Raw genomic sequence first — 113210 nt, 5'->3', positions numbered from 1 at the left:
CCGTAGCGACCGCCCGCGCCGCCCACGCGCGGCTCGATGCGCGATGCCTGCCGTTCACGCCGAATCGACGCCCACCGACGCGCCGCCGCTGCCGACCGGCGACGTATCGGTGCTGGCCGAGCGCGCGTACTCGCGCACGACCGGCGCCGACGCGATCCGCGGCAACGCGGTCGATCTCCTGATCGACGCGCGCGAGAATTTCCCCGCCTGGCTCGATGCGATCCGCGCCGCCGAGCGGCAGATCCTGTTCGAGATGTACATCGTCGACGACGACGAGATCGGGCGCGTGTTCGCGAACGCGCTCGCCGAGCGGGCGCGGGCGGGGGTGCGCGTCAAGGTGCTGATCGACTGGCTGGGCGGCTGGCGCGGCGCGAGCGTCTGGAACGCGCTCGCCGGCACCGGCGCCGAGGTGCGCTACTTCAACCCGCCCGGATTCGCGAGCCCGCTCGCCTGGCTCGCGCGCGACCACCGCAAGACGATCACCGTCGACGACCGCGTCGGATTCGTCTCCGGCCTGTGCGTGAGCCGGCTGTGGCAGGGCAACCCCGCGAAACGCCGCGAGCCTTGGCGCGACACCGGTATCGCGGTGCATGGCCCGGCGGTCGGTGCGCTGCAACGCGCGTTCGCGCTCGTGTGGGACGTCGCCGGCGACGCGCTCACGCCCGAGTGCTTCTGCGAACCCTCGTCGCTGCCTCATGTGGGCGACGTGACGCTGCGCGTGGTCGCGGGGACGCCGAATGCCGCGGGCACCTACCGGCTCGACCTCACGATCGCCTCGGTCGCGCACGAGTACCTGTGGCTCACCGATGCGTATTTCGTCGGTACGGCGGCCTACGTGCAGGCGCTCGCGGCCGCGGCGCGCGACGGCGTAGATGTGCGCCTGCTCGTGCCCGGCGTCTCCGACATTCCACTGATCTCGCCGGTCTCGCGCGTCGCGTACAAGCCGCTGCTCGACGCCGGCGTGCGCGTGTTCGAGTGGGACGGCACGATGCTGCACGCGAAGACCGCGGTCGCCGACGGCATCTGGGCGCGCGTCGGCTCGACCAACCTGAACCTCGCGAGCTGGATGGGCAACTACGAACTCGACGTCGCGATCGAGGATCGCGCGTTCGCGCAGCGCATGGCCGCGCAGTACGCGGCCGACCTCGAGCACTCGACCGAGATCGTGCTCACCAAGCGCCATCGCGTCCGCAAGGCCGAGGACGCGGAGCCGGTGGAGGCGAAGCGCGCCGCGTCGGGGAGCGCAGGACGTGTCGCCGCGGGTGCGGTGAGCGTCGGGAGCGCACTGTCGGCGGCGCTCACCAACCGTCGTCCGCTCGGCGCCGCGGAGGCGGGCCTGCTCGTGAAGATGGCGGTCCTCGCGCTCATCCTCGCCGTGCTGACCGCCCTGTGGCCACGCGTGGTCGCCTGGCCGCTCGGATTCATCGCCGCGTGGTTCGGCGTCGCGTGGCTCGTCAAGGCGGCGGTCCTGCGGCGCAGTCTGCCGCCGGAGCCCCCGGCCGAGCCGTCGCCCCGATCCGGGCGGAAGGATGAATGATCCGGTATAATCAACGGCTTCGCGCCCGTAGCTCAGTTGGATAGAGTACCTGGCTACGAACCAGGGGGTCGTGGGTTCAAATCCTGCCGGGCGCGCCAGATTCCGCTTCACGAGCAAGGGGTCAGATCGATTCGGTCTGGCCCCTTTCTTGTGGCGTTCGGGAGTGCAACGGCGCCCCCTCGGGCGAGGCGTAGAGTCCGGGCCCGAGCCCGCAATGCTTTCGTCCGCCCACGGAGATGGCGGCACAAGTTGAGGAGACCGACGATGCCGAATGCGAGCAAGCCAGCCGTCGACCACGGCCGCCGAGATGCGCTGAAGACCCTCGCGGCGGGAGCGGTGGCCGCATCCGAGGCGACGGGCCTGTTCGCCGCGGCCACGACCCCGGCCTCGGGCGCCACGCCTCGCTACGACGCGTCGAAGCCCGCCGGCGGCCCTTTCAACATCCTGTTCATCCTCACCGATCAGGAGCGATTCTTCCGCCCCGGCGAATTGCCGAAGGACTACCGGCTGCCGGCCCACGAGCGGCTCGCGAAGAGGGGTGTCGTCTTCGAGAACCACCAGATCAACTCCTGCGTGTGCACGCCGTCGCGCTCGGTGCTCTATACGGGGCGGCACATCCAGCAGACGAAGATGTTCGACAACACGAATTTCCCGTGGATCAGCAGCATGTCCACCGACATTCCCACGGTCGGACACATGCTTCGGGCGGCGGGCTACACCACCGCCTACAAGGGCAAGTGGCATCTCACCAAGGAGTTCGAGACGGTCAACTCCCTGGGAACCCCCGAGAAGATCTTCACGAAGGAGATGGAGGCCTACGGCTTCAGCGACTACTTCGGCGTGGGCGACATCATCGCGCACACGCGCGGCGGATACCTGCACGACGGGATCATCGCCGCGATGGGCGTCACCTGGCTGCGCGGCCGCGGCATGGAACTGGCGGCGCAGGGCAAGCCGTGGTTCCTCGCGGTGAACCTGGTGAACCCGCACGACATCATGTTCCTCGACACCGACCGGCCGGGAGAGAAGGTCCAGGCGCGCAACATCCTCGGACACATCGAGCCGGTGCCGCGCGATCCCCTGTACGCCAGGCAATGGGACTTCCGGCTCCCGCAGACCTACCCGCAACGGCTGGACGCCCCGGGGCGCCCGCCGGCGCACGGCGAATACCTGCGGTCGCACGACGGACTGGTGGGACGCATTCCCAACGAGGACTGGCGCTGGCGGACCCGCCACAACTACTACCTCAACTGCCTGCGCGACGTCGACCGCAGCATCGTTTCCCTGCTCGACGAACTCGACGCGCTGGGGCTCGCCTCGAACACCATCGTCGTCATGACCGCGGACCACGGCGATCTCGACGGCGCGCACCGCCTGCATTCGAAGGGCGCGACGGCGTATCGCGAGCAGAACCAGGTTCCGCTGGTCGTCGCGCATCCTGCGTTTCCGGGCGGAAAGCGATGCCGCGCGGTGACCTCGCACATCGACATCGCGCCCACGCTCCTCGGCATGACGAACGCGACGGCGGAGAAGAAGGCCGCCATCGCGAAGGACCTGCCGGGCAAGGACTTCTCGCCGCTGCTCGCCTCGCCCGAGAAAGCGTCGGCCTCGTCGGTCCGCGACGGCTCGCTCTTCTGCTACAACATGTTCGCGTACATCGACGGCGAGTTCATGGAGAAGGTGGTGGCTGTCATGCAGCAGCCGGACGGCAAGGCCAGGCTCCAGGAGGCGGCGAAGGCGGGCGGACTGCGCCCGGATCTCGGCAAGCGCGGCGCGATTCGCGGCGTCTACGATGGCCGGTACCGCTTCGCGCGCTACTTTTCCCCGAGGCAGCACAACCGCCCGACATCGGTCGAAGCGTTGTTCAGGCTGAACGACGTCGAGCTCTACGACGTCGAGCGTGACCCGCTGGAGAAGGACAACCTGGCGCTCGATGCGGCGAAGCATCGCGAGGTCCTGGAAGCGATGAATGCGAAGCTCAACGCGCTGATCGATCGCGAGGTCGGGGAGGACGTCGGACAGATGCTGCCCGGCAGCGTCGACGGCGGCTGGGTGGTGACGGACGCGGTGTACGACGTTTGACCCCGCGCCGGTGCGGCGGGTCGCCAGGTCGACCGCTCCCCGCGACCGAGCCGGCCGGCGATTCGGGGGCGTGGCCAGAAGGCCGCCCGCAGAGCCTGGCAGACCAGATCGGCATGGAGACACGATGGCTCATCGACCACCCGACCATGCACCGACGGTCGAGGTTGCATCTTGCACAGGGTCGAGCTCGCCGCACGAATTCTCGCGGACCGACAGTACGCGCGCTACAACAGCATCCGGGCATTCGCATCGAAGGGCGGGCGCTGCGGCCATTCGGGACAGAGCGCCTCGATGACACACATGAGGTCATCCAGCGCGGCAAACGGATCGGCCGGGGCGGAAGGTGCGCACGGAGGTCCTCCGTCCCCCACGAGGGGTGGATCAGTCGGCTTCACGGAGGAGCTCGTCGAGGAGTGCTTCCCGGCCGAAGAGGACGAAGTACTCACGCAATTCGGAGGTGTCGAGCGACGTACGGTTGACGCGAACGAGCGCACGGATGTCCACGAGATCCTGATCTCTCGTGGGATCGTTGCTGACGGCCTGAAGCTTCAAGGCGATGAGTCCTTCGGCGCTCACCACGGGGATGACCCCGAATGACGTCGTTATCTCCCTTGCAGAGGCCAGAAGGCGGCGTGCAATGGGTCGTCGCGCATATATCAGGTCCAGTCGTTCGTCGCCACGGGCGTAGTTGGCAGCGTCGTCGCTACGGTGCAGCCGCCGGTAGCCGAGCGCCATGAACAGCTGCTCGACATCGTCGGCTCGAACGGCATCGACGAGCAAATCGATGTCCTGCGTTGCGCGGACAACCTTGTGCGGCGCCAGCGCCAGCCCGCCGATCAAGGCGAACGGGGCGCCGATGGATTGGAGCGCGACGGTGGCCTCCTCGACCTGGCGACCGAGACGGGACATGGACGGCATTGCGCAATGTTGGCACAAATGCCGTGGGCGATGCGGTCACCCGGGTTGCGACAGGACATGCGAAAGAAAAGGTCGATGCAGTCGATGCCCGGTGCGGACCAGTACCGGAACCTGGTGCGCGTCTCGCGTGCCACCGCGTTTCGCGACCTGGAGGAGTGGGTGCGCCACGGCCCCCTCGTCCGGACAGGGATAGGCAGGGGCACCCGATACTGCGTGGCAGTGGACCTGCGTCGGTGCTCGCGCATGGGGCAACTCGATGCGGCGCGGGGAGAAGCGGCGCTCGAGGACCTCGCGGGCTTTCCGATCGTGCGGTACCCGCATCTGCCTTTCCTGCCGCGCATCCGGGAGCTGAAGCACGGCGTTACCGCGTACGACGCCGCGTACCTCGCCCTTTCGGAGGCGCTTGCCGCGCCGCTCGTGACCCGGGACGCGAAGCTGGCCGCGACCGTCGGGCATCGGGCACGGGTCGAACTCGCCCGACCCGAGGACCGCGCCTCGAAACCCGGACGTGCGAAGGGTCATGCGGTGCCGACGCTCGCCGCCACGCGGACCGGGACGGGCGGGTCGGCGTGCCCGGCGCGACGGAATCCTTCGCAGTAGCGGCATAATGCGTTCTTTCCCGTCGGCCGCGCAGCCCGCGCGCGCCTCCCCGGAGAGTCAAGGACGAGCATGCGGCGTGTCGACGACTTTCGCCTGCGCTTCGGCCAGCGCGAGCTGGTGCCGATCGTGTGCGGCGGCATGGGGGTCGACATCTCGACCGCGGACCTCGCGCTCGAGGTCGCGCGCCTGGGCGGCATCGGCCACATTTCCGACGCGATGGTGCCGACGGTGTCCGACCGCCGGTTCCGCACCCACTTCGTGAAGGAGAAGGCGAAGCTCTACAAGTACAACGCCGCCAACACCGACAAGTCCGACGTCCAGTTCGACCTCGCTCGCCTCGCCGAGGCCACGCACTTGCACGTGGGCCGCACGATGGAGGCGAAGCGCGGCGACGGCATGATCTTCGTGAACTGCATGGAGAAGCTCACGATGAACGCGCCGCGCGAGACGCTGCGCGTGCGCCTGTCCGCGGCGCTCGACGCCGGGATCGACGGCATCACGCTCTCCGCGGGACTGCACCTGGGCTCGTTCGCCCAGATCGAGGACCATCCGCGTTTCCGCGATGCGAAACTCGGGATCATCGTCTCGTCGCTGCGCGCGCTGCAGCTCTTCCTGCGCAAGAACGCCAGGCTCAATCGCCTGCCCGATTACATCATCGTCGAGGGCCCGCTCGCGGGCGGGCACCTGGGCTTCGGCGCCGACGACTGGAGAGAGCACGACCTCCGCACGATCGTCGCCGAGATCGCGCGCTACCTGAAGGCGGAGGAACTCGACATTCCGCTCGTCCCCGCCGGCGGCATCTTCACCGGCAGCGACGCGGTGTCGTACCTGGAGAACGGCGCGTCCGCGGTCCAGGTCGCGACGCGCTTCACCGTGACGCACGAGTGCGGGCTGCCGGCGAAGGTCAAGCAGGAGTACTACCGGGCGGAGGAACGCGACGTCGTCGTGAACATGATCTCGCCGACCGGGTATCCGATGCGGATGCTGTCGAACAGTCCCGCCATCGGCGCCGGCAACCGGCCGAATTGCGAGGCCTACGGCTACCTGCTCGACAGCACCGGGAACTGCGCCTACATCAACGCGTACAACCGCGAAGTCGCGGCCCACCCGGGCGCCAAGAAGGTCTCGGTGATGGACAAGACCTGCCTGTGCACGCACATGCGCAGCTTCGACTGCTGGACCTGCGGGCACTACGTCTACCGGCTGAAGGACACCTCGCGCCGGCTGCCCGACGGCAGCTACCAGATCCTCACCGCCGAACACGTCTTCCGCGACTACCAGTTCAGCGTCGATCACCAGGTGGCGTTGCCGGCGATCGAACCGGCGCCCGTCGGCGGTCAACCTGCCGTTGCCAACACGGAGTCTGCCCGATGAAGATCCTGCACACGATGCTGCGCGTAGGCGACTTGCAGCGCTCCGTCGATTTCTACACGCGCGTGATGGGCATGAACCTGCTGCGCACGACCGAGCGCCCCGAGCAGAAGTACTCGCTGGCGTTCGTCGCGTACGGCGCGGGCAACGCCGACGGGCAGGCCGAACTCGAACTCACCTGGAACCACGGCGTCGACCGCTACGAACCGGGCACGGCGTTCGGCCACATCGCGATCGCGGTGGAGGACGTGGCGGCCACCTGCGCGCGCATCCGCGCGGCGGGCGGCGCCGTCACGCGCGAGCCGGGTCCGGTCAAGGGCGGCACCACGGTCATCGCGTTCGTCGAGGACCCCGACCGCTACAAGATCGAACTGATCGAGCGTCCGGCCGGTTGACCGCCGCGACCCTCGACGCAGCGGCACGCGCATGAGGACCCAGGTCGGCATCATCGGCGGCGGACCGTCGGGGCTGCTGCTCGCGCAGCTCCTGCACCTGCGCGGCATCGACACGGTCCTGCTCGAGAAGCACACGCGCGAGTACGTGCTCGGCCGCATCCGCGCGGGGGTGCTCGAGCACGGGTTCGCCGCGCTGATGCGCGAGGCACAGGCCGGCGAGCGCATGGATCGCGAAGGGCAGATCCACGAGGGCATCTTCATCGCGCACGACGGCATGCGCGATCGCATCGACTTTCGGGCACTCACCGGGAAGTCGGTGCTCGTGTACGGGCAGACGGAGCTCACGCGCGATCTCTACGAAGCACGCGACCGGCTGGGCGGCATCGTGATCCACGAGGCGCTCGACGTCGCTCCGCACGACATCGAGACGGCCCGTCCGTACCTGACCTGGCGCAAGGACGGGAAGGAGGAGCGGGTCGACTGCGACTACGTGATCGGCTGCGACGGCTTCCACGGCGTGAGCCGCCAGTCGATTCCGAAAGCGGCGATCCGGGAGTTCGAGCGAATCTACCCGTTCGGTTGGCTCGGCGTGCTGTCGCACACCCCGCCGGTCTCGCACGAGCTCATCTATGCCAAGCACGAGCGCGGCTTCGCGCTGTGCTCGTTGCGCTCGCCCACGCTCTCGCGCTATTACGTGCAGGTGCCGCTGTCGGACGCCGTGGACGACTGGTCCGACGACCGCTTCTTCGACGAGCTGCGCCGCCGCCTGCCTGCGGACGTCGCGGCGTCGATGGTCACCGGGCCGTCGATCGAGAAGAGCATCGCGCCGCTGCGCTCCTACGTGGTCGAGCCGATGCGCCACGGCAATCTCTTCCTCGCGGGCGACGCGGCGCACATCGTGCCGCCCACCGGCGCGCGGGGCCTGAACACCGCCGCCTCGGACATCCAATACCTGTACCACGCGCTCGTCGACCACTACCTCGGCCGCGACGACCGCGGCCTCGACGCCTATTCGCAGAAGGCGCTCGCGCGCGTGTGGAAGGGGCAGCGCTTCTCGTGGTGGATGACGACGCTCCTGCACCGCTTCCCGGACATGAGCCCATTCGAGCGCCGGCTGCAGGATGCCGATCTCGCCTACCTGTTCTCGTCGCCGCGGGCGCAGGCCTCGCTCGCCGAGAACTACGTCGGCCTGCCGTTCTGATCTTCCCGGGGCGCGCGGCCGCGGTCCGGCGCCGCGCCGGGGCGTCAGGACGCCCGTTGAAGCGCGACGATCGCCTCCGCGATGTCCTGGCTCGCGCGCGCGACCGCGCGGCTGTGCGCGGCGGCGAGCGCGTCGTAGCTCTTCTCCGCGACGGGTTCGCGCACGGCGGTGCGTCCGGTCTGTGTCCTGCCGTCCTTCGAGCGGCGCACCGTCCAGATCGCGTCGAAGGTCGCCGCCTCGCCGGGGGCGGACGCGAAGGTGCGGACCTCGACGACGACGCGGTAATCCGGCTCGACTGCGATCGGCTGCGGGAACCGGATGACGCGCGACGTGCCGAGGACCGCCGACAGGTTGTCCGCGATCGCGCGGGTCAGGTTGTCCTGCAGCGGCGAGGCCCAGCGGTTGAAGTCGTCGATCTTCACCTCGTGCGGTCCGGTGTTGACGACGAACTCGGGACGGTCGACGACCGCCGGAATCGTGACCGGCCCGACCGCGACGACGAGGGTCGAGGTCGCCGCTGCGGGCGCGACGGTCGGGTTCAAGGTGTAGAACCGCGACGGCGGCGAGGTGCCGCATCCCGCCGCGAGTCCCAGGGCCAGGCAGGCGCATGCCGCGCCGGTTCGAGTGCGCATCACTTGCTCCCGCTGGTGGACTCCGCCGCCTTGCCGCGGATCGGCGACTCGGGATGACGTTCGAGGTACTCGAGGAACACGCGCAGGCTTCTCGCGGCGCGCGTGAACTCGGCGAGCGCGTCGCGCAGCTCCTGCTGCACCGGGGCGTCGGGACCGACCAGCGTCGCGTCCGCGTTCTTGAGCGTGCGCTCGACGCTCCCGATCGTCTTGTGCAGAGCCTCGAGGTCCGCCTTGAGCGAGGGCACGAGTTCGCTGTCCACCCGGTTGACGAGGCGGGTCGTGCTCTTCAGCGTCTCGTCGAGCGAGGCGAGGTCGCGCGTGAGGCCGCTGCCGATCTCCTGGTAGGGCAGCTTGTCGAGCTTGTCGAGAATGCTCGCGAGTTTCGCGGTCAGATCGACGAGGTCGCTCGGCACCGACGGCAGTTCCGCGACGCCCCGGTCGTGGGTCATCGTCGCCTTCGCGGCATTCGGGAAGTAGTCGAACGCGACGTAGAGCGCTCCGGTGAGGAGACTGCCGGTCCGCAATTGGGCGCGAAGGCCGCGCTCGTCGATCAGGCGTTGCAGGAACGCGTTGCGCCGTTTCTCGTCGCTCTTCAGGAACTGCTCGACCTTCGCCTGCTGGTTCGCATCGGTGATCGGAACGAGCCGCTCCGGATAGAACGAGATCAGCACGCGCGGGATGATGTTCGCCCTCTCGGCCTGGAAGTCGAACCCGATGTCGGTGACTTCGCCCACCTGCACGCCGAGGTAGCTGACCGGCGCCCCGACCACGAGACCGCGCAGGGACTCGTGGAACCGGATCGCGTACTGGCGCGTGATCGCGTCGCGCGCCTTCATCGCCACCGCGCGATCCTCGTAGAGCGGGAACGCGGTGTCGGGCGCCGCCCGTGCCGTGTCGTGCACGAACGGCGGCGCGTCGAACGAGATTCCTCCGACGATGAGCGAGGCGAGCGACTCGGTGCGGACCGCGATGCCGTTGGCGTCGAGGCTCACGTCGATGCCGCTCACCTTGTAGAACCGCGTGCCGACGCTCACGAACTTGTCGTAGGGCGCCGAGACGAACACCTGGATTTCGACCGACCTGCCGTCGGGCGTCAGGTCGAAGCCGATCACCTGTCCGACCGGGAGCCGCCGGTAGTAGACCGGCGAGCCGGCGGCGAGAGACCCGAGATCCTGGGCCTTCAGCATGAACTCGCTGCCGAGTTGCCCGGCGACGAGCGGCGCCTTGTCGAGGCCGGTGAACTCGGAACGTTCGAGATGCGATTCGCCGGCCTTGAAGCCGATGTGGTTGCCCGACAGCAGCGTGTTGAGGCCCGAGATGCCGGACAGGCTGATCGTCGGACGGACGACCCAGAACTGCGCGTCGTCGACCATCAATCCGGCCGCGCGCTTGCTGATCTTGGCCGTGACCTCGACGTTCTGGTAGTCCTCGGTGAACTGCACGGTCTTCACCTGGCCGATGATGACGTCCTTGTAGCGGATGAAGGTCTTGCCGGCCTCGATCCCCTCGGCGGCCTTGAAGACGATCGTGATCGTCGGCCCTTCGCTGCGGACGCGCTGCACCGCGATGCCGATGGCGACCAGCACGGCCAGCACGGGGATGATCCAGACGATCGACACGCGCGCGCGCCGGGGCGCCACCGGCGTCGCCTGGGGCAGCTCGACGTCGTCGACGGGCTCAGCCATGCGGGAGCTTTCCGTGCGCGCCGGGGTGCCAGATGAGGCGCGGATCGAAGGAGTGGGCCGCCACCATCGTGAGGACGACGACGGCCATGAAGTAGATCACGCCGACGCCCGGGGCGACCGACATCAGCGGGTCGAGCTGGACGAGCGCGACGATGAAGGCGACGACGAAGACGTCGAGCATCGACCAGCGTCCGATGCCCTCGACCAGCCGGTAGAGGCGCGTGCGGTCCTGATTGCTCTTCGCCGAGCCCTGCTGCACGGTGACGAGCAGGTAGGCGAGCGCGACCAGCTTGCCGAGCGGGACGACCACGCTCGCGACGAGCACGATGAGCGCCAGGATCCACGAGCCGTCCTGCCAGAGGAACACGACGCCCTGCAGGATCGTCGAGGCTTCCGTGGCGCCGAACGTCGTCGTGACGAGCACCGGAAAGGCGTTGGCCGGCACGAACAGGATCGATGCGGCGATCACGAGCGCCCAGGTCGTCTGGATCGAGAAGTGGTGGCGTTCGGAGAGGGTCGCGCCGCAACGCGGGCAGCGGCCGGGCTGCCCCGATGCCGCTGGCCGCGACAGCAGGCCGCACGCGGAGCAGGGCACGACGTCCTCCCCGCCGTGGACGTGCGCCTTGCCCGATCGCCCCGACGCGCGGACCGGACGAGGAGGCGGGCTCCCGTCCGCCCAGGTGACACGCGCCCAGATCGTCCGGGTGTCGAAGGTCGAGGATATGACCGCGAGCAGCACGACGAGCACGGCCACGCCCGCGAGTCCGATGCCCGGTACGACGGTCGCGAGGTGGGCGATCTTGATGAGCGCGACCAGGATGCCGAGCAGCATCACCTCGGTCATCGACCAGGGCGCGACGACCGCCGCCCAGCGCAGCAAACGGCCGACCCAACGCGGTGCCGGGGGACGTCGCGCCGCGATGAGGACCGCGAGCATGAACGCGATGAACGCGCCCGGCGCGACGACGGCGCAGAATGCGACGAACACCGCGGTGATCTGGCTGCCCCGCTGCCACATCTCGATCGCGCCGCCGAGGATGGTCGTCGTGGATTCGCGGCCGACCGCGGACAGGCCCATCAGCGGGGACGTGTTGGCGATCAGGAAGACGACCAGCGCGGCGAAGGCGAGCGCGAGCGGGCGGCCGATCGGGTCGACCGGGTTGCGCGCCACCGTGACCTTGCAGCGAGCGCAGCGCGCGCTGCCCCCCGGCCGGAGCTCGGGCAGGGATTGCTTCAGATCGCAATCCGGGCACGCGAGGGTGTCGAGGGCGTAGCGCGGCATCGGTGTCGGCGGTCGCGATCGGCCTCGATCCCCGACGCAGGCGGGCAGGCGAGGACGGCGGCTGGTATTGTCTCGGGAGGATGACCGCTTCGCAAGCGCCATCGCGCGAACGCGGACACGGGCCGGGCCGGATCCACGGTCGCGGCCATGCTGGAGGACTTCGTCGTTGGAGCTGAGGCTGGATGGTCAGGTCGCGCTCGTGACCGGGGCGAACGGCGGGCTGGGTTCGCACTTCGCTCGCATGCTCGCGGGCGCCGGAGCCTCGGTCGCGCTGGGCGCGCGCGACACCGCGACGGTGCGCGATGCCGTCACGCGCATCCGCGGCGAAGGCGCGCGCGCCCACGCCGTCGCGCTCGACGTGACGGTGCGCGAGAGCATCGCGCATGCGCTCGACGAGGCAGCGCGGATCCTGGGTCCGGTCACCGTCGTCGTCAACAACGCCGGCATCGCCGTGACCCGGCCGTTCCTCGACCACAGCGACGACGACTGGGACCGCGTGATCGGCGTCAACCTGACGGGTGCGTGGCGCGTCGCGCAGGAATCCGCTCGCCGCATGGTCGCGCACGGGCAGGGCGGCAGCATCGTCAACGTCGCGTCGATCCTCGGCGTGCGTGTCGCCGCGCAGGTGTCGGCCTACGCCGCCTCCAAGGCGGCGCTCATTCACCTGACGAAGGCGATGGCGCTCGAACTCGCGCGCCATCGCATCCGGGTCAACGCGCTCGCGCCCGGCTATGTCGAGACCGGCATCAACCGCGCGTTCTTCGAAAGCGAGGCGGGGCAGGCGGTGGTCAAGCGCGTTCCGCAACGCCGGATCGGCGTGCCCTCCGACCTCGACGCGGCGCTGCTGATGCTCGCCTCGAACGCCGGATCGTGGGCGACCGGCTCGGTCGTGGTGCTCGACGGCGGACATCTCGCCGGCGGGCTCTGATCCCTCGGGCACGGCGGCATCTGCACAAGGTGTGCTGCACAGGTGCTAGACTTGGCGCCCCTGCGGAACGTCGATATCCGGATCGCGGCGCGGGAGTCGTGCCGCTGCGATTCGCCGCATCGCTCGGCGGGATCCGCACCCCATGGCATTGACGAGAGGATGCCCATGCTGAAGAGACCGTTGTCGATCGTCGCCTTCGTCGCCTTCGCCCTGCCGATGTCGGCGGCCCATGCCGACGAGTACACCGACACCGCGAACCTGTTCCGCAACGCCGGCCAGAGCGGCACGTTCTTCAACAAATCCTACGGCTACGCGGTGTTTCCGACCATCGGCAAGGCCGGCATCGGCATCGGCGGCGCCTTCGGCAAGGGCCACGTGTTCGTCAAGGGCAAGCCGGTCGGCGAGACCTCGATGACGCAGGCGTCGATCGGATTCCAGCTGGGCGGACAGGGTTTCTCGCAGATCATCTTCTTCGAGGACGAGCGCGCGTTCCGGGAATTCTCGAAAGGCAACTTCGAGTTCGGCGCGGATGCGTCCGCTGTGGCGATCACGGCGGCGGCAGGCGCGTCGGCCAGCACGACCGGCGCATCGGCAAGCGCGTCGGGCGGCAAGAAGGACGCCGTCACCGCCGGCGGCTACCACAAGGGCTTCGCGACCTTCACGATCGTGAAGGGAGGCCTCATGTACGAAGCCGCGATCGCGGGGCAGAAGTTCAGCTACAAGAAGCTTTGAGGGGAATGCGGAGCGACGCCGCGGTCCGTCTCAGCGTTCCGCGGCTGTCCGGCCCGCCCCCGCAGGACCCGGAACCGACCCCGGTCGGAACGGCGTAACGAGAATGCCGACGAGCGTCTGCCAGCGCTCGGACTCGAGCATGCGCAGTCCGTAGGCGGGCGGCGCATCGCCGGCCGGCTCGGCGTAGGTGCCGAACAGTCGGTCCCACACCGAGAGGAGCTGGCCGAAGTTCCGGTCGATCAGCGGGGGGCCGGGAGCGTGGTGCTGCCGATGCACTGCCGGCGTCATCAGCACGAGGCGCGTCGCCTCCACCGCACGCGGAAATGCCACGTTCGCATGCTGCGCGAACTGCGCGGTGTTCGCGACGATCACGCGCGCGACCTCGATCCAGAGCGGCAGGCCGAGCACGAGGTACACGGCGAGCCGCCCGGTGACGATGAGCGCGGTCTCGAACGGATGCTGGCGTGCCCCTGTCGACACGTCGACGTGCGGGTCGCTGTGATGGACCGTATGCAGCAGCCACAGCGGCCGCCAGCGGTGCGCGAGGCGGTGGTACGCGTACTCGTAGAGGTCGATCGCGACGAAGGCGATGGCGACTTGCGCCCAGACAGGCAGCCCGAGCGGCACGAGGAGCCCCGTCGGTGCATCGAGCAGGTGCGCGCCGACGCGCAGCGTGAACGTTCCATAGAGCAGGTCGGCGGTGAGGATCACCGCGGCCAGGACGCCCAGGTTGCGCAGCGCATGGCGGCGGCGCGCGCGCTCGTCGGCGAATGCGTGCAGCGGCGCGCCGCCTTCCCACAGCCAGAAGAATGCGAAGGCGCCGGCGAAGAGGCCCAGGTAGACCGACGTCAGGAGCGACAGGCCGCCCGCGGTCATCGCGGCCTTCCGAAGCGCGGGCTACTTGCGCTTCGAGCGCTGCCGTGCGGCCCAGCCGGCAACGCCCGCAACGAGCGCGATGAGCGTAGCGAGGCCCACCTCGTCGAGTGTCGGAACCTGCACGAAGAAGAATGCGTTGTTGGCGAGCGCGGCAACCGGCGTGGCCGCGATTGCGGCAGCGATGGCGAGGAGAGTGCGCATGCTCGAGCCCCCCTGGGTTTGGCACGAACCGGCCTAGTGTGCGCCGGAGGGCGCTCCGTGTCCATGGGTCCGGGGTGGCGCACCTGCGCCGGTAGCGCTATGGTTCGCCTGGTCGAGTCGCGCCCTTGCGGCCGAAACGGGAGAAGGCATCATGACGACGTCCACCGCAGGCCTCGTGCCTGACGATCTCATCAGGCAACTGGGCGACGCCTGGGGCTGGATCCTGTTGCGCGGCATCGCCAGCATCGCCTTCGGTGCGATGGCGTTCCTGTGGCCCGGCCTCACGATCGTGGTGCTCGTGATCATGTGGGGCGCGTGGGCGTTCGTCGACGGCGTCACGTCGCTCATTACCGCCTGGAAGGCGCGCGACGGCGGCAAGCCGATCTGGCCGCTGGTGCTGATCGGCGTGCTCGGCATCGGCGCCGGACTCATCACGTTCTTCGCGCCGGGGGTCGCCGCCGCGACGCTGCTCGTGTTCATCGCGTGGTGGGCGATCATCACGGGAGTGTTCGAGATCGTGCACGCGATCCGCGTGCGCAAGAGCATCGCGAACGAGTGGATGCTGATCCTCTCCGGCGTGCTCTCGGTCGTCGTCGGCATCTACATGCTGAGTTCGCCCGCGGGCGGCGCGCTCGCGATCGTCTGGGTGATCGCGGCGTGGAGCATCCTGTTCGGCGTGCTGCTGTGCAGCGCCGCGTTCCGGTTGAGGAACGCGCGCGGCGCGAAGGCCTGATCGTCATTGCCCGCCGGCGCGGCGGCGCGCGCGCCGGACGAACCTCGCCGGGTCGATGGCTTCTGCGAGATCGGATTCGATCGGCAGCGGATCGCCTTCGATGGTCGAGGCGAGGAACTCGCCCATCAGCGCGGCCCAGGTGAGCCCGCGCGAGGCGAACGCGCCGATCGCGTAGCGACCCGGCGGCTGGTCGGTGTTCGCGGGATCGCCGAGTGCGCCGACGATCGGCATCCGGTCGGATGCGACCGCGCGAAATCCCACGCCGCCGTCGAGCGTACGGGGATCGAGCCCGGCCGCCAGTGCCGGCGCGAGTTCGCCCAGGCGCGCGAGGTTGCCTGCGTGCGCCTCGACCGTCGGCGCCGGCTCGGCGGATTCGAGGTCGTACGAACTTCCGGTGACGATGCGTCCGTCGACCGGCGGCAGGACGTAGCCGTTGCCGATCACGACCGAGCGCGGAGCGGGCCGATCGTCGGAGGGAACGTAGGTCACCTGGCCGCGGACCGACCGCAGCGGCAGCGCGACCGGACTCATCCGCGCGAGGTCATTCGCGTTCGCCAGCACGACGACCGGGGCCGCCGCGATCGTCGCGCCCGACGCGTCGATCGCGTTCCAGAGGTCGTGCGCGCGTTCGATGCGCTCGACGCGGGTCGAGGCGACCAGCCGCGATCCCGGATGCGCGAGCGCGGCATCGAGCCATGCGCGGACGACCCTCGGGGCGCATGCGTACCCGCCTTCGGGGAACCAGAGCCCTGGACGCCCGACCTCGATGCCGGACAGCGCACACGCCTCGGGTTGCTCGACGAGCCGGACGAATTCCGGAGGGAAGCCCAGCGATTCGATCGCGGCACGCCATCCGCTTTCATTGCCGGGACGCCGCGCGAGTTGCAGCACGCCGCACCGGCGCCACGCTGCCGTGTGCCCTTCGCGTTCCCGTTCGCGCCAGGCGTCGAGTGCGTGGAGGAACGCCGCGCGGGAGAGGCGCGCGAGGCGGCTGTCGTCGCGCGCGATGAGCGGGTGGACGCTGCCGGCCCAGAGCGACGAAGCCCCGGTCGCGGGCGCGCTTGCCGCTTCGATGATCGTCGTGCGCCATCCGCGCGCCGCGAGACTCGCCGCGGCAGAGGCTCCCGCGAGGCCCGCTCCCACGATGATCGCGTGCTGTTCCTGGTACGGTTCAGGCGTACGCGTAGCCGGATGCCGTGAACGCGCGGAGCGCACGAGCGTGCCGGCGAGCATCTCGCGCTTGTGGCCGAATCCGGGCCGAAGCTCGCAGGCGACGCCGGCTTCGCCGAGGGCATCGCGCACCGCCCGCGCGGTCGACCAGGTGGCACAGGTCGCGCCGGGTCGCATCCGCCGCGCGACGGCGCGCAGGGCGGCGGGTGCCCACATGTCGGGATTGCGTGCGGGAGCGAATCCGTCGAGGTACACCGCGTCGGCAGCAGCGGAAAGCCGCGCGAGCGCGGACGCGATGTCGTCGAAGACGACGGTGAGCACGACGCCGCCGAAGTCGCGGCGGTGCGTGCCGGGAAGCGGCGAGGGCCAGCGCTCGGCGAGCCGCCGGGCGAGGTCGCCGAACTCGGGGTAGCGGGCGAGGACGGTAGCGAGGTCGTCTCGCGCGAGCGGATGCTTTTCGATGGCGATGTAGTCGAGCCTTCCGGGTCGCGAACCGTCGCGTCGCCACGCGTCCCAGGTGGCGAGGAAGTTGAGCCCCAGGCCGAACCCGGTCTCCAGCACGACGAACGCGTCGCGTCCGCGCCAGCGCCCGGGAAGGCCGTTGCCGCCGAGGAACACATGGCGCGCCTGACCCGGGCCGGAGTCCGCGCTGTGGTAGACGTCTCCGTAGCGTTCCGACAGCGGCGTGCCGTCCGGCGCGCAGGTGACGATCGCCGGCTCGAGGCGGGACATGCGATGCGCCGGCGCGTCAGCCCTGCGCGCGTCGACCGGCTTCCCGCAGCGCGTCGAGCGACGCGCTCATCGTGAGCGCCTGCGGGTCGAGCCTCACATGCAGGAGCGAAGGCCCGCGATGCTCGAGAGCACGCTCGAACGCGGGTGCGAACGCATCGGTGGTCGTGACGGTCTCGCCCCTGGCGCCGTGGGCACGCGCGAGCGCGGCGAAATCGGGATTGACGAGCGTCGTGCCCGACACGCGCTCAGGATAGGTGCGCTCCTGGTGCATCCGGATCGTGCCGTACATGCCGTTGTCGATGACCACGAACACGATCGCGAGTCCGAGCTGCGCCGCGGTCGCGAGTTCCTGGCCGTTCATCTGGAAGCAGCCGTCGCCGTTCCACGAGACGACCGGCGCGTCCGGACGGAGCAGCTTGGCCGCGATGGCGGCGGGCACGCCGTAACCCATCGCACCCGCGTAGGGCGCGAGTTGCGTGCCCGGGCGTCGATGGCGGAACAACCGGTGCAGCCAGGTCGTGTAGTTGCCGGCACCATTGGTGAGGATCGCGTCGTCGGGCAATCGCTCGTCGAGCCAGCGCACGATGCGCCAGAGGTCCACGTCGCCGGGGACCGGGCGCGGCGCCCGCCACGCTTCATACTCGGCGTGCGCGGCCGCTGCGCTTCCCAGCCACGCCGGTGCCGTGGCGGGGCCGGGTGCGCAGTTGATCGCGTCGAGGAACGCTCCCGGGGTGGCGCAGATGCCGATCGCGGGTTGGTAGACGCGACCGAGTTCGTCGGCGCCCGGATGCACGTGGACGAGCGCCTGGCGCGGTGAGGGTACGTCGAGCAGCGTGTAGCCCGAGGTGGTCATCTCGCCCAGCCGCTCTCCGATCACGATCAGGAGGTCGGCGTTGCGGATGCGCGCGGCGAGCGAGGGATTGATCCCGATGCCGACGTCGCCGGCGTAGTCCGCGCGCCGATGGTCGAACAGGTCCTGGCGACGGAACGCGCAGGCCACGGGAAGCGACCAGCGCTCCGCGACGTGCGCGAGCGCGAGGCATGCATGGGCGTCCCAGCGGCTGCCGCCGGCGAGCACGAGCGGCGCGCGCGCGCGCGACAGTCGATCGAGGACGCCCGCTACCTGGACCGGATCCGCCGGCGCGGGGAGCGCCTCGACGCGCGCGGGGTCCGCGACGTCGGCGTGCGCCGAGAGCATGTCCTCCGGCAGCGCGAGCACGACGGGTCCCGGGCGCCCCGCCATCGCGACGCTCCACGCATGGGCGATGTACTCGGGCACGCGGTCGGGGCGGTCGATCTGCGCGGTCCACTTCGCGATCGCGCCGTACATCCGGCGGTAGTCGATCTCCTGGAACGCCTCGCGGTCGACCATGTCGGCTCCGACCTGGCCCACCAGCAGCACCATCGGCGTCGAGTCCTGCGCGGCGACGTGGACGCCGATGGCGGCGTTGGTCGCGCCCGGACCGCGGGTGACGATCGCGACGCCGGGCCTGCCGGTGAGCTTTCCCGCGGCCTCCGCCATGAACGCGGCACCGCCTTCCTGGCGGCAGGTGATGAAGCGCAGGCGATCTCCGGTGTCGACCAGCGCATCGAGTACCGGCAGGTAGCTCTCGCCGGGGACGCCGAAGAGGTGCGTCGCGCCCTGAGCGACGAGCGCGGCGGCGAGGATCTCGCCGCCGGTACGGGTGGCCATGGTGATCCGGTCGTGGGGGGTGCCGCGGATTCTACGCGATGGCCGCGGGCAACCCGCCTATAATCCGCGAGCCCGGCCCCGAGTCGGACCGATGGCGCCCACGATGATCGTCCTGCCCGAGACCCTGCAAGACGCGATCATGTTCGCCACCGCGGCGCTCGCGGTGGTGCTCGTGTCGTTCCTGTTCCCGCCGGAACGCAGGCGCGGGATGCTCGGGATGGCGATCGTCGCGACGGTCGGGGTCGGGGCGCTCTGGCTGCACCTCCGCTACCAGGGGCTCATGGGCTCGCAGACGATCACCGTCATCGCCCGCGAGCTGATCCTGTTCGTGATCGCCTTCGCGGTGATCCGCGTGTTCATGATCTTCGTGCTGTCGGGGTTGCTCGCGCGCTTCGCGGTGCCGCGGATCCTCTCCGAATTCCTGCTCGTGATCCTGATCGTGGTCTACGCGCTCGTGAGGCTCTCCGTGGTCGGCGTCAACCTCGCGGGCATCGTGACCACCTCGGCGGTCCTCACCGGTGCGCTCGCGTTCTCGGCGCAGGCGACGCTCGGCAACCTGTGGGCCGGCATCTCGCTGCAGCTCGAGAACACGCTGCGGCTCGGCGACTGGGTGAAGGTGGGCAACGTCGCCGGCCAGGTCGTCAGCATCCGCTGGCGGTCGATGGCGATCGCGACCAACGACAACGAGACGATCGTCATTCCCAACTCGGTCCTGATGAACGGCAACGTCGTCGTCCTGGGACGGCGCGGCGACGATCGGGCGCTGTGGCGGCGCAGCATCAGCTTCCAGGTCGACTACGACTACGCGCCCGCCCGGGTGTGCGGTATCGTGACCGATGCGCTCGCGCGCGCGGAGATCGTCAATCTCGCGCAGGATCCGGCGCCGACCTGCCTGTGCAACGCGTACAAGGACAGCGGAGCCGAGTACGCCGTCGTCTATTTCCTCCTCGATCCGCGGCGCGACTGGGCGACCCAGTCCGACATCCTGGTGCACGTCTACGCCGCGCTCGTGCGCGCGGCGATGCCCATTCCGTACCCGCGCCAGGTCGTCGAGCTCGTCCGCGACGAGCGGGGAAGGCACGCGCGGGAGGACCTCGCGGCGAAGCGCGCCGCGCTCGACCACGCCGAACTCTTCGCCTCGCTCACCACCCGGGAGAAGGACGCGCTCGCGCGCGAGTTGCGCACCGCGCCTTTCGCGCCGGACGACATCGTGTTCCGCGAGGGCGAGCAGGCCGATTCGCTCTACCTGCTCGCGCAGGGCCAGATCCACGTCGTGCGCGACGCGTCCGACGGAGCGGTGCGCAACAAGCTGGCGACGCTCGCCGCGCCGGCCTATTTCGGCGAGATGGGTCTCCTGCTCGGCGCGCCGAGGGGGGCGACCGTGGTCGCGGGCGGCGACGTGATGTGCTACCAGATCGAGCGGCGCGGCTTCGACGCGATCATCCAGGCGCGACCGCAGATCGCCATGGCCATGTCGGAGGTGCTCGCGAAGCGCCAGGCTGCGAACGTCGCGACGCTGCAGGCACTCGACGCCGAGCAGCGGGCGCGTCAGGCCTCGGGCGCGGCGGGCGATTTCGTGCGCCGGATCCGCGACTTCTTCGGCATCAAGGGCTGACGCCGCCGACGTTCGCGGGCGCCTTCGCGCCGCGATCGGGCTACCTTCCGGCGACGAGATCCTCGCGCGTGATCGCGAACACCGCGTCGTCGGCGCCAGGCGAGGCCACCCACACGAACGGCATCCGCGGAAAGGCGGCCTCGACCGCCGCGCGTCCGCTGCCGACCTCGACGACGAGCAACCCGCCCGGGTTGAGGAAGCGCGGCGCGTCGCGGACGATGCCGCGCACGGCGTCGAGACCGTCTTCACCGCCCGCGAGCGCCATGGCCGGCTCGTGCCGGTACTCGGAAGGCAGCGCGTCCATCGCGCGGTCGGTCACGTACGGCGGGTTGCTGATGACGAGGTCGTAGCTCTTCTCGACGAGGTTCGCGAAGAGGTCGGACCGGATCAGGTTGATGCGCCCGTGCAGCGCGTAGTCCGCGACGTTGCGCTGCGCGACCGCCAGCGCGTCGGACGAGAGGTCGACCGCGTCGACGTCGGCTTCGGGATACGCGTGGGCGAGCAGGATCGCGAGGCAGCCCGACCCGGTGCACAGGTCGAGGGCCTCATGGATCGCCGCGGGATCGGGGATCCAGGGGGCGAGGCCGTCGGGCAGGAGCTCGGCGATGTACGAACGCGGAATGATGACGCGCTCGTCGACGTAGAACCGGAACTCGCCGAGCCAGGCTTCGCGCGTCAGGTAGGCCGCGGGGACGCGCGTCTCGATCCGGCGCGCGAGGACCTCGGCGAGCCGCGTGCGCTCGATCTGCGTCAGCTTCGCGTCGAGGAACGGCTCGAGGCGGTCGAGCGGCAGCGACAGGGCGTGCAGCACGAGGTAGACGGCTTCGTCCCAGGCGTTCGCCGTGCCATGTCCGAACGCGAGCTTCGCCTCGGTGAACCGCGAGACCGCCCAGCGCAGCCAGTCGCGGACGCTCTCCAGCTCGTGCACGGGGGCGCTAATCGCCGTCTCCCCGTCAGCCCGCCCGTCCGGGTACGAGAAGGCGTCCGAGCACGGCGCGATAGATCGCCGAGAGTCGTTCCAGGTCGTCGATCGCGACGCGCTCGTCGACCTGGTGGATCGTCGCGCCCACCGGACCGAGTTCCACCAGCTCGCGCGCGATCGACGCGATGAACCGGCCGTCCGAGGTTCCACCGGTACAGGAGAGCTCCGGGGTGACGCCGGTGGACTCGCGCACGGCTTCGGACACGACTTCGACGAGCCGCCCCCGCGGCGTCAGGAACGGCTTGCCGTCCGGAAGGAAGCGCACCGCGTAGTCGAGTCCGCGGCGGTCGAGCACCTCGCGCAGGCGCGTGATCAGCGACTCGCGCGTGCTCTCGGTCGAATAGCGCCAGTTGAACGCGAGCTCGAGCGTGCCGGGAATCACGTTCATCGCGCCGGTGCCCGCATGCAGGTTCGAGCACTGGAAGGTGGTCGGCGGGAAGTACGCGTTGCCGCGGTCCCACTCGATGCCGGCGAGTTCCGCGATGGCCGGCGCGACCTCGTGTATCGGATTGCGCGCGCGATGCGGGTACGCGACGTGGCCCTGCACGCCCCGGACGGTCAGGACGCCGGTCAGCGTGCCGCGCCGTCCGTTCTTGATCATGTCGCCCAGACGCGTCACCGACGATGGTTCGCCGACGATGCAGTAGTCGATCGTCTCGCCGCGCGCGCGAAGGCGCTCGACGACCTTCACCGTGCCGTCGGTGTTGTGCGGGCCTTCCTCGTCGGAGGTGATGAGGAGCGCAATCGACCCGGGGGCGTCCGGGTGCGCCGCGACGAAGGCCTCGATCGCGGTGACGAACGCGGCGAGCGAGCCCTTCATGTCGGCGGTCCCGCGCCCGTGCAGGAACCCGTCGCGCTCGGTCGGGACGAACGGATCGGTCGACCAGGCTTCGCGCGGGCCGGTCGGCACCACGTCGGTGTGGCCGGCGAAGCAGACGAGCGGAGAGGACGTGCCGCGTCTCGCCCAGAGGTTGGTGACGCCCGCGGAGACGATCGTTTCGGCGCGAAACCCGAGTGCGGCGAGCCGCGATGCGATCAGGGCCTGGCAACCCGCGTCCTCGGGCGTCACCGACGGTCGCGCGACGAGTTCGCGCGCCAGCGCGAGCGTGGGGCGAGCGCGCGTGTCCATCGCCGCAATATTAGCAAACCAGAGGTCAGGACTCAGGTGACCGAAGTCAGGCGCGTCGGTGTTTCCAGGGGCGGCGCATCGAGCGCCCCCGAGGCTGCCTCGTGGGTCCGGCTTGAAGCCGGACGCTTTCCGCTTCGATTCGACCGCGCATCTTTCGCTTCGATGTCGCGAACCCCGTCGGGCTGAAGCCCGACCCACTAGGAAGGCGGAGGCTTCGGATGGCTGGTGGGTCCGGCTTGAAGCCGGACGCTTTCCGCTTCGATTCGACCGCGCATCTTTCGCTTCGATGTCGCGAACCCCGTCGGGCTGAAGCCCGACCCACATGGAAGGCGGACGCTTCGGATGGCTGGTGGGTCCGACTTCAGCCGGACGCCTTCCGGTTCGCGGCAGCGAACCTCGTCAAACGGAAGCCGGAACGACGAGCGATCGGCGGCGCTCGCGTTTCGCTCGAGTCAGTCCTTCAAGCCCGACGGAACCCGCCATCTCGGGGATCTTGCCGCATCGTGGCGGGCAGGCCGGTGCATCGAGTCGAAACGCGTTCGGCTGAAGCCGAACCCACCAGGGAGCCAGAGCGGTGCCCGATGCGCCGCCACCGGAAACGTCGCCGCGTCTGTCAACTGTCAACTGACAACTGCCTCCTGAATCAGTGCTGCTGCTGGCGCTCGAGCATCGCCGGGTCGATCGTGAGCGTCGCGAAGTCGGCGGCGGGACGGCGCTGCTCGCGATCGGCGACCGAGGTCTCCAGGTTCTCGACGCGGGCGGTCGGGCTGCTCTGGTTGATGAGCCAGGCGAGGTTGGTCGGCGAGTCCGACGCGGCCATCGCCTCGTCGTAGCTGATCGCGCCGTCGAGGAAGAGCCGGCACAGAGACTGCTCGAAGGTCTGCGACCCCGGATAGAGCGACTGTTCCATCGCCTCCTTGATCTGCGAGAACTCGCCGTTCTTGATGAGCTCGGCGATGAGCGAGGTGTTCATCAGGATCTCGACGCCCGGCTGCAGTTCGCCGTCCACGTTGCGGATCAGGCGTTGCGAGACGATCGCGCGAAGGCCGATAGACAGGTCGGAGAGCACGGCCGAGCGCGCGTCGTAGGGGAACAGGTTGATGATCCGGGACAGCGCGTGGTAGCTGTTGTTCGCGTGGATCGTCGACAGGCACAGGTGGCCGGTCAGCGTGTGGAGCAGCGCCGACTGCATCGTTTCCTTGTCGCGGATCTCGCCGATCATGATGAGATCGGGCGCCTCGCGCAGGGCGTTCTGCAGCGCGAGCTGGTAATTCTGCGTGTCGATGCCGATCTCGCGCTGGTTGACGATGCTCTTCCGATGCTCGTAGAGATACTCGATCGGATCCTCGATCGTCAGGATGTGGCCGCTGCGGTTGCTGTTGCGGTAGTCGATCATCGCCGCCAGCGTCGTCGACTTCCCCGAGCCGGTCGCCCCGGCGACCAGCACGAGGCCGCGCTTCGCCATCACCATGTCGAGCAGGACCGGCGGCAGGCGCAGCTTCTCGAACGGCGGGACGTGGCTCCGCACGTAGCGGATGACCAGCGCCAGCGTGCCGCGTTGGCGGAAGATGTTGATCCGGAAGTTGCCGACCGCCCGGTCGAGGTGCGACAGGTTCATCTCGAGCTCGTTCTCGAACGCGCGCGCCTGCTCCTTGCTCATCAGTTCGTAGGCGATCCGGCGGACCGTTTCCGGGTCCATCGGCTGGGTCGAGATCGGCGAGACGATGCCGTTCACCTTGATGTTGATCGGCGCGCCGCACGAGATGAAGATGTCCGACGCTTCCTTCTCGGCCATCAGCTTGAACAGGCGATCGAGATACATGGTCCGGGCCTCTCGCGGCTACAATGAACGGCGCGCCGGGCGGGACGCGAGCCCCGCGGGGCGCGATGATGATGTCATAAACCCGGCCGGTGGGCCACCGACGCCCCTCCCGGCGGTCCATGGGCTCACCGCCCGCCAACCTTTCGTGAATCCTTTCCGGTAGCAAGTTCCATGCTGGCCATCATCGGAGGCAGCGGCCTCACGCAATTGTCGACGCTCGCGGTGACCCGCCGCGAGGTGGTCCGGACCCCGTACGGGGAGCCCTCGGCACCGCTGCTCTTCGGCAGCGTCGCGGGGCAGCCGACGGTCTTTCTCGCGCGGCACGGACACGGCCACACGATCCCTCCGCACCGGGTCAACTACCGCGCCAACCTCTGGGCGCTCCGGGCCCGAGACGCGAAGGCCGTCCTCGCGGTCGCCTCGGTGGGCGGGATCCGGGGCGTGGCCCCGGGAGCGCTGGTGCTGCCCGACCAGATCATCGACTACACGAGCGGGCGCGCCGCCACGTTCTTCGACGGCGAGGAGGGGAAGGTGGTGCACGCCGACTTCACCCGGCCATACACGTCCTGGCTCCGCGAGCGCTGCCTCTCCGCCGCCGCCTCGGCGGGCATGGCGCTCCTGGACGGCGGCGTCTATGGCGCCGTCAACGGGCCGCGCCTCGAATCGGCGGCCGAGATCGACCGCATGGACCGCGACGGAGCCACCCTGGTCGGCATGACCGGGATGCCCGAAGCTGTTCTCGCCCGCGAACTGGGGCTGCCCTACGCGGCGATCTGCGTGGTCGTCAATCACGCCGCGGGGCGAGGCGACAGCGGCGAGGCCATTTCGATGGACGACCTCGCCCGCACGCTCGCCGGCGGCATCGACCGGGTGCGCGCGCTCCTCGACCACCTCGCGCCGATCGCCGTTCCCGACGCCGGAGCCTCGGCATGATTCGCGACGTGCTGAAGATGGGCGACCCGCGGCTGTGGCGGGTGAGCGACCCGGTCGGACGCTTTTCGACGCGCGAACTCGATGAGTTGCTCCGGGACATGCGCGACACCATGGCCGCACAGAGCGGCGCCGGGCTCGCCGCGCCGCAGATCGGCGTGCCGCTGCGCGTCGTCATCTTCGGCGTCGAGGCCAACCCGCGCTACCCGGACGCCGAGGCGGTTCCCTACACCGAACTCGTGAATCCCGTGCTCACGCCGCTCTCGGACATCATGGAGGACGGATGGGAAGGCTGCCTGTCGGTGCCGGGATTGCGCGGCGTCGTGCCGCGCTTCACCGCGCTCCGCTACACCGGGTTCGATCCGTCCGGCAAGCCGATTGCGCGCGAGGTCGACGGATTCCACGCGCGCGTCGTCCAGCACGAGTGCGACCACCTCGACGGAATCCTGTATCCGATGCGCATGCCGGACATGCGCCGCTTCGGCTACACCGAGATCCTGTTCCCCGACGCGGCCGGCGAGGAGGACTGAACCCGCCCGCGCCGCGCCGCCGAGCGCCGTGGCATGGCGCGAAGCGCGGCTCCGCTCACACGCGCAACTGTTCGTAGAGCGCGGTTTCGAGCCGCAGCAGCGCCTGCTCGTCGTGCAGGCGGTTGCCGTCGATCAGGAACACGTCCTCGGCCCGCTCGCCCAGCGTGTTGATCTTCGCGCTCGCGACGTTCACGTCCGCGTTCGCGAGCACCCCGGCGATGCGGGCGAGGAGGCCGGGCCGGTCGCCCGCGACGACTTCGAGGATGTAGTGCGTGCCCTTGTCGTCCGGGAACAGTTGCACCTCCGGCGTGAGGGGGAAGTGGCGCTGCTGGCGCGGCACGCGGCCCGCGGCGAACGGCTCGAGCGGGGCATCGGACACCACGAGTTCCGCCAGGTCGTGCTCGATGCGCGCGATGGTCGCGCGCACCGCGTCCGCGGGCTCGTCCGGATTCTGGAGGTCGAAGGTGTCGAGCGCGTAGCCATGGCGCGTGGTGTGCACCTTCGCGTCGACGATCGACATGCCGGCGCGCCCGAAATAGCCGCAGATCCGAGCGAAGAGCGCCTTGCGGTCGGGCAGGTAGACGAGCACCTGCAGTCCCTCGCCGGCGCGCGCGGGCCGCGCCTTGACGACGGGCGCGGTGCGCTCGACGCGCCAGCAGAGGTTGCGCGCGTGCCAGGCGATCTCGTCGGCGGTGTGCCGCTGGAAGTAGGGGGTGTCGAGGTGCCGCCACAGCGCGCGCTCGGCGCCCTCGGGCACGGCGTGGAGCCGCAGGAGTCGCCGGGCCTCGTCCTGGCGCAGGGCGAGCGAGTCGACGAGCGTGTGCGCGGCGTCCCCGCCCGCGAGGACGCGCCGCGTGGCGTGGAACAGGTCCTCGAGCAGTTGCGCCTTCCACGCGTTCCACACCTTCGGGCTGGTGCCGCGGATGTCGGCGACCGTGAGGATGTAGAGGAGCGCGAGCCGCTCGTCGGTGCCGACCGTGCGCGCGAACGCCGCGACGACCTCCGGGTCCGAGATGTCCTGTTTTTGCGCCGTCGACGACATCGTCAGGTGATGGAGGACGAGCCACGCGACCGTCTCCGCCTGCGCGCGCGGCATGCCGTGCGCGAGGCAGAACCGCCGCGCGTCGCGCGCCCCCAGCGTCGAGTGGTCGCCGCCGCGTCCCTTGGCGATGTCGTGGAAGAGGCCGGCGAGGTAGAGGACCTCCTTGTGCGCGATGTCGGCGATGAGCCGCGAACACAGCGGATACTCGTGCGCGTGCTGCGCCTCGGCGAAGCGGCGCAGGTTGCGGATCACCATCAGGATGTGTTCATCGACGGTGTAGACGTGGAAGAGGTCGTGCTGCATCTGACCGACGATGCGGCCGAACGCCGGCAGGCAGGCCCCGAGGATCCCGTACAGGTTCATCCGCCGCAGCTCGTGCGTGATGCCGCGCGGCTCGCGGAACAGCGCGAGGAAGGTCGCGCGGTTTCTCGGGTCGCGCCGGTACGCGGCGTCGATGCGCCTGCGCGATCGCCACAGCGCCCGCAGCGTGCGCGCGCTCATGCCCTTGAGTTCGGGGTGGCGCTCCATCAGCAGGAACGCCTCGAGCATGGCCGAGGGCTCGCGGTCGAAGAGATCCTCGCTCTCGACGTGCAGCAGTTCGTCGATCGCGCAGAACGGGCCCTGGATCGGGATCGGCTGGCGCGGGATCGGGAACAGGCGGGCATGCAGGTTCTGCAGCAGGATCGTGTTGACCTGGCGCACCGTCTTCGCGGCCCGGTAGTAGCGCTGCATGAGCTTCTCGCCCGCGCGGCGCGACGGCGAGTCCGCGAGGTCGAGCTGCCGCGCGAGCGCGGTCTGCAGGTCGAAGACGAGGCGATCCTCGCGCCGTCCGGCGAGGTAGTGCAGGCGCACGCGCAGGGCGGAGATGAACCGCTCCTGGCGCGAGACGGAGCGCGCCTCGCCCGGGGTCATCAATCCGGCGCGTGCGAGGTCGCGCCATGTGCCGCCGAGCCCGGCGGCGCGCGCGATCCACACGACGGTCTGCAGGTCGCGCAGCCCGCCGGGGCTCTCCTTGACGTTGGGTTCGAGGTTGTAGGCGGCGTCGTGGAACTTGAGGTGCCGCTGCTGCTGCTCGAGCGCCTTCGCCTCGTAGAAGGCGCCCGGATCCATCGCCGCGGCGAACCCGTCGGCGAACGCGCGATACAGCCGTCGTCCGCCGGCGAGATAGCGATGCTCGAGGAGGCTCGTGCGGATCGTCGCATCGGCGGCCATCTCGGAAGCGCACTCGGCCATCGTGCGCACGGCGTGGCTCGCCTCGAGCCCGACGTCCCACAGCGTCGCGACGAAGCGCTCGATCGACGCCGTGGCGCCGTCCGCGCCGGCCTCGGGAAGAAGGATCAGGACGTCGACGTCGGAGTGTGGGAAGAGTTGCCCGCGTCCGTAGCCGCCGACCGCGACCAGGGTCGTGCCGGACGGCATGCCGGCGGCACGCCAGACCTCGCGGACCGTCTCGTCCACGAGGCGTGCGTGCCCCCGCAGGAGTTTCGGCGTGTCGGGACGCGCGAGAAACGCCTCGCGCAGCGCGTTGCGCCCCTCCCGCAGGCGCGCGCGGAGCCGGTCGATCGGCGCCCGCGGCGCGTTCGCGATTCGCCCGGACGCGAGCGTCGCCATCGAGGCGGAATCAGGCCGGCGGCGGAGGGAGCGTGCCGTCGGACGCCGTGAGGATCTCGAAACCGTCCGGCGTGACGAGCACCGTGTGCTCCCACTGCGCCGAGAGCGAGTGGTCGGCCGTGACGATCGTCCAGCCGTCGGCGAGGCAGCGGATGCCCGGGCGCCCGGCGTTCACCATCGGCTCGATCGTGAAGGTCATGCCCGCCCGGAGTTCGAGCCCGGTCCCGGGGCGGCCGTAATGCAGGATCTGCGGTTCCTCGTGGAAGTTGCGCCCGATGCCGTGACCGCAGAACTCGCGCACGATCGAATACCCGTGCCCTTCGGCGTGCTTCTGGATGACGCTGCCGATGTCGCCCAGGTGCGCGCCCGGCCGCACCTGCCGGATGCCCAGCCACATCGCTTCGTAGGTGACCTCGCACAGGCGCCTCGCCTGGATCGAGGGCGAGCCCACGTAGAACATCCGGCTCGTGTCGCCGTGGTAGCCGTCGCGGATGACCGTCACGTCGATGTTCACGATGTCGCCCGCCTTGAGCCTGCGTTCGCCGGGGATGCCGTGGCAGACGACGTGGTTGACCGACGTGCACAGCGACGCGGGGTAGGGCGAATGGCCGGGCGGCGTGTAGTTGAGCGTCGCGGGAATCGTGTGCTGCACGTCGATCATGTAGGCGTGCGCGAGGCGGTCGATCTCGCCGGTCGTGATGCCGGGCTCGACGAACGGCGTGAGATAGTCGAGGAGTTCCGACGCGAGTCGCCCGGCGACGCGCATCGCCGCGATGTCCTCGGCGGACTTGATCGGGACCGACATGGGAAGCGGGGCTCTCATCGGAGGGGAGGCGGCGGCGGAGACCGGGGCGAGCCGGGTCAGCCGCGCAAGAGTTCGTTGATCGAGGTCTTCGCGCGCGTCCTCGCGTCGACGCGCTTCACGATGACGGCGCAGTAGAGGCTGTGGCTGCCGTCGGCCGCGGGGAGCGCGCCCGCGACCACGACCGAGCCCGACGGCACGCGGCCGAAGGTCGTCTCGCCGGTCGCGCGGTCGTAGATCTTCGTGCTCTGGCCTATGAACACGCCCATCCCCAGCACCGAGTTCTCCTCGACGATCACGCCCTCGACCACTTCCGAGCGTGCGCCGATGAAGCAGTTGTCCTCGATGATCGTCGGGTTGGCCTGCACCGGCTCCAGGACCCCGCCGATGCCGACGCCGCCGGACAGGTGCACGTTCCTGCCGATCTGCGCGCAGGAGCCGACGGTCGCCCAGGTGTCGACCATCGCGCCCTCGTCGACGTAGGCCCCGATGTTGACGTAGGACGGCATCAGCACCACGTTCCTCGCGATGAACGCCCCGCGCCGCGCCACCGCCGGCGGCACGACGCGCACGCCCGCCTGGGCGAACGCCGCATCGTCGTGGCGAGCGAACTTGGTCGGCACCTTGTCGTAGAAGCGGAACGGCGCGCGCTCGGGCGGCGGGCCCATCGCGACGTTGTCGGCGAGGCGGAACGACAGCAGCACCGCCTTCTTGATCCACTGGTGCGTCACCCACGCGCCGTCGACCTTCTCGGCGACGCGCACGCGGCCCGCGTCGAGGTCCGCGATCACCTGGGCGACGGCATCGCGAAGCTCGGCGGAGGCGGTGGCGGGCGAGAGCGACGCGCGCTCGTCGAAGGCGCGGTCGATCGTGGCTTGCGGTGAACTCATCGTGGGCGGACCCGGGGGACGAAACGGACGATTCTACCCCGCGGAGGGGGTCGGCCCGACCGCGCGGGCGTACAGCGGCTTCAGCAGCGCCGGGAGCGTGTACATCGGGAGCTGCGCGAGCGCGAAGTAGACCGTCACCTCGAAGCTCGCGCGGTCGGAGAGCGCGACCAGCACGAGTCCCATGTTGCAGTTGCCGACGAGGAGCGCCGCCGTGGCCGCGCGCCGCGCTCCGAGGCGGCGGAAGGCGAGCGCACCGGCGCCCTGCAACAGCAGGTTGAACGCATAGGCGGCGACGATCGCGAGCGCCACGTAGCCCGGCCGCTCGAACGCGTAGGCGGTGACGCCGTCCATGATCGCCACGCCGAAGAGGAGCAGGTTCAGCACCGCGACGCCGTCGATGAGTTCCCGATTCGCGTCGATGACCGCGGCTCCCGCGATGCGCCGGACGATCGCGGCGGCGACGAACGCGCTGCCGACCAGCGCGGCCAACCGCAGCATGAACTCGGAGAGCGACAGGTCGAGCTTCACGCCGACGAGGATTTCCGCCGCGACCGGCAGCGTGAACGGCACGAGCGCGGTCGACGCGATCACGACGACGACGGCGAGCGGCGCGTCGAGTCCGAGGACGAGCGCGATCGCCACGTTGGACACGATCGGGGAACTCGCCGCCATCAGCACCAGCGCCTGCGCGAGCGGCTCCGGCAGCCCGAGCGGCCCGAGCACGCGCGTGACCCCCCACACGACGAGCGGCGAGACGACGAGCACGAACGCGATCAGCGCGGCGATGACGCCCGGGCGATGGCGCCAGGCGGCCGCGCCGGCCCAGTCGAGTCGCACCAGCGCCAGCGCGAGCGGGATCACGAGCGTCGGGACCAGCAGTGGGCTCGCGAGCGTCGCGAGCGGCGGGATGGCGAGGCCGGCGAGCACGCCGATGGCCATCACCGCCGTCGCGTGCCGGCCCGCCAGAGCGAGGAGGCGCACCGCAGCAGTCTACGCCAGCCCGGCGGTCCGCACCGCCGTCCTGCTACATCGCCTTGAAGAGGTGCGCGAAGGTCCGCGACACGGTGAGCTTCTCGCTGCGGCCCTTGAGCGTGAGCACCGGCTGGTCGCGCCAGTCGCGTTCGACCCGTGCGATGGCGCGCAGGTTGACGATCGTTCCACGGTGAATCTGCCAGAACTGCTCGTGGTCGACTTCGTCGTGGAGTTCCTTGATCGTCTTGCGGATCAGCGCGTCGCCGTCGGCGCTGACGACTTTCGTGTACTTGTCTTCCGACTGAAAGTACAGCACGTCGTCGATCGCGATCAGCTTCATCGACGCGCCGAGCGACGCGCGGATCCACTTGAGCGTGCCGCCCGAGGCCTCCCGCGCGGTGAGACGTTCGAGCAGCGAGGCGAGATCGACCGGCGGCGTGCCGAGCCGGGACTTGAGTCGCGTCACGACCTTCGCGATGCGCTCGGGTGTCGCCGGCTTCAGCACGTAGTCGACGGCGCCTTCCTCGAACGCCGCGACCGCGTACTCGTCGTAGGCGGTCACGAACACGATGTGCGGACCGCCGGCGATCGCCTTCGCGACCTCGAGGCCGGAGAGGATCGGCATCCGGATGTCGAGGAACGCGATGTCCGGCCGCTCCTCCTCCGCGAGCATCACCGCTTCCTGCCCGTTCTCCGCCTCCGCCACGATCGCGAGTTCGGGCCAGGCTTCGGCGAGGCGAGCCTTCAACTGGCGCATCAGCATCGGCTCGTCTTCGGCGATCAGTGCGGAAGGCATTGCGAACGGGGAAGGGGGAAGGGAGAAGGGAGAAGGGGGAAGAGTGAAGAGCGAAGGGGGCGCGAGCGGGACTAGCCGCCCTGGGCGATCGGGATCTCGATGACGGCACGGGTGCCGCCCGACTCGAGGCCCGAGAGTGTGAACCGGCCGGCGGGCCCGTACAAGGCGGCGAGCCGCTCCCGCACGTTGGCGAGCCCGACGCCTCCGCCGTCGCGCGACGGAGCGAGGACGATGCCGCGTCCGGTGTCGGCGACCTCGACCGTCAGTCGCGCATCGTCGCGTTGCGCCCGGAGCGTGATGGTACCGCCGTGGGCCGAGGGTTCGATGCCGTGCTTGATCGCGTTCTCGACCAGCGAGATCAGCAGGTTCGGCGGGAACGACGCACCGCGCAACGCGTCGGGCACCTCGACCGTGAACGCGAGCCGCGGCCCGATGCGGGTCTGCAGGATGTGCAGGTACGCCTCGCAGAGTTCGACCTCCTTGCCCAGCGTCGTCGACGAGGCGCGAAGCTGCGGCAGGGCCGCGCGAAGATAGTCGATCAGGTACCCGAGCAGGCGGTGCGCGGCCGGAGGATCGGTCTCGGTGAGGAACTGGACCGACGCGAGCGTGTTGAACAGGAAGTGCGGCTCGACTTGCGCCTGCATGAGCTTCAGTTCGGCCTCGACCGCCTGCTTCGACAGCAGATGCCGCTCCGCCTCGGCGCGAGCGAGCGTGGCCTGCGCGCGCGCGGCGGAGAGCTTCACGTAGAAGAACAGGCTGAAGAAGACGCCGTTGAAGAATGCGACCACGAAGTTGAACAGGAAGTTGCCGTGCTTCGTGGTCACGTAGCTCCAGGTGTAGCCCTTCGCGAGGATCACGAGGACGATGCCGATCAGCGACCCGACGGCGACCGCCACGATCAGCCGGCGCAGCGGGTGCGCGGCGTCCCAGGGCCGCGCGACGTTGACGCACCAGGCGATCGAGAAGCCCTGCAGTTGCGCGCTGACGAACGGATGCCAGAACGGGCGCGTGTCGTCGATCCAGAGCACGCCGGCGATGCCGGTGTTGATCGCCGCGACGAGCGCGATCGTGAGCCACGACGCCCGAAAGCCGCGGGCCAGGGCGGTGCGGAACGACACCCGGGTCGGGAAGGGAGTGGTGGCGGTGCTCACGGCCGCGCATTGTAGGCGCCGGGGCGGCTCGCGGGGCGCCCGCGGACGAAGCGCCCCCCGGGGCGACGAAGCAGCGTTGTCGGCGACCGGGCGAGGCCGCCCGGATCAGGAACAGGGGAAAAGGCCGCGCCTTCGGGCGAAGCGCACGATCCGGTCGATGCCCTCGGAGCACTCCGCCTCGTCGGCGACGAGCGCGATGCGGATGCGCCCGCGGCCGGGATTGACCCCGTGCGCGTCGCGCGCGAGGTAGCTCCCGGGCAGCACGGTGACGTTTTCCTCCGCATGGAGGTCGCGCGCGAACGCGGTGTCGTCGCCTCCTGCGTGCGCCCACAGGTAGAAGGACGCGTCCGGCCGGCGGCAATCGAGCGCTGCGGCGAGCTTGGGCACCAGGGCGTCGAACTTCGCGGTGTAGCGCGCACGGTTGTCGCGGACGTGGGCCTCGTCGCGCCAGGCGGCGAGACTAGCGGTCGCCACCGCCGGCGACATCGCCGATCCGTGGTAGGTGCGGTAGCGCAGGAAGGCCGCGATCAGCCGGGCATCGCCCGCGGCGTAGCCCGAGCGCAGGCCCGGAGCATTCGAGCGCTTCGACAGGCTCCCGAACACGACCACGCCGCGGTAGTCGTCACGGCCGAGCGCACGTGCCGCCGCGAGCGCGCCGAGCGGCGGAGCATCGCCGTCGAAATACACCTCCGAGTAGCACTCGTCCGAGGCGATCGCGAATCCGTGGCGATCGGCGAGTTCGAACAGAAGCCGCCATTCGTCGAGACCGGCGATGCGCCCGGTCGGATTGTCGGGCGAGCACAGGAAGACGAGTTGCGTGCGCGCCCACACCTCCTGCGGCACGCCCTCCCAGTCGTGCCGCCAGCCGCGCGCTTCGATCGCGTTGACGTACCACGGCACCGCGCCGGCGAGCAGCGCGCCGCCCTCGTAGATCTGGTAGAACGGGTTGGGGACGAGGACGGTCGCGCCGGCGCGACTCGGATCGACGACCACCTGCGCGAAGGCGAACAGCGCCTCGCGGCTGCCGAGCACCGGCAGCACCTGCGTCGACGGATCGGGCGTCGGGGTGCCGTGACGCGCGGCGAGCCACGCCGCGATCGTCTCGCGGAGCGCGACCGGGCCCACCGTCATGGGATAATTCGCGAGCCCGGCGCCGCCGCTCGCGAGCGCGTCGAGCAGGAGGCGCGGCGTGGCGTGGCGCGGCTCCCCGATGCCCAGGTTGATCGGCGCGAGTCCCGCGGGCGGACTCGATCCCTCGAACAGCGCGCGCAGGCGCTCGAACGGATACGGCTGGGTGAGATCGAGGCGGGGATTCAAGCGGAGGCATTCGGGCGCGGCGAGCGCGGATTATAGCGATCGCGGCGGTGCCGGGGACGCGAAGCGATGAGTGAAGCCGGCACGATCCCGACCGCGTGGCGCGTGACGGCGGTCACGTGCACGGCGGCCGCATTCGCATGGTTCGCGTGGGTGGCGGCGGCCTGGCTGTGGCGCGCGATGAATCCTCCGCCGCCCCCGATCGTGACTGCGGGTCCTGCCGACCCGGCGGCGGCCATCGTCGCATCGGGCCTCTGGGCGGCGGGCGCCACCGATGCGCCTGCCCCCGTTGCACTTGCAGCGGGCGGCGTTCGACTCCTCGGAGTGCTCGCGGAACGCGACGGCGGGGGCATGGCGGTGTTCCGCACCGCGGCCGGCGTGCGGGTCGTCACGACCGGTGGTGAAGTCGTCCCGGGGACGACGCTCGCGCACATCGACGCCGCGCGCGTGCGCCTGCGCGACGCCACGGGAGAGCGCGAGGTCGAACTGCAGCGGGACGACCCCGCCCGCGCCGGTTCGCCGACGCGCGTGGTCTCCGCTCCGAAGGCGGCGCCCACGCGACCGGAAGCCCGTCCGGCCTGCGCGGTGCCCGCGGGTTTCTCCGGCCCGATGCTCAAGTTGCACGGCGAACTCCTCGACGGGCTGATCGCGCAACCCGACAGTTGGCGGGGCATGCTCGCCGCAGAGGGCGCCAGCCTCGTCGTGCGCGAGGATGGCGGGTTCGTCACGATGCTCGGGCTCGCGAAGGGCGATCGCCTGCTGCAGGCGAACGGCATTCCGCTGCGCGAACCCGACGACGTGATCGGCGCGGTGCTGCGCCCGCTCGTCGCGAGCCGGCCGGTGCGCGTCGGGGGCTCGCGCGGCGGCGCGCCGCGTGAACTCCTGATCGTGAACGCGACGGCGTGTCCTTGAAGGCGAGCCCTCGAGGTGGCGCCGATGCGCCCCGGCTCGACCGCGAGCCGCGCGGTGGCTACGCGGAGAGGAACGCGCCGAGATCGGAAGGCCGATCGAGCCAGGCGCAGGCGGGCCACGCGGACGCCGGTTCGCCGTTGCCCAGGTAACCCCAGTTCGCGACCAGCGTCGGCATCCCGGCGCCGTTGCCGGCGTCGATGTCCCGGCGGTCGTCGCCGACGTAGGCGCAGCGCTGCGGGGCGAGCTTGAGCGCGGCGGCGGCATGCAGCAGCGGGGCCGGATGCGGCTTGGGATAGGGCGTCGTGTCGCCCGACACGATCGTGCCGGCGCGATGCGCGAGGCCGAGCGCGAGGACGACCGGCCCGGTGTAGCGTTCGGCCTTGTTGGTGACGATGCCCCACGCGAGGCCGCGCGCCTCGATCGCGCGCAGCATCTCCTCCACGCCGTCGAAGAGGCGAGTCGTGTCCGCGAGGCACGAAGCGTAGTGCACGAGGAAGGCGTCGCGCGCTTCGACGTAACCGTCGTCCTGCGGTGCGAGGCCGAGTCCTGCGCCGAGGAGTCCGCGCGCACCCGAACTCGCGTGCGGCCGGAGCGTCTCGACCGGCAGCGGCGCGAGTCCGCGGTCCGCCCGCAGCAGGTTCAACGCACCGGCGAGGTCGCCCGCCGTGTCGGCGAGGGTGCCGTCGAGGTCGAACAGCACCGCGTCGACGTCGAGCGGCGGCCTCATGCCGGCGAGCGGTGGAACGCCGCGAGGTAGTTGACCGACGTGTCGGCCACGATCGCGTAGACCTTCGACAGCGGGTGGTAGGACATTCCGGCGAGTTGCGCGAGTTCGAGGCCGGCGCGCCGCGCGTGCCGGGCGACCTCGGAGGGCGTGAGGAACCGCGACCAGTCGTGCGTGCCGCGCGGCAGGAGGCGCAGCAGGTACTCCGCGCCGACGATCGCGTACGCATAGGACTTGGCGCTGCGGTTGATGGTCGAGAACACCACGCACCCGCCGGGCGTCGCGAGCGACGCGCAGGCGGCGATCGTCGAGGCCGGATCGGGCACGTGTTCGAGCAGTTCCATGCAGGTGACGACATCGAAGGCCGCGGGGCGTTCCTGCGCGAGCGTCTCGGCCGCGACGAGCCGGTAGTCGACGGTGACGCCGGTCTCGAGCCGGTGGAGCTTCGCCACGCCGAGCGCCTTCTCCGCGAGATCGATGCCGAGGACCTCCGCGCCGCGCGCGGCCATCGACTCGGACAGGATCCCGCCGCCGCAGCCGACATCGACGACCCGCTTGCCTGCGAGCCCTCCGCAGGCAGCGTCGATCCAGTCGAGACGCAGCGGATTGACGTCGTGCAGCGGCTTGAACTCGCTCTGCGGGTCCCACCAGCGATGCGCGAGCGCGCCGAACTTCGCGAGTTCTGCGGGATCGGCGTTCGCCGGCGCGCCGGGAAGCGTGAGGGGCATGGTCGGGCGGTCAGGCGATGCGGTCGCGCCACAGGGCTGCACGCGCGGCGATCGCGGCCGGGTCGAGCGCGCGCAGCGCGCCGCGCTCGACCACGCGCTCGCCTTCGATCCAGACGTCGGTCACGTGTTCGCGGCCGGCGGCGTGCACGAGGTGCGAGACCGGATCGTAGCAGGGCGTGAGTTCGGCCGCGGCGAAGTCGACGGCGGCGAGATCGGCGTCCTTGCCGGGGACGAGCGAACCGATGCGCGCTTCGAACCCCAGGGCGCGCGCGCCGCCGAGCGTCGCCATGCGGAGAACCTCCGCCGCCGCGAGCAGCGTCGCATCGCCCGACACGACCTTCGCGAGCAGCGAGGCGAGCCGCATCTCGCCGAAGAGATCGATCCGGTTGTTCGACGCCGCGCCGTCGGTCCCTAGCGCCACGTTCACGCCGGCCGCGAGATAGGTCGCGACCGGCGCCGTGCCGCTCGCGAGCTTCATGTTCGACGCCGGGCAGTGCACGACCTGGCAACCCTGGCGCGCCAGTCGCTCGATATCGCCGTTGCCGGGATGCACGGCGTGGATCGCGACGAATCCGGGTCCGGTGACGCCGAGCCGGTCGAGGCGCGCGAGCGGCGTTTCTCCGCGCGCGGCGAGCGCATCGGCGAGTTCGGATCGCGTCTCCTGCAGATGGGTCTGGATCGGCAGGTCGAGCTCCCGCGCGAGCGTGACGATCTTCTCGAAGCTCGCGTCGCCGACGGTGTACGGCGCATGCGGCGCGAGCGAGAACCCGAGACGACGCGCGTGCTTGAACCGGTCGCGCGCGACGAGGCCCGCGCGAAGACATCCATCGGCGTCGGCCGCGTACGCGGTCGGGAAGTCGAGGATCGGCAATCCGACCATCGCGCGCATCCCGACCTCCTCGAAGACCTGCGCCGAGGCCTCGGGGAAGAAGTACATGTCGTTGCAGCAGGTGATGCCGCCGGCGAGCATCTCCGCGCAGGCGAGGAGCGTGCCGTCGCGCACGAACTCCGGGGAGACGTGCCGGCCCTCGCGCGGCCAGATGTGCTCCTCGAGCCAGCGGGAGAGCGCGACGTCGTCGGCGACGCCGCGGAAGAGCGCCATCGCGCAGTGCGCGTGGGCGTTCACGAGCCCCGGGATCAGGACGTGGGTCGGCAGGTCGACGGTCGTACCGGGAGCGAACGCGGCGGAAACGTCCTTCGACGGGCAAACGGCGACGATCCGCCCCGCATCCACCACCACCGCGTGGTGATCGAGCACGCCGGCGGGCTCGACCGGCACGACGTAGCGGGCATGGATCGCGAGGTCGACCTCTCGAGGCGATACGTGGGGCGGCATCGGTCGGATTCTACCGGGGCGGCACCACGGCCCCCCCATCGAAGCTTCGACGCTCGCGACGGGAGCCCCGCCCCTGGGCGCCGCGGCGCTCAAACAAAAAGCCCCGCCGGAGCGGGGCTTTCTGCGCGGGGCCGGGCGGCGATCAGCGCTTGACCGCTTCGCCCTTGACTTCGACTTCGACGCGGCGGTTCGGCTGCAGGCACGCGATCAGTTCCTTCATCGCGGTCATGTTGCAGACCACGCCCGGCAGCGGCTGCGTCTTGCCCATGCCGAGGGTCTCGATCTTGTCCTTCGGCACGCCCTTGCTCACGAGGTAGTCGCGGACGGCGTCGGCGCGACGCTCGGAGAGCTTCTGGTTGTACTGCTGGGTGCCGATGCGGTCGGTGTGACCGGTGACGAGCACGAGTTCGAGCTTCTGGACCTGCGACAGCTTCGCGATGATCTCGGAGTCGATCGCCGCCTTGCCGTCGGGACGCAGGACCGCCTTGTCGAAGTCGAACAGCGCCTTCGAGGCCAGCGTGATCTTCAGGACGCCGGGGGCCGCCGGGCGCGGGGCGGCGGGGCGGGCCGCCGGAGCAGGCGCCGGGGCCGGGGCGGGCGCCGGACGAGCCGCCGGAGCGGGCGTCGGGGCCGCGGCCGCCACGCGCTTCGGAACGAGGTCGGGATCGCACGCGGCGATCGCCATCGACGGGGCCCAGTAGCCGGTGCGATAGCACAGGTTGCCGGAGATGCCGGCCGTGCCGTTGTACACCGCGCTGCGCACGATGTTGTTGCCCGGCGTCGCCGCGAACGATTGCACGTATCCGCACGCGGGCGTCGTGCATTGGCCGACGCCGGCGACGTATCCGCGGGTCTGCGCGTCTGCGACGCCTGCCAGCACCGAGGCGAATGCGCCGATGGCAGCAGCGGAAAGGAGACGACGAGTCATTGTTTCACCCCTTTGGCTTTGGTTTTGACGATGTTTTCGGTGGTCCAGGCGGTCGGCGCGTCGATAAACCCCTGACGCGCCACAAGCTTTCTTCCGCCACGACTATAGCACAGCGCTTTTCCGCGGCGCAAAGAACCCGCCCCCGTGCCGCGTTCCGGGGCCGCAGGGTGTCGCGGCGATACAACGCCGTGCTAAAATTCAAGGATATCAATGGCCTCCGGTGCGCGCTCCGGACGGGAACGTCGGGTCGCGTCGACCGCGGCGGCTCGAAAACCGCCGGATTCCGCGGCCTTTCCGGGCGCCACGGCCGATCGCGGGCCACAGGCGCCCGGCAGCCCCAAAACTCTCGAATTCGACCCCGCATGGACACGTTCGCCAAGGAAACCGTCCCCGTCAGCCTCGAAGCCGAGATGCGTCACAGCTATCTCGACTACGCGATGAGCGTGATCGTGGGCCGGGCGCTGCCCGACGTGCGCGACGGCCTGAAGCCGGTCCACCGGCGCGTCCTCTACGCGATGGCCGAGGCGAACATCGTCCACAACCGTCCCTACGTGAAGTGCGCGCGCGTGGTCGGCGACGTGATGGGGAAGTACCACCCGCACGGCGACATGGCGATCTACGACACGCTGGTGCGCATGGCGCAGGACTTCAGCCTGCGCTATCCGCTCGTCGACGGACAGGGCAACTTCGGCTCGGTCGACGGCGACAACGCCGCGGCGATGCGCTACACCGAGTGCCGGCTCCAGAAGATCGCCGATGAACTGACCGCCGACATCGACAAGGAGACGGTCGACTTCGTCCCGAACTACGACGGCAAGGAGGAGGAGCCCTCGGTCCTCCCGGCGCGGCTGCCGAACCTCCTCGTCAACGGCAGCTCCGGCATCGCGGTCGGCATGGCGACCAACATCCCGCCGCACAACCTCGCCGAGACGATCGCCGGCTGCCTCGCGGTCCTCGCGAATCCGGAGACGACGGTCGACGAACTGATGGAGCTGATCCCGGCGCCGGACTTTCCGACCGCGGGGATCATCTACGGCCTCGACGGCGTGCGCGAAGGCTACCGCACCGGCCGCGGCCGCGTCGTGATCCGGGCCCGCACCCACGTCGAGGATCTCGACAAGGGCAACCGGCAGGCGATCGTCGTCGACGAGATCCCCTACCAGGTCAACAAGGCGAACCTGCTCGCGCGCATCGGCGAACTCGTGCGCGACAAGAAGCTCGACGGCATCTCGGACCTGCGCGACGAATCCGACAAGTCCGGCATGCGCGTGGTGATCGAGTTGAAGCGCGGCGAGGTGCCGGAGATCGTCCTCAACAACCTCTACAAGCTGACGCAGCTGCAGGACAGCTTCGGCATGAACATGGTCGCGCTGGTCGACAACCAGCCGCGGCTCCTCGACCTCAAGTCGTTCATCGTCCACTTCCTGCAGCACCGCCGCGAGGTGGTGGTGCGGCGCACGCGCTTCGAACTCCGCAAGGCGCGCGAGCGCGGCCACATCCTCGAAGGCCTCGCGGTCGCGCTCGCGAACGTCGACGAGATGATCGCGATCATCAAGGCGTCGCCCACGCCGCCGGAGGCGAAGGCGGCGCTGATGGCGCGCGCGTGGCAGAGCCCGGTCGTCGCCGAGATGCTGAAGCGCGCGCACGCGCACGACGCGCGCCCGGAAGGCCTGCCGGAAGGCTTCGGCGCCACACCCGCGGGCTACCGGTTGTCCGACGCGCAGGCGCAGGCGATCCTCGAGATGCGTCTGCAGCGCCTGACCGGCCTCGAGCAGGACAAGATCACCGGCGAGTACCGCGAGGTAATGGACCTGATCGCCGACCTGATCGACATCCTCGCGAAGGCCGCGCGCGTCACCGCCATCGTCGGAGGCGAGCTGGAGGCGATCCGCGCGCAGTTCGGCGACGCGCGCCGCTCCGAGATCGTCGCGCAGGGCGAGGACCTGTCGATCGAGGACCTGATCGCGCCGCAGGACATGGTCGTCACGATGTCGCACGGCGGCTACATGAAGGCGCAGGCGGTCGACGAATACCGCGCGCAGAAGCGCGGAGGCCGCGGCAAGCAGGCGACCGCGACGAAGGAGGACGACTTCGTCGAGCGCATGTTCATCGCGAACACGCACGACTTCATCCTGTGCTTCAGCAACCGCGGCCGCGTCTACTGGCTCAAGGTCTACAACGTGCCGCAGGGCTCGCGCGCCTCGCGCGGCAAGCCGATCGTGAACCTCGTGCCGCTCGCCGACAACGAGAAGATCACCGCGATCCTGCCGGTCAAGGAGTTCACCGAGACGCAGTACGTGTTCATGGCGACCGCGATGGGCACGGTCAAGAAGACGCCGCTCGCCGATTTCTCGCGGCCGCGGCCCTCGGGAATCATCGCGGTCGACCTCGCCGACGGCGACCGGCTGATCGGGGTCGCGCTCACCGACGGCAAGCACGACGTGATGCTGTTCAGCTCGGGCGGCAAGGCGGTGCGCTTCGACGAGAACGACGTGCGTCCGATGGGCCGGAACGCCCACGGCGTGAAGGGCATGACGCTCGAGAACGGCCAGAAGGTCATCGCGCTGCTCGTCGCCGAGGACGAGGACCAGTCCGTGCTGACCGCGACGGAGAACGGCTACGGCAAGCGCACGCCGATCGTCGAGCACACGCGGCACGGGCGCGGGACCAAGGGCATGATCGCGATCCAGCAGTCGGAGCGCAACGGCAAGGTGGTCGTCGCGGCGCTCGTGTCGAAGGACGACGAGGTGATGCTGATCTCGACCGGCGGCGTGCTGATCCGCACGAAGGTCAGGTCGATCCGGGAGATGAGCCGCTCGACGCAGGGCGTCACGCTGATCAACCTCTCGGAGGGCGAGAAGCTCGCCGGCCTCGAGCGGGTGGTCGAGCGCGACGAGGAGGACGAGTGACCGCGTCTCCGCGGGTCCGGCTTCAGCCGGACGCCCTTCGCTCGATGCCCTCGTGGGTCCGGCTTCAGCCGGACGCCCCTCGCTCGATGCCCTCGTGGGTCCGGCTTCAGCCGGACGCCCCTCGCCACGCGAAGGACGACGGTTCGAACGCCGATGCCGACGAGCGTGCGACCGACCGGCGATGAGTGACGACGGCGCGCTGCAGAAGCACCGCGACGCGATCGACGCGCTCGACCGCGAGATTCTCGCGCGCCTGTCGGAGCGCGCGCGCCACGCGCAGGCGATCGGACGGCTCAAGGAAGGTTCGGGCGCGCCCGCGTACCGGCCCGAGCGGGAGGCCCGGGTGCTCGCGGGGCTCGCGCAGGCGAATCCCGGGCCGCTCACCGACGACGCGGTCGCCAAGGTGTTCCGCGAGGTCATGTCGGCGTGCCTCGCGCTCGAGCGCCCGCTGACGATCGCGTACCTCGGCCCGCCGGGCACGTTCACCCATGCCGCGGTCGCCCGGCACTTCGGGTCATCGGTGGAAACGCTTCCGCAGGCGTCGATCGACGACGTGTTCCGCGCCGCGGAGTCCGGACGGTCCGACTACGCTGTCGTGCCGGTCGAAAATTCGACCGAGGGCACGGTGGGGCGCACGCTCGACCTGATGGCGGCGACCGAACTTTCGGTGATCGGCGAGGTGAAGCTGCGCGTGCGGCAGAACCTGCTGTCGAAGGCGCCGTCGATCCACGCCGTCACCCGGGTGTATTCGCACGCGCAGTCGTTCGCGCAGTGCGTGCAGTGGCTCGCGCACAACCTGCCGTCGGTACCGCGGATCGTCGTGGCGAGCAACGCGGAAGCGGCGCGGCTCGCGGCGGACGAGCCCGGTGCTGCCGCGATCGCGGGCGATATCGCGGCGGTCACCTACGGCATTCCGGTGCTCGCGTCGCACATCGAGGACGAGCCGAACAACACCACGCGCTTCTGGGTATTGGGGCGGCAGGCCGTGGGTCCCTCGGGCCGCGACGAGACCTCGCTCGTGATGTCGGCGCCGAACCGTCCGGGGGCGGTCCACGAACTGCTCGGGCCGCTCGCGAAGCACGGTGTGTCGATGACCCGGTTCGAGTCGCGACCCGCGCGCACCGGCTCGTGGGAATACCTGTTCTACATCGACGTCGCCGGACACCGCGACGATCCCCAGGTCGCCGCGGCGCTGGACGAGCTGCGCAAGGCCGCGCCGTATCTCAAGCTGCTCGGGTCCTACCCTGCGGCGCTCGAACCATGAACGCACACGGTGCTTCGAATGTCGATGCGGACGGCGAGGGCGCCGGACCCGCGCTCAAGGCACCCGCGTGGGTGCGCGCGATCGCGCCCTACGTTCCGGGCAAGCCGGTCGAGGAGCTCGCCCGCGAGCTCCATCTCGACCCCGCGACGATCGTCAAGCTCGCGAGCAACGAGAATCCGCGCGGCGCCTCCCCCAAGGCGCTCTCCGCGATCCGCGCGGCGGCGGGCGACCTGACGCGTTATCCCGACGGCAGCGGGTTCGCGCTTCGTGCGGCGCTGGCCCTGCACCACGGCGTCGGGCCCGAGCGGATCGTGCTCGGCAACGGCAGCAACGACGTGCTCGAGCTGGTCGCCGCAGCGTTCCTGACGCCGGGCGACGAGGCCGTCTATGCCCAGTACGCCTTCGCGGTCTACCCGCTCGCGACCCACGCGCGCGGAGCGAAAGGTGTCGAAGTGCCCGCGCGCGACTTCGGCCACGACCTCGGCGCGATGCTCGCGGCGATCACGCCGCGCACCCGCGTGGTGTTCGTCGCGAATCCGAACAACCCGACCGGCACCTGGGTGGCGTCTGAATCCATCGCGCGGTTCGTCGCGGCGGTGCCGCGCGACGTGGTCGTCGTGCTCGACGAGGCCTACGACGAGTACCTGCCCGAGGAGGGACGTTCGCCGTCGATCGGCTGGATCGGCCGCCATCCGAACCTCGTCGTCTCGCGGACGTTCTCGAAGGCGTACGGCCTCGCCGCGCTGCGGATCGGGTACGGCGTGATGGATCCCTCGGTCGCCGCGCTCCTCGATCGCGTGCGCCAGCCGTTCAACGTGAACGCGCTGGCCCAGGCGGCCGCCATCGCCGCGCTCGCCGACACGGCCTACGTCGAGGAGAGCGCGCGCATGAACCGCGAAGGCATGCGCCAGCTGGAACACGGCCTGGCGAAGCTCGGCGTTCCGGTGCTGCGATCGCACGGGAACTTCCTGCTGGCGCGGATCGGCGATGCGGCAACGGTCTACCAGGGCCTGCTGCGGGAGGGCGTCATCGTCCGCCCGGTCGCGGGCTACGGTCTGCCCGAGTGGCTGCGCGTGACCATCGGACTTCCGTCCGAGAACGAGCGCTTCCTCGACGCGCTCGCGCGGGTGCTCGGACGCGACGGAAACCCCGCGTAACCCGCGGCGCGAGCGGACCGGCGATGGACGCACACGCGGCGGCGCGGCCGATCGGACGACTGGTGGTGGTCGGCGTCGGGCTGATCGGCGGCTCTTGCGCGCTCGCGCTCAAGGCCGCCGGCGCGGTCGGCGAAGTGGTCGGCGTCGGCCGAACGCGCGCGAATCTCGACGAGGCACTCTCGCGCGGCATCGTCGACTGCGCGCACACGCTCGCGGAAGGCTGGACCGCTGAACTCGCGGACGCGGACGTCGTCCTCGTGGCCACGCCGGTAGGCGAGATCGCGCCGCTGCTCGCCACCATCGCGCGCCACGCCGGACCGGCCTGCGTGGTCACCGACGCCGGCAGCACGAAGGAAGACGTCGTCGAGGCGGCGCGCGCGGCGTTCGGCACGCGTCTCGCGCGTTTCGTGCCTGCGCATCCGATCGCGGGCACCGAGCACTCGGGAGCCGCCGCCGCGTTCGCGACGCTATTCCGCGACCGGACCACCGTGCTGACGCCGCTGCCCGAAACCGACCCGCACGCCACCGACGTGGTCCGCACGCTGTGGGAGCGCTGCGGGTCGCGCGTGATGACGCTCGACGCGCGAGAGCACGACCGCATCTTCGCGGCCGTGTCGCACCTGCCTCACGTCCTCGCGTTCGCGCTCGTGGCGCAACTCGCCGCGCGGCCGGACGCCGGGGCGCTGTTCGCGCACGCGGCCTCGGGATTCCGCGACTTCACGCGCATTGCCGGCAGTTCGCCCGAGATGTGGCGCGACATCGCGCTCGCGAATCGCGGGGCGCTGTCCGACGCGCTCGCGGCCTACCGCGGCCTGTTGGACGAACTCGCGGCCGCGATCGAACGCGGCGACGGCGCCGCGCTGGAGCGCGTGTTCGCGCAGGCGAGCGCGGCGCGCCGCCGCTGGCAGCCCGGCGTGGCCGCGCCTGCACCGGTCGACCGCTGAACCACGCGACGGCGATGGCTTCTGCCGACCTGACGCTCGCCGCGAGCGGCCATGCCGAAGGCTCGGTGGCGCTTCCCGGATCGAAGAGCATCAGCAACCGGGTGTTGCTGCTCGCCGCGCTCGCGCACGGCACGACCCGGGTAGAAGGCGTGCTCGCGGCGGACGACACCGACCGCATGGTCGAGGCGCTCGTGCTGCTCGGCGTCGACGTCGATCACGACCCTTCGACCCGGGTTGCCGTCGTGCGCGGTGCGGGTGGCGCCTTCCGGAAGCGCTCGGCGCGATTCATGCTCGGCAACGCCGGGACCGCGTTTCGACCGCTCACCGCGGTGCTCGCGGTGCAGGGCGGCGACTACGTGCTCGACGGCGTCGCGCGGATGCGCGAGCGTCCGATCCGGGATCTCGTCGACGCGCTGCGCTCGCTCGGCGCCACGATTCGCTATCTGGGCAACGAGGGTTACCCGCCGCTCGCGATCCGCGGCGCGGGGGTCGCCGCGGGCACGAGCGTCCCGATCCGCGGCGACGTGTCGAGCCAGTATCTGTCGGCGCTCCTGATGGCGCTGCCGCTCACCCGGGGCTCGGATCGCGCATCGACCGCGGTGCGGGTGACGACACCGCTGATCTCGCGGCCCTACGTCGAGATCACCACGCGGCTGATGGGGCGCTTCGGCGTGGAGATCGGAGCGCCGGACGCGTCGACCTTCGTGGTCCCCGCGGGCGCGTGCTACGCGAGTCCGGGCACCATCGCGGTCGAGGGCGACGCGTCGTCGGCGTCGTACTTCCTCGCGGCAGGCGTGCTGGGCGGCGGCCCGGTCCGGGTGACCGGCGTCGGGCGCGACGCGATCCAGGGAGACGTCGCGTTCGCCGACGTGCTCGCCCGGCTCGGGGCGGAGATCCGGTTCGGCCCCGACTGGATCGAGGCGCGCGAGGGGGCGAAGCTCGCCGGCGGCACGATCGACTGCACGGCGATTCCCGACGCGGCGATGACGCTCGCAATCACCGCGATCGCGGCGCGCGAGCCGACGACGCTCACCGGCATCGCGAGCTGGCGCGTGAAGGAGACCGACCGCATCTCCGCGATGGCGACGGAGCTGCGCAAGCTCGGCGTCGTCGTCGACGAAGCCGCGGACCGGCTGACCGTGCATCCGGTCGCGAGCCTCCGGCACGCGGCGATCGACACCTACGACGATCACCGGATGGCGATGTGCTTCTCGCTCGTCTCGCTCCTCGGCGCCGCCGTCACGATCCGCGATCCGGGGTGCGTCCGCAAGACGTTTCCCCGCTACTTCGACGCGTTCCGCGGCCTCGTCGGCACGGCGGCGGGCGCATGACGCGCGCGTCGCCCCCGGCGGCGCCCGGGGAGGGCGTGCCCGTGATCGCGATCGATGGCCCCGCGGCGTCGGGCAAGGGCACGGTAGCCGCCCGCGTCGCGCGAGCGCTGGGCTTCCACCTGCTCGACAGCGGGGCGCTCTATCGTCTGGTCGCCCTGAAGGCCATCGGGAAGGGCGCCGCGTTCGACGATGCCGCAGGCACGGGCGCGCTCGCCCGCGCCCTCGACGTACGCTTCGAACCGGGCCGGGTGTTCCTCGACGGCACCGACGTCACGCGCGCGATCCGCGACGAGGCGGTTTCCGAGGGCGCCTCGCGGGTGGCGGTGCATCGGGAAGTGCGTTCCGCGCTGCTCGACCGGCAGCGCGCGTTCCGCCGGCCGCCCGGTCTCGTGGCCGACGGCCGCGACATGGGGACGATCGTGTTTCCCGACGCCAGCACCAAGGTGTTCGTGACCGCGACCCCCGAGGCGCGCGCGGAACGGCGCCGGCTCCAGCTCGCCGAGCGCGGTGTCGTCGCCGACGCGGCGTCGTTGCTCGAGGACATCCGCGAGCGCGACCGGCGCGACGCGTCGCGGGCGGTCGCGCCGCTTGCGCCCGCCGCGGATGCCGCCATCGTCGACACGACCGACCTGTCGATCGACGAGACGGTCGCGCGCGTGCTCGAACGCTACGCCTCGCGCGTGCGCTGAGCGGCGGCGCGCCTCGCCCGGAATCAGCCGCCGGACAGGGCGGGAAACACGGCGACCTCGTCGCCGTCGCGGATCGGCGCGCCGTCCCCGGGCACGAGCGTGCGGTTGACCGCGTAGCGAGCGTCCGGCCGGCCGAACACGGCCCACGATCGACCGCGCGCGCAGAGATGATCGCGCAGCGCGCCGACCGTGGTCACGCCCGGGGGAAGGTCGAGCGTCTCCTCCGAAAGCCCGGCCGCCTCGCGCACGTCGGCGAAGTAGAGGATCCGCACCGCCATCAGCGCGCCAGCAGCGTCCGCAATGACCGGTTGACCTCGTCGCTGTGGTGACGCGCCTGCTTGCCGGAGGGTGCGAGCGCCTCGCCGTAGAAGAACGCCGGCAGTTCGTCGTCGGCTTCGGTGAAGCCCGCGGCGCGGTTGAACGCCCACTCGAGCTCGATCGTCTCGCGCCCGAGCGCCTTCAGGAACGAGGGGTCGAGGGTCGTGCCGTGCGCGTCGTTCAGCGCGTTCACGATCAGTTCCGGGTTCGTGTCGGTCACCGAGCGGCCGAAGATGCACAGTCCGAGCGAGTCGGCCGCCGCCGCGGCCACCTGAGCCCCGAGGCTCGCGGCGACGAGTTCGGCGGTCGACTTGCCGTCGCACTCGTAGGCGGGCAGGTTGCCGACCGTGTGATCGGCCCCCTGCGCCGTCAGCATCATCGAGATCCCGGTCACCTCGATGACGCGCGGATCGTAGGCGCTGATGCCCTGCCGCTTGATGACCGGCACGCGCGCGACGCCGTAGTGCTCGCCGACCTTCGCCGCGCCCTGCGCGAGCAGGCGTCCACGCTCGTTGCCCGCGCGGATGTCGTCGAGCGCGGCGGCCATGAAGGCGGTGTCGCCGAACGCGCCCAGCCCGGCCTCCATCAGGACGCCGAGCATCGCGCCCAGTTCGATCGTGTCGACGCCGAGGTCGTTGGCGACTCCGTTCAATCGCGCGACGTCGTCGGGATCGTCGAGGCCGCAGTTGCTGCCCATGAGGCCGAGCGTCTCGTACTCGAGCGGGGAGACGACCTCCTTGCCCTCGGCGTCCGCATAGACGTTGCTGCACTCGATCATGCAGCCGGGCATGCACGCGTGGGCGGTCTGGCCGCCGCGCGCGAGATTGCGCTCGCGGATGGCGGTGCCGCCCAACTGGAACGCGGCCTTGTCGGGCGTGAGCTGGCCCGCGCTGAAGTTGCGCACCGGCAGGCCGCCGACGTAGTTGGTGAAGTCGCCGACCGCGGCGGTCCCGAAGCGCTTGAACGTGTCGATCGCCGGTTCCTTGCCGAGCTTGACGCCGTACTCGCGGACCGCGCCCATCACCTTCTTGCGGTCGTGGAAGGTCGGCATCTTGTGCTGCTCGATGACGATCACCTTGACCCGCTTCGCGCCCAGCACCGCGCCGACGCCGCCGCGGGCGGCGAGCCGGGACGGGCGCCCGTCGGTGTCGGCGAACGCGATGCCGGCGATGAGCCCGCCGTACTCGCCGACCGGGCCGCAGATCGCGAAGCTGATCTTGCGGCCGAACCGCTCGATGAGCATACGTGCGACTTCGTCGTTGCCGCGGCCGACGTACACGGAGGCGTCCTCGAAGCTCACCTCGCCTTCCTTGGTGATCCGGATCAGCGTCCAGTCGTCGCACGCGCCTTCGAGCGTGAAGCCGGCGAGCTCGCACTGCCCGAGCGCGAATGCGAACGTGCCGCCCGAGTTGGCCTCCTTGATGCCGCCGGTGAGCGGGCTGCGGCAGCCGACGCTCAGCCGGTTGGCGTTCGAGAAGTTCGTGCCCGCGAACGGGCCCGCCGAGAAGATCAGCGGGTTCGCGGGCGAGAGCGGATCGACGTCGTGGATGCGGCGCTCGAGGAGCGTGCGCGCGATGTAGTGGCGCCCGGCGCGGACGATCGCTTCGCCGTGGCGCTCCTCGCGCGTGACGGCGCGCGTCGGGAGGTCGATGGTGAGGTAGGTGCGCATGGTCGTTTCCCGTGGGGTTCGTCTTCTCGCCGTCCGGTCAGGCCGGGGCGCCGCCCGGCGGCGAGGGCGCGCGTCCGCGGTAGCGCCAGGCGAGGAACGCCAGGAAGGCCGCGGCCGCGGCCCAGCGGAACACCCCGGTCTGGGCGAGCAGCGTCACCGAGAGGACGCCGAGCGCCACGCGCATGGCCATCGGGACGAGGCCGAAGAGCCAGCCTTCGAACGCGATGACCAGCGCGAGCGCGCCGAGGACGATGAAGGCGATGGTCGTGACGATCGTCTCGAGGTCGCCGATCAGCAGCATGCCCGGCTGGCTCACGAACACGAGCGGCAGCACGAACGCGACGATGCCGACGCGGCAGGCGAGGAAGCCCACGGCGATCGGATTGGCGCGCGCGATCGAGGCGGCGGCGAACGCCGCCACCGCCACGGGAGGCGTGATCGCCGACATCGACGCGAAATAGACGATCAGCAGGTGCGCCGGCAGCAGGTCGATCTCGAGCGCGAGCAGCGCCGGCGCGGCCAGGACGGCGGCGAGCGCGTACACCGCGGGCGTGGGCATCCCCATGCCCAGCAGGATGATGACCGTCGTGGCGACGAGCAGCGTCAGCGCGTGGCTGCCGCCGGCGAGCGTGAACATGCCCGAGCTGATCTTGCCGGTCAGGTCGGCCATCGACAGCGTGCCGACCACGAGCCCCGCCACCGCGCAGGCGATGCCCACGCCGACGAGCTGCCCCATGCCGTTGTTGAGTCCGGAGACGAGCGAGTCGACGAACGCCCGCGGCGACCGGTGACGGATCAGCCCGATCGGAATCAGCGCGACGCAGGCCAGCGCTCCGGCGAACACCGGCCGGTCGAGCTTCAGCACACCCCAGACGAGCACCGCGATCGGCACGAAGTAGATCCAGTCGCGGGCGAGGACCTGGCGGAGCGTCGGGGCGTCCTCGGTGACGGTGGGCTTCAGGTGGAGACGGTGCGCCTTCAGGTGGACCGCGGTGAAGACGATCAGGTAGTAGATCAGCGCCGGAACGATCGCGGCGGTGATGATCGTGGCGTACGGTATGCCGGTGAAATCGACCATCAGGAACGCCGCCGAGCCCATGACCGGCGGCAGGATCGCGCCGCCGGTCGAGGCGGTCGCCTCGACCGCCGCGGCGTAGGTGCGCGGCACGCCGATGCGGATCATCAGCGGAATCGTGAACGAACCGGTGGTGACGACGTCGGCGGTCGGCGAACCGGAGATCGAGCCGTAGAGGCCGGACGAGAACACCGCGACCTTGGCGGGCCCCCCGACCTGCTTGCCGACCATCGCGTGGGCGAGATCGTGGAAGAAATCGCCCCCGCCCCAGCGGTCGAGGAGCGCTCCGAAGACGACGAACACGAACACGAGGAAGGCCGCGACCTCGAGCGCCGGTCCCATCAGGCCGTTCGACGAGAACACCAGGTGATCGAGGATCTCCTGGGCACTCAGAGGGCGGTGCGAGAAGGCGCCGGGCAGACGATCGCCCCAGATGCCGTAGGCGAGGAAGCCCAGCACCAGCACGACGAGCGTCATGCCGATGCAGCGCCGCGTCGCCTCCAGCACGAGCGCCGCGATGGCGATCGCCGCGACCATGTCCGCCGGCGTAAGCTCGTCGACGAGCGGAATGCGCTTCGCGTGGACGTCGTGCATCGCGACGAAGTACGCGCAGGCGGCCCAGGACGCGGCGATGAGGAGCCATGACGCGACCGTGGGTCCGGTCGGGCGGCGCGGGTTCCCCGTCACGGTCAGAAACGCGAGGGTCAGCATGCCGGCGACGAAGAACTGCAGCGCGAGCATGCGATCGACGTAGACGCCGAACGCCATCGCCATCAACAGGGCCGAGAGGCCCAGCGAGACCGCGGTCAACACGAAGCGGCCCACCGGGCCGTTCTCGCGCGGTCGTCCACGCGCGATCCAGTCATACGCCTTCATCGACGAGCCCCCCGGGCCGGTGACGAAACGGGGCCGGCTCCCCGGTCTCGGCCGGGGAGCGCGGCGGCGACTCGCTACTTGAGCACGCCTGCGGCGCGATAGGCCTTCTCCGCGCCCGGATGCAGCTTCAGCGGGGCGACCTTGACGAGGCCGGCGGGCTCGAGGTTACGCAGCATCGCGTGCGACTGCCGCAGGTAGTCCATGTTCTTCAGCATCGCATCGACGATCTTGCCGGCGTCCTCGTCGCTCATCGACGCGCTCGCGAAGAGCACGACGGTCGCGGTGGAAGACCCCAGCGCCGTCGGCTGGAATTCGTAGGTCTTCGCCGGAATCTCGACCGGCAGCATCCCGAGGGACTTGTCGAGCTTGGTCACGGTCTCGGGCGAGAGCCCGACCATCTTCACCTGCATCTCGCGCGTCGCCGAACTCACCTGTCCCGACGGGAAGGCGAGCAGGTTGATGATGAGGTCGGCCTGCTTGTTCTTCATCATCTCGAGGCCTTCGTTGAACGACACGTAGTTGATCCGGCCGCCCCAGGACTCGAGGTCCTTCACCGAGATGCCGTTCGCGGCCAGGAGCTCCTCGCCCGCGAGCGCCATCATCGTGCCGCGCTGGTTCAGCGCGACGTGGATCGGCTTCCTGTCGCGCCGGACCTGCTCGAAGCTCTCGAAGGCTCCGCCCGAGCGCGCGAAGACCTGCATCGCCGCGAGCGGATCGATGACCGCGATCGCGCGGAGGTTGGTGATCGGTTGCTTGAACGGCTCGCCGCCGGCGACCGCGCGGCCGGCGAGCTGGGCGTGCGCGATGCCGAGCTGCACCCGGCCCTGCGAGACCAGCAGGATGTTCGACTGCTCGCGTCCCGGTTCGTAGGTGAACGAGGTGCCCGGATAGGCGCGGCGGAGCGTCTCGCCGATCGCGTTTCCGGCGGCGCTCCAGGCTCCGCCGACCGAACCGCCGGCGAGCGTGACCTTCATCGGGGCGTTGGACTGTCCCAGCGCCACGGCGCCCGGGAGGGCGGTCGCGAGGGCGAGGGCGGCGGCGATCATCGTGCGTCTCATGGCGGCTTCCTTGCGGTTGGGTGGACAAGCGGTTCCCGGCTTGCGATGCGTCAGGGCCAGGGCGGTGAAGGGGTTCGGGGCGGCGGCGTCAGTGGATGCCGCTGTCGCGGACGGCGAGGTCGGCGGCCGCCTCCAGTTCGGCGGTTGCGCTCGCGTGGATCGTGTAGAGCGTGTCGCCGCGACGGATCGGGTCGCCGACACGGGCCGCGAGATCGACGCCCGCCGACTTGTCGAGCGGTGCACCGGCTCGCCGGGCGATTTCGCTCACGCGGGCGATGTCGATGCTCTCGACCTTTCCCGAGCGCTGGGCGTGCACGGCGTGGACGAACGCTCCCGGCAGGGAGGGCGTCGCGTGGCGCCCCTGCGCCTCGACGATCGCGTCGAAACGCTCGCGCGCCGCGCCGGAGCGCAGCAGTTCCTCGGCTCGCGCGCGTCCCGCCTCCACGGTGCCGACGCGGGGATCCCAGGCGAGGATGCGGCTCGCGAAGTCGACGGCCTTGGCGGCGAGGTCGCGCGGCGCGGCGGGGTCGTGGTCGAGGACCTGCAGCACGTCTCGGACTTCGAGCGAGGGGCCGATGCCGCGTCCGATCGGCGCCGAGCCGTCGGTGGCGTGCGCTTCGACCACGAGGCCCAACGCGGTGCCGACCCGTTCGAACAGGCGCCCGAGTTCGGCCGCCTCGTCTCGGGTGCGGAGCTTCGCCTGCGGCCCGTAGGGCAGGTCGATGATCACGTGCGTCGACCCGGCGGTCAGCTTCTTCGAGAGGATCGACGCGACCGACCAGCGGTTGGAGTCGATGCCGAGCGGGCGCGTGATCGCGTTCATCACGTCGTCGAGCGTCGAGTGGTTCAGCCGGCCGTTCCAGGCGATGCAGCCACGCGCCCGGCGCACGGTGGCGCGCACTTCGTCTGCGGTGAGGTCGACGCGCGCCAGCACTTCCATCGCGTCGGCCGTGCCGGCCGCCGAGGTGATCGCGCGCGACGAGGTCTTGGGGATGGCGAGCCCGTGCGCCGCGACGATCGGTATGACGATGAGCGTGATGCGGCTCCCCGGGACGCCGCCCATCGAGTGCTTGTCGACGACGATCGGCTCGTCCCAGCGCATCGGCGTCATGAACGTGCTCCGCACGCGCGCGAGCGCCACGACTTCGTCGTCGGTGAGCCTCTGGGTGGCCGCCACGAGGAACGCCGCCACCTCGCCCGGCGCGTAGCGGCCCTCGACGACGTCGCGCAGCAGGCGGCCGTACTCCGCCTCCGAGAGCGCCGTGCCGCGAAGCTTCGCCCGCAGCATGTCGCGGGTCGCCGGAGCCGCGGCGCGCCGCAGGTCGACCCGGGTCCCCGCCGGGACACCGAGGTCGTCGTAGGCTTGGCGCGAGAGCCCGATGTCGTCGTCGGCGAGTCGGGGCTCGGTGTCCGCGACGTGCACCGTCGCGAGGATCTTCCGGTCGCCCGCAGCGATCTCGACGCGATCGGAGCCGAGATAGGCGGCGGACCCGACGATGCTCGCGGGCGGAAGGTAGACGACGCGCTCGCGCCAGGTATCGACCGGGTAGCGGACGACGCGCAGGCGCCGGCTCGCAGCGGTGAGGGCGGCGAGGAAGTGCGTGATGCCTTCTTCGATCGTGCCGTCGTTGGCGACGTCGACGCGCTCGACGCCCGCGGGCAGCTCCAGTTCCACGCGTCGGTCGAGGCGCGCGCTGATCGCCTCGCCCTGTTCGCGCCCGCGTCCGGCGATACGGCCGCCGAGCGATTCGCGCTTCGCGTCGACCGCGACCACCACGAGCCGGGGCACGCGCTTCGCGAGTTCGGCGATCGTGGCGCGCGAGCCGTTGGCGATCACGTTGCGGCCCGCCCGGAGTTCGTCCCGGAGCGTCGAACGCAGGCCGTAGCGATGGCCGTGCGCCGACCAGGTGATCAGGAACGCGCCGGCGCGTTCGGCCGTCACGAATGCGTCGTCGTCCATCGCTTCGTGCACTTCGCCGCCCGCGTCGGCGGGGCGGGTGATGGTTCGCGTGGCGAACACCCACGACGGGTCGGCGGCGAAGGCCGCGCGCGCGCCGTCGATCAGCGTGTCCTTGCCGACGCCGCTCGGTCCCACCACGAGGAAGAAGCTGCCCGGTCGCATGCGGCGGCCTTGCGGCGGCTACTTCTTCTCGTCGAGCCCGATGTCGACGGCGGGGGCCGACTGGTGGGTCTTCGAGGTGGAGATGAAGTCGACGCCGGTCTCGGCGATCGGGCGGATCGTCTCCATGCGGATGCCGCCGGAAGCCTCGAGCTTCACCTTGCCCGCCACCAGCTTGACGGCCTCGGCCATCTCGGGCACCGGCATGTTGTCGAGCATGATGACGTCGACGTTCGCGGCGAGGGCCTCGCGCACCTGTTCCAATCGGTCGCACTCGACCTCGAGCTTGGTCAGGACCGGCAGCAGGCGGCGCGCGCGTTCGACGGCCTTCGCGATGCTGCCGCAGACCGCGATGTGGTTGTCCTTGATCATCACGCCGTTGTCGAGCCCGAGGCGGTGGTTGAGGCCGCCGCCGCAGGTGACCGCGTGCTTCTCGAGCATGCGGAGTCCCGGCGTCGTCTTGCGCGTGTCGATCAGGCGGGCGCGCGTGCCGCGGATCGCGTCGACGTACCGTGCGGTCTCGGTCGCGATGCCGCACATGCGCTGCACGATGTTGAGCGCGGTGCGCTCGGCGGTCAACAGGCTTCGCGCCGGGCCGCTCACATGCATCATCTTGGCGCCCTTGGCGATCCGGTCGCCGTCGCGCACCAGCACCTCGACCTGGACCTCCGGATCGTAACGCTTGAACACGCGGGCGGCGACGTCGACGCCGGCGACCACGATCGGCTCGCGGGCGTTCATCGTGAAGGCGCCGCGTTCGGAAGCTTCGATCATCACCTGCGCGGTGAGGTCGCAGGCGCCGATGTCCTCGGTGAGCCAGAGGTCGATCAGGCGGTCGGTCTGGAAGGCGTCGTACATGGCGGCGGGTCTCCGGAGGCGGTTCGGCGGGCGGTCGGCGGGCCCCGTCGGCGCCGCCTTTCGTACATGGAGTACCTACTACATCAAAGACCCGCGAAGGGTAAGGGTTGCCGCGCCGATTGTCAAGCTGCGGACAGTCGAAATCCGGGCCGGGAAGGCGTTCCCGGGGCCTCTGGCGGGCGTGGCCCGCCGCGCGGTCAGCCGTCGCGCGCGGCGGTGGGCCAGGTTTCCTCGAGCTCGTAGGCGATCGAGCGCGCGAGTCCCTCGAGGTCGGGGAACAACGTCGCCTGCGTGATGTTCATCCGGTAGAGCTGGTGCATCGCCTCGCCGCGCAGCGTGCGGTCGAGCACGATCTTCTCGATCAGCGGCTCGCGGTCGTCGTAGGCGTCGAGGAGTTCGGCGAGCGGTTGCCGCAGCGTGCCCGGCATGACGAGGAGCCCGGATTGCGCGACCAGTCGGCGATCCATCTGCGAGGGCTCGCCGACCCAGACGAGCGGCAGGGTCCCCGGGGCGAAGAAGCGTTCGAAGTTGCCCGGTACCTGCGGATCGATGGCGTCGCGCGTGAGTCCCGGATCGAAGCGGGGCGCGGCGCTCCACAGCCGCGGCGTGTCGAGCGCGTAGACGGCGGCGTCGCCGGGGGCGTATTCGAACGCGAAGAACGCGGCGACGAACGGGGACTTGGTGAAGTCGAGGAGCCGCGTCGGCGCGCCGTGGTGCTGCATCATCGCGAGACAGCGCAGCGTGTCGTTCAGCGCGGAGCGGTCCGGCAGGTAGATGTGCGCCTTGCGCCGGAAGATGCGGATCGCGCGCTCCTCGCGCTCGCTCCAGCTCTCGGCGTCGGCGCCCGACGCGCGCAGGCGGCGCGACAGCGAACTCAGGATCGGCCAGCTCGCGTCGCGCTGCCCGCGGAACGCCCAGCCGTCGCGTCCATCGATGTAGCGGCCGAACGCGTCCCAGTCGGCGATCCGGACTTCGCGGATGCGCGAGTTGGCGTTCGGGGGAGGGGCGTTCACCGTGCGCGCAGTGTCAACGCTCCGGCAGCGCGGCGGTGAACTGCGGCAGCAGTTCGAACAGGTCGCCCACCAGTCCGTAGTCGGCGATCTGGAAGATCGGCGCCTCGGCGTCCTTGTTGATCGCCACGATCACCTTGCTGTCCTTCATCCCCGCCAGGTGCTGGATCGCCCCCGAGATCCCCACCGCGATGTAGAGCTCCGGCGCCACGATCTTCCCCGTCTGCCCCACCTGGTAGTCGTTGGGCACGTAGCCCGCGTCCACCGCCGCCCGCGAAGCCCCCAGCGCCGCGTTCAGCCGGTCGGCCAACGGCTCCAGCAGCTTGCGGAAGTTCTCCCCGCTCCCCAGACCCCGACCCCCCGAGATCACGATCCGCGCACTGGCGAGTTCCGGACGCTCCGACTTCGTGAGCTCCTGCCCCACCACCTTCGCCCCCACCGCCGCAGGCCCGGTCGCCGCGATCACCTCCACCGGGGCACTGCCCCCGCCTCCCGCCGCGTCGAACCCGGTCGTGCGCACCGTCACCACCTTGACCTGGTCCCCCGAGCGCACCGTCGCGAACGCGTTGCCCGCGTAGATCGGCCGCACGAACGTGTCCGCACCCTTCACCGCGGTGATGTCCGACACCTGCGCCACGTCGAGCTTCGCCGCCACCCGCGGCATCACGTTCTTCCCCGTCCCCGTCGCCGCCGCCACCAGGTGCGTGCAGCCCCCCGCCAGCGCGAGGATCTGCGCCGCCAGGTCCTCCGCCGTCGGCCGCGCGAAGTGCGCCCCTTCCGCGTGCAGCACCTTCGCCACCCCGGCGATCCCCGCCGCCTCCTGCGCCGCCCCCCCGGCCTCGTGCCCGGCCACCAGCACGTGGATCGGGCCTCCCATCTGCGCCGCCGCCGTCACCGCATGGCGGGTCGCCGCCTTCACCCCGGCGTGGTCGTGTTCGGCAAGCACCAGAATCATCGCAGCACCTTCGCCAAGTCTCGTGAGAACAATCGATCCGGCAGCCGCCGAATCCTACGAAATCACCTTCGCCTCGTCGCGAAGCTTCGCCACCAGTTCGGCCACGTCGGCCACCTTGCCCCCACCCTGGCGCTTCGGCGGGTCCACCACCTCGACGGTCACCAGCCGCGGCGCCACGTCCACCCCGAGACCCGCCGGGTCGACCGTCTCCAGCGGCTTCTTCTTCGCCTTCATGATGTTGGGCAGCGTCGCGTAGCGCGGCTCGTTCAACCTCAGGTCGGTCGTGATCACCGCCGGCAGACCCATCTCCACCGTCTCCAGACCCCCGTCCACCTCGCGCTTCACCGTCGCCTTGCCCCCCGCGATCTCCACCTTCGAGGCGAACGTCGCCTGCGGCCAGTCCAGCAGCGCCGCCACCATCTGACCCACCTGGTTCGCGTCGTCGTCGATCGCCTGCTTCCCCAGGATCACCACCTGCGGCGACTCCCGCTTCGCCACCGCCGCCAGCAACTTCGCCACCGCCAGCGGCTGCAACTCCGCCTCGCTCTGCACCAGGATCGCCCGGTCCGCCCCGATCGCCAGCGCCGTGCGCAGCGTCTCCTGGCAGGCCGCCACCCCGCACGAGACCACCACCACCTCGCTCGCCACCCCGCGCTCCTTCAGCCGCACCGCCTCCTCCACCGCGATCTCGTCGAACGGATTCATCGACATCTTCACGTTCGACGCGTCCACCCCCGAACCGTCCGGCTTCACCCGAACCTTCACGTTGAAATCGACGACACGCTTCACCGGAACGAGGATCTTCATGGGCAGGAGCAGGGCAGGGTAGGCAGGATCAATGGGCGGGGGGCACGACGACCGGGATCTCGGTGGCGGGCGGCGTGTTGCGGCTGCGTCCGCAGCGCACGATGCCGTCGATCATCACCATGCCGACGCCGGGAATGTCGCCCAGCGCGACGCTCTCGAGCAACGTGCGGCCCGCCGTGTGCTGCGCGCGGTCGAGGAACACGAAGTCGGCGGCGCGGCCGGCTTCGATCAGCCCGCAGTCGAGCTTGCGCATGCGGGCGGTGTTGCCGGTGGCGAAGCAGAACACGAGTTCGGCGGGGATGCCGGCGACCGACGACAGGAGCGCGATCATGCGCAGGATGCCGAGCGGCTGCACGCCCGAGCCCGCGGGGCCGTCGGTGCCGAGGATCACCCGATGCGGGCATCGCAGCTCGATCGCGGCCTTCGCTGCGGCGATCGCCACGCGCTCGTTGCCGTTGTGCACGATCTCGATCGCGCGCGGCGAGCGTTCGCACAGTTCGCAGACGTGCTTCTCGGAGAGCGAGGTGTGGCCGCCGTTGATGTGGCCGATCACGTCGGCGTCGGCTTCGAGCACGACGTCCTTGTCGATCAGGCCCGAGCCGGGAATCGACGGGCCGCCGGTGTGGATCGTGCTCTGGATGCCGTGCTTGCGCGCCCAGGCGACCATGGTCTTCGCCTCGGCGCCGGCCTTCACCGATCCGAGGCCCACCTCGCCCAGGAGCTTCACGCCGCCTCGCGCGAGGTCGGCGAAATCCTCTTCGGTCATGCCCTTCTCGATCACCGGGGCGCCGGCCAGCACCTTGACGCCGCCGGGACGGAAGTTGTCGAAGGCACGCTGCGCGGTGATTGCGAGCGCCTTCAGCCCGACGATGTCCTTCGGGCGGCCGGGCAGGTGGACCTCGCCGGCGGAGATCATCGTGGTGACGCCGCCGTGCATCGTCGAGTCGATCCAGCCCAACTGGTTCTGGCGCGGCGTCCAGTCGCCGAAGACCGGGTGCACGTGGCTGTCGATGAGGCCGGGCGAGAGCGCCGTGCCGCGCGCGTCGACGAGCACGTCGGGCTTCGCGGTGTCGCAGTCCTTCTCGCGCCCGACCGCGGCGATCCGCCCGTCGCGCACGACGACGGTGTCGGCGTCGAGGATCGGCCGGTCGATGTCGCCGGAGAGCATCAGCCCCACGTTGCGGATGACCACCTTGCCCGATGTTCCGCTCGTCGCGATCTCAGCCATCGTCGCTCTCCGTCGCTGCCGGCGCGGGGCGCCGTTTCGTGTAGTGAATACTAAACCAAAGACCCGCCTGCGGCAAGCGCCGCGCGGATCGGGTCAGCGCGCGGGCACCGGCGGCAGGGCGTCGGGCGGGGCCAGGGTCCGGCGAACCGCGTCGATGATGAATTCCTCCCAATGCGCGAGCGCTTCCGGGGTATCGGTGCGCTCGCCGAGGAACGTCGACAGCGTGTAGCGGTTCGACAGGTAGAAATACCCGAGCGCGGCGACCATCAGGTAGATGTCGCGCGGCGAGGCGGTGCGCCGGTACAGGCCGCGGGCGACACCGCGTTCGAGCACGTCGCGCAGCGGATTCATGGCGAACGGCCCGAATTCGCCCGCGCGCGGCGACCGGGCGACGTGGCGTCCGCGGTGGAGGTTCTCGTCGTTCAGCAGCGTGATGAACTCCGGATGGCGCAGGTAGTAGGCCCAGATGAACCGCACGGTCTGCGCGAGCGCCACGTCGGGCTCGTCGAGGTCGAGGACGAGCCGCGACTCCGCCTCGTTGAAACGGCGGTACAACTCCTCGATGACCGCGACGTAGAGCCCTTCCTTGCTGCCGAAGTAGTAGTAGATCATCCGGTCGTAGGACCGGGCGGCACGGGAGATCCGTTCGATGCGGCCACCGTCGAAGCCGTACCGGGCGAAGACGCGCGTGGCCGCGCGCAGGATGGACTCGCGGGTCGCCTGCGCGGCCGCGGCACGGGTGCCGGGGCGCCGCGCCGGCGCGGCCGCGCGGCGCGCAGGCGCGGGGGCGGGGTCTCCGGACGACGAGGCGACCGCGCGCGATCGCCCGGCTTTCACGGGTCGATCCCCTCGAGCTTGTTCTTCGCGTCCTTCCATTGCTCCGCGTCGGGGAGCGGATCGTGGCTCTTGCTCAGCACCGGCCATTCCTTCGAGAGCCTCGCGTTCAACTCGGTGAACGCGGCGAACTCCGCGGGCATGTCGGACTCCGCGTAGATCGCGTTGACCGGGCACTCGGGGATGCACACCGCGCAGTCGATGCACTCGTCCGGGTCGATCACCAGGAAGAGCGGGCCCTCGTGGAAGCAGTCGACGGGACAGACCTCGACGCAGTCGGTGTACTTGCAGCGGATGCAGGCGTCGGTGACGATGTGGGTCACGTGCGGCTCCTTCGCGGACAGTTGCGCGGAACGGGGGGATGCGCTAGCATCCGTTCATGTAGTAAACGCAACACTACAGGTTATGTAGCTGCTACATCAATCTACCGCAGGCGCCCGGGAACCGCAAGCCCGGGCGCCCGCCCTCCCCGGGAGGTCTGGCGATGACCGAACACACGAAGACCGACGGCCTGCCTGGCATCGAGCCCGGCGCGATCCCGCAGGTGCTCGAGCGCTCGCGCCCACGCAACGAGCGCATGGCGGGCGACAAGGTCGAATGCAACGCCTGCCCGGTCCTGTGCCAGATCTCGCCCGGCCGCACCGGCGCCTGCGACCGCTACGCCAACGCCGACGGCGCGCTCGTCCGGGTCGATCCGGTCGTGATGCTCCGCCGCACGATCGAAGCCGGGGGCGGTGAGCTGGTCCCGTTCCTCGCGCGCGACGCCGCCTCCGAGACAGGCGCGGCTGCGCAGGCGGCCGGCGAGGTCTTCGTCACCGGCATCGGCTCGTCGACCACCTATCCCGACTACAAGCCGGCGCCGTTCATCGTCGCCTCGAAGGCCGACGGCGTCGACATGGTCACCGTCGTGACCGAGGGCATCTTCAGCTACTGCAGCTTCAAGGTGAAGATCGACACCGACCGGTTCCTCGGCCCCGAGCAGGCGAACGTACGCTGCAAGGGCGAGGTGGTGGGCCACGTGACCACCGCCGAGTACGGTTCGCAGATGCTCTCGCTGGGCGGCGTCCACCACCTCACCGGCGGCAGCAAGAAGGAAGGCCGCATCACCTGCGAGATGATGGAGGCGCTCGGCAACAAGCAGGCGGTCGAGTTCACGATCGACGGCGGGTCGCAGGTGACCGTCCAGTCCGGACGCGCGCCGATCGTCAACGGCGTCGAAGAGAGGCGGATGCGCGTGGGCTGCGGCTCCGCGACCGTGGGCATCTTCGCCAAGCAGTTCTACGGTCTCGCCGACGAGGTCGTGGTGGTCGACGACCACATCACCGGCGTCTTGACCCAGCACCAGGCGGGTCGCTGCCTCGACATGCGCCTCTCGGGCGTCAAGCTGCGCGGCCGGCGCTCGACGCCGGGGCGCTATTTCCAGGTCGCGAATCCGGGCACCGGCTGGGGCGGCACCGACATCGTCGATCCGCTCGCGATCGTCGAGGGCTGGGATCCCGCCACCGCGTGGCCGGGACTGCGGCTCCTGATGGTGTCGACGACCGGCGAACACGCCGAGTGGTTCGTGCTGGACGATGGATTGAAGCCGCAGCCGGCGCCGCTGCCCGACGCGGTCGCGCGCATCGTCGGGCGCATCGGCGAGAACTGCGAGCCGTCGCTGTGCACCGTGCTCTTCGTCGGCGGGGCGGGCGGGAGCCTGCGCGCGGGCGTGACCGAGAATCCGGTACTCCTCACACGCTCGATCAAGGAGGCGATCGTCAACGTCACCTGCGGCGGTGCGCCCGCCTATGTGTGGCCCGGCGGCGGCATCACCGTCATGGTCGACGTCGCCAGGATGCCCGACCGGAGCTTCGGCACGGTACCGACGCCCGCGATCGTCGCCCCGATCGAATTCACGATGCGCGTGGACGACTACCGCGCGCTCGGCGGGCACATGGACCACGTGCGTTCGCTCGACGACGCGCTGCGCCACGGAGCGTGGCACAACGACGGCGCGCCGACCGCCCGCCGGATCGAGGCGATCTCCGCCGCCAATCCCTGGCCGGTCGGCCGCGCGCCGCTCCTGGGCTAGCGAGAGCCGCACGATGGGCGCCACGCGAGCGCGCCTGCCCGGCGGGCGCCTCCACTTCCAGCACGGGCCGATCGACATCGTCATCGGCGCCGACGGCGACGCGCGCGCGGTCGAGGCGGCGCACGAAGCCGCGTGGCGGCGTTTCGCGACGATCCTCGACGAGCTGGTCGCGGAACTCCCGGCGCTGCGCCGCCCGGTGGGCGAGCGCTGTCCGGTGGAAGGCGTCGTCGCGCGCCGCATGTGGCAGGCCTGCCATCCGTTCCGTGACCGCTTCGTCACGCCGATGGCCGCGGTCGCCGGGTCGGTCGCGCAGGAACTCGTCGCGGCGTACGCCCGCGACGGTGTCGCGCGCGCGTGGGTGAACAACGGCGGCGACATCGCGCTCCATCTCGCACCGGGGGCGTCGGTGGCGATCGGACTGTACGCCGACCTCGCGCGCTTCGACCCGGACACCGCCCTCGCGCGGCTTTCCACCGACGCGCAGTTCGCCGTGACGGCGGACTCGCCGGTGCGCGGTGTCGCGACCTCGGGCTGGCGGGGGCGCAGCTTCTCGCTCGGCATCGCCGACAGCGTCACCGTGCTCGCGGCGAGCGCGGCGCAGGCCGACGCCGCCGCGACGATGATCGCGAACGCGGTCGACGTGGCCGACGCGCGCATCGTGCGCCGACCGGCGCGTGAACTGCGCGACGACAGCGACCTCGGCCACCTGCTGGTGACCGTCGACGTGCCTCCGCTGGGCGACTCCCCGGTGCTCGAGGCGCTCGCGGCCGGCGCCGCGCGCGCGCGCGCGTTGCGCGAGGCCGGACTCTGCCACGACGCGATCCTGGTCTGCCAGGGGTGGGTGGTCGACGCAGCCGGGACGCCGCGACGGCTCGCGCCGCCCCGCGCTTCGCCGGACGCCGCCCCGGTGGCCCTCGCCGTTCACGCATGAAGGAATCCCGCCGATGATCGACATCCGCCGCATCCTCACCCGCGTCGAGTCCATCCACCACGAGTTCGGGCCGGTCGCCGCGAAGCCGCTGATGCGCGGCTCGATCGCGGTCGTGCTCACCAATCCGTTCGCCGGCCGCTACGAGCCCGACATCCTGCCGATGATGGACGAACTCAATCCGCTCGGCCTCGACATGGCGCGGAAGCTGCAGGCGGCGATGGGCGTGCCGGTCGAGGCGATCGAGAGCTACGGCAAGGGAGCGATCGTCGGCGCGAAGGGCGAACTCGAGCACGGCGCGCTGTGGCACGTGCCCGGCGGCTACGCGATGCGCGAACTCCTGGGCTGGAAGGGCGACCGCGACGCCTACCGCAAGGGCATCGCCGAGGAGAAGACCGGCCAGCCGGGGAACGCGCTCTCGATCGTGCCCTCGACCAAGAAGGTGGGGCCGCCCGGTGTCACGCTCGACGTCCCGCTCACGCACATCAACGCGAGCTACGTGCGCAGCCATTTCGACGCGATCGAGGTGCGGGTGCCGGGCGCCCCGCGCGCCGACGAGATCGTCTACGTGCTGGCGATGGGCACCGGGGCGCGCGTGCACGCGCGCGTCGGCGGGCTCGCGGCGTCGGCCATCGCGAAGTGGGACGGCCTGCGCTGACGCGCCCGGCCGACGACAAGGAGAGGAACATGCAGGCGAAGATCCGCAAGCTCGTGGTCGAAGTCGAGGAAACCCGCGTCGAGATGGGCCGCCAGGTGGAGCCGCCGACCCGGCGCGCGCTGGCGATGGCGGTGATCGACAATCCGTTCGCGGGACGTTACGTCGAGAACCTCGACGAACTCGTCGCGATCGGCGAGGAACTGGGCGGGTTGCTCGGCACCAGGTGCGTCGAGGCGCTCGGGATCGCGCCGGGCGCGGCGCAGAGCTACGGCAAGGCCGCGATCGTCGGCGAGGACGGCGAACTGGAGCATGCGGCCGCGATCCTGCATCCGAAGCTCGGAGCGCCGCTGCGCAAGGCGGTGGAGAAGGGCGCTGCGCTCGTGCCGTCCGCGAAGAAGCGCGGCGGGTTGGGCACCGCGATCGACGTGCCGCTCGGCCACAAGGACGCCGCGTTCGTCCGCAGCCACTTCGACGCGATGGAAGCGCGCGTGCCCGACGCTCCGCGCGGCAACGAGATCGTCGTCGCCGTCGTCGTCACCGACAGCGGCCGCCCGCTGCCCCGGGTCGGCGGACTGAAGACGAGCGAGATCAAGGGCGAAGACGGCCTGCGCTGAGCATGTCGTGAGACGTCCCGACACGCTCCCGCTGCGTCTCACCGTCAACGGCCGCGCCCACGAGGTCCGCGCGAGCGCTGATGCGACGCTGCTGTCGGTGTTGCGCAACGACCTCGCGCTGAACGGCCCGAAGTACGGCTGCGGGTTGGGCGAGTGCGGCGCGTGCACCGTGCTCCTGGACGGCGTCGCCGCGCGCGCCTGCGTGATTCCGGCGCGCGGCGTCGAGGGCCGGGAGATCGTCACGCTCGAAGGCCTCGCGCGCGACGGCGTGCTCCATCCGGTCCAGCAGGCCTTCGTCGCCGAGGAAGCCGCGCAGTGCGGCTATTGCCTGAACGGCATGATCGTCACGACGGTTGCGCTCCTCGCGCGGAATCCCGCGCCGACCGACGCCGAGATCCGCGCCGAGCTCTCGCGCAACCTGTGTCGCTGCGGCACGCACGTCGAGATCCTGAAGGCGGTGCACCGTGCCGCTTCCCTGATGGCCGGGAGCGGGGAGCGATGACGCGCCGCGCCGACACGCCGCGCACCCGCGCCGATTTCCACGCGGCGAACGGCGTGCTCGTCGTCGTGCGTCCGCCGCCCGAACCTCTGCCCCAGGCGCGCGGACAGCCGCCGATGATTCCCGCCGATCCCGCCGAGGGCGTCGAGATCCTGGTCGCGGTGTGGGACGACGGCAGCGTGACCGGACTCTGCGGCCACGTCGACCTCGGCACGGGCCTGCGCACCTCGCTCGCGCAGATCGTGGCCGACGAGCTGGACGCGCCGTTTCACGCGGTCACGATGGCGCTCGGCGACACCGCGCGCACGCCGAACCAGGGCCCGACGATCGCGAGCGCATCGATCCAGATCTCGGCCGTGCCGCTGCGGCAGGCCGCGGCGCAGGCGCGCGCCTGGCTCGTCGCGCGCGCGGCCGACCGGCTTGGCGTACGGCAGGACGCACTCGAGACGCGCGACGGCGCCGTGGTCGTGCGTGACGATGCCGGCCGACGCGTTGCCTTCGGCGCGCTCGTCGCCGGCGCTCACGTGGAACTCCGACTCGACCCCAACGTGCGCGTGAAGACGGTCGACGAGCACCGGCTGGTCGGCCGGCCGGTGCCGCGCGTGGACCTGCCGGCGAAGGCCGCCGGCGAGGCGGTCTACGTCCACGACCTGCGCCTGCCGGGCATGCTGCACGGCCGGGTGATCCGGCCGCCGTATGCGGGCTACGACGCGGGCGAATTCGTCGGCCGTTCGCTCCTGTCGGTGGACGAGGCGTCGATCGCCCACCTGCCGGGCATCGTCGCCACCGTCGTCGTCGGCGACTTCGTCGGCGTGGTCGCCGAACGGGAGGAGGTCGCGGAGGCGGCGATGCGCGCGCTCGACGTGCGCTGGAAACCCTGGCCGGGGATGCCCGGGCTCGCCGACGTGAAGAACGCGGTGCGCACCAACCCGTCGACGCGCCGGGTGCTCGTCGACGAGGGCGATGTCGATGCGGCGATCGCGGGCGCCGCGACACCGATGGCGCGCGAGTACCTATGGCCCTACCAGCTCCACGCGTCGATCGGTCCGTCGTGCGCGGTGGCCCACTGCCGGGGCGAACGCGCGACCGTCTGGACCGGCTCGCAGAATCCGCACGTGCTGCGCGCGGACCTGGCGCTCCTCGTCGGCCTGCCCGCGCCCGCCATCGAGGTGATCCGGCTCGAGGCCTCCGGCTGCTACGGGCGCAACTGCGCCGACGACGTCGCGGCCGACGCGCTCCTGCTCTCGCGCGCCGTCGGGCGGCCGGTGCGCGTGCAGCTTTCGCGCGAGCAGGAACACCTGTGGGAGCCCAAGGGCGCCGCGCAACTGATGCAGGTGAACGGCGGACTCGCCGCCGACGGACGGGCCGTCGCCTACGACTTCCGCACCTCGTACCCGTCGAACGCCGCGCCGACGCTCGCGCTCATGCTCACCGGCCGGCTCCCGCCCGAGGCGGTCGCCTTCGAGATGGGCGATCGCACGTCGGTGCCGCCCTACGACTACGGCGCGCTGCGCGTCGCCTCGCACGACATGGCGCCGATCCTGCGGGCATCGTGGCTGCGCGGCGTCTCGGCGCTGCCCAACAGCTTCGCGCACGAGTCCTACATCGACGAACTCGCGACAGCCGCGCATGCGGATCCGATCGAGTTCCGCCTGCGCCACCTGTCCGATCCACGCGCGGTCGATCTCGTGAAGGCGACGGCCGCGCGCGCCGGCTGGGTCCGCCACACCGAGCCGCTGGGGCAGGGGAGCGAGGGCGACATCGCGCGCGGTCAGGGCTTCGCCTACGCCCGCTACGTGCACAGTCGCTTCCCCGGCTTCGGCGCGTCGTGGTCGGCGTGGGTCGCGGACGTCGAAGTGAACCGCAGGAGCGGCGAAGTGCACGTGCGCCGCGTCGTCGTCGGCCACGACGCCGGGATGATCGTCAATCCCGCCGGCGCGGTCCATCAGGTGCACGGCAACGTCGTGCAGACGACGAGCCGCGCGCTGAAGGAACGCGTGCCGATCGGCCCGACCGGTGCGCCGGAGGCGCGCGAGTGGGGCGCGTATCCGATCCTCTCGTTCCGCGAAGTCCCGGTGATCGAGGTGATGACGATGCCGCGGCAGGGCGAACCGCCGCTCGGTGTCGGCGAGTCGTCGTCAGTGCCGGGGACCGCGGCGATCGCGAACGCAATTTTCGATGCGACCGGCGTGCGCTTCCGCGAGCCGCCGTTCACGCCCGAGGTCGTGCGCGCCGCGCTCGGCGTCCCGGACGCTCCGCCGCCGGCGCCCGCGCTGGTCGCCCCGTCGGACCGGCGAGCGAAGGTCGATGCGCCGAAGCGCAGGCGACGCTGGTGGGGCATCGCCGGTGCGCTCGCGACCGGTGCGCTCGGCATGGCGGCGGGCCTGCTCGGTTACCGTGCGTCGATCGCGCCGGTGGGTCCGCCCGATCCTTCGCTCTTCACGGCCGCGGCGCTCGAGCGCGGTCGCGCGGTCGCCTCGGCAGGCAATTGCGCGGTCTGCCACACGGCACCCGGCGGAGAGGTGAACGCCGGCGGCCGCGCGATGGAAACGCCGTTCGGCACGATCGTCACGACCAACCTCACGCCCGACCCGGACACCGGCATCGGCCGCTGGTCGTACCCGGCGTTCGCGCGCGCGATGCGCGAGGGGATCTCGCGCGACGGCCGCCACCTGTACCCGGCGTTTCCCTACACGTCGTTCACGCGTCTGTCCGACGACGACCTCCTCGCCCTCTACGCGTACCTGATGGCGCAGCCCGCGGTGCGCCACGAGGTGGCGTCGTCGAGCCTGCCGTTCCCCTACCTGCGCCCGGCGATGGCGATGTGGAACGCGCTCCACCTCGACCCCGGCGCGCTCGAACCCGATCCGGCGCGCTCGGAAGAGTGGAATCGCGGCGCCTACCTCGTCGAAGGCGCGGGGCATTGCGGCGCCTGCCACACGCCGCGCAGCGCGCTCGGCGCGGAGCGCGGCGGTGACGCCTACCTGTCGGGTGCGATGGTCGAGGGCTGGGAGGCCCCGGCCCTCACCTCGCGAAGCCACGCGCCGGTGCCGTGGACCGAGGACGAGTTGTTCCGCTACCTGCGCTTCGGCCACTCGCGCGAACACGGGAGCGTCGCCGGCCCGATGGCGCCGATCGTGCGCGATCTCGCGACGCTGCCGGAGTCCGACGTGCGCGCGATCGCGGCCTACCTGGCCTCGTTCCAGACGCCGGCCGCGGACACCGACGCGCTGGCGCGCGCGCTCGTCGCCGCGTCGCAATCCGGCCCGCCTCAGGACGCCGCCGCGCGGCTGTTCGAAGGCGCCTGCGGCTCCTGCCATCACGGCGGCGACGGCCCGGTCCTCCTCGGGCGCAACCTGCCGCTCGCGCAGCATTCGAGCCTGCACAGCGCGCGGCCCGACAATCTGCTCCGCGCGATCCTCGAAGGCGTGCGCGAACCCGCCACGCGCGAGATCGGATTCATGCCGGCGTTCCGCGACGCGCTCTCGGACCGGCAGGTCGCCTCGCTCGCCGCGTACATGCGTGCGCGCTTCGCGCCCGGCAAGCCACCGTGGCCGGAACTCGAGGCTGCCGTTGCGCGCGTCCGGGCGCATCCGACGCCATGAGGTAACCTCACCGTTGAATCGACCGGTGCGCGCATCGCCCGGTCGCGAGCCATCCCACCGGAGGCGGTCGTCCGCGCCTTCGAAACCGCTCCCCAGACGAGGTACGACGCCATGTCCGCCAAGACCCCGAAGCCCGTGTTCCACGCCGACGATCCGCTGCTCCTCGACAACCAGTTGGACGAGGACGAGCGCATGGTCCGCGACGCCGCCGCGGCCTACGCGCAGGAACGGCTCGCGCCGCGCATCCTCGAGGCGTTCCGCCACGAGAAGACCGATCCCGCGGTGTTCCGCGAGATGGGGGAATTGGGCCTCCTCGGCCCGACGATTCCCGCGCAGTACGGCGGCCCGGGATTGAACTACGTCTGCTACGGACTGGTCGCGCGCGAGGTCGAGCGGGTCGACTCGGGCTTCCGCTCGATGATGAGCGTGCAGAGTTCGCTCGTCATGGTGCCGATCCACGCGTTCGGCAACGAGGCGACGCGCCAGAAGTACCTGCCGAAGCTCGCGACCGGCGAATGGATCGGCTGCTTCGGGCTGACCGAGCCCAACCACGGTTCCGACCCGGGCAGCATGGTGACCCGCGCCCGCAAGGTCCCCGGCGGCTATTCGCTCACCGGCAGCAAGATGTGGATCACCAACAGCCCGATCGCCGACGTGTTCGTCGTCTGGGCGAAGGACGACGAGGGGCAGATCCGCGGCTTCGTGCTCGACAAGGGCACGAAAGGCCTGTCGGCGCCGGCGATCCACGGCAAGGTGGGGCTGCGCGCCTCGATCACCGGCGAGATCGTGATGGACGGCGCGTTCTGCCCCGAGGAGAACGCCTTTCCCGACGTGCGCGGGCTCAAGGGACCGTTCACCTGCTTGAACAGCGCGCGCTACGGCATCGCGTGGGGCGCGCTCGGCGCCGCCGAGGACTGCTACCAGACGGCGCGCCGCTACGTGGGTGACCGCAAGCAGTTCGGCCGTCCGCTCGCGGCCAACCAGCTCATCCAGAAGAAGCTCGCCGACATGCTGACCGAGATCGCGCTCGGCCTGCAGGGTTGCCTCCGCCTCGGCCGGATGAAGGACGAAGGCAGCGCGGCGGTGGAGGTCACCTCGATCCTCAAGCGCAATTCCTGCGGCAAGTCGCTCGACATCGCCCGCGCGGCGCGCGACATGCTGGGCGGCAACGGCATCAGCGACGAGTTCGGCGTCGCGCGTCACCTCGTGAACCTCGAGGTCGTCAACACCTACGAGGGCACGCACGACGTGCACGCGCTGATCCTCGGACGCGCGATCACCGGCATCGCGGCGTTTTCGTGAGCGCCCCGACGACGCGGGCGGCGCCGCTCGCGGGCATCCGCGTCCTCGACCTCTCGCGGGTGCTCGCGGGACCGTGGGCCGGGCAACTGCTGGCCGACCTCGGCGCGGACGTCGTCAAGGTCGAGCGGCCGGGCGCGGGCGACGACACGCGCTCCTGGGGGCCGCCGTGGCTCAAGGACCGCGACGGGCGCGACACCCGCGAATCCGCGTACTACCTGTGCACCAACCGGAACAAGCGCTCGGTCACCGTCGACCTCGGGAAGCCGGAGGGCCGGGAGATCGTGCGCGCGCTCGCGAACCGGGCCGACGTGCTGCTCGAGAATTTCAAGCTGGGCGGGCTCGCGCAGTACCGCCTCGACTACGCGAGCCTCGCGGCGACCCATCCGCGGCTCGTCTATTGCTCGATCACGGGCTTCGGGCAGACCGGGCCCTACGCTCCGCGCGCGGGCTACGACTTCCTGATCCAGGGCATGGGCGGCCTGATGAGCATCACCGGCCGCGCCGAGGGCGATGACGGCGCGGGTCCGCAGAAGGTCGGCGTCGCGTTGACCGACATCATGACCGGGCTCTACGCGACCATCGCCGTGCAGGCGGCGCTCGCCGAGCGCGAGCGCTCGGGACGCGGGCAGCACATCGACCTCGCGCTCCTCGACGTGCAGATCGCCTGCCTCGCGAACCAGGCGTCGAACTTCCTCGCCGGCGGCGTCGTCCCGAAGCGCATGGGCAACGCGCACCCGAACATCGTGCCCTACCAGGATTTCCCGACCGCCGACGGCGACGTGATCGTCGCGATCGGCAACGACGCGCAGTTCGCGAAGTTCTGCGCCGTCGCGGGCCACGCCGAGTGGGCGTCGGACGATCGGTTCGCGACCAATCCGGCACGCGTCGCGAACCGCTCGGTGCTGATTCCGATGCTCCGCCAGGCGACGGTCGCGCGCACGACGCAGGCGTGGGTGACGGCGCTCGAACAGGCGGGCGTGCCCTGCGGCCCGATCAACCGCATCGACGAAGTGTTCGCCGACCCGCAGGTGCGCGAGCGCGGCGTGCGGATCACGATGGATCACGCGAAGGCGGGGAGCGTCGACCTGGTCGGGAACCCGATCCGACTGTCCGCGACGCCGGTCGACTACCGTCGCGCGCCGCCGATGCTGGGCGAACACACCGGCGAGGTGCTCGCCGACTGGCTCGGCATGGACGCCGGCGCGGTCGGCGCGGCGCGCGGGCGCGGCGTGCTCTGACGCGCTACTGGTCGGCGAAGGCCCGCTCGATGACGAAGGCGCCGGGCGTCGTGGTGTTCCCCTCGGGGAAACCGCGTTCCTCGAGCATCGCCTTCAGGTCGCGCAGCATCGCCGGGCTGCCGCAGATCATCACCCGATCGGTGGCCGGGTCGAGCGGCGGCACGCCGAGGTCGTCGTGGAGCTTGCCGCTCGCCATCAGGTCGGGGATGCGGCCGGTGTGGCGGTATTCCTCGCGCGTGACCGTCGGGTAGTAGAGGAGCTGGCTCGCGACCATGTCGCCCAGGAACTCGTGCGACGGAAGGTGCTGGACCAGGAGGTCGTGGTACGCGAGTTCGTCGGCGGTGCGCACGCCGTGCACCAGCACGATCTGCTCGAACTTCTCGTAGGTCTCCGGGTCGCGGACGATGCTCATGAACGGCGCGAGCCCGGTTCCAGTCGAGAGCAGGTAGAGACGCTTGCCCGGCAACAGGTAGTCGACCAGGAGCGTTCCGGTGGGCTTGCGTCCGACGATGATCGAGTCGCCCGCCTGGATGTGCTGCAACCGCGAGGTGAGCGGCCCGTTCTCGACCTTGATGCTCAGGAACTCCAGGTGGTCCTCGTAGTTGGCGCTGGCGATGCTGTAGGCGCGCAGCAGCGGACGCTCGCCGACCTTCAAGCCGATCATCGTGAAGTGCCCGTTGGAGAAGCGCAGGGCGGCGTCGCGCGTCGTCGTGAAGCTGAACAGGCGGTCGGTCCAGTGGTGCACCGACAGCACGCGTTCCTCGTGGAGGGCGCTCATCGGAGCGGGCGCGCGGTGGTGGCGGGGAGCATCGGCGTGGAGCGCACCCGCGAACGCCATCGAGGGCTCGTCCTGGCGGCGCGCGGTCTCGGGGTTGTGCGTCTCATGTAGCGAATGCTACACTCGCGCGCGGCGCGCCGCAACCGGCCGGCGGCACGCGTCCCGCGTCGGACGGAGTCCGCCGGGGGCGGGGCGCGCGGCGCGGCCGTTCCCGATTCACGCGGCGCTTCCCGGCTTCTCGCCGGACCGGCAACCGTGGCACGATGGCGGCTTCGGACCCGGAAGACGCCGGGACGATCCACCACTTCCCGAGGGAGGCAGCACGATGTCACGCTTGTCCCGACGTATCCTCAGCCCACTGGCGCTGGCCCTGCTCTTCGGCGGAGCCGCGCTCCCCGCCGCCGCGCAGGGCACCATCAAGATCGGCGAGGTCAACAGCTACAAGGCCCAGCCGGCGTTCCTCGAACCGTACAAGAAGGGCATGCAGCTCGCCGTCGACGAGATCAACGCGGCCGGCGGCGTCAACGGCAAGAAGCTCGAGCTCGTCACGCGCGACGACAACGCCAACCCCGGCGACGCGGTGCGCATCGCCGAGGAACTGGTCTCGCGCGAGAAGGTCGACGTGCTGACCGGCACCTTCCTGTCGCACATCGGCCTCGCGCTCACCGACTTCGCGAAGCAGAAGAAGGTGTTCTTCCTCGCCGGCGAGCCGCTGACCGACAAGATCGTCTGGCAGAACGGCAACCACTACACCTACCGCCTGCGCCCGTCGACCTACATGCAGGTCGCGATGCTGATTCCCGACATCGCGGCGATGAAGAAGAAGCGCTGGGCGATCGTCTACCCCAACTACGAGTACGGGCAGTCGGCCGCGGCCACCTTCAAGGAGCTCCTCAAGGCGGCGCAGCCCGACGTCGAGTTCGTGGCCGAGCAGGCCCCGCCGCTCGGCAAGGTGGACGCCGGCAGCGTGGTGCAGGCGCTCGCCGACGCCAAGCCCGACGCGATCTTCAACGTGCTGTTCGGCGCGGACCTGTCGAAGTTCGTCCGCGAAGGCAACACGCGCGGCCTCTTCAAGGGACGCGAGGTCGCGAGCCTCCTCACCGGGGAACCCGAATACCTCGACCCGCTGAAGGACGAGGCGCCGAACGGCTGGCTCGTGACCGGCTACCCGTGGTACGCGATCAGCACGCCGGAGCACAAGGCGTTCCTCGCCGCCTACCAGAAGGCATACAACGACTACCCGCGGCTGGGTTCGGTCGTCGGCTACAGCGAGATCAAGTCGCTCGCCGCCGGCATGCAGAAGGCGAAGTCGACCGACACCGAGAAGATGGTCGCGGCGTTCTCCGGGTTGCAGGTGCCGACGCCGTTCGGGACGATCACCTATCGCCCGGAAGACCACCAGTCGACGATGGGCGGATACGTGGGCAAGACGAAGAACGAGGGCGGCAAGGGCGTGATGGTCGACTTCCGCTACGTCGACGGCGCGAAGGTGCTCCCGTCGGCCGCCGAGGTGAAGAAGCTCCGACCGGCGGACTGACCGCGCGGGACGACACCCGATGGACGCCCTGGCCAGCTTCGTCACGCAGCTCCTGAACGGACTGGCCGGAGCGTCCTCGCTCTTCCTCGTCGGCGCGGGGTTGTCGCTGATCTTCGGCGTCACGCGGATCGTCAACTTCGCGCACGGCTCGTTCTACATGGTCGGGATCTACGCCGCCTATTCCGCGGTGGCGTGGCTCGGCGGAGGAGCGGGGTACTGGCTGGGCCTGCTGCTCGGGGCTCTGGCGGTCGGCGCGCTCGGCGCGGTCGTCGAGATGGCGCTGCTGCGCCGCATCTACCATGTACCCGAACTCTTCCAGCTGCTCGCGACCTTCGCGCTGGTGCTCGTCATCAAGGACGCCGCGCTGTGGATCTGGGGGCCGGAGGAGCTGCTCGGTCCGCGGGCGCCCGGCCTCGCCGGCTCGGTGACCATCCTCGGGCGCCAGTTCCCGTCCTACGATCTCTTCCTGATCGTCGTCGGGCCGCTCGTGCTCGGGCTCGTCTGGCTCGTGCTCACGCGCACGCGCTTCGGCACGCTGGTTCGCGCGGCGACGCAGGACCGCGAGATGGTCGGCGCGCTCGGCGTGAACCAGGCGTGGCTCTTCACCGCGGTGTTCGCGTTGGGCGCGATGCTCGCAGGCCTGGGCGGCGCGCTGCAGCTCCCGCGCGAGCCGGCGAACCTCGAACTCGACCTCTCGACCATCGGCGCCGCGTTCGTCGTGGTCGTCGTCGGCGGCATGGGTTCGATCCCCGGCGCCTACGTCGCGGCGCTCGTGATCGCCGAATTGAAGGCGATCTGCATCTGGCTCGGCGTGGTCGAGATCGCGGGCGTGGCGATCTCGTTCTCGAAACTGACGCTCGTCGTCGAGTTCCTGGTGATGGCGGTCGTGCTGGTCGTGCGTCCGTGGGGACTGCTCGGCCGGCCGCAGGCGCCGTCGCGATACGCCGGGGCCATCGAGGCGCCGCTGCGCGCGCCCGACCGACTCGCGCTGGCAGGCACCGCGGCGGTGGTCCTGGCGCTCATCGCGCTGCCCGTCCTGTCGGCGCAATCGCCCTACGTGATCGTGCTCGCGATCGACATCCTGATCGCGGTCCTCTTCGCGACCAGCCTGCACTTCATCATGGGCCCGGCGGGCATGCACTCGTTCGGCCACGCCGCGTACTTCGGACTCGGAGCCTACGGTGCGGCGCTCCTGGTCCGCGCGGCCTCGCTGCCGATGGAAGCCGCGCTCCTCGCCGCGCCGCTCGTCGGCGCGCTCGGCGCGATCGTGGTCGGGTGGTTCAGCGTCCGGCTCTCCGGCGTCTACCTCGCGATGCTGACGCTCGCGTTCGCGCAGATCGCCTGGGCCATCGTCTACCAGTGGGACGCCTTCACCGGCGGCAGCAACGGCCTCACCGGCGTCTGGCCGGCGGCATGGCTCTCCGACAAGCGCGCCTACTACGCGCTCACGCTCGCGCTGGTGCTGGGCGGCGTCTGGGTGCTGCGGCGCATGCTCCATTCGCCGTTCGGCTACGCGATGCGCGCCGGACGCGATTCGTTCCTGCGGGCCGACGCGATCGGCATCGACGTCAAGCGGATCCAGTGGACGGCGTTCGTGATCGCCGGCCTCTTCGCCGGGCTCGCCGGCGCACTGTTCGCGTTCTCGAAAGGCAGCATCTCGCCGGAGAGCCTGCACGTCGGCAAGTCGATCGACGCGCTCGTCATGGTGCTCCTGGGCGGCGTGCAGACGCTCTCCGGGCCGGTGGTCGGCGCCGCCGTGTTCACCTGGCTCCACGACGCCGTGGCGCGGAGCACCGAGTACTGGCGCGCGATGCTGGGCGCCATCATGCTGATCCTCGTGCTCCTGTTCCCGCAGGGCATCGCGGGCTTCGCGCGCCAGCTCGTCTACGGCCGCCGCGACGCAAAGGCCAACCGGTGAGCGCCCGGGTGCTCCTCGAGGTCGCGGGTCTGTCGAAGTCGTTCGGCGGCGTCAAGGCGGTCGACGGCATCGACTTCACGCTCTCCGCCGGGGAGTTGCTCGCGCTGATCGGGCCGAACGGCGCCGGCAAGTCGACGACGTTCAACATGGTCAACGGGCAGTTGCGCGCGGACACCGGGTCGATCCGTCTCGAGGGCCGCGAGATGATCGGGTTGAAGCCGCGCGAGATCTGGCACCACGGCGTCGGCCGCACGTTCCAGATCGCCGAGACCTTCTCGTCGCTGACCGTGGTCGAGAACGTGCAGATGGCGCTGATCTCGGCCGATGCGAAGCTCTACGCGATGTGGACGCGCGCCCGCGACTATCGGCGCGGCGACGCGCTGGCGCTGCTCGAACAGGTCGGGATGGCGGGGCAGGCGGACCGCCCCTGCAGCGTGCTCGCCTACGGCGACGTGAAGCGGGTCGAACTCGCGATCGCGATGGCGAACCAGCCGAAGCTCCTCCTGATGGACGAGCCGACGGCGGGGATGGCGCCGAAGGAGCGCAACGACCTGATGGCGCTCACCAAGCGGCTCGTCGTCGAGCGCGGCATGGCGGTGCTGTTCACCGAGCACAGCATGGACGTCGTGTTCGCGTACGCCGACCGCATCATCGTGCTCGCGCGCGGCCGGCTCATCGCCGGCGGGACGCCCGCGGAGATCCGCGACGACCCGCGCGTGCAGGAGGTCTATTTCGGCAGCGGACGGACCTTCGAGAAGGCCGCCGCGAAGGGCGCCGCATGAGCGCGCCTCGCGACGGTGCTCCGCTGCTCGAGGTCCGCGGCCTCGCGGCGTGGTACGGCGCCGCGCAGATCCTGTTCGGCGTCGACCTCCAGGTGCGCCGCGGCGAAGTCGTCGCGTTGATGGGCCGCAACGGCGCGGGCAAGTCGACCACGCTGAAGACCGTGATGGGCATGATGGACAAGCGGGGCGGCACGCTCTCGTTCATGGGCGAGGACATCTCGCGCGCCGAACCGCACGAAGTCGCCAAGATGGGTCTGGGGTTCGTACCCGAGGACCGGCGCATCTTCACCGACCTCACGGTCGAGGAGAATCTCGAAGTCGGGCGCCAGCCGGCGCGCCGCTGGCCCGACGGCGGAGCCGCGCCGGTCTGGACGCCTGCCAGGCTCTACGAGCTGTTCCCGAACCTGGGCGAGATGCCCGGCCGGGCGGGCGGGCGCATGAGCGGCGGCGAGCAGCAGATGCTCACGGTCGCCCGCACGTTGATGGGCAATCCGTACCTCGTGCTGCTCGACGAGCCGTCGGAAGGCGTCGCTCCGGTGATCGTCGAGCAGATGGCGCAGATGATCGTCGAACTCAAGAGCGAGGGCGTGAGCATCCTGCTCTCGGAGCAGAACATGCATTTCGCGGAACTCGTGTCCGACCGCGCCTACGTGCTCGAGAAGGGCCAGATCCGCTTCGACGGCACGATGTCGGATCTCGCCGCGAACGAGGAGGTCCGGCGCTCCTATCTCAGCATGTGAGCGTCCTGCACCAGGAGAGCCCCGCGATGAGCGACACCCCGACCGATTACCGCTTCAACGACCAGATCGGCCACCTGCTGCGGCGCGCCTACCAGCGGCACGTCGCGATCTTCCAGCAGGCGGTTCCCGACGCGCAACTGACCGCGGCCCAGTTCGTCGTGCTGTGCACGCTGCGCGACCGCGGCACCTGCCGGATCCCGGCGATCGTCGAGGCGACGGCCATCGACGACGCGTCGGTCCGGGGCATCGTCGAGCGCCTGAAGTGGCGCGGCCTCCTCACCGCGACGCACGAGCCGGGCGATGCCCGGCGCATGGAGGTCGCCCTGACGCCGGACGGCCGGGCGCTGGTCGAGCAGACCGTGCCGTTCGCCCGGGAGATCTCGGAACGCACCTTCGGCGACCTCACCGCCGACGAACGCAGCACCATCGTCGCGCTGCTGCGCAGGCTCTCGGGCCCCGCGGCTTCCTGACCCCCGGCCGGGTTTCCCCCGGGGCGTGGGCCGGCCGGCCCGGTGACGCCCCAGCGTCGTCGGCGTTGGTGCGGGGACCTTCGCACCCGCATCGGCGTCCCCATCGGGCGCCCCGGATAAACGGTTGATCACAAAAGGAAACTCCGCTATCATGCGCGGTCTTTTGCATGAAATCCCGGGGGCGGGGCTTGCCGCGCCATTCCGGGAGCGACCGACCTGACGATCGACGCGGCGGTCGGCCACGGCGTCCCGTGGGCGGGTGTTCCGGCGGAAGCGTTCCGCGCGGCGCACCGGCACGCGGAGGCGCGAGCGGGCCGTCGCGATTCCTGTGCAAAGGGTCGTCCCGCGAGCGCTAACAGCCGGCGTGCGCGGGACGCTGACATCAACCAGCCCGCCGCCGGGCGAGAAACAGGGTTCTCGCGCGGGGCGGCAATGCATCCACGAGGCCAACCCATGGCGACCGCCACCCAGATGTCCGGCTCCACCCCCGTCGAGAACTTCGCCGCGCTGTTCGAGGAATCCCTCGCACGGCAGGAGATGCGCGCGGGCGAACTCATCACCGCGGAAGTGACGCGCGTCGACTACAACGTCGTCGTCGTCAACGCGGGCCTCAAGTCCGAGTCCTTCATCCCGATCGAGGAGTTCCGCAACGACGGCGGCGAGGTCGAGGTGAAGCCCGGCGACTTCGTCACCGTCGCGATCGAGTCGATCGAGAACGGCTACGGCGAAACCAAGCTGTCGCGCGACAAGGCCAAGCGCCTCAAGGCCTGGCACGACCTCGAGCAGTCGATGGAGCAGGGCTCCGTCGTCCAGGGGCTCGTCACCAGCAAGGTGAAGGGCGGCCTGACCGTGATGATCAACGGCATCCGGGCGTTCCTGCCGGGCTCGCTCGTCGACATCCGTCCGATCAAGGACACCTCGCCCTACGAGGGCAAGCAGCTCGACTTCAAGGTCATCAAGCTCGACCGCAAGCGCAACAACGTCGTCGTGTCGCGCCGCGCGGTGCTCGAGGAGAGCCTGGGCGAGGAGCGCGAGAAGCTCCTGTCGACGCTGCAGGAAGGCGCGACCGTCAAGGGCATCGTCAAGAACATCACCGATTACGGCGCGTTCGTCGACCTGGGCGGCATCGACGGCCTGCTGCACATCACCGACCTCGCCTGGCGCCGCGTCAAGCATCCCTCCGAGGTGCTCGCGGTCGGAGACGAGGTGACCGCGAAGGTCCTCAAGTTCGACCAGGAGAAGAACCGCGTCTCGCTCGGACTGAAGCAGCTGGGCGAGGACCCGTGGGTCGGCCTCTCGCGCCGCTACCCGCCCGGCACGCGCCTCTTCGGCAAGGTCACCAACATCACCGACTACGGCGCGTTCGTCGAGATCGAGTCGGGCATCGAGGGTCTCGTCCACGTCTCCGAGATGGACTGGACCAACAAGAACATCCACCCGACCAAGGTCGTGCAGCTGGGCGACGAGGTCGAGGTGATGATCCTCGAGATCGACGAGGACCGCCGTCGCATCTCGCTCGGCATGAAGCAGTGCATGCCGAACCCGTGGGACGAGTTCTCGATGAACCACAAGAAGGGCGACCGCGTACACGGCACGATCAAGTCGATCACCGACTTCGGCGTGTTCGTCGGCCTCCCGGGCGGCATCGACGGGCTGGTGCACCTGTCCGACCTGTCGTGGACCGCGGCCGGCGAGCAGGCGGTGCGCGACTACAAGAAGGGCCAGGACGTCGACGCCGTGGTGCTCGCGATCGACGTCGAGCGCGAGCGCATCTCGCTCGGCATCAAGCAGCTCGAAGGCGACCCGTTCAGCAACTTCGTCGCGCTGAACGACAAGGGCGCCGTCGTGTCGGGCACGGTGAAGAGCCTGGACGCGAAGGGCGCGGTCATCGCGCTCGGCGGCAGCGGCGAGGTCGAGGGCTACCTGCGCGCTTCCGAGGTGTCGCGCGACCGCGTCGAGGACATCCGCCAGCACCTGCGCGAAGGCCAGAAGGTCACGGCGATGATCATCAACGTCGACCGCAAGAACCGGGGCATCAACCTGTCGATCAAGCAGAAGGACCAGGCCGACGAGAGCGAGGCGATGAACCGCATCTCGCAGGAGAACTCGGGCGCCAACACGGGCACGACGAACCTGGGGGCGCTGCTCAAGGCGAAGCTCTCCGACAACAAGACCAACGGCTGACGGGGAACGGTGCCGATGACCAAATCGGAGCTGATCGACCGCCTGGCGGCTCAGTTTCCGCAACTGGTCGCCAAGGACGCCGAACTCGCGGTGAAGATGATCCTCGACGCGATGGCCGAGAGCCTCGCGAAAGGGGAGCGCATCGAGATCCGCGGGTTCGGCAGCTTCGGCCTCAATCACCGGCCGCCGCGCACCGGTCGCAACCCCAAGTCGGGCGAGAAGGTGCACGTGCCCGAGAAGCGCGTGCCGCACTTCAAGGCCGGCAAGGAGTTGCGCGAGCGCGTCGACTTCAAGAAAAATTAGCGTGACCCGCCCGAAGCTCGCTGGGTGCGCCTCTCTTCGAGAGGCACGGCTGCCGCGGCGGCAGGCCGTCCGATGATGGGCGTCGTGCGTTGGCTCGCAGGCGCGGCGCTCTTCCTCGCGCTCCTGTTCCTGTCGCTCGACAATGCGGAAGTGGTGACGCTGCGGTTCTTCCGCGTGGCGAGCTGGCAGGCGCCGCTCGTGTTCGTGGTGTTCGTCACCTTCGTCGCGGGGGTCGCGATCGGGCTCGCGTCCGGGGCCCTCCGCAACGCGCGGCTGAAGCGCCAGGTGCGGCGGCTGCACCGCGAAGCGGCCGCGCCGGCTCCGTCGGGGCCCCCGTCTGCGTCGCCTGCACCCTCCGACGGGCAGCCCCCGTTCGGCATCGGGTAGCCCGCCGCCGGCATGGATTTCGACCTGTGGTGGCTGCTGCCGATCCCCGCGGTGTTCTTCGCGCTGGGCTGGATCGCCGCACGCATCGACATCAAGCACCTGCTGACCGAGTCGCGCGCGCTGCCGCTGTCGTACTTCCGCGGGCTCAATTTCCTGCTGAACGAACAGCCCGACAAGGCCATCGAGTCGTTCATCGAAGTGGTCAAGGTCGATCCGCAGACGGTCGACCTGCACTTCGCGCTGGGCAACCTGTTCCGCCGCCAGGGCGAGATCGAGCGGGCGATCCGCATGCACCAGAACCTGCTCGACCGGCCCGACCTCCCGGCCGACCGGCGCGAGATGGCGAGCTACGAACTCGCGCAGGACTTCCTGCGCGCGGGCATGCTCGACCGCGCCGAGGAGCTCTTCGCGAAGCTCGCCGGCACCGGCCATGAGACGGCCTCGCTCGGCCATCTGGTCTCGATCTACGAGCAGGAGAAGGACTGGGCGAAGGCCATCGAGGTGACCGGCCGCGTCGCCGAGATCAACCGCACGCCCGCGTTCCGCGAGATCGCGCAGTACCACTGCGAACTCGCCCAGGGAGCGCTGGTGCGCTCCGACCTCGCGACCGCCCGGGCCGAGGTCGAGCGCGCGCTCGCGGTGCACCGGGGCTGCGCGCGCGCGAACCTGATCGCCGGCGATATCGCGCTCCAGGCGGGCGACGCCCCGGCCGCGATCGAGGCCTGGCAGAAGATCGAGACGCAGAATCCCGCCTTCCTCGCGCTCGTCGCCGACCGCGTCGCGGACGCCTGCCGCAAGCTCGACGACCGGCCGCGCGCGCTGCGCCTGTTGCGCGCCTGGCAGGAGCAGGCGCCCTCGCTCGACGTGCTGAACGCGCTCTTCTCGATGACATTGGAGACCGAAGGCGCCGACGCCGCGGCCTCGCTCATCAAGCACGAGCTCGCCCGCAACCCCACGCTCCTCGGGCTCGACCGCCTGCTCGAGGCGCAGATCCACGCCGCGCCGCCCGAGCGCCGGCACGACCTCGAACTCGTGCGCGGACTCGTGTCGCAGCACATCAAGCGGCTCGGCATGTATCGCTGCGAGCAGTGCGGATTTCGCGCGCGGCAGTACTACTGGCGGTGCCCGGGCTGCCAGAAGTGGGAAACCTACTCGCCGAAGCGCACCGAGACGCCGGAGGGGTTCGCGTGAGCACGCCCCGCGTCATCGTCGCCCTCGACGTCGCCGACACCGCGAGCGCCCTCGCGCTCGCCTCGAAGCTCGACCCCGCGGCCTGCGCGCTCAAGGTCGGCAAGGAACTCTTCACCTCCGCCGGTGCGGACCTCGTCCGCGAACTCGTCGCGCGCGGTTTCCGCGTGTTCCTCGACCTCAAGTTCCACGACATCCCGAACACGGTCGCGCAGGCTTGCGCAGCGGCGACCCGGCTCGGCGTCTGGATGCTGAACGTGCACGCGTCCGGCGGGAGGGCGATGATGGCCGCGGCGCGCGAGGCGGTCGAGCGCACGGCGCGAGAGGAGGGCATCGCGCGGCCGCTCCTGATCGCCGTGACGGTGCTCACGAGCCTCACGGCCGACGATCTCGCGGCCATCGGCATCGATGCCACGCCCGACGAGCAGGTGCTGCGTCTCGCGCGGCTCGCGCAGGCCGGGGGACTGGACGGCGTGGTGTGCTCGGCACGCGAGGCGGCCACGCTGAAGCGCTCGCTCGGACGCGCGTTCCTGCTCGTGACCCCCGGCATTCGTCCCACGGGCGCGGACCTCGATGACCAGGCGCGCGTGATGACGCCATCGCAGGCGATCGCCGCGGGCGCCGACTACCTCGTGATCGGACGGCCGATCACGGCCCATCCCGATCCGGCCGCGGCACTCGCCGCGATCCGCGCATCGATTCCATCCGAAACGCACGCATGAAGATCACCATGATCGGGACGGGCTACGTCGGGCTCGTCACCGGCACCTGTCTCGCCGAGGTCGGCAACGACGTGCTCTGCCTCGATGTCGACGCGCGCAAGATCGCGGTCCTGAACGGGGGCGGCGTTCCGATCCACGAGCCGGGCCTCGAGGCGATGATCCAGCGCAACGTCGCCGCCGGCCGGCTCCGGTTCACGACCGACGTCGACCTCGCCGTGCGCCACGGCACGCTGCAGTTCATCGCGGTCGGCACGCCGCCCGACGAGGACGGTTCGGCGGACATGCGCCACGTGATCGACGCCGCGCGCGCCATCGGGCGCCGGATGACCGAATGGAGGGTCGTCGTCGACAAGTCGACGGTGCCGGTGGGCACCGCCGACCGCGTGCGCGCCACGATCCGCGAGGAACTCGCCGCGCGGGGCGTCGAGATCCCGTTCGCCGTGGTGTCGAACCCCGAGTTCCTGAAGGAGGGCGCCGCGGTCGAGGACTTCATGAAGCCCGATCGCGTCGTGATCGGCGCGGACGATGAACGCGCGATCGCCGTGCTGCGGGCGGTCTACGCGCCGTTCCAGCGCAGCCACGATCGCCTGATCGTGATGGACCTGCGCTCGGCCGAACTCACCAAGTACGCCGCGAACGCGATGCTCGCCACGCGCATCTCGTTCATGAACGAGCTCGCGAATCTCGCCGACCGCCTCGGCGCCGACATCGAGTCGGTGCGCCAGGGCATCGGGTCGGACCCGCGCATCGGCTGGCACTTCCTGTATCCGGGCGTCGGCTACGGCGGCAGTTGCTTCCCCAAGGACGTGAAGGCGCTCGGCCACACCGCGTCGGCGCACGGCTATCCGCTGCAGCTCCTGTCCGCGGTCGAGGCGGTGAACGAGGCGCAGAAGCTCGTCCTCGTCGACAAGATCGTAGGACGGCTCGGGGCCGATCTCGCCGGCCGCCGCTTCGCGCTGTGGGGACTCGCGTTCAAGCCCAACACCGACGACATGCGTGAGGCGCCGTCGCGCGCGATCATCGATGCGCTCGCGTCGCGCGGCGCGTGCGTGACTGCCTACGATCCGGTCGCGATGCCGGAGGCGAGGCGTGCGCTCGGCGACCGCTCCGCGCTGTCCTACGCCTCGACGCCGATGGCGGCGGCCGAGGGCGCCGACGCGCTCGTCGTCGTGACGGAATGGAAGGAGTTCCGCAGCCCGGACTTCGACGCGCTGAAGCGCGCGCTGCGCGAGGGGCTCGTCTTCGACGGCCGCAACCTCTACGATCCGGCGGTCGTGCGCGCCGCGGGGCTCGAGCATTTCTCGATCGGTCGGCGCTGACGCGAACCCGCGGCCGCCGGGGCTAACGGGGTAGCGGTCCCGGCGCCCGCCAGTTCATATGGCTTTTCGTATGGCCGCGGCGTAGGATCGCGTCATGGGCCATTCCCGATTCGGCTGGGATCACGCCAAGGATCGGGCGAATGTCCTGAAGCACGGCGTGGATTTCGTCACGGCGCGCCTCGCGTTCCTCGACGCGCGTCGCGTAATCGCCGAGGACACGGCGCACAGCTCGCGCGAGAAGCGCTACTTCTGCTTCGGGCGGGTGGGCGGCGGCATCCTGACCGTTCGATTCACCTACCGCTCCGGCATCATTCGCATCATCGGGGCCGGCTATTGGCGCAAGGGCAGGCAGATCTATGACCGCGAGAATCAAGTACAGCGATGAACCGATCGGCGACCCGCGGGTCGTGCCCGATTTTCTTCCCCCGCCCGAGGAACTCGCGTTTCGCGAGGACGGCGTGAAGATCACGCTCGCGCTGAGCCGGAGAAGCGTCGAGTTCTTCAAGCGCGAGGCGCAGAAGTACAACACCCAGTATCAGCGCATGATCCGCCGACTCCTCGACGCGTATGCGGAGCGCTACCAGCAACCACCTGGCGCGCGATCCACCGAACGCCGGTCGGCGAGCCTTCGCCCTCGTGGCGGTCGCAAGATGCCATGAGCGACGGACCGCAGTCGAATAGCCGCCCACGCCTCATGCCCCTATAATCGCGGCGCCTCGCGACGCTTCCCCGATGACGCCTCCTGCCCCGCCCGCACGCTTCTCCGCCTGGCGCGAACGCGTGCGCGCGGCGAACGTGCTCGTGGTCGGTGACGTGATGCTCGACCGCTACTGGTTCGGCGCGGTCGACCGGATCTCGCCCGAGGCGCCGGTCCCCGTGGTGCACGTGGAGCGCACCGAGGAGCGGCCCGGCGGCGCCGCGAACGTCGCGCGCAACGCCGCGGCGCTCGGGGCGCGGGCCGCGCTCCTGTCGGTGGTCGGCGTCGACGAGGCGGGCGGCGCGCTCGAGGCGCTGGTCGCCTCCGACGGCATCGCCGCCTCGTTCCACCACGACAGTACGCTGCCGACGACGGTGAAGCTGCGCGTCATCGGCCGCCAGCAGCAACTGCTGCGCATCGACTTCGAGACCCGGCCGTCGCAGGAGATCCTCGCGGCCAAGCTCAAGGACTTCGGCGTGCGCGTGCGCGCCTGCGACGTCGTCGTCCTGTCCGACTACGGCAAGGGCGGGCTCGCGCACATCGCGACGATGATCGGCCAGGCGCGCGAGGCGCGGCGACCGGTGCTCGTCGATCCCAAGGGCGACGATTGGGCGAAGTACCGCGGCGCGACGCTCGTCACGCCCAACCGCGCCGAGTTTCGCGACGTCGCCGGACGCTGGCGCGACGAGGCGGACCTCGCCGCGAAGGCGGAGCGCGTGCGCGGCGACCTCGAACTCGAGGCGCTCCTCATCACGCGCTCGGAGGAGGGGATGAGTCTCTACACCTCCGCGGGCGCGCTGCACATCCCGGCGCAGGCGCGCGAGGTGTTCGATGTCTCCGGCGCCGGCGACACGGTGATCGCGACCGTCGCGACGCTGCTCGCCGCCGGAGCCCCGCTCGCCGACGCGGTGCGCATCGCCAACGAGGCGGCCGGCGTCGTCGTCGGCAAGCTCGGCACCGCGGTCGTGCAGCCGTCGGAACTCGCCTGACCGGCGGCCCCGCCCGGGCGGCCCGAGGCATGGCGAAGCCGAAGACCCTCTACGCCTGCACCGAGTGCGGCGGCGCCTCGCCCAAGTGGCAGGGGCAGTGCCCGCATTGCGGCGTGTGGAACACGCTGGTCGAGTGCGCGACGGCGCCCGCGCCGACGCGGTTCGCGTCGGTGGCGGGCGCGAGGTCCGCCGTGCAACCGCTCGCGGCGATCGTCGCCCGCGAGCGGCCACGCTTCCCGACCGGCCTCGAGGAGTTCGACCGCGTGCTGGGAGGCGGACTCGTTCCCGGCGCGGTGATCCTGCTCGGCGGCGATCCCGGCATCGGCAAGTCGACGCTGCTGCTGCAGGCGAGCGCAGCGATCGGCGCGTCGCGCACGGTGCTCTACGTCACCGGCGAGGAATCCGCCGACCAGATCGCGCTGCGCGCCGACCGGCTCGGACTCGTCAACGCGCCGGTCGAACTCTTGGCCGAGGTGCAGGTGGAGGCCATCGTCGCGGCGATCGACACGTCGAAGCCGGAGGTCGTCGTCGTCGACTCGATCCAGACCGTCTACACCGAAGCGCTCACGAGCGCGCCCGGCAGCGTCTCGCAGGTGCGCGAGTGCGCGGCGCAGTTGACGCGCCTCGCGAAGCAGCGTGGCATCGTCGTGGTGTTCGTCGGCCACGTGACCAAGGACGGCGCGATCGCCGGCCCCCGTGTGCTCGAGCACATCGTCGACACCGTGCTCTATTTCGAGGGGGACGCTCATTCGGCGTTCCGGCTCGTGCGCGCGATCAAGAACCGCTACGGCGCCGCCAACGAACTCGGCGTGTTCGCGATGACCGAGCGGGGCCTGCGGGGCGTGTCGAACCCGTCCGCGCTCTTCCTCTCGCAGCACGGCGAGCCGGTCGCGGGCTCGGCGATCGTCGCGTCGCTGGAAGGCTCGCGACCGCTGCTGGTCGAGATCCAGGCGCTGGTCGATGCAGCCGGCGGTTCGGGCCCGCGCCGTCTCGCCGTCGGCCTCGATCCGCAGCGTCTCGCGCTGCTGCTGGCGGTCCTGCACCGCCACGGCGGGGTCGAGGTGGCGGGGCACGACGTGTTCGTCAACGCCGTGGGCGGCGTGCGGATCGACGAGCCCGCGGTCGACCTGGCGGTGCTCCTCGCGATCGATTCGTCGCTTGCCAATCGTCCGCTGCCCGCCAAGCTGGTCGTATTCGGCGAAGTGGGGCTGGCGGGGGAGATCCGCCCGGTGCAGCGCGGGCAGGAGCGGATCCGGGAGGCCGCGAAGCTCGGCTTCCGCACGGTGCTGTGTCCCGCCGCGAACCGGCCGAAACAGCCGGTCCCGGGGATCGAGGTGGTCGCGTTCGAGCGGGTCGGCCCGGCGATCGGCTGGCTGAAGGACGTGTGACGCGCCGGGAGGTTTCACGAGTTGAGGTCGATTCGAAGGTGGGCCGCCCTGCGTGTTTCACGTCGTAGAATATACTCGCAATAGCATCTATATATCATTGATATAAATAGTCTTTATTTGATTCCATGACCACGAACACCGAGCCCGTAGACGCGCTTCGCAACCGCTACCTGGACCTCCTCCGCGACAGCCTGGTCGGACTCGTCCACGAGGATCCGTCGCTCGAGGAGCGCGTCTCCGGCGGCGAGATGCCGTTCGACCGCGAGCGCCGCTCGGAAGGCAAGGACTGGCCATCGTCGGCGCTGTCGATGATCGGCGCGAAGCGGATGCTGCAGTTGCAGCGCGCTGCGGAGTTCGTGATCGAGCGCGGCATTCCGGGCGATTTCATCGAAACCGGCGTCTGGCGCGGCGGCGCGTGCATCCTGATGCGCGCCGTGCTGGCGGCGCATGGCGTGACCGACCGTCGGGTGTGGGTCGCCGATTCGTTCGCGGGCCTCCCGGCCCCGGACGCCGCGCGCTACCCGAAGGACGCCACCAACCACCTCCATGTCTATCCGCAACTCGCGGTGTCGGCAGACCAGGTGCGGGAGAATTTCCGGCGCTACCGCCTGCTCGACGACCAGGTGGTCTTCCTCGAAGGCTGGTTCCGCGACACGCTGCCCACCGCCCCGATCGGGCGCCTGGCAGTCCTGCGGATGGACGGCGACCTCTACGAATCGACGATGGACGCGTTGACCGCGCTCTACGACAAGGTGGTGCCCGGCGGGATCGTCATCGTCGACGACTACGGCATCCTCGAGAGCTGCCGATCGGCGGTCGAGGACTTTCGGCGCGAACGCGGGATCGTCGAGACGATCTACTCGATCGACGACAGCGGCGTGCACTGGCAGAAGCAGCGCGCCGCGTGATCCGCCATGCGATCGGCCGCCCGCGGATCGGGCGGGCAGGGCGTAGAATCGGCCGCGAGGGAACGCGATGACGACTCGACCCGATCGCAACGCAGGCCCGAACGTCCGCTGGCCGCTCGCGGCAGCGGTGGCGCTCGCCGTCGCCGGAGCAGGGGGCGAGGCGCTCGCCCAGCCGGTGACGGCTGCGTCCGACGGCCCGGTTTCCGCCCCTGCGGTCGCGCCGGTGTCCCTCGAGCACAGCCTCCTCGCCGACGCCCGGTTTCCCGCGCCTTCCGTCCGTATCGACGCGAGCGACATCTTCGCCCTCGACGACGCGATGAAGGCCTACCTGCACGACCAGGTCATGCCGAAGGTGGCGGTGAAGGGCCGCCAGCACGCGCTGATCGGCGCGCTGTACACGAAGAACGAGCTGAAGCTCGCCTACGACTCGACGATGACGCGCAGCGCGTCGCAGGCGTTCGCGGACCGCTCCGGCAACTGCCTGTCGCTCGTGATCATGACCGCGGCGTTCGCCAAGGCGCTCGATCTCGAGGTCAATTACAACCGGGTGCTGGTCGACGAGGCGATCGGACGCGAGGGCGACATCTACCTCGCGATCGGCCACATCAACCTGACGCTCGGGCAGCGCGGCTCCGGCGCGATGGAATCGCGCTTCAAGGCGGGCAGCCGGTACCTCGAGCCCGATCGCATGACGGTCGACTTCCTGCGACCCGAGGACATCCGCTCGGTGCGCACGCGGCCGCTCGACGAAGCGACGGTCGTCGCGATGTATCTCAACAACCGCGCGGTCGAGGCGCTCGCGACGGGCGCGATCATCGACGCCTACTGGTGGGCGCGCGAGGCGGTCATCCAGGACCCGACCTTCCTGCCGGCGGTCAACACGCTCGGCGTCGTCTACGCGCGCCACCACGACGAGGTGGAGGCCGAGCGCACGCTGCGGTACGTCCTCGCGCGCGATCCGGGCAACACGCTCGCCATGTCGAACCTGGTCACGGTGCTCGCCGAGACCGGCCGCGCCGAGGAGTCGCGCAAGCTCGCGGCGGCGCTCGTCACCCTGGACCCCGAGCCGCCGTTCAGCTGGTTCCTGCGCGGCCGGGAGGCTATGCGCGCAGGCGACCTCTGGACCGCGCGCGACGCGTTCGCGCGCGAGGTCGCGCGCGCGCCGGACTTCCACGAGTTCCATTTCTGGCTCGCGCTCGCGTACTTCGGGCTGCGCCAGGATGCGGCCGCGCGCGCGGAACTCGAACGCGCGGCCGAGTTGAGCACGACCCGGCGCGACCGCGACCGGTACGAGGCGAAGCTCGCAGGTCTCGCGCGACCGAAATCCCAAGTGCGCTGAGGACGCCGCCCGGACGTCCCGCCGGGGTCGGATCCGGGGCGGCAGGGATTGCGGGGCGTTGGTGCGTGCGTTCGTGCGTATAATTGTTATTATGTAAAGTATTGGGACCTGATGCCTCCGCCTGCGATCCCGCGTATTCCCGCGGATCGATGACCCTTCCGATCCCCGGTCCTGCAATCACCGCGGCGCGGTCAACAGCCGCTCGGCGTGCTTGAGCGCCCAGGCCAGTGTCCGCGGAACCGCGAGCGACCCGTAGCGCTCGGCGACCGGCTGCAGGAAAGGCTCTCCAGCGACGATCCTGTCGCTGACCGGCCTCCAATCCACCGGCGGCACGCTGTAGTTCACCGCGAAGAGTTCGAGCAGCGCGTCGTCGAGCGCCGCGCCGTTGCAGATGGCGTCGAACGCGTCGCGCCACTGGCCGGCCTGGGCCACGCGCCGGCGCTCCTGCGCAACGAGCGACAGCCAGTTGGTCGCCACCTTGAGCGCGTACTGCCCCGGCGAGCGGATCGGCACATGGGCGAACGCGAGTTCACCGGCGGGAACCGGGTGCGGCGGAGGAACCACGACGCCCGGACGCGCGGCCTCGAGGACGTGTTGGCCGAAGCCGACCTCGATGCCCGGGGTCATCAGGGCCGCGCGCGGTATCGCCATCTTGCGAAAGGCGTGGCCGGGGTCGGTGACGACCCGCGGTCGGGCGAGCCGCTCCGCCAGCGGTCGACCGGCGTCGAACTCGGGAAGGAAAGTCGGCCAGTCGAGCTGCCCCGCCCGGTCGGTCGGCAGTCCCGCGAGCGTCCGATGCAGCGCCTCGCGCGAGGGCGCCACGATGAACTCGTCGGCGTCGATCACGAAGAACCAGTCGAAGTCGGAACTGAGCAGCCAGTGGCGCAAGAGCGAGTTGATCATCGGCTTCTGGCGGTATTTCGGGTTGCCGTCCTGCGTGATGCTGATCGGCAGGCCCTCGGCGGCGAGCGCCGCGAGGATGGCGCTGGTGCCGTCGGTCGATGCGTGGTCGATGATCGCGAGGCCGTCGAGGTACGCGAGGTTGTGCCGCACCATCAGTTCGATGATGTCGGACTCGTCGCGGACGACGGCGAGGCCGAGAAGGCGCATGGACCGCGGGCGCCGCTCTACTTCGCGAGCACCACGCCCGACTCGCGGATGACGCGCGGCCAGCGGGCGACGGCCTCGCGAATCTCCGCCGCGAATGCCTCGGGCGACGGCGACAGCGGCTCCATGCCCATCTGCGTGAAGCGTTCGCGGACATCGGGCAGCATGACGATGCGCGCGAACTCGGCATTGAGCCGGGCGATCACCGCCGGCGGCGTTCCCGCAGGAGCGAGCACCCCGTTCCACGGCGCCATCGCCGCTTGCGGGAAACCGAGTTCCACGATCGTCGGGACGTCCGGGAACGCCGAGACCCTGCGCTCGCGCATGACCGCGAGCGCGCGGACCTGCCCGCTCTCGAGGTAGGGGTTGAGGGGGCCCAGCGACGTCACGTAGACCGGGACTTCCCCCGAGAGCAGGTCCTGCCTCGCCTGGGCGGAATTCCCGTAGGGCACGTGCAACATGGGCGCATCGGCCTTGAGCGCGACGAGGCTCATCGCGAGATGGTGGATCGAGCCCACGCCCGCGGTCGCGTACGCGATGCCGCCGGGCGTGCGCCTCGCCCGTTCCAGCAGATCGGAGAGCGTCGACACGCCCGGCTTCGCGCTCACGAGGATCACGGCCGGCGGCTCCGCGAGTTTCGCCACCGGAGCGTACGACACCAAGGGATCCACCGCGGCGGATCCCATCGTCAGCGGGAGGAGCGTGATCAGCGAACCGGTGAACAGCAACGTGTAGCCGTCCGGTTTCGAACGGGCGACCTGCCGGCCGCCCAGGTTTCCGGAGGCGCCCGGGACGTTCTCGACCACGACCGGCTGCGCCAGTGCGTCGGCGAGCTTGCCCGCGACCAGGCGCGCCGCGGTGTCGATCTGCGTCCCTGCTCCGAACGGCACCACCATCGTGATCTGGCGGTTCGGATATGGCGCGGGGTCCGCGGCCCGAGCCGGCGCCGTCGCCAGCTCGTGCGCGCCGCAGAGCGCCGCGGTAAGAAGCAACGCCTCCGCACCCGGAAACCTGCCGGGAATCGTGGACCGAGGGAAGTGGCGTGCGCCGGACATCGCGCCGCGGATTGTAGCGTCGGTTCAGCGACCACGGGCGCGATTCCCGGGGCGGGTTCGCAACACCTTGCCCGCGGCGCTGCGCGGAAGCGCGTCGACGATGCGGATCCGTCGCGGTGCACGCGCGCCGAGCGCATCGCGGACCATCGCGAGGAGTTCGGCTTCGGTCGCGCCTCCCCGACGAAGGAGTTCGACGTCCGCCACCGGAATGTCGCCGAACGCGCCCGAGGGCTGCGCATACGCCAACGCGGCGCGCACGGCAGGATGGGTCTCGAGGACGACCTCGATCTCGGCCGGGTGGATGTTGATCCCCGAGAGACTCATCATCTCGTCGATGCGACCGGCGAGCCACAATCGCCCGTCGCGATCGAGTCGGCCGAGATCGCCAGGGTGATACCAGCCGCCGCGAAAGTGCCGGGCCGTGGCTTCCGGGTCGTCGAGAAACCCGCCGCCCATCGTCGCGCCGCGCACGCGGATTTCGCCGGCCTCCTCCGACGCGACCGGACGGCCATCCGCGCCGATGATCTCCACCTCGATTTCCGGCACGGGCCAGCCGACGCTGTCGTCGTCGATGTCGGGGGAAGCGCCGGGCCCGTCGAGCGTCGATGCGATGCGGCCGAATTCCGACGCGCCGTAGTGCACGTGGAGCGGCAGGCCGTGATGCGCGCGAAAACGCCTGCGCAACGCCGACGGAATCCGCGTGCCGCTGCCGTGCACGATCGTGCCTGACGGCAGGGGAATCGCGTCGTCCTGCACGAGACCCATCGCCTCGAGCACCGTCAGCTCGAGATGGGTGGGGTTCATCGCGCGGCACAGGGCGCCGGTGGACATCCTGGTCCGCGGCGCCTGCAGGATCGACGTGACTCCGAGCCACGCCGCATACAGGCGCCGCACATGCCCGGCCCGATGCTCGATCGCGTGCGACACGTACAAACGCTGTCGCGCGTTCCCGCGCTCCGACCGATGCACCGTCGTGGCACGCCAATCCACCGCCGCGAGATCCAGGTCGTAGATCTTGGCGCGGCCGGTGGTGCCCGAACTCGTGAACAGGAACCTCGGCCCATCCTGTCCGCCGTCGAGCGGTACCGCTGGCCGCACGGACGGCGAATCGCTCGACTCGGCGCTGCCCAGCACGATGACCGCGATGCCCGGCACCGCGTGCGCCGGATCGCTGACGACAACGCGCCTGACCGCGAGACGCCGGGCGAGGTCGATGCGCATTCCGAGCGGCGCGTGCGTCGCGAGGATCACCTGCCGGAGCCCGAGTGCCGCGAGCGCGAGGCTCACGATGAGATGCCCGGTTTCGTCCGGCACCGAGAAGCCGACGGTGTCGCCCGGCGCGCAGCCGTCGCGAACGAGCCTCGCCGCGCAGGCGTCCACGAGATGGACGAGTTCCGGGTAGCCGATCTCGCGGCCGGGCATGGCGATCGCGGCCACGGAATCGTGGAGCGCGTGTTCGCCGAGGCGCGCGCGTAGCGGGTTCATGGGCCGGCGGACAGCGGCGACGTCGCCGCCTGACCGCGATCATGCTCCGAAAGTCAGTCCGGCGAGCGGAATGTCGGAGCCTCGCCGCGCGATCGCATCGGCGACGATGCGGCCGCTCCCGAGCGCGAGCGTCCAGCCCAGCGCGCCATGGCCGACGTTGAGATAGAGGTTCGCGACGGGCGCGGCCCCCAGGATCGGACTGCCGAGCGGCGTCGCCGGGCGCAGGCCGCACCAGGGCGCGAGGCGTTCGAGCGGCAGCGAATAGTCGGTCGCGTCGGGAAACGCCGCGCGCGCCTCCGCGAGCAATTGGCGCAGGCGGACCGGGTCGGGCGCCTGGGACCAGCCCGCGATGTCGGCCATGCCGGCGACACGCAGCGTGGGCGACCCCGCAGACTCCAGCGGCGCGTAGACCACCTTGCGCTTGAAGTCGGTCACCGACAGCTTCGGCGCCGGGCCGGTCACCGGGAAGGTCAGGCTGTAGCCTTTGAGCGGATAGACCGGCAGGCGCAGGCCCAGCGGCTTGACGAGCCGGCCCGATGCGCTCCCCGCCGCGACGACGAACGCGTCGGCGTCGATCGGCCCCGACGAGGTGTCGACGGCGACCACGCGCTGGCGCTCGGCGACGAGACTTCGCACCTGCGTGCCGAGTTCGAAGCGCACCCGCGAGCCGTCCTGCATCAGCAAACGCTCGAGCCCGACGCAGAAACGGTAGCAATCGCCGACCTCCTCGCTCGGCGTGAGGATGCCGCCCACGAGGCGCGCGCCCAACCCGGTGGTGCCGCCGCCGAACGCGCCCTCGAGCGCGAGGCACCCGTCGCGGTCGAGCGCCTCCTGCTCGCAGCCGAGCGACCGTTGGTAGTCGACCAGGTCGCGCGCGTGCGCGAAGCCGTCGGGGTCGGAGTGCACGACGAGCTTGCCGTTGCGCGCATGCGCGAACTCGATCGACCCCGACGCGACGAAGTCCTGCATCAGGCGCCGGCTGTAGAACGACAGCGCGAGCAGGCGGCGCGTCGTCCGCTCCGAGGTTCTCTGGTTGCACGCCAGCACGAAGCGCAGCAGCCAGCGCCATTGGTCCGCGTCGAACTGCGGGGTGAAGCGCAGCGGCGAATCCCGGCGCAGCAGCCAGGGCGGGATCTTCGGCAGGACTCCGGGACCGGCGAGCGGCGCAACGTAGCTGTACGAGAGTTGCGCGCCGTTCGCGAAGCTCGTTTCGAGCGCGACGCCTTCGTTCCGGTCGATCACGGTCACCTCGTGACCGTCGCGCGCGAGCCACCACGCGGTGGACAGTCCGATGACCCCGGCTCCGAGGACGGCTACCCGCATCGCGACGGTCAGCCCCGCGCCGCGTCGACCACAGCTTGTGCCATCGCGTCCTGCACCGACGCGACGTCGCCCAGGGCCACGCTCGTGCGCACCCGCACACCGGGATGGTCGTGCGCGACCGCGTCGACGAGCTTCGGCACGTCGCGTCGCACGTGCCCGCCGACGCCGAGGAACGCGGGCACCACGACGAGTTCGTCGCAACCGGCGTCGACGAGCCTTTGGGCGGCTTCGGGAAGGTCCGGCGACAGGTGGTCGAGGAAGGCGAGCATGAGCGGCAAACCGGGCTCCAGTGCCGCGCAACGGATCGCCAACGCTTCCAGCGGCTCGGACCAACGCGGGTCACGCGCACCGTGAGCGAGCAGGAGGACGCCGCGCCGGGACATGCGCCGATTATAGAAGAGGCGTCCGAAGGCGCCTCGCGCCCGCGCGGTATCATCGACGGATCGGCCCGTCCTCGCCGAAGCCCTTCCCCGCCGTGCTTCCGCTGTTCGCCCTTCCCCGCCACGACCAGCGCCCCTGGATCGAGGCGCAACTGAAAAAGCCGGTGCCGCTCACCGCGCTCGGCCTCTCGGACGGTTTCCGCCTGCCGGGGCGCGAAGGCAAGGCGACGCCCGCTGCGGTGCTGGTGCCGCTCGTCAATCGCGCGGACGGACTCACCGTGCTGTTCACGCAACGCAGCGCCGATCTCCCCGACCATCCCGGCCAGATCAGTTTCCCGGGCGGGCGGATGGAACCCGGGGACGCCGACGCGGGAGCAGCCGCGCTTCGGGAGGCACGGGAGGAGGTCGGACTTCCCGGTTCGCGCGTGTCGCTCCTGGGCGAGCTCGCGAGCTACGAAACGGTGACCGGTTACCGCGTCACGCCGGTCGTGGGATGGGTCGAGCCGCCGTTCCCGATCATCGCCGATCCGGTCGAGGTCGCCGACGTGTTCGAGGTGCCGCTCACCTTCCTGCTCGACCCGGCGAACCAGCAGCGCAATTTTCGAATGCAGGGGCTCGTGCGGCGCGATTTCTGGGCGATTCCCTGGGGCGAACGCTACATCTGGGGTGCCACGGCTGCGATGCTGATGATCCTCGACCACACGTTGCGCGGATCGGCCGTGCACCGCAGGCCGGGCGGTCGGCGCCGGACTCCCTGAACCCGTTACACGCGCCGCGACCGGCGTCCGCAGCACGGGCGCGGCGCCTCATGCGGCCGCCCGCCCGCGTGCGACGAACGGGGACAGTTCCTCGCACACGCGCTCGAACTCGCGTTCGAGTTCGAGTGCCGCGAGTTCGAGCGCCGCTCCGTCGTCATCGGCCCGTCGCCGCAGGATCTCGCACAGGTCGAGCGCCGACTTCGCGCGGACGATCGCGAGCGAACCGGCGAACGCATGGAGCGCCTCGCGCAGCTGGCGGCGCGACCGCGTGCGCACTGCGCTCACGATGCGGGCGCACTGGGCGGTTCCCTCGGTTCGGAAGAGCTCGAGCGTGGACGCGAGGGCCGCGGGGTCGCGTCCGATCGCCTCGAAAAAGGCATGGGGGTCGCAGCGGGGCGAGGTCACCGGGCGCCCCGCCCAAGCGCGTGGTCGACCGCGGCGACCAGGGCCTCGCGCGTCGCGGGCTTGACGACGATGGCGTCGAACCCGGCGCGCCGGAACGCGGCTTGCTGGACCGGTACGGCGAACGACGTGTGGGCGAGCACCGGGAGCGTGCGCAGTCCCGATCGGGCCCGGATGGCGTCCAGGAGGTCGACGCCGCTCATGCCGGGCATCGCGATGTCGGTCAGCACGAGGTCGGGGCGTTCGACGTCGAGCCGGGCGAGCGCCGCGGCTCCGGAAGGCTCGACCGCGACGTCGTGCCCGGCGTGGGCGAGCTGAAGCCGCGCGAGGGTGGCGTTGAGCGGGTTGTCGTCCACGACCAGGATCTTCGCCATGCAGTGGGCCCTCAGCCGGCAGGGCGGCGATGCTCGCCCCGCGAACGTTGTCGGCCCCGGAAGCGGGAACTTGAGGGTCGAGGCTCAACATTTCCGCTGCCGCGCCGATAACGGGTCATTCGCCGGCCCTCGTTCGCGGACTCGCCACCGATGCCAGACGCGCTCAACCACATTCTGCTCGTCGAGGACGCGGAGGACGACGCCGCGCTCCTGATCGCCGAACTCTCGCGGCTCGACCGGGTGCTCGCCTTCCGTCGCGTCGAGACCGCCGAGGAGATGGTCTCCGCGCTCGACGAACGGTCCTACGACCTCGTCATCTGCGATCACCGACTGCCCCGCTTCGACTCTCGCGGCGCGCTCGCGATCATGCGATCCCGCGCGCCGGAGACGCCGTTCATCATCATGAGCGGGACCCTCGCCGAGGCCGAGGCGGCCGCGGCGATGGATTCGGGCGCCCAGGACTACATCGACAAGGGCAACCGCACGCGTCTCCTTCCGGTCGTCGAACGTGAGCTCCGCAACACGGGCCTGCGTCGCGCCAAACGGGACATCGAACAGAGTCTCGTCCACCTCACCTACCACGACACGCTCACCGGTCTCGCCAACCGGGACATGATGGCGCGCCTCATCGAGCACGCCGCCGCGCGGCCCGGCGCCCGCTCCCGGCTCGCGCTTCTGTTGCTCGACCTCGACCGATTCCGCCGCATCAACGATTCGTTGGGCCACACGGCGGGCGACCGCCTGCTCGCGGCGGTCGCGTTCCGCCTGCGGGAACGCTTCGGCGGGGCCGCGACGGTCGCGCGGCTGGGGGAAGACCGCTTCGCCCTGCTCTACGCGGACCTGGGCCACGCGGCGGAAGCGACCGCGGCGGCCGAACGGGTGAGCGCGTCGTTCGCCGAGGTGTTCCCGGTCAACGGCGACGAGCTCTCGATCAGCGCGTCGATCGGCATCGCCATCTACCCCGACGACGAATCGGATCCGCAGGAACTCGTCCACGCGGCGGAGCGTGCGATGCGCGACGCCAAGCAGGCGGCGCCCGGCGCGATCCGCCGTGCCGTCGCGCCGGCGCCATCGCGCGGCGCCGCGCGGGTCCGGCTCGAGGGCGCGCTGCGTCAGGCCGCGGCAAGACAAGAGTTCTTCCTCGTACATCAGCCGCTCGTGCGGACCTTCGACCGCCGCCCGCTGGGAAGCGAGGCGCTGATTCGCTGGCGCCATCCGCAACTCGGCGTGCTCGCGCCGGACCGGTTCCTGCCGCTCGCGGACGAGCTCGGGATGCAGGGCGACATCGGGCGCTACGCGCTCGGTACCGCGTGTCGGGAGGCCAGCGCCATGAGGGCCGAAGGCCTCGGCGAACTGACCGTGGCCGTGAACGTCTCGGCCATGGAGTTCCGGCGATCCGGATTCGCCGACGAAGTGCTGCGCGCGCTCACCGAGAGCGGCCTTCCCGGCGATCGGCTCGAGCTCGAGATCACGGAGACGGCGGTCATGCAGGACGCCGGCGCGTCGATCGCGGCGCTGCGTCGCCTCAAGCGAATGGGGGTGTCGATATCGGTCGACGACTTCGGAACCGGCTACTCGTCGCTCTCCTATCTCCGGCGCCTGCCGATCGACATCCTGAAGATCGACCGCAGTTTCCTCGCCGACCTCACCCGGCAGAGCGACAACCACGCGATCGTCCGCACGATCGTGGCCCTCGCCAAGACCCTCCGGCTCGGCATCGTCGCCGAGGGCGTCGAGACCATCGACCAGTTCACGCTGCTCGCCGACCTCGAGGTCGACCGCGTGCAAGGCTACCTGTTCGGCGTGCCCGGCCCGCACTCCTCGATCGCGCGGCTCGCGCGGAGCGTGGCACCGGCGCCGTTCCTCAACGCTACCAGCGCGGCATCGCGGGCTGCCTGACGCACGAAGTCGTCGAGACGCTGCCGGTCCCCGGAAGGCGCGGGCCGGACGTTTCGGGAGGCGTGATGGAATCCGGCGGGGACGCGGCTCAGACGCCGCGTTCGCATCCGCCGCGGATGCGGCGGGCTCGCACGGCTGCTCAGGCGGCGCGGCCGAGCTGCCCCGCCCAGGTCATTGCGTGGAGCTGGACGTGCAGGAGGCGGCTGCGATCGACCGCGGGCAGCGCCTCGAGCACCGAGCGTACTTCGACGCCGTCGGGTCGTTCCAGCGCGATGGCGAGGCGCAGGAGCGCGCCGAGCCGGCCCTCGCGGCGCAGGAGCGCCGCGCACACCGGGTCGGGCAGGCCGAGCGATGCGACGATCTCCTCGATCGGGATCCCGAGCAGCGCGTCCATCGGCGACAGGATGCCGGTCATGAACGCGAGATCGGCGGCCTGGCGGTCGGCGCCCTGCATCGATGTCGCGACCAGTTCCATCAACTTGCCGCGCACGGCGGCGAGCTGCAGGAGCGGGCTCGACAGCGACCGGTTGCCTCGGTCGGCCGTGTACAGCAGCAGCTGCAGCCAGACGGTGAGCTGCCGCAGGCCGAGCATGGTCAACGCGTGGCGCAGCGAGGTGATCTTCTGACCCCGCGTCAACCCGGCCGAGTTGACCAGGCGCAGCAGGCCTACCGACAGCGTGGGATGGCGTTTGAACTCGGCCTCGATCCTGGCGAGTTCGCCGTCCTGCGCGGCCAGCGTGAGGATGCGCATCAGCGCGAGCTGGGCGGGCTGTGCGCGCCGCGCGGACAGGACCTGCGGTCGGGCGAAATGGAAACCCTGGAAATACGGAAAGCCGAGCGACCGGGCGAGCTCGAACTGCTCGGCGGTCTCGACCTTTTCGGCGACGAGCGTCACCCCCAGGGGCCGCAGCTGTGCGACGATCTCCGGGACCAGCAGCGGATCGAGGTTGTGGAAGTCGACCTTGACCACGTCGATCGCGTCGCCGAGCGATTCGAGCTCGTCGAAGTTGCCGATGAAACTGTCGACCGCGATCCTGAACCCGCGCCGCCGCAGCGCCGAACAGCGCTCCGCGGTCGCCGACTCGATCATCCGCCGTTCGAGGAGTTCGAGCACGATGCGCCGCGGCGGAAGCGTCTCGAGCAGGTCGCTCTCGAGGAACTCCGCGTCGACGTTGAGGAAACCGTCGAGCGGTCCCAGCACGCGATCGAGCCCGATGTCGCCCAGGGCGTGCGCGATGACTGTCGATGTCGCAACGACGTCGTCGCGCACCGTCGCCGCGTCGGTGTCGGCCGAGCGGAACAGGATTTCGTAGGCTACGAGTTCGCGCGCAGCATCGAGGATCGGCTGTCGGGCGAGATAGATGGTGTCGGTGCCGTGGGAGGGCAACGAGGGTTCTGCCGGTGCCATGGGTGCGCTGCGGGTCATCGTCGATGCGGCGCCGGACCGAAGCGCGCCACCGTCTCCCCGAACTATCGGATTCGACGGCGCAAACTTGAGCCGGCTGCGGCTACAATCGCGGTGCGCTCGCCCCGTCGCAGGACCGGGCGGGCCCTCGCCGACCCATGCCCGCACCCGTCGAAAGCCTGTCGCTCCTCGTCGTCGAAGACTCCGAGGACGACTACGCGCTGATCATCGCGAGCCTCGGCAGGGCCGTGCCGCAGTTCGTCGCGCAGCGCGTCGACTCCGCCGGCGCGCTTCGGGACGCGCTCGCTGCCGGGCTGCCCGACGCAGTCATTTCCGACCACCGCTTGCCGCGCTTCTCCTCGTTCGAAGCGCTGAAGCTGGTCCGATCGTTCGACGCCGAACTGCCGTTCATCATCGTCTCCGGCACGATCGGCGAGCACACCGCGGTCGAGGCGATGCGCGAAGGCGCCAGCGACTACCTGATGAAGGACGACCTGACGCGGCTCGCACCGGCGCTCGTTCACGCGCTCGATGCGGCGGCGGTTCGCAGACGGCGTCGCGAGGTCGAGGCGGCGCTGGTCGACAGCGAGGCGCGCCTGCGGGCGCTCGCCGCGAATCTGCCGGGCATCGTCTTCCAGGTCGAGAAGGTCGGCGGCGAGTTCCGGCTGCTCTACGTGAGCGACGGCGCGCGTCGGTTGCTCGGCATCGATCCGGAGACCCTCGTCGCGGGGCCGGCGGCGCTTTTCGATCGCCTGCCCTCGGCGGAGGTGCAGCAGGTCGTCGCCGCCTTTCGGGGCGCCGTCGAGCACGCGGCGCCGGTACGTTGGGTCGGTCGCGTGCCGCTGCGCGAACCCGGCGGCACCGAGTGGCTCGAGATCGTCGCGAGCGCGCGGCGGACCGGGAGCGAGAGGATCGTCTGGGACGGTCTCGCCGTCGACGTGACACCGCTCGTCCGCGCCGAACGCGCCCTCGGCCAGTCCCGCGAGGAACTCCGCGAGTTGGCGCAGCACCTGTCGCGCCTCGCCGAGCGGGAGCGCGAACTGCTGGCGCGCGAATTGCACGATGAGGTGGGAAGCACGCTGACGGGTCTGCGCTTTCAGCTCGCCTGGTTGCGCGGCCAGCTCCGGGACGACGAGCGCTACGCTGCTCCGCTCCGGCGCGCCGATGAGCTGGTCGAGGCGGCCATCGGCGCCTCGGCGCGCATCATGCAGGACCTGCGCCCGCCGATCATCGACGCGGGCATCGTGCCGGCGCTGGAGTGGCTGGTGCGCCGCTACGCCGAGCGCATGGACACGACGGCCGTCTTCGAGGGACCGGGCGACGAACTCACGCTGACGTCCGAGGAGTCGATCACGGTGTTTCGCATCGCGCAGGAGGCTTTGAACAACGCGGCCAAGCACGCCCGGGCCCATCGGGTCGACGTGCGTTTCGCCGCCACGGACTCGGAGATCGGACTGGAGGTGATCGACGACGGACTGGGCATCGCCGAGACCGACCTCGGGAAGACCGACCGGTTCGGGTGGCGGGGCATGCGCGAGCGCGCTGCCGCGCTGGGCGGTCGGATCGAGATCTCGCGGGGCGGCGAAGGCGGGACGATCGTGCGCCTCGCGCTGCCGCGCCAGCGCGCGGGGGCGCCGGCGCACGAGGCGCGGAGCGTCGCCGGATGATCCGAGTGGCGCTCGCCGACGATCACGCGGTGGTCCGCCAGGGCCTCTCGCAGATCCTGTCCGCGCAGTCCGACATCCGGGTGGTCGCGGAGGCGTCCAACCACGGCGAGACGCTGCAGATGCTGCGTACGTACCCGTGCGACGTGTTGATTCTGGACGTCGCGATGCCCGGCCGGAGCGGCATGGACACGCTGAAGCAGGTCAAGGCCGAGCATCCGAAGCTGCCCGTGCTGATCCTGTCGATGTATCCGGAAGACCAGTACGCGTTCCGTGCCCTCAAGGCGGGCGCGGGCGGCTACCTGACCAAGATGGCGGCGGTCGACCAGGTCGTGCACGCGATTCGAACCGTCGCGTCCGGCCGCAAGTACATCACGATCGAGCTCGCCGAAGTCCTCGCCGACGGTCTCGAACGCGGCGACGACGTTCCGCGGCCGGAGGTCCTGTCGGATCGCGAGTACCAGACGCTGCGCATGATCGCGCAGGGACACCGGATCCAGGAAATCGGCGAGGCACTCTCGCTGTCGCCCAAGACCGTGTCGGTCTATCGTGCCCGCCTGTGCCAGAAGCTCCGTCTGGGCACGACGGCCGAGCTCACGCGCTACGCGATGGAGCACGGACTGCTCGACGAACCTCGCTGACGAGAGGATCGAGACTCCCGGCCTACTCGGTGACGACCCGATTGCGTCCCGCCTGCTTGGCGGCGTAGAGCGCCCGGTCGGCGCGGGCGATCAGCGCGTCGCGCAGCTCGCCGGGCATGCGCTGGACGACGCCGGCGGAAAACGTGATCAGGACGCGCTGGTGCTCGTGCATGAAGATGCGCTTGGTCAGCTCGCGCTGGACGCGCTGGACGACGGCCGCCGCCTCGTCGAGCGGTGCTTCGGGCAGCAGGATCACGAACTCCTCGCCCCCGAAGCGCGCGACGACGTCCGTGGGGCGAATCGATTCGCGCACGATGCGCGTCAGATGCACGAGCACCTGGTCGCCCGCGGGATGGCCGTACTGGTCGTTGATCTTCTTGAAGTGGTCGATGTCCATCAGCGCGAGGCACATCGGCGTGTTCTGGCGGTCGGCGCGCGCGGCCTCGACATGGAAGGCGCGCGCGAGGCCGCGGCGGTTCAGCAACTCGGTGAGCTGGTCCTCGTGCAGCCGTTCGCTGACCGTGGCGAGCTCGGTCTCGAGGCGCCTCACCTCGGCTCCGAACGCGTCGACGCGGCCGCGCGCCTCGACCAGTTCCGAGTGGGTGCGCTGGAGATCGGTCTGCACGCCCCGCGTGTCGTCCATCAGCGAAACCACGAGATCCGAGAGTTGCGGCAGGCTGTCGGCCTTCGCGATGCGCTGCGAGTACCCGGCGAGGCGGTCGTGGTAGTGGCTCGTGTCCTCGACGATCGTGCCGACACGGTCGATGAACGTCGTCACCATCGTCTTGAGCGCGCCCTTCGCGTCGTCGATGCTCTTCTTCAGCATCCCCTGCTTGAGCACGATGTCGCGCAGCGCCCCCTCGAGCACGTCGATCGTCCGATGGTCGACCGGACCGGCGGCGAGCGTCGCCAGGGCGGTGAGCTGCCCCTGGAGCCACGCGTCGTCTCCGACCAGTTCGGCCGTGTTGACGAGCACGAGGTTCAGGATGCGAAGCAGTCCCCCCTGGATGGCGATCGCGTCGTCTCCGAAGCGTTCGAGCAGCACGCTCAGGTGGCGCGAGCGGGTGCGCAGCGATTCGACGCCCTCGCCATCGGCGAGGGCGCGCACCTCGCCCGCGAGCATCGCCGCCTCGCCCAGGATCTCGGCGCAGAAGACGCGCCGCTCGGCGATCCCGGGCGCGAGGAGTTCGGCCAACGCCTCGCGCAACGACTCGGCGACGGCTCCGTCGAGCGGGGGCGGCGCCAGCGCGACCGCTTTCCCCTCGAGTACGGCCGCGGCCTCGCCGCCGGCCTCTCCCGCGGGCTCGCCGGCGAACGTCGGCGCCGGACCCGTCGCGGTGCCGTCGGCGGCCCAGCTCCGGACGAGGCCCCGCAGTCGCGCCGCCAGCGTTTCCTGCGAGGTCGCGAAGGCCGTGAGCACGTGATCGAGGGATTCGCGTTTGCGGGCGCGGGTCACGGTCGGAGTGACGGAGTCCCACTCGTGCAGGAGTTCGCGGATCAGCGGCGCCCAGGGCGCGTCGCCGCGTTCGAACTGCGGCGCCGGTGCCGTGAGACGCTTGAGCGCGAGCTTGGCCTGCGGCCAGTCGCCGGTGGAGACCGCCTGCCGGAACGCGCGTGCGTCGATGTCCCCCTCGCCGCGCACGCGCTGGAGATCGTCCGCGAGTTCGGCGAGCATCGGCGATGCGGCGATCGCGGCGGCGCGCTGATGCGGCGCCGCGATCTCGAGGTAGACCCGGGCGTAGTTGTCCGGCGTCGCCTGCAGTCGGCGCGCGAGGAGTTCCTTCAGCGTCGCCCGCGCGAGGTCGGCCGGTCGCGTGAGGTCCCGCACGCTGGACATGCCGTCACCCCTCTCGGCGCGAGCGCTGCCGGGCACGCCCCGCGAAGAAGCGCAGCGTCGATCGGAGCGGACGGCGGGACGAAGGCATCGGCGCGGCCGCCCGGTGCGGCGTGCCCCGCAGGAGAGCCGAGCGAACGCGTCGGAGTCGAGTCGTCATGGGCGGGTCCGCGTGGTCGCGCGCGTGGAGTTGCGCAGAGCTTCCCTAGAGGTAGTCGAACAGCGAGAGCTGGCTCATTCGGGCGTAGGTGCGCTGCGATGCCTCCAGCGCGACCTGTTGTCGCGTGAACGCCGACACCGCGGAGGCGTAGTCCAGATCCTGAAGGCGGGCGAGAGACGAGGTCTGGCGCAACGCCCGGTCCTCGTGACCGAACGCGAGCGCGTCGAGTTCGCGCAACCTCGCGCCGATGCCGGCGCGTGCGGTGAGCACGTGTTCGAGGGCCTGGTCGACATCCTGCAGGCCGGTGTTCAGCGCGTTCGTCAACGCCGCTCGCGACGCCGGATCGACCACCGGCGTCGCGAGCGCTTCCGCGAGCGTCGTCAGCGCCTGGAACACGCTTTGCGTCCCCGCCGGCGCGAGCGAGACCGCGTCGGTGTTCGCCGGTGCCCCGGTGATCGTGACCTGGCGTCCGGCCACCGCGATCGCATCGCCCGGGACGTAGGCATTTCCGGACGACAAGGTCATGCTCGTCGTGACGTTCACGATGTCGTAGGTCGTCGTGCCGCCGCTGACGGCGAAGCGGATCTCGTAGGTCGCCTGATCGGTTGCGCCGACGCTCGCGAGACGACCCACCACGGCCGTGCCGACGTTCGACGGCGCGGGCGTCGCGCTGAATCGGCCGTTGCCGGTGCGCGCCGACATGAACACGTCCCGGCCGTTCTCGCGGACCGGCATCGATCGACCGTCGGCGACGTCGAGCTCGGGCCGCCCGTCGTCTCCGTCGTAGGCCACGCTTCCGCCGATCCGCGTGAACGGCGCGGTCAGGTCGCGGAACCCCGCGAACAGGTAGCGTCCTTCCCCGTCGGTCGCGTTGGCGAGTCCGAGGAGCTCCTCGATCCGGCCGCGCAGATCGACCGCGAGGCTCGCGCGGTTGGCGTCGTCGAGCGACGGGTTGCCCGCGGCGACGACCTGATCTCGGACCGATTGCAGCAACGAGGTCGCCTGCGCGAGCACCGATTCGGTCATGCCGAGGCCGTTCCCCGCGTTGCCGACGTTCTCGGCGTATTGCGCCGTGCGCGACTGCGACTCGGCGATGCCGATCGCCTGGGCCGACGCGACCGGATCGTCGGAGGGCCGGAGCATGCGTCGGCCCGTGGCGATCTGCTCCTGGGCGCGCGCGAGCTCGGCCTGGCGCTCGATCAACTGGCGCACCGCGGCGTCGTGCATCATCGAAGTCGACACGCGCATCGTCAGCCCCGGCCGATGGCGAGGATCGTTTCGAAGAGGCTCGCGGCGACCTGAATCACCTTCGCCGATGCCTGGTAGGCCTGCTGGTAGCGCTGCAACGCGGCGGCCTCCTCGTCGAGATTGACGCCGGAGATCGAGTCGCGCGCGGTGTCGATTCGCGTCTGCACGGCCGACTGGGCGGCGCGCTCGCTGTCCGCGGCGTGGGCGGCCTGACCGATGCCGGCCACGAGTTCACCGTAGGCGCCGGCGAAGCTCGCTCGGCCCGCGACGAGGTTCGCCGACGCGAGGGCCGCGAGCCGCTGCATGTTCCTGTTGTCGCCGACGCCGGCCACGTTGGGCGACAACGTGAAGGAATCGCCGTTCGCGGGGGTCCCCGACATCGTGAACGACAGCCCGCCGAAGCTCACCTTCGCGCCGTCCGTCCAGGGCACCGGCGCGGCAGGCGGATAGGGAGTCGTGACGCCGCCCACGGTCACGCTCACGGCGACGGCCGGGAATCCCGACAGCGTCGCCGTCCCGGAAGCGAACGACAGCGTCATCGGCGCGGCGAGCGGCGTGCTCCAGTACGAAGCGTCGTTGGCGATGGCGGCGAGCGTCGCACCGCCGCGGTTCGCGCCGGCCGAGGCGCCGATCACCGGCGAGGCGGCGGCGAGCCGCGCGGGGTCGGTCAGCGCCACCGCCAACCCGCCGGCGGCGGCCCGCACCGGCTCGATGCGGTAGCGATCGCCTGCGACCATCGCTCCGGACACCTGCGCGATCTGGAATCCGTCGACCGTCTGCGGGAGCGAAGCGAAGGTGCTCGCGGTGCCGTCGGAGAGGCGCGTGAGCGTGAAGCCGGCACCGTCGTAACGCAGGTCGTAGTCGCTCGCGACGAGCGCGCCGGCGTCGCCGATCGTCACCGCGAGCGCGCCGTTCCCGGTGTTGCCCGACCACGCGCGCACCGTGGATGCCGGGAGCGAGAACAGGTCGCCGCCCGGGTTGCCGTTCTGGTCGAGACCGAGGCGATGCTGCGCGTTCATCGACAGCGCGACCGTCGTCGCGAGCCGGCCGAACGCGTTCTGCGCATCGGTCAGCGCACCGTCGCGGAACGCGACCAGTCCGCCCAGCGAACCACCGGTCAGGTCGCTCGCGCGAAGAGGCGCGAAACCTCCCACCGACAGCCCGATCTCGCGATCGGCCGGCGACGCCCTCGACGCGCGCACCGACAGCCCGGCCGCCTCGTCGCCGACGACGAGACCCTGCCCGGAAGACAGGTACACGTTCATGCTGCCGTCGTCCTGGATCGCGGTGCGGATGCCGATCGATTCCGCGAGCCGGGCGGCGGCGGCGTCACGGCGATCGAGCAGGTCGTTCGGCGGCGTCGACGCGTCGGCGCTCGCGAGCGCGATCTGCCGGTTGAGTTCGCCGATCTCGGCGGCGTCTCCGTTGATCGACGCCACGATCGTGTCGATGCGCCCGTTGATCGACCGCCGGCTCGCGACCAGTTCTCCGTCGATCGTCGCGAAGCGCGAGGCCAGCGCCCGCGCGGCACCCAGCGCCGCCACGCGCGACGGCGTGTCGGACGCGTGTGCGGCGACGCCGTTGAGCCCCGCGAAGTACTCGTCGAGCACCGGCGAGAGGCCTGCGGTCGGGTCGGCGAACAGGTCGTCGAGTCCGCGGAGCTCGGTCGACGAAGTCGTGAGGCTCGACAGCTCGGACAGCGAAGTCCTCGACTGCAGCACCAGGAAGTCGCCGTAGATCCGGCGCACCGACTGCAGGTCGACGCCCTGTCCGAAGTACCCGTCGCCGGTGTACAGGGGGCGCGAAGCCGTCTGCAGCGCCACCTGGCGGCTGTATCCGGGCGTGTTGACGTTGGCGATGTTGTGGCCGGCCGTCGCGAGTCCCGCCTGTGCGGCGTGGAGGCCGGTCAACCCGATGCCGAAGATGCCGCTTCCCATGGCCTAGCCGCGCTCGCACCTCATGCGCCGCGGACCGGCGCACGAGACTTATCGGCGATCGCCGACGGAAATTGAGCCGCCGACGGAGCGTAGCGGCCGACCATCGCGATCGCCCGCTCGAGTTTGCGGGCATAGTCCGGATCGGTCGCGTAGCCCGCGTGCTGGAGCCCGTGCGAGAACGTCCTGGGATTCGCGGCGTTGCTCACCGCGCCCGCATAGCGGGGGCCGGACAGGAGCTTCGCATAGTCGTCGAACGCATCGGCGTACGAGGCGTAGGCCCGAAACGCTGCGGCGACCGGCCGGGCGACGCCGTCGACCACTTCGCGCGTCGAGGCGACCACCGAGGCGCCGGTCCAGCGCGTCCCGGCCTTGATTCCGAACAGGTTGAAGCTGGGTGCGCCGTCGGCCGCCCTGGGCTGATGCCGGCCCCAACCGGTCTCGAGCCCTGCGTGCGCCACCAGCCAATCCGCCGACACCCCCAGCGCTTTCGCGGCGGCCTCCGCGTGCGGCCGGACCTCGTCGGCGAAGCGACGCACGGAGTCGACGATGCCCGCAAGGCCCCCGGGAGCGGCTCCGGCGGGCGGCGCGGCCGCGCGAGCCGGTGTGACCGCGGGCCGGGCGGGCGCCGAGCCGGTCGCGGGGGACCCGCCGCCGCGCGCCGCGATCTGGCGTTCGATCTGCCGCTGCAACGCGCTCGCGATCCCGGTACCGCGGCCGGCGATCTTCTCGGCGATCTCGCGATCGTACAGTCCGGTCCACGTGCGCTGGGCGTCGCTCGACAACGGGCCGTCCTGCTGCGGCGTCGCCTCGCGCATGGCCTTGAGGAGCTGCTGCATCAGCAGCGCCTCGAACTGCTTCGCGGCGCCGGCGGCCGCCCCCTTCGGGTCGTCGCGGGCCCGCTGCCTCAGCGCATCGAGGCCCCGCGAATCGATCGCGAGACCCGCAGCTCCGGCGTTGTGGCGGGTCATCAGATGATCTCGATCTCGGCCTTCAGCGCGCCGGCCGACTTCATCGCCTGCAGGATCGCGAGGAGATCCTGCGGCGAGGCGCCGAGCATGTTCAGCGCCCGCACCACGTCGGCGAGGCGGGCACCCGCGGAGAGCGCGACCAGGTTCTGTCCTTCCTGCTTGACGTCGATCTGCGCGCGTTCAGTGACGACCGTCCGTCCCTGCGAGAACGGCGCGGGCTGCGAGATGACCGGATCGCTCTGGATGGTGACCGTCAGGTTGCCGTGCGCGACCGCGCACTCGTCGAGCGTCACCGACCGGTTCATCACGATCGAGCCGGTGCGTGCGTTGATGACGACACGCGCCGCCGGTCGCGCCACTTCGACGTCGACGGCTTCGAGCTCGGCGAGGAAGGCCACCCGTTCGTCGGGGGACGACGGCGCCGCGACGCGGATCACGCGCCCGTCCTGTGCGGCGGCGACCTGCCGCGCGAACCGACGGTTGATCGCATGAGCGACGCCGGTCGCGACACCGAAATCGGAATCGCGGAGCTCGAGCTGCACGAACTCGCCGGGACCGAGGGTGGTGGGCACCGCGCGCTCGACCGTCGCCCCGCTCGGAATGCGGCCGGCGTTCAGCTGGTTGATCTGGGTCTTGCTGCCGCCCGAGGACGCCCCCGCTCCCGCGACCGCGACGTTGCCCTGGGCCATGGCGTAGATCTGGCCGTTCGCGCCCTTGAGCGGCGTCATCAGCAGGGTGCCGCCACGCAGGCTCTTGGCGTTGCCGAGCGAGCTCACCGTCACGTCGACTGCCTGACCCGGCTGGGCGAACGCCGGCAGTTGCGCGGTGACCATCACGGCCGCGACGTTCTTCAACTGCAGCTGCTGGCCGGACGCCGGCAGGTTGATCCCCATCTGCGAGAGCATCGCCTGCAGGCTCTGCGTCGTGAACGGCGTCTGCGTGGTCTGGTCGCCGGTTCCGTCGAGGCCGACGACGAGACCGTAGCCGATCAGCTGGTTCACGCGCGCACCCTGCACGTCGGCCAGGTCCTTGACCCGTTCCGCCCGCACCGGAGCGATCGCGAGCGCCAGCGCGATCGGCAGGACGAACAGAGAACTCGCTCGCATCATGCGGTCCCCCGTCAGAACGGCATCGCCGACTGGAGGAAGCGGGCGAGCCAGCCCATCGTCTGCGCCTCGTCGATGTACCCGCTCCCGCGGTACTCGATGCGCGCATCGGCGACCGTATTCGACGACACCACGTTGCCCGCCAGGATGAATGTCGGATTGACGACGCCGGAGACGCGGATGAATTCCGAGCCCTGGTTGATGCCGATCTGCTTCTCTCCGGCGACGAGCAGGTTGCCGTTGGGCAGGACGTCGATGACGGTGACCGCGATCGCCCCGGTGAACACGTTGTTCGCCGCCGAGTCGCCCCCGCCGGCGAATTCGTTCCTGCTGTCGGCCTTCAGGCTTCCGCCGGGCGTGCTCCAGGTCCCGAGCTGGATGTCGGGCACGACGAACGCCAGTCCGCCCTTGCGGTCGGCGTTGGTCGTCGCGCTCTTGCTCGCGGCGACCTTCTCGTTGATCAGGATCGTCAACGTGTCGCCGACATTGCGTGCGCGGCGATCCTCGAACAACGGCTGGTAGTTCGCGTAGGCGGCGTACTGCGGCTGGAAGATCGCCCCTCCGTTCGGCGCCTGGGCGAGCGGCAGCGGCATCGCCGGCCGGGTCGTCAACGGCTGGTGGACGTCGACCTGCCGGAGCGCGTCCTTCGCGCAGCCGGCACCGAGCACCAGCACGGCGAGCGCGACGAGCGCGGCGACGGGGCGCGAAGCGGTCATGGCGGCGCCGTTCACAGCTGGGACAGCCGCTGCAGCATCTGGTCGGAGGTCTGAACCGCCTTCGAGTTGATCTCGTAGGCGCGCTGCGTCTGGATCATCGCGACCAGCTCCTCGACGACGTTGACGTTCGAGGTCTCGACGAAGCCCTGCTGCAGCACGCCGGCGCCGTTGCTGCCCGGCGCGTTGACGGTCGGCGAGCCCGACGACGCGGTCTCGATCAGCAGGTTCTCGCCGCGCGCCTCGAGTCCCGCGGCGTTCACGAAGGTGGCGATCTGGATCGACCCGACCTGCGTCGGCTGCGCCTGCCCGGGCTGCGTGACCGAGACGACGCCGTCGCGGCCGACCGTCACCGACTGGGCGTTGGACGGAATCGTGATCGCCGGCGAGACCGCGTAGCCGCTCGACGTGACGAGCTGGCCCTGGTTGTCGAGGTGCAGCGAGCCGTCGCGCGTGTACGCGGACGTGCCGTCGGGGAGCGTGATCTGCAGATAGCCCTTGCCGTTGATCGCGACGTCGAGCGGATTGCCGGTCTGCTGGAGGTTGCCCTGCGTGTCGATGCGCTCCGTGGCGACCGGACGCACGCCGGTGCCGACCTGCAGGCCGGTCGGCAGTTGCGTCTGCTGCGAAGACTGGGCGCCGGGCTGGCGCAAGGTCTGGTAGAGCATGTCCTCGAACACCGCGCGCGAGCGCTTGAAGCCGGTCGTGCCGACGTTCGCGAGGTTGTTGCTGATGACGTCGAGCTGCAGCTGCTGCGCGTCGAGGCCGGTCTTCGCGATCCAGAGCGAGCGGATCATGGCGTTTCCTTCGTGGGCGTCAGCCGCCCGGACTGAGGAGCTGCGAAGCGCGCTGATCGTTCGCTTCGGCGTACTGCAGGAGCTTCATCTGCATCTCGAACTGGCGCGCGAAGCCGATCATGTCGACCATCGCGTCCACCGTGTTCACGTTGCTGCCCTCGAGGGCGCCCGACGTGAGGCGCGCCGCGTCGTCGGCATCGAGCGGGCCACCCCCCGGGGTGCGGAACAGGCTGTCCGCGCCCTTGACGACGCCGCCTTCTCCCGGCGTCACGAGCTTGAGCCGGCCGAGCACCTGCACGTTGGCGCTGCCCTGCGACTCGACGACGGCGGAGACCGTGCCGTCCCGGGCGATCGCCAGGCGCGCGCCTTCGGGTACGGCGATCGGGCCGCCTTCGCCCAGCACGGTGAGACCTCCGTGCGTTCGCAGCTCCCCGTCGGACGAGATCGCGAGGCGGCCGGCGCGCGTGTAGGCCTCGAGGCCGTCGCGTGACTGCACCGCGAGCATCGCGTTGCCGTCGAGCGCGACGTCGAGCACGCGACCGGTCTGCTCGACCGGTCCGGGCCGCATGTCCGCCCCCGGCGTCGTCGCCACGGCGTAGGCACGGGTGCCGGGCGCGGCCCCGACCACCGGCACCACGCGGAATGCCAGGCTGTCGGCCTTGAAGCCCGGCGTGCCGGCCTGCGCGAGGTTGTTCGCCGCGACGGCCTGCTGCTGCAGGATCTGCTGCGCACCGGTCATCGCGATGTAGGCGAGACGATCCATGGCGGCTCCGTCGTCGGGTCAAAGGGCGGGCGCGAGCCCTGCGCCCGTGATGCGAGTTCCGTGGCGCCGGCGCAGGCGCGCCGGGCGACGCCGGCCCGTCGACCCCGGAACGGCCACGGGATCCGACCGCACTGTCGGGCGGTGCGCCTCGACCGGTCGGACGCGCCCGCGCGACGAAGGTGCCGAGGCCCCGCGAACGCCCCGCCGAGCGGTGCGCGACGCAACGATGCAGGATTCGTCCATGGCTCGCCGGACGGCGCTAGCGCAGGTTGACGAGCGTGTTGAGCACCTGATCCTGGGTCTTGATCGTCTGGGCGTTGGCCTGGTAGGTGCGCTGCGCCGTGATCATCTCGACCAGCTCCTGGGTGAGATCGACGTTCGATTCCTCGATCGCGCCCGACTGCAGCACGCCGAACTGGCTCGTGCCGGGCGTCCCGGGCAGCGGCTGGCCCGACGCGGCGGTCTCGCCCCAGGCGTTGTTGCCCAGCGGCTGCAACCCCTGCGGGTTGGCGAAGGCCGCCAGCATGACCTGACCCAGCGTGCGCGACTGCCCATTGCTGTAGCGTCCGAGAATCGTGCCGTCGTCGCTCACCGCGTAGCCTGCGAGCGCCCCGGCCGCGAAGCCGTCCTGGTTCAGCGTGTCGACGGCGAACGGACTGCCGAACTGCGTGGCGTTGGCGAAATCGAGCGTGAACGCGAACGGCGTCGTCGCGCCGTTGGCGAGCGGCGCAGAGACGGGAAACGGCAGCGTCGTGGCACCGGTGTCGAGCGTGCCGTCGGTGGTGAAAGCGAGCGTCCCGAGCGTTCCGGCGATGGCGACGCCGTCCAGGGCCCCGTAGACCGACCAGGTGTTGGCTGCGGTCTTGACGTAATACGTCGACATCGCGTGCGAGTTGCCCAGGCTGTCGTAGATCGTGATGGCGGTCGCGCGGTTGTAGGTCGTCGGGTCGGAGATGTCGAAGGGCGCCGAAATCACCGCGTCGCGCGCGTCGAGGTTGAGTCCGATGTCGCCCTCGGTCGTCGCGGTCGCCTGGAGTTGCTGCGCCGACACCTGCAGCGGCCCGGGGTTCGCCACGAGCAGCGTGCCGCCCGCATCGACGCCGTAGCCGGTCAATCGCGCGCCCGACGCGTTGACGATGAATCCGTCCTTGTCGAGGTGGAACTGGCCGTTTCGCGTGTAGCTGATCGACCCGCCGCTTTCGACGCGGAAGAACCCGTTGCCGTTGATCGCGAGGTCGAGAGGGTTGCTGGTCGTACGGATGTTCCCCTGCACGAGGTCGGGCTGCACCGCCGCCACGCGCACGCCGATCCCGGCGCCCATGCCGCCCGCCGAGGCGAGCGAGTTGGCGTACACGTCGGCGAAGAGCGTGGCCGCCGCCTTGAATCCCACGGTCTGCGCGTTGGCGACGTTGTTGCCGATGACGTCGAGGCTCGCCGCCGCCGCGTTCAGCCCGGACAACCCTTGCTGGAATCCCATGTTGGCTCCTTGAATGTCAGTTGAACGTGCGGACCTCGTCGAGGCCGATGCTGCCGAGGTCGCCCAGCACGAGCCGCGGCCCCCCGTCCGCCGCGTCGACCCCGGTCACCGTCGCGATGGTCATCGTCCTCGCCGTCACGGGACCGTCCCGGCCGGTCGCGGCGACCGCGAACGTGTACCTGCCCGGTGCGGCGGCGGCGCCCGCGTCGGTCTTCCCGTCCCAGCCGAAGTGCTGCTCGCCCGCGGGATGCGCGCCGAGATCGATCGTGCGAACGACCGCACCGGCGGCGTCCTTGATCGTCACGACGACGGACGTCGCCGCTGCGCCGAGCGCGTAGCCTCCCCGGGAGGGTTCGTCCGAACCCGGGCGGATCGCGTTGCCGTCGACCACCACCTCCCGGCCGAGCAAGGCGGCCGCCTGCAGGGTGCGCGCGGCGGACTGCGCTTCGCCGAGCGCGAGCAGCGTCTCGTTGATCCGGTTGATGCCCGTGACCGTCGACAACTGCGCGAGCTGGGTCGTCACCTGCGCGTTGTCGAGCGGGTTCAACGGATCCTGGTTGCGCAACTGGGCGACGAGCAGCGTCAGGAAGCGCTCCGCCGCCTCGTTGCTCCCGGTGGACGCGCCGCGCGAAGCCGAGGCGTCGGCCGTCCGGGCGGCGTCACCGGACTTCACGACCGGCAGCGCAGCCTTCTCCTGCGGCCGTTTCGGCGCGCCCTCGCCCGAGACGCGTTCGGCGTCGATGCGCTTCGTGACCGGCTGGGCACGCGCGGCGGCGGGCGCGACGGGCGCCGCCGCGGCCCCCGCGCGTGACCCGAGAATCGTCCGTGCGGCGGCATCGATGAGGCTGATGGGATTCATGCGGGATCCTCGTGCATCACTGTCCGAGCGTCAGAACCTTGGCGAGCAACGTCCTCGTGGTGTTCATCACCTCGACGTTCGACTGGTAGGCTCGCGACGCCGAGATCATGTTGACCATCTCGTCGACGACGCTGACGTTGGGCATCGTGACGAAGCCGGCGGCGTCGGCCAGCGGATGGCCGGGGCGATGTTCCTTCCGGCCGGGGGC

Annotated in this window: 102 protein-coding genes and 1 tRNA gene (1 of these 103 cut by a window edge); 49 read left to right on the top strand and 54 right to left on the bottom strand. The window is 70.6% G+C overall.

Translation table 11 applies throughout. The annotated features are described in order from the left end of the window. Positions 1-43 precede the first annotated feature (43 nt). From HS109_04765 to HS109_04755, 3 genes are all read left to right on the top strand, one after another. Positions 44-1537 (top strand): phosphatidylserine/phosphatidylglycerophosphate/cardiolipin synthase family protein, encoded by a 1494-nt coding sequence (locus tag HS109_04765; protein ID MBE7521682.1) that lies wholly within the window; start codon positions 44-46, stop codon positions 1535-1537. Positions 1538-1558: 21 nt separating this feature from the next. Further along, positions 1559-1635: transfer RNA gene (locus HS109_04760), tRNA-Arg, on the top strand. Positions 1636-1801: 166 nt separating this feature from the next. Further along, positions 1802-3619, top strand: a complete 1818-nt coding sequence (locus HS109_04755) for a sulfatase-like hydrolase/transferase (GenBank protein MBE7521681.1) — start codon at positions 1802-1804, stop codon at positions 3617-3619. A 381-nt stretch (positions 3620-4000) separates the two neighbouring features. Here HS109_04755 and HS109_04750 read toward each other — a convergent pair whose 3' ends face one another. Further along, a complete protein-coding gene (locus HS109_04750) occupies positions 4001-4528 on the bottom strand; it encodes a nucleotidyl transferase AbiEii/AbiGii toxin family protein (GenBank protein ID MBE7521680.1) in 528 nt (175 codons plus the stop codon). Between the two features lie 66 nt (positions 4529-4594). Between HS109_04750 and HS109_04745 the strand changes: the two genes are divergently transcribed. The 4 genes from HS109_04745 to pobA all read left to right on the top strand — a co-directional run bounded on the left by HS109_04745 (position 4595) and on the right by pobA (position 8104). Then, on the top strand, positions 4595-5137 hold the full coding sequence (locus HS109_04745) for a type II toxin-antitoxin system VapC family toxin (protein MBE7521679.1): 543 nt from the start codon (positions 4595-4597) through the stop codon (positions 5135-5137). A 69-nt stretch (positions 5138-5206) separates the two neighbouring features. After that, positions 5207-6511 (top strand): nitronate monooxygenase, encoded by a 1305-nt coding sequence (locus HS109_04740; protein MBE7521678.1) that lies wholly within the window; start codon positions 5207-5209, stop codon positions 6509-6511. Further along, the gene (gene gloA / locus HS109_04735; protein ID MBE7521677.1) at positions 6508-6903 is read left to right on the top strand and encodes a lactoylglutathione lyase; all 396 of its coding nucleotides are present in this window, start codon (positions 6508-6510) and stop codon (positions 6901-6903) included. The genes HS109_04740 and gloA overlap by 4 nt, the downstream gene beginning before the upstream one ends. 31 nt (positions 6904-6934) lie before the next feature. After that, positions 6935-8104 carry a 4-hydroxybenzoate 3-monooxygenase gene (pobA, locus tag HS109_04730; GenBank protein ID MBE7521676.1) on the top strand — a complete coding sequence of 390 codons (1170 nt, stop codon included), beginning with the start codon at positions 6935-6937 and terminating at the stop codon, positions 8102-8104. Positions 8105-8148: 44 nt separating this feature from the next. Here pobA and HS109_04725 read toward each other — a convergent pair whose 3' ends face one another. Genes HS109_04725 through HS109_04715 form a run of 3 tightly spaced genes read right to left on the bottom strand, consistent with a single transcriptional unit; the run spans position 8149 to position 11703 of the window. Then, positions 8149-8736: a membrane integrity-associated transporter subunit PqiC gene (locus HS109_04725; protein ID MBE7521675.1), complete on the bottom strand. Its 588-nt coding sequence runs from the start codon at positions 8734-8736 to the stop codon at positions 8149-8151. Continuing rightward, positions 8736-10421, bottom strand: a complete 1686-nt coding sequence (locus HS109_04720; protein ID MBE7521674.1) for an MCE family protein — start codon at positions 10419-10421, stop codon at positions 8736-8738. The genes HS109_04725 and HS109_04720 overlap by 1 nt, the downstream gene beginning before the upstream one ends. After that, the gene (locus HS109_04715) at positions 10414-11703 is read right to left on the bottom strand and encodes a paraquat-inducible protein A (GenBank protein ID MBE7521673.1); all 1290 of its coding nucleotides are present in this window, start codon (positions 11701-11703) and stop codon (positions 10414-10416) included. The genes HS109_04720 and HS109_04715 overlap by 8 nt, the downstream gene beginning before the upstream one ends. A gap of 166 nt (positions 11704-11869) precedes the next feature. On the opposite strand from HS109_04715, the gene HS109_04710 reads away from it, so the two are divergent. Then, entirely contained in the window at positions 11870-12631 is a 762-nt protein-coding gene (locus tag HS109_04710) for a glucose 1-dehydrogenase (protein ID MBE7521672.1), read from the top strand. A gap of 165 nt (positions 12632-12796) precedes the next feature. Continuing rightward, positions 12797-13363: a hypothetical protein gene (locus HS109_04705; GenBank protein ID MBE7521671.1), complete on the top strand. Its 567-nt coding sequence runs from the start codon at positions 12797-12799 to the stop codon at positions 13361-13363. A gap of 30 nt (positions 13364-13393) precedes the next feature. On the opposite strand, the gene HS109_04700 is transcribed toward HS109_04705, so the two are convergent. Both HS109_04700 and HS109_04695 read right to left on the bottom strand, forming a co-directional pair. Further along, on the bottom strand, positions 13394-14239 hold the full coding sequence (locus HS109_04700; protein ID MBE7521670.1) for a sterol desaturase family protein: 846 nt from the start codon (positions 14237-14239) through the stop codon (positions 13394-13396). A 21-nt stretch (positions 14240-14260) separates the two neighbouring features. Beyond that, positions 14261-14440 (bottom strand): hypothetical protein, encoded by a 180-nt coding sequence (locus tag HS109_04695; protein ID MBE7521669.1) that lies wholly within the window; start codon positions 14438-14440, stop codon positions 14261-14263. Positions 14441-14591: 151 nt separating this feature from the next. On the opposite strand from HS109_04695, the gene HS109_04690 reads away from it, so the two are divergent. Beyond that, the gene (locus HS109_04690; GenBank protein MBE7521668.1) at positions 14592-15173 is read left to right on the top strand and encodes an HdeD family acid-resistance protein; all 582 of its coding nucleotides are present in this window, start codon (positions 14592-14594) and stop codon (positions 15171-15173) included. Between the two features lie 3 nt (positions 15174-15176). Here the strand turns inward: HS109_04690 and mnmC are convergent, their stop codons facing one another. Then, a complete protein-coding gene (mnmC, locus tag HS109_04685) occupies positions 15177-17075 on the bottom strand; it encodes a bifunctional tRNA (5-methylaminomethyl-2-thiouridine)(34)-methyltransferase MnmD/FAD-dependent 5-carboxymethylaminomethyl-2-thiouridine(34) oxidoreductase MnmC (protein MBE7521667.1) in 1899 nt (632 codons plus the stop codon). A 16-nt stretch (positions 17076-17091) separates the two neighbouring features. Then, entirely contained in the window at positions 17092-18768 is a 1677-nt protein-coding gene (locus HS109_04680) for a thiamine pyrophosphate-binding protein (GenBank protein MBE7521666.1), read from the bottom strand. Between the two features lie 91 nt (positions 18769-18859). On the opposite strand from HS109_04680, the gene HS109_04675 reads away from it, so the two are divergent. After that, complete coding sequence (locus HS109_04675) at positions 18860-20383, top strand: mechanosensitive ion channel (GenBank protein MBE7521665.1); 1524 nt, start codon at positions 18860-18862, stop codon at positions 20381-20383. Positions 20384-20423: 40 nt separating this feature from the next. Here the strand turns inward: HS109_04675 and prmB are convergent, their stop codons facing one another. The 3 genes from prmB to HS109_04660 all read right to left on the bottom strand — a co-directional run bounded on the left by prmB (position 20424) and on the right by HS109_04660 (position 24316). Beyond that, the gene (gene prmB / locus HS109_04670; protein MBE7521664.1) at positions 20424-21323 is read right to left on the bottom strand and encodes a 50S ribosomal protein L3 N(5)-glutamine methyltransferase; all 900 of its coding nucleotides are present in this window, start codon (positions 21321-21323) and stop codon (positions 20424-20426) included. Between the two features lie 13 nt (positions 21324-21336). Next, a complete protein-coding gene (gene dapE / locus HS109_04665; protein MBE7521663.1) occupies positions 21337-22494 on the bottom strand; it encodes a succinyl-diaminopimelate desuccinylase in 1158 nt (385 codons plus the stop codon). A 643-nt stretch (positions 22495-23137) separates the two neighbouring features. Next, positions 23138-24316, bottom strand: coding sequence for a PilT/PilU family type 4a pilus ATPase (locus HS109_04660; protein ID MBE7521662.1), 1179 nt, complete (start codon positions 24314-24316; stop codon positions 23138-23140). A 171-nt stretch (positions 24317-24487) separates the two neighbouring features. Between HS109_04660 and HS109_04655 the strand changes: the two genes are divergently transcribed. Both HS109_04655 and HS109_04650 read left to right on the top strand, forming a co-directional pair. After that, positions 24488-25249 (top strand): S-methyl-5'-thioinosine phosphorylase, encoded by a 762-nt coding sequence (locus HS109_04655; GenBank protein MBE7521661.1) that lies wholly within the window; start codon positions 24488-24490, stop codon positions 25247-25249. After that, positions 25246-25776, top strand: a complete 531-nt coding sequence (locus tag HS109_04650; GenBank protein MBE7521660.1) for a peptide deformylase — start codon at positions 25246-25248, stop codon at positions 25774-25776. The genes HS109_04655 and HS109_04650 overlap by 4 nt, the downstream gene beginning before the upstream one ends. 55 nt (positions 25777-25831) lie before the next feature. Here HS109_04650 and HS109_04645 read toward each other — a convergent pair whose 3' ends face one another. From HS109_04645 to HS109_04615, 7 genes are all read right to left on the bottom strand, one after another. Next, positions 25832-28429: a [protein-PII] uridylyltransferase gene (locus tag HS109_04645; protein ID MBE7521659.1), complete on the bottom strand. Its 2598-nt coding sequence runs from the start codon at positions 28427-28429 to the stop codon at positions 25832-25834. A gap of 10 nt (positions 28430-28439) precedes the next feature. Continuing rightward, positions 28440-29234 (bottom strand): type I methionyl aminopeptidase, encoded by a 795-nt coding sequence (map, locus tag HS109_04640; protein MBE7521658.1) that lies wholly within the window; start codon positions 29232-29234, stop codon positions 28440-28442. 56 nt (positions 29235-29290) lie between these two features. Then, positions 29291-30121, bottom strand: coding sequence for a 2,3,4,5-tetrahydropyridine-2,6-dicarboxylate N-succinyltransferase (dapD, locus tag HS109_04635; protein ID MBE7521657.1), 831 nt, complete (start codon positions 30119-30121; stop codon positions 29291-29293). Positions 30122-30154: 33 nt separating this feature from the next. After that, a complete protein-coding gene (locus HS109_04630) occupies positions 30155-31102 on the bottom strand; it encodes a hypothetical protein (GenBank protein MBE7521656.1) in 948 nt (315 codons plus the stop codon). Positions 31103-31145: 43 nt separating this feature from the next. Next, on the bottom strand, positions 31146-31889 hold the full coding sequence (locus HS109_04625; protein ID MBE7521655.1) for a response regulator transcription factor: 744 nt from the start codon (positions 31887-31889) through the stop codon (positions 31146-31148). 71 nt (positions 31890-31960) lie between these two features. Further along, the gene (locus HS109_04620; GenBank protein ID MBE7521654.1) at positions 31961-33040 is read right to left on the bottom strand and encodes a histidine kinase; all 1080 of its coding nucleotides are present in this window, start codon (positions 33038-33040) and stop codon (positions 31961-31963) included. 105 nt (positions 33041-33145) lie between these two features. Continuing rightward, on the bottom strand, positions 33146-34357 hold the full coding sequence (locus HS109_04615; protein ID MBE7521653.1) for a succinyldiaminopimelate transaminase: 1212 nt from the start codon (positions 34355-34357) through the stop codon (positions 33146-33148). Positions 34358-34423: 66 nt separating this feature from the next. Between HS109_04615 and HS109_04610 the strand changes: the two genes are divergently transcribed. Further along, entirely contained in the window at positions 34424-35266 is an 843-nt protein-coding gene (locus HS109_04610; protein ID MBE7521652.1) for a hypothetical protein, read from the top strand. A 58-nt stretch (positions 35267-35324) separates the two neighbouring features. Here the strand turns inward: HS109_04610 and HS109_04605 are convergent, their stop codons facing one another. From HS109_04605 to HS109_04590, 4 genes are all read right to left on the bottom strand, one after another. Then, complete coding sequence (locus HS109_04605; GenBank protein MBE7521651.1) at positions 35325-35993, bottom strand: HAD-IA family hydrolase; 669 nt, start codon at positions 35991-35993, stop codon at positions 35325-35327. Beyond that, positions 35990-36718 (bottom strand): bifunctional 2-polyprenyl-6-hydroxyphenol methylase/3-demethylubiquinol 3-O-methyltransferase UbiG, encoded by a 729-nt coding sequence (gene ubiG / locus HS109_04600; protein MBE7521650.1) that lies wholly within the window; start codon positions 36716-36718, stop codon positions 35990-35992. The genes HS109_04605 and ubiG overlap by 4 nt, the downstream gene beginning before the upstream one ends. A gap of 10 nt (positions 36719-36728) precedes the next feature. Further along, complete coding sequence (locus HS109_04595) at positions 36729-38054, bottom strand: TRZ/ATZ family hydrolase (GenBank protein MBE7521649.1); 1326 nt, start codon at positions 38052-38054, stop codon at positions 36729-36731. Between the two features lie 142 nt (positions 38055-38196). Then, on the bottom strand, positions 38197-38739 hold the full coding sequence (locus tag HS109_04590; GenBank protein MBE7521648.1) for an OmpA family protein: 543 nt from the start codon (positions 38737-38739) through the stop codon (positions 38197-38199). A gap of 605 nt (positions 38740-39344) precedes the next feature. Between HS109_04590 and gyrA the strand changes: the two genes are divergently transcribed. The 6 genes from gyrA (at position 39345) to HS109_04560 (ending at position 47276) form a co-directional block, all read left to right on the top strand. Then, a complete protein-coding gene (gyrA, locus tag HS109_04585; protein ID MBE7521647.1) occupies positions 39345-41891 on the top strand; it encodes a DNA gyrase subunit A in 2547 nt (848 codons plus the stop codon). 181 nt (positions 41892-42072) lie between these two features. Continuing rightward, positions 42073-43155, top strand: coding sequence for a prephenate dehydratase (gene pheA, locus HS109_04580; GenBank protein ID MBE7521646.1), 1083 nt, complete (start codon positions 42073-42075; stop codon positions 43153-43155). Further along, entirely contained in the window at positions 43152-44312 is a 1161-nt protein-coding gene (locus HS109_04575; GenBank protein MBE7521645.1) for a histidinol-phosphate transaminase, read from the top strand. Before pheA ends, HS109_04575 begins: the two co-directional genes overlap by 4 nt. Positions 44313-44335: 23 nt before the next feature. Then, a complete protein-coding gene (locus tag HS109_04570; GenBank protein MBE7521644.1) occupies positions 44336-45256 on the top strand; it encodes a prephenate dehydrogenase/arogenate dehydrogenase family protein in 921 nt (306 codons plus the stop codon). 14 nt (positions 45257-45270) lie between these two features. Then, positions 45271-46587: a 3-phosphoshikimate 1-carboxyvinyltransferase gene (gene aroA, locus HS109_04565; protein MBE7521643.1), complete on the top strand. Its 1317-nt coding sequence runs from the start codon at positions 45271-45273 to the stop codon at positions 46585-46587. Next, positions 46584-47276, top strand: a complete 693-nt coding sequence (locus HS109_04560) for a (d)CMP kinase (protein ID MBE7521642.1) — start codon at positions 46584-46586, stop codon at positions 47274-47276. Before aroA ends, HS109_04560 begins: the two co-directional genes overlap by 4 nt. A gap of 23 nt (positions 47277-47299) precedes the next feature. On the opposite strand, the gene moaD is transcribed toward HS109_04560, so the two are convergent. The 12 genes from moaD to HS109_04500 form a co-directional block, all read right to left on the bottom strand. Further along, positions 47300-47554, bottom strand: a complete 255-nt coding sequence (gene moaD, locus HS109_04555) for a molybdopterin converting factor subunit 1 (protein MBE7521641.1) — start codon at positions 47552-47554, stop codon at positions 47300-47302. Then, positions 47554-49263: an aldehyde ferredoxin oxidoreductase gene (locus tag HS109_04550; GenBank protein ID MBE7521640.1), complete on the bottom strand. Its 1710-nt coding sequence runs from the start codon at positions 49261-49263 to the stop codon at positions 47554-47556. The genes moaD and HS109_04550 overlap by 1 nt, the downstream gene beginning before the upstream one ends. 37 nt (positions 49264-49300) lie before the next feature. Continuing rightward, positions 49301-51214, bottom strand: coding sequence for a TRAP transporter fused permease subunit (locus HS109_04545; protein MBE7521639.1), 1914 nt, complete (start codon positions 51212-51214; stop codon positions 49301-49303). Between the two features lie 74 nt (positions 51215-51288). Next, positions 51289-52272, bottom strand: a complete 984-nt coding sequence (locus HS109_04540) for a TAXI family TRAP transporter solute-binding subunit (GenBank protein ID MBE7521638.1) — start codon at positions 52270-52272, stop codon at positions 51289-51291. An 88-nt stretch (positions 52273-52360) separates the two neighbouring features. Further along, positions 52361-54394 carry a phosphonate metabolism protein/1,5-bisphosphokinase (PRPP-forming) PhnN gene (gene phnN / locus HS109_04535; protein MBE7521637.1) on the bottom strand — a complete coding sequence of 678 codons (2034 nt, stop codon included), beginning with the start codon at positions 54392-54394 and terminating at the stop codon, positions 52361-52363. An 18-nt stretch (positions 54395-54412) separates the two neighbouring features. Further along, positions 54413-55249, bottom strand: a complete 837-nt coding sequence (gene nadC, locus HS109_04530; protein MBE7521636.1) for a carboxylating nicotinate-nucleotide diphosphorylase — start codon at positions 55247-55249, stop codon at positions 54413-54415. A gap of 197 nt (positions 55250-55446) precedes the next feature. Beyond that, a complete protein-coding gene (locus tag HS109_04525) occupies positions 55447-56229 on the bottom strand; it encodes an FRG domain-containing protein (GenBank protein MBE7521635.1) in 783 nt (260 codons plus the stop codon). Between the two features lie 46 nt (positions 56230-56275). Beyond that, positions 56276-57214: an electron transfer flavoprotein subunit alpha/FixB family protein gene (locus tag HS109_04520; protein ID MBE7521634.1), complete on the bottom strand. Its 939-nt coding sequence runs from the start codon at positions 57212-57214 to the stop codon at positions 56276-56278. Between the two features lie 54 nt (positions 57215-57268). Continuing rightward, complete coding sequence (locus HS109_04515) at positions 57269-58021, bottom strand: electron transfer flavoprotein subunit beta/FixA family protein (protein MBE7521633.1); 753 nt, start codon at positions 58019-58021, stop codon at positions 57269-57271. A gap of 28 nt (positions 58022-58049) precedes the next feature. After that, a complete protein-coding gene (locus tag HS109_04510; GenBank protein MBE7521632.1) occupies positions 58050-59249 on the bottom strand; it encodes an amidohydrolase family protein in 1200 nt (399 codons plus the stop codon). Positions 59250-59342: 93 nt separating this feature from the next. Further along, positions 59343-60125 (bottom strand): TetR family transcriptional regulator, encoded by a 783-nt coding sequence (locus HS109_04505; protein MBE7521631.1) that lies wholly within the window; start codon positions 60123-60125, stop codon positions 59343-59345. Further along, positions 60083-60406 (bottom strand): ferredoxin family protein, encoded by a 324-nt coding sequence (locus HS109_04500; GenBank protein ID MBE7521630.1) that lies wholly within the window; start codon positions 60404-60406, stop codon positions 60083-60085. Before HS109_04500 ends, HS109_04505 begins: the two co-directional genes overlap by 43 nt. Positions 60407-60567: 161 nt before the next feature. On the opposite strand from HS109_04500, the gene HS109_04495 reads away from it, so the two are divergent. From HS109_04495 to HS109_04460, 8 genes are all read left to right on the top strand, one after another. Then, positions 60568-62154: a 6-hydroxynicotinate reductase gene (locus HS109_04495; protein ID MBE7521629.1), complete on the top strand. Its 1587-nt coding sequence runs from the start codon at positions 60568-60570 to the stop codon at positions 62152-62154. 13 nt (positions 62155-62167) lie between these two features. Further along, positions 62168-63085, top strand: coding sequence for a UPF0280 family protein (locus HS109_04490; protein MBE7521628.1), 918 nt, complete (start codon positions 62168-62170; stop codon positions 63083-63085). A 13-nt stretch (positions 63086-63098) separates the two neighbouring features. Then, positions 63099-63740, top strand: a complete 642-nt coding sequence (locus tag HS109_04485) for an amino acid synthesis family protein (GenBank protein MBE7521627.1) — start codon at positions 63099-63101, stop codon at positions 63738-63740. 29 nt (positions 63741-63769) lie between these two features. Then, on the top strand, positions 63770-64354 hold the full coding sequence (locus tag HS109_04480; GenBank protein ID MBE7521626.1) for an amino acid synthesis family protein: 585 nt from the start codon (positions 63770-63772) through the stop codon (positions 64352-64354). A gap of 7 nt (positions 64355-64361) precedes the next feature. Then, entirely contained in the window at positions 64362-64856 is a 495-nt protein-coding gene (locus HS109_04475; GenBank protein ID MBE7521625.1) for a (2Fe-2S)-binding protein, read from the top strand. Then, positions 64853-68458 (top strand): molybdopterin-dependent oxidoreductase, encoded by a 3606-nt coding sequence (locus HS109_04470; GenBank protein MBE7521624.1) that lies wholly within the window; start codon positions 64853-64855, stop codon positions 68456-68458. The genes HS109_04475 and HS109_04470 overlap by 4 nt, the downstream gene beginning before the upstream one ends. 111 nt (positions 68459-68569) lie before the next feature. Beyond that, a complete protein-coding gene (locus HS109_04465; protein ID MBE7521623.1) occupies positions 68570-69760 on the top strand; it encodes an acyl-CoA dehydrogenase in 1191 nt (396 codons plus the stop codon). Continuing rightward, positions 69757-70998 carry a CoA transferase gene (locus HS109_04460; protein ID MBE7521622.1) on the top strand — a complete coding sequence of 414 codons (1242 nt, stop codon included), beginning with the start codon at positions 69757-69759 and terminating at the stop codon, positions 70996-70998. Before HS109_04465 ends, HS109_04460 begins: the two co-directional genes overlap by 4 nt. 4 nt (positions 70999-71002) lie before the next feature. Here the strand turns inward: HS109_04460 and HS109_04455 are convergent, their stop codons facing one another. Further along, complete coding sequence (locus HS109_04455; protein ID MBE7521621.1) at positions 71003-71776, bottom strand: ferredoxin--NADP reductase; 774 nt, start codon at positions 71774-71776, stop codon at positions 71003-71005. Between the two features lie 325 nt (positions 71777-72101). Here HS109_04455 and HS109_04450 point away from each other — a divergent pair, with 325 nt between their 5' ends. The 17 genes from HS109_04450 (at position 72102) to HS109_04370 (ending at position 88647) form a co-directional block, all read left to right on the top strand. Next, positions 72102-73313 carry an ABC transporter substrate-binding protein gene (locus HS109_04450; GenBank protein ID MBE7521620.1) on the top strand — a complete coding sequence of 404 codons (1212 nt, stop codon included), beginning with the start codon at positions 72102-72104 and terminating at the stop codon, positions 73311-73313. A 19-nt stretch (positions 73314-73332) separates the two neighbouring features. Beyond that, positions 73333-75231, top strand: a complete 1899-nt coding sequence (locus HS109_04445; GenBank protein MBE7521619.1) for an ABC transporter permease — start codon at positions 73333-73335, stop codon at positions 75229-75231. Between the two features lie 8 nt (positions 75232-75239). Further along, a complete protein-coding gene (locus HS109_04440; GenBank protein MBE7521618.1) occupies positions 75240-76013 on the top strand; it encodes an ABC transporter ATP-binding protein in 774 nt (257 codons plus the stop codon). Beyond that, complete coding sequence (locus tag HS109_04435; GenBank protein MBE7521617.1) at positions 76010-76753, top strand: ABC transporter ATP-binding protein; 744 nt, start codon at positions 76010-76012, stop codon at positions 76751-76753. Before HS109_04440 ends, HS109_04435 begins: the two co-directional genes overlap by 4 nt. Before the next feature lie 26 nt (positions 76754-76779). Further along, positions 76780-77223: a winged helix-turn-helix transcriptional regulator gene (locus HS109_04430; protein MBE7521616.1), complete on the top strand. Its 444-nt coding sequence runs from the start codon at positions 76780-76782 to the stop codon at positions 77221-77223. Between the two features lie 471 nt (positions 77224-77694). Then, positions 77695-79407 carry a 30S ribosomal protein S1 gene (gene rpsA / locus HS109_04425; protein ID MBE7521615.1) on the top strand — a complete coding sequence of 571 codons (1713 nt, stop codon included), beginning with the start codon at positions 77695-77697 and terminating at the stop codon, positions 79405-79407. A gap of 15 nt (positions 79408-79422) precedes the next feature. Then, positions 79423-79710 carry an integration host factor subunit beta gene (locus HS109_04420; protein MBE7521614.1) on the top strand — a complete coding sequence of 96 codons (288 nt, stop codon included), beginning with the start codon at positions 79423-79425 and terminating at the stop codon, positions 79708-79710. Between the two features lie 75 nt (positions 79711-79785). Beyond that, positions 79786-80097, top strand: a complete 312-nt coding sequence (locus HS109_04415; protein MBE7521613.1) for a LapA family protein — start codon at positions 79786-79788, stop codon at positions 80095-80097. Positions 80098-80109: 12 nt separating this feature from the next. Continuing rightward, positions 80110-81288: a lipopolysaccharide assembly protein LapB gene (gene lapB, locus HS109_04410; GenBank protein ID MBE7521612.1), complete on the top strand. Its 1179-nt coding sequence runs from the start codon at positions 80110-80112 to the stop codon at positions 81286-81288. Then, positions 81285-82007 carry an orotidine-5'-phosphate decarboxylase gene (gene pyrF, locus HS109_04405; protein MBE7521611.1) on the top strand — a complete coding sequence of 241 codons (723 nt, stop codon included), beginning with the start codon at positions 81285-81287 and terminating at the stop codon, positions 82005-82007. The genes lapB and pyrF overlap by 4 nt, the downstream gene beginning before the upstream one ends. Then, positions 82004-83326, top strand: coding sequence for a UDP-glucose/GDP-mannose dehydrogenase family protein (locus tag HS109_04400; GenBank protein ID MBE7521610.1), 1323 nt, complete (start codon positions 82004-82006; stop codon positions 83324-83326). The genes pyrF and HS109_04400 overlap by 4 nt, the downstream gene beginning before the upstream one ends. 94 nt (positions 83327-83420) lie before the next feature. Then, on the top strand, positions 83421-83711 hold the full coding sequence (locus HS109_04395) for a BrnT family toxin (protein ID MBE7521609.1): 291 nt from the start codon (positions 83421-83423) through the stop codon (positions 83709-83711). After that, complete coding sequence (locus HS109_04390; protein MBE7521608.1) at positions 83683-83985, top strand: CopG family transcriptional regulator; 303 nt, start codon at positions 83683-83685, stop codon at positions 83983-83985. Before HS109_04395 ends, HS109_04390 begins: the two co-directional genes overlap by 29 nt. Before the next feature lie 73 nt (positions 83986-84058). Beyond that, positions 84059-85012: a D-glycero-beta-D-manno-heptose-7-phosphate kinase gene (gene rfaE1 / locus HS109_04385; protein ID MBE7521607.1), complete on the top strand. Its 954-nt coding sequence runs from the start codon at positions 84059-84061 to the stop codon at positions 85010-85012. Between the two features lie 29 nt (positions 85013-85041). Continuing rightward, positions 85042-86400: a DNA repair protein RadA gene (gene radA / locus HS109_04380; protein ID MBE7521606.1), complete on the top strand. Its 1359-nt coding sequence runs from the start codon at positions 85042-85044 to the stop codon at positions 86398-86400. A 125-nt stretch (positions 86401-86525) separates the two neighbouring features. After that, positions 86526-87308: a class I SAM-dependent methyltransferase gene (locus HS109_04375; protein MBE7521605.1), complete on the top strand. Its 783-nt coding sequence runs from the start codon at positions 86526-86528 to the stop codon at positions 87306-87308. 67 nt (positions 87309-87375) lie between these two features. Beyond that, positions 87376-88647: a tetratricopeptide repeat protein gene (locus HS109_04370; protein ID MBE7521604.1), complete on the top strand. Its 1272-nt coding sequence runs from the start codon at positions 87376-87378 to the stop codon at positions 88645-88647. Between the two features lie 177 nt (positions 88648-88824). Here HS109_04370 and HS109_04365 read toward each other — a convergent pair whose 3' ends face one another. The 5 genes from HS109_04365 to HS109_04345 all read right to left on the bottom strand — a co-directional run bounded on the left by HS109_04365 (position 88825) and on the right by HS109_04345 (position 94000). Continuing rightward, on the bottom strand, positions 88825-89757 hold the full coding sequence (locus tag HS109_04365) for a glycosyltransferase family 2 protein (protein MBE7521603.1): 933 nt from the start codon (positions 89755-89757) through the stop codon (positions 88825-88827). 17 nt (positions 89758-89774) lie between these two features. Then, positions 89775-90746, bottom strand: a complete 972-nt coding sequence (locus HS109_04360; protein ID MBE7521602.1) for a tripartite tricarboxylate transporter substrate binding protein — start codon at positions 90744-90746, stop codon at positions 89775-89777. A gap of 87 nt (positions 90747-90833) precedes the next feature. Beyond that, positions 90834-92294 (bottom strand): long-chain fatty acid--CoA ligase, encoded by a 1461-nt coding sequence (locus HS109_04355; GenBank protein ID MBE7521601.1) that lies wholly within the window; start codon positions 92292-92294, stop codon positions 90834-90836. A gap of 39 nt (positions 92295-92333) precedes the next feature. Further along, complete coding sequence (locus tag HS109_04350; GenBank protein MBE7521600.1) at positions 92334-93617, bottom strand: D-amino acid dehydrogenase; 1284 nt, start codon at positions 93615-93617, stop codon at positions 92334-92336. Between the two features lie 8 nt (positions 93618-93625). Next, complete coding sequence (locus HS109_04345; GenBank protein ID MBE7521599.1) at positions 93626-94000, bottom strand: CbiX/SirB N-terminal domain-containing protein; 375 nt, start codon at positions 93998-94000, stop codon at positions 93626-93628. Between the two features lie 101 nt (positions 94001-94101). Here HS109_04345 and HS109_04340 point away from each other — a divergent pair, with 101 nt between their 5' ends. Continuing rightward, the gene (locus HS109_04340; GenBank protein MBE7521598.1) at positions 94102-94755 is read left to right on the top strand and encodes a CoA pyrophosphatase; all 654 of its coding nucleotides are present in this window, start codon (positions 94102-94104) and stop codon (positions 94753-94755) included. A gap of 48 nt (positions 94756-94803) precedes the next feature. On the opposite strand, the gene HS109_04335 is transcribed toward HS109_04340, so the two are convergent. Both HS109_04335 and HS109_04330 read right to left on the bottom strand, forming a co-directional pair. Beyond that, on the bottom strand, positions 94804-95040 hold the full coding sequence (locus HS109_04335) for a hypothetical protein (protein MBE7521597.1): 237 nt from the start codon (positions 95038-95040) through the stop codon (positions 94804-94806). 116 nt (positions 95041-95156) lie between these two features. Next, positions 95157-95531, bottom strand: coding sequence for a response regulator (locus HS109_04330; GenBank protein MBE7521596.1), 375 nt, complete (start codon positions 95529-95531; stop codon positions 95157-95159). Positions 95532-95681: 150 nt separating this feature from the next. Between HS109_04330 and HS109_04325 the strand changes: the two genes are divergently transcribed. Beyond that, positions 95682-97430, top strand: coding sequence for a GGDEF domain-containing response regulator (locus HS109_04325; GenBank protein ID MBE7521595.1), 1749 nt, complete (start codon positions 95682-95684; stop codon positions 97428-97430). Positions 97431-97569: 139 nt separating this feature from the next. Here the strand turns inward: HS109_04325 and HS109_04320 are convergent, their stop codons facing one another. Further along, complete coding sequence (locus HS109_04320) at positions 97570-98817, bottom strand: EAL domain-containing protein (protein ID MBE7521594.1); 1248 nt, start codon at positions 98815-98817, stop codon at positions 97570-97572. 176 nt (positions 98818-98993) lie between these two features. Here HS109_04320 and HS109_04315 point away from each other — a divergent pair, with 176 nt between their 5' ends. Both HS109_04315 and HS109_04310 read left to right on the top strand, forming a co-directional pair. Then, positions 98994-100502, top strand: a complete 1509-nt coding sequence (locus tag HS109_04315; GenBank protein MBE7521593.1) for a response regulator — start codon at positions 98994-98996, stop codon at positions 100500-100502. Further along, a complete protein-coding gene (locus HS109_04310) occupies positions 100499-101140 on the top strand; it encodes a response regulator transcription factor (protein ID MBE7521592.1) in 642 nt (213 codons plus the stop codon). The genes HS109_04315 and HS109_04310 overlap by 4 nt, the downstream gene beginning before the upstream one ends. Positions 101141-101162: 22 nt before the next feature. Here HS109_04310 and HS109_04305 read toward each other — a convergent pair whose 3' ends face one another. The 11 genes from HS109_04305 to flgC form a co-directional block, all read right to left on the bottom strand. Beyond that, complete coding sequence (locus HS109_04305) at positions 101163-102977, bottom strand: GGDEF domain-containing protein (protein ID MBE7521591.1); 1815 nt, start codon at positions 102975-102977, stop codon at positions 101163-101165. A gap of 202 nt (positions 102978-103179) precedes the next feature. Further along, positions 103180-104382, bottom strand: coding sequence for a flagellar hook-associated protein FlgL (gene flgL, locus HS109_04300; protein ID MBE7521590.1), 1203 nt, complete (start codon positions 104380-104382; stop codon positions 103180-103182). Between the two features lie 2 nt (positions 104383-104384). After that, positions 104385-106319 carry a flagellar hook-associated protein FlgK gene (flgK, locus tag HS109_04295; GenBank protein MBE7521589.1) on the bottom strand — a complete coding sequence of 645 codons (1935 nt, stop codon included), beginning with the start codon at positions 106317-106319 and terminating at the stop codon, positions 104385-104387. 20 nt (positions 106320-106339) lie between these two features. After that, on the bottom strand, positions 106340-107287 hold the full coding sequence (flgJ, locus tag HS109_04290; GenBank protein ID MBE7521588.1) for a flagellar assembly peptidoglycan hydrolase FlgJ: 948 nt from the start codon (positions 107285-107287) through the stop codon (positions 106340-106342). Continuing rightward, positions 107287-108393, bottom strand: coding sequence for a flagellar basal body P-ring protein FlgI (locus tag HS109_04285; protein MBE7521587.1), 1107 nt, complete (start codon positions 108391-108393; stop codon positions 107287-107289). Before HS109_04285 ends, flgJ begins: the two co-directional genes overlap by 1 nt. Before the next feature lie 14 nt (positions 108394-108407). After that, positions 108408-109109, bottom strand: coding sequence for a flagellar basal body L-ring protein FlgH (locus HS109_04280; GenBank protein MBE7521586.1), 702 nt, complete (start codon positions 109107-109109; stop codon positions 108408-108410). A gap of 11 nt (positions 109110-109120) precedes the next feature. After that, a complete protein-coding gene (flgG, locus tag HS109_04275; GenBank protein MBE7521585.1) occupies positions 109121-109903 on the bottom strand; it encodes a flagellar basal-body rod protein FlgG in 783 nt (260 codons plus the stop codon). Between the two features lie 19 nt (positions 109904-109922). Next, on the bottom strand, positions 109923-110666 hold the full coding sequence (locus HS109_04270) for a flagellar basal body rod protein FlgF (GenBank protein ID MBE7521584.1): 744 nt from the start codon (positions 110664-110666) through the stop codon (positions 109923-109925). Between the two features lie 259 nt (positions 110667-110925). Beyond that, positions 110926-112143, bottom strand: a complete 1218-nt coding sequence (gene flgE / locus HS109_04265; GenBank protein ID MBE7521583.1) for a flagellar hook protein FlgE — start codon at positions 112141-112143, stop codon at positions 110926-110928. 16 nt (positions 112144-112159) lie between these two features. Then, entirely contained in the window at positions 112160-113002 is an 843-nt protein-coding gene (locus HS109_04260; GenBank protein MBE7521582.1) for a flagellar hook assembly protein FlgD, read from the bottom strand. Positions 113003-113018: 16 nt separating this feature from the next. After that, positions 113019-113210, bottom strand: partial view of a flagellar basal body rod protein FlgC gene (gene flgC, locus HS109_04255; GenBank protein MBE7521581.1) — the end only. Its footprint extends 210 nt past the window's final position; only the last 192 of its 402 coding nucleotides appear in the window; its start codon lies off the right edge, out of view; its stop codon occupies positions 113019-113021.

The sequence above is a fragment of the Burkholderiales bacterium genome (assembly GCA_015075645.1).
GTDB lineage: Bacteria > Pseudomonadota > Gammaproteobacteria > Burkholderiales > Casimicrobiaceae > VBCG01.
Note: the sequence above shows the minus strand (reverse complement) of the source record. Positions and strands in the feature narration are given on the sequence as shown.

What these genes read in the sequence shown, in the direction of transcription:
- HS109_04510 (MBE7521632.1), bottom strand. Translation starts at nt 59,249, where the DNA reads ATGGCTGAGATCGCGACGAGCGGAACATCGGGCAAGGTGGTCATCCGC.
- HS109_04270 (MBE7521584.1), bottom strand. Translation starts at nt 110,666, where the DNA reads ATGGATCGTCTCGCCTACATCGCGATGACCGGTGCGCAGCAGATCCTG.
- HS109_04285 (MBE7521587.1), bottom strand. Translation starts at nt 108,393, where the DNA reads ATGCGAGCGAGTTCTCTGTTCGTCCTGCCGATCGCGCTGGCGCTCGCG.
- pheA (MBE7521646.1), top strand. Translation starts at nt 42,073, where the DNA reads ATGAGTGACGACGGCGCGCTGCAGAAGCACCGCGACGCGATCGACGCG.
- HS109_04445 (MBE7521619.1), top strand. Translation starts at nt 73,333, where the DNA reads ATGGACGCCCTGGCCAGCTTCGTCACGCAGCTCCTGAACGGACTGGCC.
- HS109_04765 (MBE7521682.1), top strand. Translation starts at nt 44, where the DNA reads ATGCCTGCCGTTCACGCCGAATCGACGCCCACCGACGCGCCGCCGCTG.
- gloA (MBE7521677.1), top strand. Translation starts at nt 6,508, where the DNA reads ATGAAGATCCTGCACACGATGCTGCGCGTAGGCGACTTGCAGCGCTCC.
- HS109_04355 (MBE7521601.1), bottom strand. Translation starts at nt 92,294, where the DNA reads ATGAACCCGCTACGCGCGCGCCTCGGCGAACACGCGCTCCACGATTCC.
- HS109_04345 (MBE7521599.1), bottom strand. Translation starts at nt 94,000, where the DNA reads ATGTCCCGGCGCGGCGTCCTCCTGCTCGCTCACGGTGCGCGTGACCCG.
- flgK (MBE7521589.1), bottom strand. Translation starts at nt 106,319, where the DNA reads ATGGGAAGCGGCATCTTCGGCATCGGGTTGACCGGCCTCCACGCCGCA.
- moaD (MBE7521641.1), bottom strand. Translation starts at nt 47,554, where the DNA reads ATGGCGGTGCGGATCCTCTACTTCGCCGACGTGCGCGAGGCGGCCGGG.
- HS109_04315 (MBE7521593.1), top strand. Translation starts at nt 98,994, where the DNA reads ATGCCCGCACCCGTCGAAAGCCTGTCGCTCCTCGTCGTCGAAGACTCC.
- nadC (MBE7521636.1), bottom strand. Translation starts at nt 55,249, where the DNA reads ATGTACGACGCCTTCCAGACCGACCGCCTGATCGACCTCTGGCTCACC.
- HS109_04515 (MBE7521633.1), bottom strand. Translation starts at nt 58,021, where the DNA reads ATGAAGATCCTCGTTCCGGTGAAGCGTGTCGTCGATTTCAACGTGAAG.
- HS109_04740 (MBE7521678.1), top strand. Translation starts at nt 5,207, where the DNA reads ATGCGGCGTGTCGACGACTTTCGCCTGCGCTTCGGCCAGCGCGAGCTG.
- HS109_04375 (MBE7521605.1), top strand. Translation starts at nt 86,526, where the DNA reads ATGACCACGAACACCGAGCCCGTAGACGCGCTTCGCAACCGCTACCTG.
- HS109_04675 (MBE7521665.1), top strand. Translation starts at nt 18,860, where the DNA reads ATGGCGCCCACGATGATCGTCCTGCCCGAGACCCTGCAAGACGCGATC.
- HS109_04605 (MBE7521651.1), bottom strand. Translation starts at nt 35,993, where the DNA reads ATGAGGCCGCCGCTCGACGTCGACGCGGTGCTGTTCGACCTCGACGGC.
- HS109_04370 (MBE7521604.1), top strand. Translation starts at nt 87,376, where the DNA reads ATGACGACTCGACCCGATCGCAACGCAGGCCCGAACGTCCGCTGGCCG.
- HS109_04325 (MBE7521595.1), top strand. Translation starts at nt 95,682, where the DNA reads ATGCCAGACGCGCTCAACCACATTCTGCTCGTCGAGGACGCGGAGGAC.
- flgG (MBE7521585.1), bottom strand. Translation starts at nt 109,903, where the DNA reads ATGATCCGCTCGCTCTGGATCGCGAAGACCGGCCTCGACGCGCAGCAG.
- HS109_04390 (MBE7521608.1), top strand. Translation starts at nt 83,683, where the DNA reads ATGACCGCGAGAATCAAGTACAGCGATGAACCGATCGGCGACCCGCGG.
- HS109_04350 (MBE7521600.1), bottom strand. Translation starts at nt 93,617, where the DNA reads ATGCGGGTAGCCGTCCTCGGAGCCGGGGTCATCGGACTGTCCACCGCG.
- rpsA (MBE7521615.1), top strand. Translation starts at nt 77,695, where the DNA reads ATGTCCGGCTCCACCCCCGTCGAGAACTTCGCCGCGCTGTTCGAGGAA.
- HS109_04480 (MBE7521626.1), top strand. Translation starts at nt 63,770, where the DNA reads ATGCAGGCGAAGATCCGCAAGCTCGTGGTCGAAGTCGAGGAAACCCGC.
- HS109_04395 (MBE7521609.1), top strand. Translation starts at nt 83,421, where the DNA reads ATGGGCCATTCCCGATTCGGCTGGGATCACGCCAAGGATCGGGCGAAT.
- HS109_04310 (MBE7521592.1), top strand. Translation starts at nt 100,499, where the DNA reads ATGATCCGAGTGGCGCTCGCCGACGATCACGCGGTGGTCCGCCAGGGC.
- HS109_04715 (MBE7521673.1), bottom strand. Translation starts at nt 11,703, where the DNA reads ATGCCGCGCTACGCCCTCGACACCCTCGCGTGCCCGGATTGCGATCTG.
- HS109_04655 (MBE7521661.1), top strand. Translation starts at nt 24,488, where the DNA reads ATGCTGGCCATCATCGGAGGCAGCGGCCTCACGCAATTGTCGACGCTC.
- HS109_04435 (MBE7521617.1), top strand. Translation starts at nt 76,010, where the DNA reads ATGAGCGCGCCTCGCGACGGTGCTCCGCTGCTCGAGGTCCGCGGCCTC.
- HS109_04485 (MBE7521627.1), top strand. Translation starts at nt 63,099, where the DNA reads ATGATCGACATCCGCCGCATCCTCACCCGCGTCGAGTCCATCCACCAC.
- HS109_04330 (MBE7521596.1), bottom strand. Translation starts at nt 95,531, where the DNA reads ATGGCGAAGATCCTGGTCGTGGACGACAACCCGCTCAACGCCACCCTC.
- HS109_04690 (MBE7521668.1), top strand. Translation starts at nt 14,592, where the DNA reads ATGACGACGTCCACCGCAGGCCTCGTGCCTGACGATCTCATCAGGCAA.
- HS109_04455 (MBE7521621.1), bottom strand. Translation starts at nt 71,776, where the DNA reads ATGAGCGCCCTCCACGAGGAACGCGTGCTGTCGGTGCACCACTGGACC.
- HS109_04570 (MBE7521644.1), top strand. Translation starts at nt 44,336, where the DNA reads ATGGACGCACACGCGGCGGCGCGGCCGATCGGACGACTGGTGGTGGTC.
- HS109_04450 (MBE7521620.1), top strand. Translation starts at nt 72,102, where the DNA reads ATGTCACGCTTGTCCCGACGTATCCTCAGCCCACTGGCGCTGGCCCTG.
- flgL (MBE7521590.1), bottom strand. Translation starts at nt 104,382, where the DNA reads ATGCGCGTGTCGACTTCGATGATGCACGACGCCGCGGTGCGCCAGTTG.
- HS109_04680 (MBE7521666.1), bottom strand. Translation starts at nt 18,768, where the DNA reads ATGGCCACCCGTACCGGCGGCGAGATCCTCGCCGCCGCGCTCGTCGCT.
- HS109_04415 (MBE7521613.1), top strand. Translation starts at nt 79,786, where the DNA reads ATGGGCGTCGTGCGTTGGCTCGCAGGCGCGGCGCTCTTCCTCGCGCTC.
- HS109_04610 (MBE7521652.1), top strand. Translation starts at nt 34,424, where the DNA reads ATGAGTGAAGCCGGCACGATCCCGACCGCGTGGCGCGTGACGGCGGTC.
- HS109_04400 (MBE7521610.1), top strand. Translation starts at nt 82,004, where the DNA reads ATGAAGATCACCATGATCGGGACGGGCTACGTCGGGCTCGTCACCGGC.
- gyrA (MBE7521647.1), top strand. Translation starts at nt 39,345, where the DNA reads ATGGACACGTTCGCCAAGGAAACCGTCCCCGTCAGCCTCGAAGCCGAG.
- HS109_04490 (MBE7521628.1), top strand. Translation starts at nt 62,168, where the DNA reads ATGGGCGCCACGCGAGCGCGCCTGCCCGGCGGGCGCCTCCACTTCCAG.
- HS109_04720 (MBE7521674.1), bottom strand. Translation starts at nt 10,421, where the DNA reads ATGGCTGAGCCCGTCGACGACGTCGAGCTGCCCCAGGCGACGCCGGTG.
- lapB (MBE7521612.1), top strand. Translation starts at nt 80,110, where the DNA reads ATGGATTTCGACCTGTGGTGGCTGCTGCCGATCCCCGCGGTGTTCTTC.
- flgE (MBE7521583.1), bottom strand. Translation starts at nt 112,143, where the DNA reads ATGGGATTCCAGCAAGGGTTGTCCGGGCTGAACGCGGCGGCGGCGAGC.
- HS109_04430 (MBE7521616.1), top strand. Translation starts at nt 76,780, where the DNA reads ATGAGCGACACCCCGACCGATTACCGCTTCAACGACCAGATCGGCCAC.
- HS109_04650 (MBE7521660.1), top strand. Translation starts at nt 25,246, where the DNA reads ATGATTCGCGACGTGCTGAAGATGGGCGACCCGCGGCTGTGGCGGGTG.
- HS109_04660 (MBE7521662.1), bottom strand. Translation starts at nt 24,316, where the DNA reads ATGTATCTCGATCGCCTGTTCAAGCTGATGGCCGAGAAGGAAGCGTCG.
- HS109_04280 (MBE7521586.1), bottom strand. Translation starts at nt 109,109, where the DNA reads ATGACCGCTTCGCGCCCCGTCGCCGCGCTCGTCGCGCTCGCCGTGCTG.
- rfaE1 (MBE7521607.1), top strand. Translation starts at nt 84,059, where the DNA reads ATGACGCCTCCTGCCCCGCCCGCACGCTTCTCCGCCTGGCGCGAACGC.
- HS109_04560 (MBE7521642.1), top strand. Translation starts at nt 46,584, where the DNA reads ATGACGCGCGCGTCGCCCCCGGCGGCGCCCGGGGAGGGCGTGCCCGTG.
- HS109_04505 (MBE7521631.1), bottom strand. Translation starts at nt 60,125, where the DNA reads ATGGAAGGACGCGAAGAACAAGCTCGAGGGGATCGACCCGTGAAAGCC.
- HS109_04520 (MBE7521634.1), bottom strand. Translation starts at nt 57,214, where the DNA reads ATGATTCTGGTGCTTGCCGAACACGACCACGCCGGGGTGAAGGCGGCG.
- HS109_04750 (MBE7521680.1), bottom strand. Translation starts at nt 4,528, where the DNA reads ATGTCCCGTCTCGGTCGCCAGGTCGAGGAGGCCACCGTCGCGCTCCAA.
- dapE (MBE7521663.1), bottom strand. Translation starts at nt 22,494, where the DNA reads ATGGACACGCGCGCTCGCCCCACGCTCGCGCTGGCGCGCGAACTCGTC.
- HS109_04465 (MBE7521623.1), top strand. Translation starts at nt 68,570, where the DNA reads ATGTCCGCCAAGACCCCGAAGCCCGTGTTCCACGCCGACGATCCGCTG.
- HS109_04540 (MBE7521638.1), bottom strand. Translation starts at nt 52,272, where the DNA reads ATGAGACGCACGATGATCGCCGCCGCCCTCGCCCTCGCGACCGCCCTC.
- HS109_04575 (MBE7521645.1), top strand. Translation starts at nt 43,152, where the DNA reads ATGAACGCACACGGTGCTTCGAATGTCGATGCGGACGGCGAGGGCGCC.
- HS109_04545 (MBE7521639.1), bottom strand. Translation starts at nt 51,214, where the DNA reads ATGAAGGCGTATGACTGGATCGCGCGTGGACGACCGCGCGAGAACGGC.
- radA (MBE7521606.1), top strand. Translation starts at nt 85,042, where the DNA reads ATGGCGAAGCCGAAGACCCTCTACGCCTGCACCGAGTGCGGCGGCGCC.
- map (MBE7521658.1), bottom strand. Translation starts at nt 29,234, where the DNA reads ATGTCGGTCCCGATCAAGTCCGCCGAGGACATCGCGGCGATGCGCGTC.
- flgJ (MBE7521588.1), bottom strand. Translation starts at nt 107,287, where the DNA reads ATGACCCGCCACAACGCCGGAGCTGCGGGTCTCGCGATCGATTCGCGG.
- HS109_04700 (MBE7521670.1), bottom strand. Translation starts at nt 14,239, where the DNA reads ATGACCGCGGGCGGCCTGTCGCTCCTGACGTCGGTCTACCTGGGCCTC.
- phnN (MBE7521637.1), bottom strand. Translation starts at nt 54,394, where the DNA reads ATGCGACCGGGCAGCTTCTTCCTCGTGGTGGGACCGAGCGGCGTCGGC.
- HS109_04645 (MBE7521659.1), bottom strand. Translation starts at nt 28,429, where the DNA reads ATGGCGACGCTCGCGTCCGGGCGAATCGCGAACGCGCCGCGGGCGCCG.
- HS109_04725 (MBE7521675.1), bottom strand. Translation starts at nt 8,736, where the DNA reads ATGCGCACTCGAACCGGCGCGGCATGCGCCTGCCTGGCCCTGGGACTC.
- ubiG (MBE7521650.1), bottom strand. Translation starts at nt 36,718, where the DNA reads ATGCCCCTCACGCTTCCCGGCGCGCCGGCGAACGCCGATCCCGCAGAA.
- HS109_04305 (MBE7521591.1), bottom strand. Translation starts at nt 102,977, where the DNA reads ATGTCCAGCGTGCGGGACCTCACGCGACCGGCCGACCTCGCGCGGGCG.
- mnmC (MBE7521667.1), bottom strand. Translation starts at nt 17,075, where the DNA reads ATGTCCCGCCTCGAGCCGGCGATCGTCACCTGCGCGCCGGACGGCACG.
- pobA (MBE7521676.1), top strand. Translation starts at nt 6,935, where the DNA reads ATGAGGACCCAGGTCGGCATCATCGGCGGCGGACCGTCGGGGCTGCTG.
- HS109_04365 (MBE7521603.1), bottom strand. Translation starts at nt 89,757, where the DNA reads ATGCGCCTTCTCGGCCTCGCCGTCGTCCGCGACGAGTCCGACATCATC.
- HS109_04260 (MBE7521582.1), bottom strand. Translation starts at nt 113,002, where the DNA reads ATGAATCCCATCAGCCTCATCGATGCCGCCGCACGGACGATTCTCGGG.
- HS109_04625 (MBE7521655.1), bottom strand. Translation starts at nt 31,889, where the DNA reads ATGCCTTCCGCACTGATCGCCGAAGACGAGCCGATGCTGATGCGCCAG.
- aroA (MBE7521643.1), top strand. Translation starts at nt 45,271, where the DNA reads ATGGCTTCTGCCGACCTGACGCTCGCCGCGAGCGGCCATGCCGAAGGC.
- HS109_04590 (MBE7521648.1), bottom strand. Translation starts at nt 38,739, where the DNA reads ATGGCGATCGCCGCGTGCGATCCCGACCTCGTTCCGAAGCGCGTGGCG.
- HS109_04550 (MBE7521640.1), bottom strand. Translation starts at nt 49,263, where the DNA reads ATGCGCACCTACCTCACCATCGACCTCCCGACGCGCGCCGTCACGCGC.
- dapD (MBE7521657.1), bottom strand. Translation starts at nt 30,121, where the DNA reads ATGAGTTCACCGCAAGCCACGATCGACCGCGCCTTCGACGAGCGCGCG.
- HS109_04495 (MBE7521629.1), top strand. Translation starts at nt 60,568, where the DNA reads ATGACCGAACACACGAAGACCGACGGCCTGCCTGGCATCGAGCCCGGC.
- HS109_04470 (MBE7521624.1), top strand. Translation starts at nt 64,853, where the DNA reads ATGACGCGCCGCGCCGACACGCCGCGCACCCGCGCCGATTTCCACGCG.
- HS109_04745 (MBE7521679.1), top strand. Translation starts at nt 4,595, where the DNA reads ATGCGAAAGAAAAGGTCGATGCAGTCGATGCCCGGTGCGGACCAGTAC.
- HS109_04695 (MBE7521669.1), bottom strand. Translation starts at nt 14,440, where the DNA reads ATGCGCACTCTCCTCGCCATCGCTGCCGCAATCGCGGCCACGCCGGTT.
- HS109_04595 (MBE7521649.1), bottom strand. Translation starts at nt 38,054, where the DNA reads ATGCCGCCCCACGTATCGCCTCGAGAGGTCGACCTCGCGATCCATGCC.
- HS109_04755 (MBE7521681.1), top strand. Translation starts at nt 1,802, where the DNA reads ATGCCGAATGCGAGCAAGCCAGCCGTCGACCACGGCCGCCGAGATGCG.
- HS109_04705 (MBE7521671.1), top strand. Translation starts at nt 12,797, where the DNA reads ATGCTGAAGAGACCGTTGTCGATCGTCGCCTTCGTCGCCTTCGCCCTG.
- HS109_04420 (MBE7521614.1), top strand. Translation starts at nt 79,423, where the DNA reads ATGACCAAATCGGAGCTGATCGACCGCCTGGCGGCTCAGTTTCCGCAA.